The organism is Nocardioides sp. NPDC127514 (assembly GCF_040302125.1).
Taxonomy (GTDB): domain Bacteria; phylum Actinomycetota; class Actinomycetes; order Propionibacteriales; family Nocardioidaceae; genus Nocardioides.
In genome coordinates this window covers 53,137-141,049 of record NZ_JBEORF010000018.1, presented here as the reverse complement: position 1 = coordinate 141,049, position 87,913 = coordinate 53,137, and the positions used below count along the sequence as shown (strand labels likewise).

Sequence of the window (87,913 nt, the reverse complement as noted above, 5' to 3'; positions counted from 1 at the left end):
AAGGCGGCCGGCGAAGCCGGCGCCCGAAGGGCGTCCTTGACGCCGGTCCAGATCGAGAAGACCCTCCAAGAACGGGTCGGCGGCCCACCCCAACCAAGAAAGAACCCCCAGCTACCGTGAGAAACATGCCGATCCCAGACTTCATCGTCGCCCTCCGCCAGAAGATAGGAACAGAGCAGCTCTGGCTCCCCGGCGTAACAGCCGTAGTACGCAGAGACGACGAGATCCTCCTGGTCCAGCGCGCAGACAACCTGAGATGGACACCGATCACCGGGATCGTCGACCCCGGCGAACAGCCGGCGACGGCAGCAGTACGCGAGGCGAAGGAGGAGACCGGGGTGGACATCGTGGTCGACCGGCTGGCGTCGGTAGGCGCGACGAGCCCGATGGTCTATCCCAACGGGGATCGTGCGGTCTACATGGACCTCACGTTCAGCTGCACGTGGCGCTCGGGCGAGGCGTACGTCGCGGACGACGAGTCCGCGGATGTCGGCTGGTTCCGCGTGGACGAGCTCCCGGAGATGCCTCCGGAGCTCCGGGCGCGGATCGACGCCGCCCTCTCCGACGAGGCCGAGGCGCGGTTCGTCGCACCGTGAGCGCGGGACCCGTCGTCAGCCGGACGCTCGCAGTCGCCTGTCGAGGACACTCATGAGCTCCGCGACACGGTTTTTGCCGGCTGGCACGACGGGATAGCGCGCGAGTACGTCGAGCAGCACAGGGCTCGCACGATCAACCGCACGGTCCAGGGACGCGACGGCAGCCCCGGGCTCGGAGATCTCCGCGATCCGGGCGACGCTGGCTGCCGCGCGCAGGATGTGGCCGACCTGGGCGGCATCGGCGAGCGGGTGGAGGTAGGCGGCCGATGCGGCGTCGCCGGCGCTTCGGGCGGCCAGCCGAGCCGCCTCGGAAGGGGCCTCCTTGGCCGCCCGATGGGCGTCCAGGGAGGTGACGCGCTGCAGCTTCGTACGCCGGGCACCACCGACGAACTCCCAGGCCGCATCCAGCGCCAGCCTCGGTCGAGGATCGTCGGGGCAGGCCGCCTCGAACAAGGGCACGACCTCGGTAGCGGCCTCCGCGACGTAGCGGGCGACGACCCGGAGCTCGTCGGTCGTCAGCTCGAAGTCGCCCGCCACGAAAGACCAGCGTCAGGCGTGGCCGTCGAACATCGAGGTCACCGAGCCGTCCTCGAAGACCTCGCGGATCGCACGGGCGAGCATGGGGGCGATGGAGAGCGTGGTGAGCTTGTCGAACTGCTTCTCCTCCGGCACCGGGAGGGTGTTGGTGATGACGACCTCGGTGGCGGTGGAGTTCTTCAGCCGGTCGACGGCGGGGTCGGAGAGGATCGCGTGGGTGGCGCAGATGATCACGCCGGCGGCACCGTCGGCCATGAGCGCGTCCGCGGCCTTCACGATCGTGCCACCGGTGTCGATCATGTCGTCGGTGAGGATGCAGATGCGGTCCTTGACCTCACCCACGACGCGGTTGGCGACGGTCTCGTTGGGCCGGTTGATGTCGCGGGTCTTGTGGATGAACGCCAGCGGTGCCCCACCGAGCCGGGCCGCCCAGCGCTCGGCGACCTTGATCCGGCCGGCGTCGGGAGAGACGACGGCGAGCGGCTGGTTGCCGTACTTGTCCTTGATGTAGTCGGTCAGCAGCGGCAGCGCCATCAGGTGGTCGACGGGACCGTCGAAGTAGCCCTGGAGCTGGTCGGCGTGGAGGTCGACGGAGATGATCCGGTCGGCACCCGCGGTCTTGAACATGTCGGCGACCAGACGGGCTGAGATCGGCTCGCGGCCGCGGTGCTTCTTGTCCTGGCGGGAGTAGCCCCAGAACGGCATCACGACGGTGATCCGCTTGGCCGAGGCGCGCTTCAGCGCGTCGACCATGATCAGGTGCTCCATGAGCCACTGGTTGATCGGCGCCGTGTGCGACTGGATGACGAACGCGTCCGAGCCGCGCACCGACTCCTCGTAGCGTACGTAGATCTCGGAGTTGGCGAAGTCGTAGGCCGAGGTCGGTGTCAGCTTCGTTCCCAGAAGGTCGGCGACCTCCTCGGCGAGGACCGGGTGAGCCCGGCCGCTGAAGAGCATCATCTGCTTCTCGGTGGTGCGCTTGGTCATGTGCTGGCTCCTACCCCCGGGGTCACTGCACTTGGATTCTCCATCAACTTCGCTGCCGGACCCAACCCCGGGGGTCACTCCCCCGTCGCCGAGGGTTCACCGAGGATGGGTACGCCCGACTCGAGTGCCTCCTCGGCCGCGGCCGCCTGCGCCGTGCCTGCCCTCTTCGTCAGGGCCCACCCCTCGATGATCCGCTGCTGACCTGCGGAGACGGCCAGCGCACCGGGCGGAACGTCCTCCCGGATGAGGGCCTCGCCACCGGTCGCCGCGCCGTCGCCGACGACCACCGGGGCGACAAAGGTCACACCCGACCCCGACTTCACGTGGCGCCCGATCCGGGTCTTGTGCTTGTTGACGCCGTCGTAGTTGGCGAAGATCGTGCCGGCCCCGATGTTGGTGCCCTCGCCGATCGTCGCGTCGCCGACGTAGGACAGGTGCGGCACTTTGGCGCCGGGCCCGATGGTCGAGTTCTTGACCTCGACGAAGCCGCCGATCTTGCCCTCCTCGCCGAGCACCGTGCCCGGGCGCAGGTAGGAGAACGGCCCGACGTTGGCACCGGGTCCGACGACGGCGAGCTCTGCCTGCGTACGCACCACCCGGGCGCCGTGGCCGACCTCGGTGTCCTTCAGCGTGCAGTCGGGACCGACGACCGCGTCCTCGTCGATCCGGGTGGCACCGATGAGCTGGGTGCCGGGCAGGATGGTGACGTCGGGCGCGAGCTCGACGTCGGCGTCGATCCAGGTCGTGGCGGGGTCCATCACGGTGACCCCGTCCTTCATCCACCGGGTCACGATCCGATCGTTGAGGATCTTCCCGAGCGCGGCGAGCTGGGCCCGGTCGTTGGCGCCCTCGGCCTCGCTGACGTCGTCGAGGACGAACGCGTCCACCCCGAGCCCGTCCGAGACCGCCAGCGCGATCGCGTCGGTGAGGTAGAACTCCTTCTTCGCGTTGTCGTTTCCGATCCGCGGAAGCACCGAGGCCAGGAAGCCTCCGTCGAAGGCGATGATCCCCGAGTTGATCTCGTTGATCGCCCGCTCCTCGTCGCTCGCATCCTTCTCCTCGACGATCCCGGTGACCCCTGCGTCTCCACGTAGGATCCGGCCATAGCCGAAGGGCTCCGGGACGATCCCGCTCAGGATCGTCGCGGCCCGGCCGGCGGCCTCGTGGTCGGCCACCAGCGCACGCAGCGACTCGCCGCGCAGCAGGGGCGTGTCGCCGTACGTCACCAGGACTGTTCCGCCGGAGACCGCACCGGCCTCGACCGCCACCCGTACGGCGTGCGCAGTGCCGAGCTGCTCGGTCTGGACCGCGATCACGGCCTCGGGCAGGATCTCGGCGATGTGGGGCTCGACCAGCTCGCGCTGGTGTCCCACGACCGCGACGACACGGGACGCCCCGGCCTCCGAGACGGCGGCCAGGACATGGCCCACGAGACTCCGGCCCGCGATCTGGTGGAGCATCTTGGGAGTCTTGGACTTCATCCGGGTGCCGCCACCGGCGGCCAGCACGATCACGGTGAGCTCGCTCATGTTGCGTCAGTCTAGGCCGCCGCGCCCGAGCGTCGACCCGGGGTCAGCGGACCCGTTCCTCGGCCGCGTTGAGGATCCCGATGATCGAGTCGTAGTCGCCACGCACCTCGGCGAATCGCAGCAGCTTGACCTGCTCCACGAGCACCTCGTGTGCCTCCGGATCGGCCTCGAGCAGCGCCATCACCTCGTCGATGTACGCCTCGAGCGGCATCGCGTGCTCGGAGCTCTCGTGGCCCGGCATCAGGGCCGTACGGACCGCCGGCGGGACGAGCTCGGTGACCTGGATCCCGATCGGCTCCAACTGCATCCGGATCGACTCGGAGAGCTGGTGGATCGCCGCCTTCGTGGCGTTGTAGGTGGGCGTGAACCGCAGCGGCGTGTGGGCCAGCCCCGAGGAGACGGTGAGGATCGTGGCGCCGGGACGCTCGCGCAGCTGCGGCACCAGCGCGTCGATGAGCCGGATCGGACCGAGCAGGTTGGTCACCACGGTCTCCTCGGCATCGGCGAGGAAGCCCCGCGTGGTCCAGTCCTCGGGGCGCATGATCCCGGCCATCGCGACGAGCACGTTCAGGTCCGGGAAGCGGCTGACCACGTCGGCGGTCGCCTCCGCGATCGAGGCGGCGTCGGCGGTGTCGACGCGGACGGTCTCGAAGCCGTGCACCTGGGCCAGCTCGGAGAGCAGCGACGTACGCCTGCCGCCGATGATGACGGTGTTGCCGCGCTCCTTGAGGCGCAGGGCGAGAGCGAGGCCGATCCCGGAGGTCGCGCCGGGGATGAAGATGGTGTTTCCGGTGATGTTCATGCCTCCACCCTGCGGCGGCGGCTCCGTCTGCGGGAGAGACCTGGTGATCGTGGGATCGGCGGTCCCTGGCTGCGTACGATCCCACCCCGCATCATGGATGCCATGGACCGCGCCTCCCTCGCCGACTTCCTCCGACGCCGCCGTGAGGCGCTCCGCCCTCAGGACGTCGGCCTGGTCGCCGGACCGCGCCGGCGCACGCCGGGCCTGCGCCGCGAGGAGGTCGCCGCGCTGACCGGGATGTCGACCGACTACTACGTACGCCTCGAGCAGCAGCGCGGTCCGCAGCCCTCCGAGCAGATGCTTTCCGCGCTCGCCCGGGCGCTGCGCCTGACCGTCGACGAGCGCGACCACCTCTACCGGCTGGCCGGACACAACGCCCCGCGGCGTACGTTCGAGGACGGCCACGTCGCCCCGGCGCTGCTCCGCGTGCTGGACCGGCTCGAGGACACTCCGGCGATGATCATGTCCGCGCTCGGCGAGACGCTGGTCGCCAACCGGCTGGCGACCACGATCTTCGGGGACCGGGTGGCGCTGACCGGCTGGGACCGCTGCGAGGCCTACCGCTGGTTCACCGACCCCTCGACGCGGGGCGTCTACCCGCCGGACTACCACGAGACGCACGGCCGCGGTCTCGTGGCGAGCCTGCGGATGGCCTACGGAGCACTCGGCGAGAAGTCCCGCGCCGGCGAGCTCGTACGCCTTCTGCTCCCCAGGTCCGAGGAGTTCCGCGAGCTGTGGGAGCGGCACGAGGTCACCCACCGGTTCGAGGACCACAAGACTCTGCTGCACCCACAGGTCGGGCGCATCGACGTCGACTGCCAGGTGCTGTCCGCCCAGGATCAGGGCCAGGCGCTGCTGGTGCTGACGCCGGTGCCCGGCAGCGAGGCGGAGGAGAAGATCCGGCTGCTCGCGGTGCTCGGCCACGAGGAGTTCAGCACGCCCTAGGAAGCGGCACCCTTGCCCAGGTCGAGGACGAGGACGGCCATGTCGTCGGAGGGCGGCGCGCCGGAGAAGTCGGCGACCGCCCGCAGCAGCCGATCGGCGACGGCCTGGGCGCGTAGGTCGATGCCCGTCGCGAGGACGGCCTCGACCCCGGCCTCCTCGAACATCGCGTCCCCGGCACGCCGCTCGAGGACACCGTCGGTGACGACGACGAGCCGGTCGCCGCGCTCCACCGTCACCTCCTCCTCGATGTAGTCGACCGCGTCGAGCACCCCGAGCAGCGCCTGCGACCGGCCGACCCGACGGGCGGGAACACCAGGCCGGGCACGGGTGACCAGGAACGGCGGAGGGTGGCCCGCACAGACGAGCCGCACCCGGAAGCGGGAGGCGGCGGTGACCTCGAGGGTGCCGCACACGAGCGTGATGAACCGGCCCCGCAGGCCCTCGTCGCCGATCGCGGCGTTGAGCCGCTCCAGGGTCGGGGCGATCGGGATGCCGGCCCGCATCAGCGCGCGCACGGTGTGCCGCGACATCCCGGCGACGGCGGCCGCCTCCGGCCCGACGCCGCACACGTCGCCCACCATGAAGCCCCAACGCCCGGCGCCGAGCGCGAAGATGTCGTAGAAGTCGCCGCCGGCTTCGTTGAACTCGCCGGTCGGCTCGTAGCCGACCCCGATGTCGACGCCCGGGATCTCCGGCAGGACGGCCGGCAGCAGGCTGCGCTGCAGGGACCGGCCGATCTCCTGGAGCTCGGTGTGGGCGCGGGCGTTGTCGATGGCCAGCGCCGCCCGGCGGGCCACCGCCTCGGCCACCATCAGGCGCTCGCGCCGCAGCGGCTCACCGGCCGGCCGCCCGAGGGTGAGCCAGCCGATGATCCGGTTGCGTGCCTCCAGCGGAAGGATCGCGATCTCACCCTCGACATCGGGCTCGGCCGGAGCCTCGGGGTCTTCCGGCTCCGCGTCCTCCAAGGCGTCTCGCACCGCGTCGAGCTGGTGCTCGTCGGCGTGCCAGGCGAACTGGAGCCGAGGATGGTCACGGGCGTCGTTGAGGTAGATGCCGCACCACGTCGCCAGCCGCGGCACCACGATCTGTCCGGTCATCGCGGTCGTCGCCTCCAGGTCCAGCGACGCGGCCAGCATCACGCTGGCCTCGCTCTGGAACGTCAGCCAGGCGCGGCGCTCGCTGTCGGCAGCCCGCGTGGACGCCCGGTCGACGCTCGGCGCGGCCCAGTCCGCGACCCGCTGCAGCTCGGCGCCGTCCTCGGTCGCGAAGCTGCTCGCCTCCTTCTTCGCGACCGCCAAGGTGCCGATCACCCGGCCCTCGAAGGCCACCGGTGCGGTGACCAGCGAGCCCAGCTCCAGCTCTCGGAGCAGCTCGACCGGCGTTGCCCGCAGGTCGCTGATCGCCAGCGGACGGTACGAGGCCCTGAGGCTCGGCGCGCCGCCCGCGCCACGGCGCACGCTGCGCCCCTTGATCGGCGTCGCAGCCCCGCTCGTCGCGGCCACCACGAACTGGTCCTCCATCTCGTCCTCGAGCAGGAGGTACGCCGCATCGGCGTCGAATCGCTCCCGGGTCTGCTCCACGACGAGGTCGAGGATGTCCGCGAGCGCGAGCTGGTTGAGGGCCAGCCCGCTCAGCCCCAGCGGATCCCGGCCGGGCGTGGCCACGCTCTCCCGACGGCGTACGTCCTTGCCCTCCGGGACTCCCCCGTTGGGCGCCTCGACGTCGAGGGTCGTCTCCACCAGCGCGAACGCCGCCCACACCCGCTTGTGGTCCCGGCGGTACTCCACCCCCCACGCCGTCGACAGCGCCGAGGTGATCAGCAGCCCGCGGCCGTGCTCGCCGGCCCCGGGCCGGGCGTTCGCACCGACCGGGAGCACCCGGGTCGGGTGCTGGTCGAAGACGTCGATGCGGAGCCGGTCCTCCTCGCGTACGACCGCCACGGTCATGGGCGTGCCGGCGTGGGTCACCGCGTTGGTCACCAGCTCGCTGGTCAGCAGGACGACGTCGTCGAGGAGCTCGTCGAGGCCCCAGTCGGCAAGCACATCGCGCGCGAAACGGCGCGCTTCGGAGACCGACGTCGGTGCCGGCTCGAAGGTTCGAGAGAGTGTCTTGGCTCCGGTGCTCATGACCACCGCCGATTCTGCACCCGTTTGGCGCTGGTATGGCACTGATCACGGCAAGGTACCGGCAGGTAGGTCAAGGAATTACCAGAATCGGTGGTGAACGATCATTTGTCGGCCACGGTGAGCCGAGGAGTGCGACACTTCAGCAGACGCGTGTCTCAGCGCGAGAGGAGGCAGGGATGTCCTCATCGGTGGACTCATCGAAGTCGACCACGCTGCCCGAGCAGGTGACGGTCGATCAGGTCACGCTGCGCCAGCTCAAGGACGCGATGGCCGCGATGCGCGACGGCGTCTTCACCGGCCGGTTGGAGCCGGTCGACGGGCCCCTCGGCGACCTGGCCTCCATCCACAACGAGATCGCCGAACGGCTGAACCACCTGACCGGCGAGATCGCGCGCGTACGCCGCGAGGCAGGCCGCGACGGCCACCACGACGAGCGGCTCCGGCCGAGCATCGGCGGGGGCGCCTGGGCCGGCGCCGTCGAGGACGCCAACAAGCTGGTCGCCGACCTGGCACGCCCCACCGCCGACGTCGCCCGGGTCGTCGCGGCGGTCTCCGCGGGCGACCTCACCCAGACGATGGACGTACGCCACGGCAGCCGCGCCCTCAAGGGCGATCCGCTGCTGGTCGCCAAGAGCGTGAACGGCCTGGTCGCCCAGCTCGCCACGATCACCGAGGAGATCGCCCGGGTCACCCGCGAGGTCGGCACCGAGGGCAAGCTCGGTGGCCGTGCGCGGGTGCGGAACGCCACCGGCACCTGGCGCGACCTCATCGATGCCGTCAACACGATGTCCTCGCGGCTGACCGCCCAGGTCCGCGACATCGCCGAGGTCACCACCGCCGTCGCCAACGGCGACCTGTCGCGTACGGTCACCATCGAGGTCTCCGGCGAGATGGCGCAGCTCAAGGACACCGTCGACCGGATGGTCGGCCAGCTGTCCTCGTTCGCCGCCGAGGTCACCCGTGTCGCCCGCGAGGTCGGCACCGAGGGCCGCCTCGGTGGCCAGGCCGACGTACGCGGCGTCTCCGGCACCTGGCGCGACCTGACCGACTCGGTCAACACCATGGCGTCCAACCTGACCTCCCAGGTGCGCGGGATCTCCTCGGTCGCCAAGGCCGTCGCCCGCGGCGACCTGTCGCAGCAGATCACGGTTACCGCGCGCGGTGAGGTCGCCGAGCTCGCCGAGACGCTCAACTCGATGACCGCCACCCTGCAGACCTTCGCCGACGAGGTCACCCGTGTCGCCCGCGAGGTCGGCACCGAGGGCCGCCTCGGCGGCCAGGCCGAGGTGCCCGGCGTGGCCGGCCGGTGGAAGGACCTCACCGACTCGGTGAACTCGATGGCGAGCAACCTGACCAACCAGGTCCGCGACATCGCCCAGGTCACCACCGCGGTGGCCGGCGGCGACCTGTCCCAGAAGATCACCGTCGACGTACGCGGCGAGCTCTACGAGCTCAAGACCACCGTCAACACCATGGTCGACCAGCTCTCCGCCTTCGCCGACGAGGTCACCCGCGTCGCCCGCGAGGTCGGCACCGAGGGCATGCTGGGCGGCCAGGCCGAGGTTCCCGGCGTCGGCGGTCGCTGGAAGGACCTCACCGACTCCGTCAACTCCATGGCGACCAACCTGACCAACCAGGTCCGCAACATCGCCCAGGTCACCACCGCCGTGGCCGGCGGCGACCTGTCCCAGAAGATCACCGTCGACGTACGCGGCGAGCTCGCCGAGCTCAAGACCACCGTCAACACCATGGTCGACCAGCTCTCCGCCTTCGCCGACGAGGTCACCCGCGTCGCCCGCGAGGTCGGTGGCGAGGGTCAGCTCGGCGGCCAGGCCGCGGTGCCCGGCGTCTCCGGCACCTGGCGCGACCTGACCGACTCGGTGAACTTCATGGCCGGCACGCTGACCGCCCAGGTCCGCAACATCGCCCAGGTGACGACAGCGGTGGCCCGTGGCGACCTGAGCCGGCAGATCACCGTCGACGCCCGCGGCGAGATCCTCGAGCTCAAGTCGACCATCAACACCATGGTCGACCAGCTCTCCTCCTTCGCGGCCGAGGTCACCCGCGTCGCGCGCGAGGTGGGCACCGAGGGCAAGCTCGGCGGCCAGGCCGACGTGCACGACGTCTCCGGCACCTGGAAAGACCTCACCGACTCGGTCAACTCGATGGCCTCCAACCTGACCTCCCAGGTCCGCAACATCGCCCAGGTCACCACCGCCGTCGCCCGCGGCGACCTGACCCAGAAGATCACCGTCGACGCCCGCGGCGAGATCCTCGAGCTCAAGTCCACCATCAACACCATGGTCGACCAGCTCGGCTCGTTCGCCGACGAGGTCACCCGCGTCGCCCGCGAGGTCGGCACCGAGGGCGCGCTCGGTGGTCAGGCCCAGGTGCCGGGTGTCGCCGGTACCTGGCGCGACCTGACCGTCTCGGTGAACTCGATGGCTTCCAACCTGACCAACCAGGTCCGCAGCATCGCCCAAGTCTCCAAGGCGGTCTCGCAGGGCGACCTGTCACAGAAGATCTCCATCGAGGCCCGCGGCGAGGTCGCCGCCCTGGCCGGCACCCTCAACGCGATGGTCGACACGCTGCGTACGTTCGCGGACGAGGTCACCCGTGTGGCCCGCGAGGTCGGCACCGAGGGATCGCTGGGCGGTCAGGCCCACGTACGCGGCGTGGCCGGCACCTGGAAGGACCTCACCGACTCGGTCAACTCGATGGCCTCCAACCTGACCTCCCAGGTCCGCAACATCGCCCAGGTCACCACCGCCGTGGCCCGCGGTGACCTGACCCAGAAGATCACCGTCGACGCCCGCGGCGAGATCCTCGAGCTCAAGTCCACGGTCAACACCATGGTCGACCAGCTCTCCTCCTTCGCCGACGAGGTCACCCGCGTGGCCCGCGAGGTCGGCACCGAGGGCAAGCTCGGTGGCCAGGCCGAGGTCGCCGACGTCTCCGGCACCTGGCGCGGGCTCACCGAGAACGTCAACCAGCTCGCGAGCACGCTGACCACCCAGCTCCGCGCGATCGCCGAGGTCTCCGCGGCCGTCACCCAGGGCGACCTGAGCCGGCAGATCACCGTCGGGGCCGCCGGTGAGGTGGCCGACCTGAAGGACAACCTCAACGAGATGATCGACTCGCTGCGGGAGACCACCAGGGCCAACGAGGACCAGGACTGGCTCAAGACCAACCTGGCCCGGTTCACCGGCCACATGCAGGGTGGGCGCGACCTGCTCGAGGTCGCCCGGCTGATCGTCTCCGAGCTCACCCCGCTCGTCGGGGCGCAACAGGGCTCGATCTTCCTCACCGACCAGTCTTCCGAGCACGTCGGACCGAAGGTCCTGCGCCGGATCGCCTCCTACGGCTACCAGCCGAGCGCCGACGTCCCCGACGTCTTCGCCGTCGGCGAGGGCCTGGTCGGGCAGGCGGCCTACGACCGCCAGCCGATCATCGTCCGCGACGTGCCGGCCGACTTCCTGCGGATCTCCTCGGGCCACGGGTCGGCGGCACCGACCTCGATCGTGGTGCTCCCGGTGGCGTTCGAGGAGAAGGTGATCGGTGTCGTCGAGCTGGCCTCGTTCCGGCCCTTCAGCGCCGTCCACATGCAGTTCCTCGAGCAGCTCGCGGAGTCGATCGGGGTCTCGCTCAACGCGATCATGGCCAGCTCCCGCACCGAGGAGCTGCTGGTCGAGTCGCAGCGCCTCGCCGCCGAGCTGCAGGACAAGCAGGACGAGGGCGAGCGGCAGCAGGTGGAGCTGCAGCAGACCAACGCGGCCCTCGAGGAGAAGGCGCGCCAGCTCGCCGACCAGAACCAGGCGATCGAGATCAAGAACCTCGAGATCGAGGATGCCCGGCGCGGCCTGGAGGAGCGCGCCGAGCAGCTCGCCCTCTCGTCTCGCTACAAGTCCGAGTTCCTGGCCAACATGTCTCACGAGCTGCGTACGCCGCTGAACTCGCTGCTCATCCTGGCGCGGCTGCTCTCCGACAACGTCGACGGCAACCTCAACTCCCGCCAGGTGGAGTACTCCCGCACCATCCACGGTGCCGGCACCGATCTCCTCCAGCTGATCAACGACATCCTCGACCTGTCCAAGGTCGAGGCGGGCAAGATGGACGTCCACGTCACCGACGTCGCGGTGACCTCGGTGGTCGAGTACGTCGAGGCGACCTTCCGGCCGCTGACCGCCGAGAAGGACCTCGACTTCATCGTCAGCGTCGACCCCGACGTGCCCCGCGTGCTGCGTTCGGACCAGCATCGGCTGCAGCAGGTGCTGCGCAACCTGCTCTCCAACGCGGTGAAATTCACCGACGGCGGGGGCGTCCGGCTGCTGATCCGCAACGCCTCCGGCGAGCGCTTCTCCACACCCGGCCTGCAGCAGGCCGACGCGGTGCTGGCGTTCTCGGTGGTCGACACCGGCATCGGCATCCCGCCGGAGAAGCTGAAGGTCATCTTCGAGGCGTTCCAGCAGGCCGACGGCACGATCAGCCGCAAGTTCGGCGGCACCGGCCTCGGCCTCTCGATCAGCCGCGAGGTCGCCCACCTCATCGGCGGCGAGATCCAGGTCAAGAGCGACCCCGGACACGGCAGCTCCTTCACGCTGTACGTCCCCAGGATCAGCTCCGGGACGATCGAGGCGCAGCCACCGGCGCCCGCTGTCGACGAGCAGAGTGCCATCGACAGGAGAGCCGACCAGGTCCTGTTGGTCCTCAGCGGCGGCGGCGACGAGTCCGGCCCCGGCACCAGCGCCGTCGTGGAGGCCCTGTTCGGCTCGGTCGACGAGGTCGAGACGGTCTTCGGCACATCGCCCGAGGAGGCTCAGGCGGTCCTGGCCGATCGCGACGTCGACTGCGTGGTCCTGGACCTTCCGCTGGCGGACGGTGGCTTCGACGTGCTCCGCTGGATGCGCACCCACAAGCGCACCAAGAACATCCCCGTCGTGCTGAGCCGGGTCGGCGAGGTGACCAAGGCCCAGCAGAGCCGCCTGGACAGGTACGCCCAGGCGATGACCCTCAAGACGCCGGCAACCACCGAGGAGGCGATCGACGACGTGAGCGTGCTGCTGGGCCGTCCAGGGGCGCAGCCCCCCAGGACGTACGTCCCCGAGCCGGCCGACCCGAACGGCCAGTTCGTGGGTCGCAGGATCCTGATCGTCGACGACGACGTACGCAACGTCTTCGCGCTCACCAGCGCGCTCGAACAGCACGGCATCGACGTCATCTATGCCGAGTCCGGAGAGGCCGGGATCGAGGCGCTCCAGCGGGAGCCGGGTGTCGACCTGGTGCTGATGGACATCATGATGCCGGGCATGGACGGCCTGACCGCGATGCGCCTGATCCGCGACATCCCGCAGTTCAAGAGCCTGCCGATGATCGCGCTGACCGCGAAGGCGATGACCGGTGACCGCGAGGACAGCCTCGCCGCCGGCGCCTCGGAGTACATCACCAAACCGGTCGACGTCGCCGACCTGCTCTCGCTGTTCCGGTTGTGGTTGTCATGAGCGAGCGCCAGGGGACCGCGAAGATCCTGCTCGTCGACGACCATGCCGCCAACCTGGTCGCGCTCGAGGCCATCCTCGGCTCGCTCGACCAGACCCTCGTCCGTGCGGGGTCCGGCGAGGACGCACTCCGCGCCCTGCTCCATGACGACTTCGCGCTGATCCTGCTCGACGCGCAGATGCCGGGGATGGACGGCTTCGAGACGGCCACCCGCATCAAGGCGCGCGAGCGCACCAAGGACGTCCCGATCATCTTCCTGACCGCCAACGACTTCGACACCCACCTGGCCTATCGCGGCTACGCGACCGGCGCCGCCGACTTCCTCGCCAAGCCGTTCGACCCGTGGCTGCTGCGGGCGAAGGTGCAGGTCTTCGTCGACCTGTGGCACGCCAGCCGCAAGCTCAGCGCCCAGGCCGACCTGCTGCGCCGGTCCCTGGACGAGCGAGCCGCTCAGCCCGGCCGGGTCGACGTCGACGTCGTCACCGACCTCCGGTCCCGACTCGCCGGGGTGGAGGAGGCCGTGGCCGATCTCGACGCCGTCGGTGACATCGGCATCGGCGGCGATGCCCGCCGCCGCCTCGGAACGCGGCTCGCAGATCTCAGGCAGGCGCTCGACGCGCTGGGGTGATCAGACCAGAGGGGTCAGATCCGTGCGCGGTAGGCCGCGAGGACCTGCTCCACCTTCTCCTTGTCGGCGTCCTGCAGCGGGATGAGCAGCTCGGCGACCACGTCGGTCAGCTCGGCGACGCGCCGGTTGAGCTGACGCTGCTCCTGCACCTCGGCCTCGAGCGCCTCGATGCGGCGCACCAGCGAGGCACGCGTACGGGCGGCGTCGCGGGCACCGCGAGCGATGTTCTTGATGCCGGAATCGTCGGACATGTCAGTTTCCTTCTGCACGGTTGAGGGACGGCCACGAGGCGCGGAGACGCGCGACGCCCGGCAACGGGTTGCCGAGCATGTCCTGGCCTTCGTTGATCCCGAGGTGCTCGACCACGCCGCCGGCTGCCTCGATCTCGGCCTGGACGAGGGCGGGGTCGACGCGGCGTACGAGGCCTTCGGGCTGCGGCTCGGGAAGGTTCTCACCGGTGACCGCGAACTCGAGGTAGAGCTTGCCGCCGCTGGGCCTCAGTGCCATCTTCGCCAGGGTCCAGAGCTGGCTCCGGGCCGCGCCGTCGAGGCAGCCGATCAGGTCTCGGGCATAGAGATGGTGCGGGTCGCGGGCCAGTCGCGCACCCAGCGTCAGCGTCGAACGGAGCTCGCCGAGGATGAGCTGCTCGGAGACCAGGGGGAGCTTGTGGCGCTCGGCCCGGCGCCGTACGGCGGCCACCGCGGCGCGGGAGAAGTCCACCGAGTGCACCTGGTGTCCCTTGCGGGCGAAGAAGCGAGCGTCACGCCCGATCGCGCCGGCGCCGATGTCGACCACCTTCGCGTCCTCAGGCAGCTGCCGCTGGACCCACGCGCCGAAGGCCGACTGCTTGCTCTCGAGCTCGCTCCCGTGGGTGTTGTGGAACTCGGTCCAGTGCCCCATGTCGGTGCGGAAGCCACGCAGCCAGCCGTCCAGACGGCGTACGCCGGCGGGCGGGTCGGCGTACTTGAACGACGGATCCGGGGTGCGCCACTTCGGACCGTAGATGAAGGCCAGCATCTCCTCGGGCTCGGCGGGAGCCGGGAAGTCGTAGCCGTGCAGGTTGATCGTCGAGACCGGCAGGATCGCCTCGCGGCGCAGCCTTCCGGAGCGGTTGCCGAGCTGGTAGAAGACCGGCTCGCCGTCCTTGTCGGGGACGTAGAACGCCACGAAGATGTCGATGTGCACCTTGCGGCCGTCCGAGACCTGGTGCAGCACCTTGATGTCGCCGCCGGACATCCGCAGGACGCTCCAGCCGCGCTCGCGCATGGTGCGCTCGATGGCGTACGACTCGGAGATGATCTCGGCGGGAACGGTGTGCTTGGAGAGGTAGCAGACGTCGGTGTCGGAGTCGTGGCCGAGCATCCGGCCCTCGCGGATCGCGCCGAGGAGCGCGCCGTAGTTGAGGTAGGCCTCGACGCCGACCACGTCGCGGAGGTCGGCGAGGACACGCTGGGTGCCGTCGAGGATCTCCGCGCGGATGCTTTCGTCGGTGGCCTCGAAGGAGCGGGTCAGGTGGCCGACCTTGTCGACGCTGAGCGGGTTGCCGCTGCCGTCGACGATCGAGATGGTGCCCTCACCGGAGCCGAGGACGACCTTGTCCTCGAAGAGGACCTCGCCCTCGTAGTCGGCGATGGTGATCGTCGCGGTGCCGTCCAGGAACCGGGTGAGCACGGTCGGCCACGGCACCATGGTGCCCCCGTCGACCGGGTGGCCGTCGCGCTCGGGCGTGAGGGACCAGACGTACTGGCCGTCGACGGAGAGGATCAGGACCGGCGTCGAGGAGTCCCGGACGAGGACCCCTTCGTCGGAGATCTCGAACTGTCCGCCAGGAGTGGGGGCACTGCCGGTCACGAGACCTGGGCATCCTCTCGCGCGATGGCCTTCCGCAGAGCGGTGCTGCTGGTCTGGAGCGTGTAGGGGAAGTAGACGACCTCGACACCGACCGACGCCATCTTCTTCTCGAGCGCGTCGCCCTTCTCGGTGCCCTTCCAGTCATCGCCCTTGAAGAGGTGGGTGAACCCGACCTCGCGCCAGGAGTCGACCTTGTCGGTGGTGCGCTCGGCGTAGACCGCGTCCACGATCCCGATCGCCTCGACGATCTCGAGCCTCTCGACGAGCGGGACGGTCGGGATGATCCCCTTGGTCGTCTCGCAGACCTCGTCGGAGACCACACCCGCGATCAACGTGTCGCAGCGCTCTCGCGCCTGGCGCAGCATGTTGAGGTGACCGATGTGGAAGAGATCGAACACGCCAGGTACGTAACCGATGACCGGTCCCATGCCCACGCTTCCTCCAAGTGTTTGTCGATTAGTTTGGGCGACTTTACACCCTGCTCCCCCACGACCTTGATACAGGCCAGTATCCATACCACCCTGCGCGTCCCCGCAATCAGCAACGCGACACGCGGGCGTATGCAGGAAGCCCGGTGACCTTACACGAAGATGAACGGCGCGTGGCCATCAATGACGAACCCCGGGGTCAGCTGGGCGGCATGACCCCGAGGACGACGAGCAGTCCGGGAAGGCCCAGGAACAGCAGCCCGAGAAGGACCGGGCCGCCGAGCACACCCAGGACAATGGTGACCTTCGAGACGGCGTACCGCCGCAGGTAGGACACGGCGAGCACCCCGAATCCGGCGGCCGAGACGACCGATCCGAGGAGGTACGCCACAGAACGCGTGCCGAGGTCGGCGGGATCGCCGCTCGCGCCGACGAGGATCGCGCCCGCTTCCGCCGTGCTGCCGACGGCGTCGAGCGCGAGCGTCGCGAACGCACCCCAGAGGAGCACCGACATGGCCCATGGCGTCACGAACCGGGCCGGGCGTGCGGCCACCGACAACAGCGCCACCGCGGCGCCCAGCACCTTCAGGCCCGCGACGGTCCAGTTCATGACCGAGAGGCCAGTGGCGTACTCGGCGTAGCGGCCCTCGGCGAAGCGATCGGTGAGCTCGAAGGTCACGTTCGCAGCAGCGAACGCCAGACAGCCCAATGCCATCAGCACCGCGACAGCGATGACGGCAGGGCTTGCGGCCCGCGCCGCGGGCGCCACCGGCCCCTTCTGGCTCGCGAGAGTGGTCATGGTCCCGACGCTACGAATCCCTGAGCGGCGAGGACATCGGGGGATCCCCTACCTGTACCCGGGTTTCGAGTGCCGCCGGCGACATCGCCGAGCGCGCTACCGTCGGTTCATGGATGTCGTCGAGGTCGACGGGTTGCGCATCGCCTTCCGGCGGGCCGGGAGCGGTCCTGCGGTCGTGTTCGTCCACGGCGGCGCCGAGGACGGCCGCGCCTGGAGCCCACAGCTCGACGCTCTCTCGGACGAGTTCACCGTCATTGCCTGGGACGAACCGGGTGCCGGTGGCTCCGGCGACGTGCCGGAGGGTTTCGCACTCAGCGACTACGCCGACTCCCTGGCCGGGCTTCTCCGCGCTCTCGACGTCGCTCCGTGCACGCTCGTGGGGCTCTCCTGGGGAGTGACCGTCATCCTCGAGCTGCACCGACGCCATCCCGATGTCGTCCGCAGTCTTGTCCTGGCGGACGGCTATGCCGGGTGGCGTGGTTCGCTCGGACCGGTCGAAGCCGACGCCCGCCTCGCGGGCCTGATCGACCAGCCGGCAGACAGCTTCGACCCGACCCTCCCCGGCCTCTTCGCCGGCCCTCCGCCGGCGAAGTACGTGCCCCTGCTGGAGGCGATGGCAGCCGACGTACGCCGCCACAGCATGCTGACCGCCCTGACCGCGATGGCCCACGCCGATCTGACCGACGTGCTCGGGACCATCCAGGTGCCCACCCAGCTCATCTGGGGCGCTCTGGACGCCCGCTCGCCCCTGTCCGTCGCCCACGACTTCCAGCGCCTCATCCCGGGAGCGGACCTCGCCGTCATCCCCGGCTGCGGCCACGTCAGCAACCTCGAGGACCCGGAGGCGTTCAACGACATCCTCCGCTTCTTCCTCCGCCGTCACCCCGCATGAGTCGCACTCCGGAATCACATGGTCCGGAACGGGTGAGGCGCGTCGACTCGGGGGCCACGCAGGCTCGTCGCGGGACCGGACAGACCGAGGTGAGAGGTGGAACAGTGGGCGACGAGAGCATGCTGGAGATCGCGCGGCGGAACATCGCGGTGCCCGACGTGGTGCCCTCACCGCTGGGCGACATCAAGTTCTTCGACGGGGTGCCACTTCCGGGGTCTGTCGACACGATCTACGACCTGCTCGATCTCACCCGGGCGATCGAGGTCTACCTCAACACCATCCCAGGTGCCTCCCTCGTGGCGATGCGCAGCGGGTTCCGCAGCGTCGGCCTCGACGGCAACACCATGCTCGGCTTCACCGACCCTCGCGCGAACTCGGGCTCCTTCTTCCTGACGCCGAACACCGAGACGACGTACGGCTCGATGTTCCTCGACCTGCGCGACGGCCCGCTGGTCGTCGAGAACCCGCCGAACTCCCTGTGCGTGCTCGACGACTTCTGGTTCCGCTACGTCGCTGACCTCGGCATCGCCGGGCCCGACAAGGGAGCGGGCGGCAAGTACCTCTTCCTCCCTCCGGGATACGACGGCGAGGAGCCGGACGGTTATTACGTCTTCCGCACGCCGACGTACTCGAACTGGCTGGTCGTCCGCGCTCTCGGCGGCGTTCCCGACATCAAGAAGGTTCGGGTCTATCCGCTCGCGCAGGCCGACGACCCGCCTGCGATGACCTACCTGAACATGGCCGATCTGACCCAGAACACCATCCACGCGAACGACTTCTCGTTCTTCGAGGAGATCGACACGCTCGTGCAGGAGGAGCCGGCCGACGCGCTGGATCCGGAGCGCGCGGGTCAGTGCGCCTCGATCGGGATCGTGCACGGTCAACCGTTCGAGCCCGACGAGCGGATGCGCCGGATTCTCACCCAGGCCGCTCCTCTGGCGGCCGCGATCGCCCGGGCACTGGTCTACAAGCCACGCGACCCCGACGCGTACTACTACCCCGGCAGCAACTGGCTGGCCGCGTTCGTCGGCGGCAGCTACGAGTTCGAGCGCAACCACGCCCGGCTGCTGGACGCCCGCGCCCAGTTCCACTACTTCGCGACCGTGATCACGCCGGCGATGGCGCACGCCCAGGTGGGCGCGGGATCGGCGTACGCCTACACCGCGATGGACTCGACGGGCGCCTGGCTCGACGGCGGCCGGACCTACCGGCTCACCCTGCCCGCAGGCATCCCTGCGAAGAACTTCTGGTCCGTCGACCTCTACGACACCCAGACCCGCTCGCTGCTGGAGACCGACAACCCGTACCCGGCCCTGATGAGCCTGTCGAACACCGTCGCGACGAACGACGACGGCAGCGTCGATCTGTGGTTCGGACCGACGGCGCCCGATGGCCGCAAGGCGAACTGGATCCAGACCGTGCCGGGCAAGTCGTGGTTCGCCATGCTGCGCCTCTACGGACCTCTGGAGGCGTGGTTCGACAAGACCTGGCGCCCCGGCGAGATCGAGCCTGCGGACGAAGTCAGCTGACGCGCCCGGACACCTGTCGGGCGAGGAGCATCAGGAGTGACTACCTGCTCCCCGGGTAGGAGTCGAACCTACGTCGCTAGTCCTGATTCAAAGTCAGGCGGGCCCTGCCGGCAGACCAACCGGGGAACGTACGCCGAAACGCACGGGACAACTGTAGACGGCAGCGCCCCTGCCCCGCGCACTGACGCTGCGAGTCAGAGGAGGTCGGCGACCTTCTGGGCCGTCTCCTTGGCCGACCCCGGGTTCTGGCCGGTGACGAGGCAGCCGTCAACGACCGCGTACGAGACGAACGGGAGCTTGGCCTTCTCATAGAGCGCGCCGCGCTTCTTGGCCTCCTCCTCGGCGTTGTACGGCACGAGCTTGTCGACCCGGGCGAGGACCTCCTCCTGCCAGGCGAAGCCGGTCATCTTGCGGCCGGCGATGAGGTAGGACCCGTCGGAGAGACGGGTGTTGAGCAGACCGCAGTAACCGTGACAGACGGAGGAGACGATGCCACCGCGCTCGAAGATCTCGCGCGTGATGCGCTGGAGACCCTCGCTGTCGGGGAAGTCGTACATGACCGCGTGGCCGCCGGTGAAGTAGATGGCGTCGTAATCGGCGGAGTCGACATCCTCGGGAGCCAGCGTGTTCTCCAGCAGGCCCATCCGCTCCGACGAAGCCCGCCAGGCCTTGGCGGTCTTGTCGTAGCTGGGGAACTTCAGCGCCCGCGGTTCGAGAGGCACCGCTCCCCCGGCGGGGCTGACGAGTGTCTGCTCGAAGCCGTGCTCCTCGAAGACGTCCCAGGCGTGGGTGAGCTCGGAGAGCCACAGACCGGTCGGATGGGACGGGTCGTCGTAGTGACCGACGTTGGTGACGACGTTCAGGATGCGCTTGGTCATGCCCTGGTCTCCTTCGTGCGGGCCCGAGTCACCGGACGCCGGTCCTTCGTAGTGTCTTCAGTGCGAGCGTAAGGATCCGGGACCACTGATCGTGGTTGATCGCGCTCGGCGGGGTGAATCCCTGAATTCGCTGGTGAGCGACGGTCTGGGCCTCGGTGTACTTGAGCAGCCCGTCGGCGCCGTGACGACGACCGAGGCCGGAGTCGCCCATCCCGCCCATCGGGGCGTCGATGCTGCCCCAGGCCGCGGCGAAGGCCTCGTTGACGTTGACCGTGCCGGCATGAATACGAGCCGCGACGGCCCGCCCACGTGCGCCGTCGCGAGTCCAGACGCTGGCGTTGAGGCCGTACGCCGTGGAGTTGGCCATCCTGACCGCGTCGTCGATCTCGGTGTAGCGGTAGATCGAGACGACGGGGCCGAAGGTCTCGTGCTCGAACAGAGTCATCTCCGGGGTGACGTCGGCGAGGATCGTCGGCTCGTAGAACAGCGGCCCGAGGTCAGGCCGCGGCGTCCCGCCGGCGAGCAGCGTCGCGCCCTTCGCGACGGCGTCCTCGACATGGGTGGAGACGGTCTCGAGCTGCGAGGTGGTCGTCAGGCTTCCGACATCGATGCTGTAGTCGTACGCCGCACCGATCCGCAGCTCCTTCGTCCTGGCCACGAACCGGGAGACGAACTCGTCGTAGATCTGGTCGGGGACGTACATCCGCTCGATCGAGACGCACAGCTGGCCGGCAGAGGGGAAGCTCGCGGCGATGGCGCCCTCGACGGTCCGGTCGATGTCGGCGTCGGCCAGGACGATCATCGGATTCTTGCCACCGAGCTCGAGGGAGGCACCGATCAGGCGCTCTCCCGCCTTCTGGGCGATGTGGCGGCCGCTGGCGGTGGAGCCGGTGAACATCACGTAGTCGCCGTTGGCCAGAAGCGGGTCACCCAGGACGCTGCCGCGCCCGATGACCATCTGCCACACATCGGCCGGCAGGCCGGCCTCCTTCAGCAGGTCCAGGGCCCACAGCGCGGTGACGGCGGTCTGGGTATCGGGCTTCTGGACCACGGCGTTGCCGGCCAGCAGGGCGGGGATGGCGTCACCGGCAGCCATCGAGAGCGGGTAGTTCCACGGCGAGATGACCGTGACCACGCCCTTGGGGTGGTGCAGCTCGGTGGTGTGGGTGAGCAGCGGAAGCGCACCCTTGCGTCGCTTCGCGTCGAGGAGCCTCTCCACGCTGCGCGCGTAGTAGCGGGCCGTGATCGCGATGTCCATGATCTCCAGGAACGCATCGCGACGGGTCTTGCCGTTCTCGGCCTGCATCAGGTCCAGGCCCTGCTCCTGCCGCTCCAGGACGAGGTCGTGGAAGCGGAGGAAGATCCGCTTGCGCTCGCTGATCGGGGTGGCCGCCCAGCCGACCTGCGCGGCGCGGGCCCGCTCGAAGGCCGCCTCCACATCCTGGGCGGTAGAAGACGGGAGCTCGGCGAGGGGCTCGCCCGTGTAGGGAGCGGTGGTGGTGACGGTGGCGGCTCCCGGAGCCGCGGTGACCTGGCTCGCGAGCCGGTTCAGCAGCGCGGGTGTGATGGTGGCGGGAAGGCCGGCCCCGCGGACCGGGGCGGCAGCGTGATCGATGGACATGTCGGATCTCCGTGTGGTGAGCGCTAGGCGGTGGCCCGGACCGAGGTGGGCACGGGCATGTGGAGCGCGGCCTGGGCCTCGGTGGCGACGTCGAGGCGGAGGGTACGAATCGGCTTGAGAGCGCGGATGTCGTCGGACATACGGCCTTCGCCGAGCTCGAGCCTCACCTCACGCGGCAGGCCGGCGCTGCCCGCGGCGAGCAGGTTGGTCTGGTTGAACGTCGACTGCCACCTGGACCCGATCTTGGTGTAGGAGGTCAGCGAGGAGACCCGCTCCCCCGACCGGAAGCTCTTCTGCGCAGGGGTCGGAGCCGAGAACCCGACGTCGAGGCCGCCGGCGTTGTTGGCGACGCGGGCAGTGCTCGTCGTGGCGTCGATGTCGACGTCGAGCTCGGTGACCCACTTCGGGAAGCCGTAGCCGTCGTGGCCACGCACCTGCGCGATGTCGGTGTTGACCGGCAGGGAGAAGACGTACGAGTGCAGGTGGTCGTTCTTCAGGTCGGTGACGAGGTCGAGGAATCCGAGCCGTCCGTGCCGCGCGGGCCGGACCGCGACGCCCACCGCGGCCTCGGTGTAGAAGTCGATGTCGGCGACGTCGTAGCGGAAGAAGACGACCGAGGCGAGGCCGATGCCCGGGACGAGCTCCAGCGGCTCGAGCTCCTCGGGCAGGCGGGCTCGGATCGCCGAGGAGCGGGCCAGCATGGTCAGCCGGGCCGAGGACATCCGGTAGTAGAAGTTCGGCGTGTACGTAGGTCCGATCGGTGAGTCGACCTGGGTCTTGGAGAGGCGACGGAAGAAGTCGACGCCGCTGACCCGTGGGTCGCGGGCGATCTCGTCGAGATCGGGGTTCATCCGGTAGCGGTCGTACAGCCCACCGCGGGGCACCTCGACCGTTCGCTCACCCAGCCGTGCGGTCACGGTCTGCTGTCCGGGCTGTTGTTCGGTGGCAGCCATCAGGGTCTCCTCAATGTTAGCAACGCTTACATGAAGAGCCTACGCAGCAATGTAAGCACCGTCAACACTGGCCGGAGTGGCGGCCGCCACTCCCTGCTAGTCGGCGCGGGCGGCGAGGATCGCGGCAAACGCAGCCCGCACCCGGTCCCCGATCTCCTCGGTCGAGTCCGCCTGAAGCTTGCCGTCCATATAGAGGTAGGCCATCCCGTGCGCCAGCGCCCAGCCGGCCGACGCGAGCGCATCGGCATCGACATCCGGAAAGACCCGCGTCATGGCCGCTGCGAGCAGGTCGTGGATCTCGGCAGCAGCCTCGACCCGCTCCGCACTGCCCGTGTCACAAGCGTTGCCGAACATCACCCGGAACAGCGCCGGACGACGCAGGGCGAACTCGACGTACGCGACGGCGAGCTCGCCCAGATCAGCAGCAGAGGCTGGAAGCTCACGGCCCTCGGTCAGATCGACCTTCAGGTCGCGCAGCCCCTGGGCCGCCAGCGCGGACTCCAGGGCGTCGCGGTCCTTGAAGTGGCGGTAGGGCGCCGTCGGCGAGACCCCCGCCTCGCGCGCGAGCGCGCGCAACGAGAACGGCTCACCCTCTTCGAGCATCCGCATCGCGGCCGTCAGGAGCGAGGCCCGGAGGTCGCCGTGATGATAGCCACTCTTCTCAGAAGTTGACACTGCTTACATCCCTTTCTACGCTCATGTGAGCATCGTAAACATACCGCACTCAGGAGCAGTTCATGTCATCCGTATTCGAGCAGTTCGCCCTTCCCAACGGCTCCGTGCTCCCGAACCGGCTGGCCAAGGCCGCCATGGAGGAGAACATGGCCGCGGCCCGCCAGCTCCCGGACGCCTCTCTCGTCCGGCTCTACCGCCGCTGGAGCCAGGGCGGGGTCGGTCTGATCATCACCGGCAACGTCATGGTCCACGCGGAGGCGCTCACCGGACCCGGGGGTGTCGTTCTCGACGCGGAGTCGCCGCTGGCCCCGTTCCGGGAGTGGGCGACCGCCGCGAAGAGCGGGGGTTCGCAGGTCTGGATGCAGATCAACCACCCCGGGCGCCAGGTGGGCGCGAACATGCCCGGCGTCGCCTGGGGTCCCTCGGCCGTACGCGTCGACCTCGGCAAGAACACCAAGCGGTTCGCCCAGCCCGTCGAGATGACCACGACGCAGATCGAGGAGACCGTCGCGCGGTTCGCCGAGACCGCCCGCAGGGCCGAGGAGGCCGGGTTCGACGGCGTCGAGATCCACGCCGCCCACGGCTACCTGCTCTCCCAGTTCCTCTCGCCCCTGGCCAACCAGCGCACCGACCGGTGGGGCGGCGACCTGGCCAACCGGGCCCGCCTCCTGCTCGACGTCGTCCGGGCCGTACGCGCCGTGGTCTCCCCCGGCTTCGCCGTCGCGGTCAAGCTCAACTCCGCCGACTTCCAGCGCGGCGGATTCGACGCCGAGGACGCCAAGGCGGTCATCGAGATGCTGGCACCGCTGGGCGTCGACATCGTGGAGCTCTCCGGTGGCAGCTACGAGGCCCCGGCCATGACCGGCCAGGCCAAGGACGAGCGGACCCAGGCCCGCGAGGCGTACTTCCTGACCCTCGCCGAGGACCTGGCCCGGACCAGCCCGCTGCCTCTGATGCTCACCGGTGGCATCGTCCGGCGACCCGTCGCCGAGGAGGTCCTCGCCGGCGGCGTCGACCTGGTCGGCATGGGCAGCGCCCTGGCGGTCGACCCCGACCTGCCGAACACGTGGCGCCACGACGCCGAGGCACGCGTCGACCTGGCGCCGGTCCGGATCGAGGACAAGGCCGTCGCCTCGGCCGCGAGCATGGCCCGCGTACGCCAGCAGCTGCGCCGTCTCGGCGCCGGCCGCCGCACCCGCCCCGGCATGGATCCCAAGCTCGCCCTTGCCAAGGAGACCTTCCTTCAACGCCGCGCCCTGCGCCGCTACCGCACGTGGCTCCAGACCCGCACCGCCTGACCCGTCGAGCAGTGTCGTTCAACGCCGGATAGAGAGCGTTTGGATGCGGTAGGTTGCCAATATGCTCATCATCGCGATCATCCTGTTCGGCATCGTGGCAGGCGGCGTGGCACAGCTCGTTCTCGGTCGGTCGATGAAGGAGATCGATTGGACCACGGCGGCGGTGACGGGCCTGCTGGGCTCCTTCGTCGGTGGCCTGGGGGTCAGCCTCGCGACCGGCAACGGCCTCGATCTCCACCCGACCGGGTTGATCGGGTCGATCCTGGGAGCCCTGCTTCTCACGTGGGCGTGGGGGTTGTGGCGCCGGTCGCGTCAGAGCCAGTGATCGTCGGATCCTCCGAGCAGCGCGCCCACGCCACCCGCTAGGGGTGATGCCGCCGAGCCATGACCGTTCGAGAGTGGAAGCTCAACCACCAAGGAGCGGATGTCATGTCAGACGAGACCAACACGCCCGATGTCGAGGTGAGCGCGGCCTCCGTGTCGGACGGCGCCTACACCCTCATCATCGCGGACTTCAGCAACACCGACATGGCGTGGGAGGCGTATGAGGCCCTCAAGTCGGCCGAGAACGGCCGCACCGTCGAGATCGAGGGCGTCATCGTGGTCAGGCGATCGGCCGAGGGCAAGCTGGAGATCCAGAAGGCAACCGACCACAGCACGAAGTCAGGACTCAAGTGGGGCGTCGTCGGCGGCGTCGCGCTCGGCGTGATCTTCCCGCCGTCGATCCTCGGCAGCGCGGCAGTGGCCGGCGGCGCCGGAGCCTTCGTCGGGAAGCTGCGGCAGCGCCACCACAACCACGAGCTCGAGCAGAAGCTCGAGAATGCGATCACACCAGGACACTCCGGCCTGCTCGCCCTGGTCTCGGACCCCGGCGAGGTCAAGATCCGCAAGGCCCTCGAGCGGGCGGAGACCATCGTCGAGTCCACCGTCGCGAAGGTCGAGGCAGAGGACATCAAGGCCGCGGCCAAGGAGATCCAGGGCGCACACGCCTGAGCGCAGGGCGGCGGAGCATCCGCCCCGGCGATCAGGCGACGTCGCGGCGCAGGGACACGGCCGCAGCCAGGGCCGAGGAGGCCAGGGCATAGCCGAGAAGCACGAGCGCACCCACCAGCGGCGCCTGGACCACGGGGCCGTTCACACCGGCCTCGGCCGCGATCATCTCCAAGAGCGCGGTCGACCCGGTGAGCGCGGACGTGGCTCCACCCGGAAGGAACGGATAGACGATGTTGGCTCCCGGGAGAATCATCATCAGGTTGTCCACGAGATAGAAGTACCCCAAGGTGATCCCGATCGCGAGCAGCTGGTGGCGCGCGACAGCTCCGATGCCGACACCCAGCAGCATGTAGATGGCTGCGGCGGCGCCGTACCTCGCCGCGGTGCCGAGAATGGCGCCGAGCCCGAGCCCCGGCTCGATCCCGTACGCGAAGGTCCCTGCATAGATCCCGGCGACCGCGGAGAACGCCAGGACCAGCCCGTACGCCAGGCCGAGGCCCCCGTAGGCGATCAGCTTGGCCACCAGCACCCGGCCTCGATTCGGGATCGCGAGGAAGGTGGTGGCTACGGTGCGATGCCGGTATTCGCCGGTGATCGCCACGGTGCCGATCAGCGCAGGTACGAAGAGGGCGACGCCGAGAAGGCCCAGGACGCCGGAGACGCCGTCGACCGTGTCCAGCCCAGGCATCGGCGGGGTGGTGTTCTCCGGACCGGTCAGGGCGACGAGAGCGGTGAGCAGGCCACCGCACGCCATCGCGGCCGCCAGCGTCCACAGGGGCAGCCGGGTCCTGGTCAGCCGGACCACCTCACCTCGGATCGCGTCCTTCAGCTGTCGCATGCCATCTCCTCCTCGATCATGCTCAGGTAGGCCTCCTCGAGCGAGGCGTGTTCACCGGTGAAGTCGCTCAGGGAACCGGACCAGCGCGTGCGGCCGCCCTCGACGAGCACCAGATCGTCGATGACCTGTTGCAGCTCGGTGAGCACATGACTGGACACCAGCACCGTCCCGCCGGCATCGGCGAAGGCTCGCAGCAGACGGCGCAGCCACACGATGCCCGAGGGGTCCAGGCCGTTGGTCGGCTCATCGAGGATCAGCCCGGACGGTCGGCCCAACAGAGCCGTCGCCAACGCCAGTCGCTGGCGCATCCCGGTCGAGAAGCCGCGGACTCGTCGGCGCGACACCGAGCTCAGGCCGGTCTCCTCGAGCACGTGCTCGATCCGAGCGCCGGGCACACCGATCAGTGCGGCCTGAGTCTGCAGGTGCCCGCGAGCGGTCATCCCCGGATGAGCCCCGGCCAGATCGCCGACGACACCCAGAACCCGGGACGGAGAGCTCAACGCGCCGTAGGGCACCCCATCGATAGTCGCGGTGCCCTGATCCGCACGGGCGAGTCCGGTGAGGATACGCAAGGTCGTGCTCTTGCCCGCGCCGTTCGGCCCGATGAAGCCGGTCACCCGCCCCGGCAGAGCGACCAGATCGACCCGGGTCAGCGCCGGCACCGGCCCGAAGGACTTGGCCAGACCTTCGGCCCGCAGTGTGGGGCCGGACAGCACGCCGCTCCCCTTCGCCGCGACACCCGCGGCCACAGCGGCACTCATGACCGAGCCAGAGTGTCGAGCGCCGCGGCCAGCTCAACGGCCTCCGGAGTGCTGACCAGCAGCTCGTCGAAGCCGGCACCGACCTCCCGGTCACGCAACCGGATCCGCAGCAGGGGCAGCCCACGCGTCATCGAGACCAGCCTGCGGGTGCCGTCGGGATGCCGAAAGGTGCCCAGCTTGCGGAACCCCGAGATGACCAGACCCGAGCGCCAGCCCAGGACCTCAGAACTCCATCCCGACAGCACCTCCACCGACTCGACGGCACCGACCGCAACGGAGTAGCCCGCGCGGCCGGCCATCAGCCGCTCCCAGCCAGGAAAGGTCAGCGTCAGCACGCCGTCCTGGACATTGAGGATGGTCATCTCATCTCCTAGAATATACTCAGATCAGGAACATTCTAAGAATGAGAATAATGGGAGTCTGATGCCGCCGCAAGGCAATATCTCTGAGGTCGTTGCCCACCCCGTACGACTGCGGGTCCTGCAGGCGGTGGGGGGTCGCGATCTGACCACCGCCCAGCTCCGGGACCTGCTGACAGATGTCCCTCAGGCCACGCTGTATCGACACATCGCCACGCTCGTCGAGGCCGGCTTCCTCGCCGTGGCGTCGGAGCGGCGGGTGCGCGGCACGGTCGAGCGCACCTACACGCTGGGCGAGCGGATGGCTCACGTCGAGAAAGCCGAGCTGGCGACGCTCTCCGACGAGCAGATCCAAGCGGGCTTCCTCGCCTTCATCGGCGAGCTGCTTCGTACGTTCGAGGGTTCACTCGCTCTCGGCGAGGTGACCCGCAGCCACCTCGGGTTCGGCACGGGCGCGCTCTACGTCGACGAGGAGGACCTCGTGCGGATCCAGCAAGGATTCAACGATCTCATCGCCCCGTACGTCGGCGAGACGACCGGGAAGCAGCGCGTGATGCTGTCCACGGTGCTCCTGCCGACCGAGTAGCGCCGTACGTCCCAACGACACGATGGGGTGCTACGCCGCGATCGCACTCGTCAACGAAGATCCTGAGCCTCAGCCGACGACCTTCAGGTCACGCTCGGTGTTGTTCAGACGTCTGCCGCCCTCCTCGGTGACCGTGACGATGTCCTCGATGCGGACCCCGAACTCTCCGGGGAGGTAGATGCCGGGCTCGACCGAGAAGCACATCCCCGGCACCAGCGGCTGCTCTTCGCCCTCGATCATGTACGGCGGTTCATGGGTCGTGGTGCCGATGCCGTGGCCGGTGCGGTGGATGAACCGCTCGCCGTACCCGGCGTCGGTGATCACCTGTCGAGCGGCCCGGTCGATCTCCTGGCAGGCGACGCCTGGGCGGACCGCTTCGAAGCCTGCCTGCTGCGCTGCGCGGACAACTTCGTGGACCTCGCGGATCAGAGCGGAAGGTTCGCCCACGCACACCGTACGGCTGGTGTCCGAGCCGTAGCCGTACATCAGCCCACCGAAGTCGAGGACGACAGCATCACCGACCTCGATGGTGCGGTCGCCGGCCTCGTGGTGAGGGTTGGCGCCGTTGGGGCCCGAGCCGACCACCGTGAAGTCGACCTGCTCGTGACCGGACTCCCGCAGCAGGCGGGCCAGGTCGGCAGCCACCTCCGTCTCCTTCCGGCCGGCGAACCGGACTCCGAGGATCTGCTCGTAGACCGCGTCCGCGGCGGCCCCGGCGGCTGCCAGCCGGGCGAGCTCGTTGGCGTCCTTCACCGCCCGCAGCATGGGGAGGGCCTGCGTCAGCGACCGGTAGGAGGATGCGGGCAACGCGCTCTGCAGCCCGAGCAGGTGCATCGCCCAGGCGGAGTCGGCGATTCCCATCGTCGCGTGCGCGGGGATCAAGGTGCTGGCCCGCGCGAACGGATCCTCACCGTCCGCCCAGTCGACGATCTGGAGGCCCGGTGCACCCACGGCACCCTCGGCATCCGGCCGCTCCAGGGTCGGTACCAGCAGCGTCGGCTGCTGACCGGGAGTGAGGACGAGCACCGTCAACCTCTCGGTGATGGCCGTGGGCTGGTAGCCGGTGAGCCAGATTAGGTCGGGGCCGGGCGTGACGAGGAGCCCGTCCAGCCCCGCATCAGTCGCGTCGGCCACGGCCCGGCTCATCCGGGCCGCGTAGTCCTTGGCCGTGATCGGCGTGGCGTCACTCATCCGGATTCCCTCCACCGTGGTCTGTCAGCTCGCCTCATCAGCCGCCCAACGCTTCGCAGCCTCGAGGTCAGCGAGCCGGAACGCGCGCGCCTGCCCCGGCCACAGGACACTGAAGACTCTGACCATCGGACCCGCCCAGCGTGCGTCGGTCACGATCGCGATCCGCTCGAACGAGGTCGGGTGACGAACACCGAGCTTCAGGTCCTCCCAGGCCGCGTCGTCGTCGTACTCGTCGAACTCAGGACCGAGGACATAGACGAGACGGACCTTGCCGTGCTTCGCGATGGCCGCGTCGACGGCGGGCAGCACGACGTCTCGATAGTCCTCTTCCTCCACGTCACCGATGGCCTCGAGGCCGAGAACCCCTGCTGGCATCCCACTCAGGAGCTTGATCATAGAAGCCGACGCTAACCACAGCGGAGCAGGCACGAATCACCCCTCGCGGATGAGGCATCCACCCATCGCGCATCCACGATCGTCGACCTGAGAGTTCGCGGCGGGACGGGCGCGTTTCTCCGCCTGCTTCATCCGCTGAGGACGATCCGCCCACGCGCGTGTCGTTCCTACCCTGAGCCATCAACTGCCGTCGCTTTGCAAGGAGTGATGAGGATGTTCGGATGGTGCATAACCCCCGCCCTGTCGCGGTGGTCGACGTGAGCGCGGGGGACGCCGCAGCGGACCTGGCGACGCGCGCCAAGATCCCGCCCACCGCCTGGATCTCGTGGGTGGCGCTGGCGATGATGACCACGAGCTCGGTCGCCAGCCTGCGGGCAGCGCCGACGATGGCGGTCTACGGCCTGGCCTGCGTCTTCTTGTACCTGCTCCCGGCCATCGTGTTCCTGCTGCCGACCTCTCTGGTCTCCGCGGAGCTCGCGTCGGGGTGGGAAGGCGGCATCTACAAGTGGGTCTCGGAGGGAATCTCCAAGCCGATGGGCTTTCTGGCGGTCTGGTGCCAGTTCGCCATGACGATCTTCTATTACCCGAGTCTGCTGGGGTTCGTGGCGAGCACCCTCGCGTACGTGTTCAATCCGGAGCTGGCCAGCAGCGGGGTGTGGACCGCGTGCGTGATCATCGTCGTGTACTGGTCCGGTGTCTGGATCTCCTCACGAGGCACCAAGGGAGTCGCGGGTCTCGCCAGCGGCGGCCTGATCATCGGAACCCTGATCCCCGGCGTCGTACTGGTCCTTCTCGGCATCGTCTTCCTCGGGCAGGGCAACGAGTCCGCGGCGCCGATGACCTCCGAGAACATCTTCCCGGTGTGGGCCGGGCTCGCGAGCCTCGTGCTCATCGTCAACAACTTCCTCTCCTACTCGGGCATGGAGATGAACGCGGTCCACGTGTCCTCCCTGAAGGACCCGGGCAAGGAGTTCCCGAAGTCGATGTTCCTGGCCATGGGCCTGGTCCTGGCGATCTTCATCCTCCCGGCGCTGGCGATCAGCTGGGTCGTACCTGCTGAGGAACTGTCCCTCACTGCCGGCGTGATGCAGGCCTTCGACGCGGTCTTCGCGAACTTCGGCTGGCAGTGGCTGACCCCGATCGTGGGCATCATGCTGGTCACGGCCTCCCTCGGCGGCATGCTGACCTGGCTGGCCGGGCCATCGAAGGGCCTGCTGCTGATCTCGCGCCAAGAGGGCTACCTTCCGCCCTTCCTGCAGCAGCTCAACAAGAACGGTGTCCAGCAGAACATCCTGGTCGTCCAGGGGCTGATCACCACCGTGATCGGCCTGGCGTACGCGTTGATCCCGGACGTGTCCAGCGCCTACTGGATCTTCTCCGTCATCACGACCCAGGTCTACCTGATCATGTATCTGCTGATGTTCGTGGCCGCGATCCAGCTACGCCGTAAGCATCCCGACCATCCGCGCGGCTACCGCGCACCCATGCTCGTCGGGATGTGCGGCATCGGCTTCGCGGCCTCCCTTGCCGCCCTCCTGGTCGGCTTCATCCCGCCATCGCAGTTCGCGTCCGGGAGCTCCGGTCTGTACTTCGCCATCGTCGGCGGCGGCGCACTCGGGCTCGGGCTCCTCGTGCCGTTCCTGTTCTACCGGTTCCGCAAGCCGTCCTGGAAGCAGCCTGAGCCGCAGGAGGTGACCCCGTCATGAGCACACCGATGGAGACGCAGAGCAAGCGCGAACGCAACTGGATCTACATCACCGCCCTGGTCGTCCTCGGCGTCCTCGTCGTCGCCGGGCTGCTCGCCTTCAACTCGGCCCGGGAGACCCGCAACGCCGAGGAGAAGGCCGACGAGCTGATCGCGGCCCTCGAGGACGCGGGCGCTCGCACCCCGGACAGGGACCAGATCGTGCGGGTCCTGGGTGAGGACGGTGGGGCGACCTGCGAAGACCCGAACGACGCACTGAGTCGCGCCATCCTGCTGTCGCAGCTCTCGAACGGGGCGACCGGCCCCGGGGCGCGCCCGGTGGTCGCCGACAGCCGGGTCTTCCAGGGCCAGAAGCTGATCATCGAGATCTACTGCCCCGAGGAGCTGGAGGACTTCAACGAGTTCGTCGACGACCTCGAGACCGATGACGTGGCGGGGTGAGCGAGACATGGATCTGAGGGGCCGCATCGCTGACCTCATGCCCCAGGCGCAGGAGGAGCTGGCCGAGCTGGTCGCCATCAAGTCGGTCGCCGACCCGCGCCAGTTCCCACCCGAGGAGTGCAGCCGTGCCGCGCAGTGGGTGCTCGACCACTTCGCAGCCCTCGGATTCGACGATGCCCGGCTGGCGGAGACCCCGGACGGCAGCAACGCCGTCCTGGGCTCTCGACAGTGCACACGGCCCGATGCGCCCACGGTGTTGCTGTACGCCCATTACGACGTGCAGCCGCCGCTCGACGACGCCGCCTGGCAGACCCCGCCGTTCGAGCTGGTCGCGAAGGACGGGCGCTGGTACGGCCGCGGGACGGCGGACTGCAAGGGCAACATCCTCATGCACCTCCTGGCGCTGCGCGCCTTGGGGGAGGACGTACCGGTGAACCTCAAGCTGGTCGTGGAGGGGTCCGAGGAGCAGGGCACGGGCGGCCTGGAGGCGTTCGTGGTCGACAACGCGGATCTGCTCCGCGCCGACACGATCCTGGTCTGCGACACCGGAAACGCGGCCGTCGGCCAGCCTGCGGCAACCGTCAGCCTGCGTGGCATGGTCAACGTGGTCGTCACCGTCGAGGCGCTGACCTCGGAGGTGCACTCCGGCATGTTCGGCGGTGCGGCCCCGGACGCCCTCGCGGCCCTGATCGCGATGCTGGCCGGCCTGCGGGACTCGGCCGGCAACACCACCATCGAGGGGCTCGACAGCACCCGCCGCTGGGAGGGCCAGCCGTACCCGCCCGAGCAGTTCCGCAGCGACGCCGGGCTGCTGGACGGGGTCCAGCTGCTCGGGGACGGCTCGGTCTCGGACATGCTGTGGGCCCGGCCGGCGGTCACGGTGCTCGGCATCGACTGCCCACCCGTGGTCGGCTCGGCGGCGGCGATCGTGCCCAAGGCCGCGGCTCGGCTGAACCTCCGCATCCCACCCGGGCTCGCGCCGGACGTCGCGAAGGAGGCACTCGAGGCGCACCTCCACCGGACCGCGCCCTGGGGTGTCCACGTCACCATCGAGGTGGAGGCCACCGGCTCGCCGTTCCGGGCAACGATCGACGGACCGGCCTACCAGGCGATGGGCAAGGCGATGATGGAGGCCTACGACAAGCCGATGGCGACCCTCGGGCAGGGCGGCTCGATACCGCTGTGCAACGTGTTCACCGACACCTACCCCGACGCCGAGATCATCCTGATGGGCGTGGAGGAGCCGCAGGCGTTGATCCATGCGCCCAACGAGAGCGTGGACCCGCGCGAGATCTCCACCATGGCACTGACCGAGGCGCTTTTCCTGCAGCGCTACGCCGCCGCGACGACCTGACCGGACGGCCCCGACGGATGGATCGACAACTTCTTCTGCCTCATCCGAAAATCGCGCGGCGCCCTTAGGCTGAGCGACGTGGACCTTCCTGTGATGCCGCCGATCCTGCCGATGCTCGCGAAGCCCGCGAAGGGCGTGCCGACGGACGGTGGCTATGCGTTCGAGCCGAAGTGGGACGGGTTCCGGTGCATCGTGTTCAAGGACGGGGACGAGGTGGAGCTGGCCTCGCGCAACACCAAGCCGCTGACCCGCTACTTCCCCGAGGTAGCCGAGGCGCTGCGGAAGGCGCTGCCGGACAAGATCGTGCTCGACGGGGAGATCTTCGTCGCGATCGGGGACCGGCTGGAGTTCGAGGTGCTCCAGCAGCGCATCCACCCGGCGGCGTCGCGGATCAACCTGTTGGCGGAGGAGACGCCTGCTGCGTACGCGGCCTTCGATCTGCTCGCGCTGGGCGAGAGGTCGTTTCTCGACGAGCCGCTGACGGAACGGCGGGCGGCACTGGAGGCGGTCTTCGCAGAGGTGAGCTCGGACAACGTCCACATGTGCACCACGACGACGGACCCCGAGGTCGCCCAGGACTGGTTCACCCGGTTCGAGGGCGCCGGGCTGGACGGAGTGATGGCCAAGCCGCTGGACGCCCCCTATGTTCCCGACAAGCGGACGATGCTGAAGATCAAGCACTCGCGTACGGCTGACGTGGTCGTGGCCGGTTACCGCGAGCACAAGACCTCCACACCGGAGAATCCGCTGCTCGGGAGCCTGCTGCTGGGTCTGTACGCCCCCGGCGAGGACGGTCAGCCGGAGTTGCAGCACATCGGGGTCTCGGCGTCCTTCACCGCCGCGCGACGCGCCGAGCTGTGGCAGGAACTGCAGGAGCTGGTCGTCCCGATCGAGGACCACCCGTGGGGACGCTGGAACGAGTGGCTCACCGCCAACCCCGACCGGGTCCCCGGCACCCAGAGCCGCTGGTCGCAGGGGAAGGACCTGTCCTTCACCCCGCTGCGCCCGGAGCGGGTGCTCGAGGTGGGCTACGACCACATGGAGGGACGCCGGTTCCGGCACACCGCTCAGTTCAAGCGCTGGCGCCCCGACCGCGACCCGGAGTCGTGCGGCTACGAGCAGCTCGAGGAACCCGTGGCGTACGAGCTGTCCGAAGTGCTCGGGGGTCCTGCTAAACAGCACAGTTAAATCCGGCTAGGGTCGGAGCCATGAGCTACGACGTCGTTCTCCTGGTCGAGCAGGCAATCACTCTCGACGACGCGACCCGGGTCCACTCCCTCCACGAGGGAGTCGAGGACCCGGTCTACCACGTGCTGCTGCCCTTGGAGGACGCTGCCGCCCGGATCGAGTCGGCGATGGGCACGCTCAGCGCGGCCGAATACCTCGGCTCGGCGATGATGATGAACGAGATCGACCTCGACGCAGTGCGCGAGGAGGCCAAGGAGGAGGCCGAGAAGGCGCTCGAGCAGACCCTGAAGGTCCTGAAGACCTCCGGCGCCTCCGCCCACGGCGAGCTCGTCCAGGACCCGGTCAAGGCGCTGCGCGCCAAGGTCGCCGCGGTCGACGGTCGCGAGGCGATCATCATGACCCGCCCGCACGTGGTCGCCGAGTTCTTCCACGTCGACTGGACCCACCAGGCCCGCCGCCATCTCCACGTCCCCGTGCTGCACCTGATCGAACACGAGAACTTCGACGAGCAGGCCGGCGAAGGCGAAGGAATCACCGGCATGTGAGCCGTTTCGTCTCGATGACAGCCGAATCAACAGAAGTGAGCGGCGACACACCGAAGGTTACCGCTCTGTTACCGGGTCCACCTGGCAGTTGTGGACGGCATTCCCATAGGATCTTGGGGTTCGCTGTTCCGGGGGGATCCAGCGACAAGGAAGTGCCTGCTCGTGCGATCGGGGGATCCGCGCTGAGCGGGCACTTCTGCTATCCGTCGCCGATCCGGTTGCCCTCCTCGTCCCAGTGGGACGCGACCTTCTTGCTCGGCTGCACCCTCGGCGGCTCGCCCGGCATCTTCGGGTAGTCCGGCGGGAAGTTGAGCTCGCCTCCGGGCAGCTTCTCCCAGAGCTCGAGCAACGGCGTGAGGTCGTACGCCTCGTCGTCGATCTCCGCCCAGCGGTCGCCGTCGGCGAGGAAGTCGGGGACGGTGAAGAGGTTGAGCTCGCGCGGGTCCTTCAGGTCGGCCAGCTCGTCCCAGGTGAGCGGCGTGGAGACCGGGGCGCCGGGCTTGGGACGCAGCGAGTAGGCGCTCGCGATGGTCCGATCTCGGTTGTTCTGGTTGAAGTCGACGAAGATGCGCTCCCCGCGCTCCTCCTTCCACCACGCGGTGGTCACTCCCCCGTCGCGACGCTCCAGCTCACGGCCGAACCCGATCGCGGCGTGACGCAGGTCCTCGAAGGTCCACTCCGGCCGGATGCGTACGTAGATGTGTACGCCGCGGTTGCCGCTGGTCTTGGCGAAACCGCGCAGGCCGAGCTCCTCGAGGGTCTCCCGGGCGACGCCGGCGACCCGCACGGCGTCGGCGAAGTCGGTGCCGGGCTGGGGGTCGAGGTCGATGCGCAGCTCGTCGGGGTGATCGACGTCAGCGCGGCGGACGGGCCAGGGGTGGAAGGTGAGCGCACCCATCTGGGCGCACCAGACCGGGACCGCGATCTCGGTGGGGCAGATCTCGCGCGCCTTCCGCCCGCTCGGGAAGGTGATCTCGACCTCCTCGAGATAGTCGGGGGCACCCTTGGGCGTGCGCTTCTGGTAGAAGCCGTCACCCTCCTTGTCGGTCGGGCCGGTCGCCAGCTTCATGCCCTCGCGCCAGCCGTCGGGCCAGCGCTCCAGAGCCGTCGGGCGATCCCGCAGCGCTCGCATCAGCGGGTCGCCGACGGTCGCGAAGAACTCCGCGACCATCAGCTTGGTGACCTCGGGGGTGCGGTCGGTCGCCTCGTAGATCACCCGGTCGGGGCTCGAGATCCGCACCTCGCGCTCGCCTGCCTGCACGTGTGCCGCCGGTGTCTTCGCCATGGCGCCAACCTAGCCCGCTCGAAGCCGCTCCCCCAGTGAAATCGCCCGGACGACATCGGCAACTCACTGGCCAGTACGTCGTGGGACCGGCATGATCCGCTCCAACGTACGGCGACCGCCACGATCTCGGAGGATCCCCACATGTCGACTCGAACCACGGCACTGACCGCCGCCACGGCGGCCCTGGCCGCCATCACCCTCGGCCTCGCCGGCGCTCCCGCGACCGCGAGCACCACCCCGGCCTGCGGGACCGTCGCCTCGCCCGACACCCGGGTGGAGCACACCCGGCTCACCGACCCGACGGTGAGCGACATCCTGGCCCGCTCCGGGTTCGACGACGTCGCCGGCGCGGTGAGGACGGTCGTCTGCGAGGCCGGCAGCAGCAGGGCCGCCACCGCTGCGGCACGGCTCGCCGGCCAGGCGCTGTGGCAGCGCGCGGTCGACCGCGTGCAGGGCCGCGGCGACGCCGGCGGCGACCTGCCTCGCAGCGACGACCGACCGCTCTACTGGGCCCGGCTCGCGGCCGAGCTGGAGATCGCGCGAGTCGCTCCTGCGTACCGGACCTGGTCCGAGGACGCCCGGGCAAAGGTGCTGGCGGCCTTCGACCGGAGCTCGCGGGGGATCGAGTCGACCGCCTTCGCCCGCGGCGAGGCCGGCCGGTCACGGCAGGTGCTGGCCTCCGGCTTCGACCCGTTCACCCTCGATCGCAACATCCGCCAGTCGAACCCGTCCGGGGCGACGGCGCTGGCGATGGACGGGCGCGTCGTCCAGACGGCGAAGGGTCCCGTCGAGATCCAGACCGTGGTGTTCCCGGTGCTGTGGGGGCCGTTCGCGCAGGGCAGCGTCGAGCGCGCCTTCCTGCCGCACCTGGTCCCCGGCAAGCGCGACGTGGACACCGCCATCACCATCAGCCAGGGCCGCGCGGGCCGTTTCGACCTGGAGGTCTGGAACGGCGCCCATCGCGGCACCTTCCCCGACAACGACCGCGTCAGCGTCAACGAGACGATCCCGATTCCCGAGGACGTCCCTCATGCCGACCCGCAGCCGCAGTGGACCCGGACCACGCTGCCGGTCGAGGCGATGAAGGCGGCCGTGCCCGGCACCTTCCCGGTGAACATCAACCGGATCATCACCGAGATCCCGGCCGGATCGACCGCGCCGGTCACCCGGGAGGACCCGACGCCGGGCTCCACGGCGGTCGCCGGTGGCGGTGGTGACTACCTGTCCAACGAGTCGGCCTACCGCACCACCGCCCTCCGCGACGCACTCCAGGCCGACACCAAGCAGGGTCACATCCACGTACCGGTCCTCAACCGGGGACGCGAGCGGCGAACCGCTGGCCGACATGCGGGCTGACATCGTGGCCCAGACCCTCGATCTCGTGGCGGCTGCGGCGACGAGCTGATCCGGAGACGGCCCGAAGAAATTGGCACGAAGGAACTAGCCGTCTCCCGCACCGTTTTCATGCCCCCGGGCGTACTGAGGGCATGAAAACAGCAAAGGTCAGGCCTATCTCGGGTGCGGCCCTTGTGATTGTCAGCATCTTCGCCCTCGGCGCATGCGGCGGGTCGGACGGATCGGGCGGGTCCTCCGCCGACTCCGGCTCGGTCGAGTCGCTGGCCGACTCATCGGCCGGGAAGGCGGCCGGCCCGGAGATGGCCGCGCAGGATGCGGACGCCGCGGCGCCGAAGCAGGCCGTCGCGCAACCATCGATCATCTCCACTGGCTCGGTCTCGCTCGACGCGAAGGACGTCGGCAAGACACGTACGCAGGTGCAGCAGATCTCCGACAGGTACGCCGGTCAGGTCACCGAGCAGGAGACCAGCGACAGCGACGACGACGGACCGAGCCATGCCCGGATGGTCCTCCGGATCCCGTCGAAGTCGTTCGACGACGCGATGGCCGACCTCGAGGACACCGCCACGCTGGTCGACTCCAACACCACGACCACCGACGTCACCACCGAGGTCGTCGACACCGAGGTGCGGGTGAAGAACGCCCGGACGAGCATCGAGCGGATCCGTACGCTCCTCTCCCGCGCCGAGAGGATCGGTGATGTCATCGCGATCGAGTCCGAGCTCGCCCGTCGCGAGGCCGACCTCAACTCGCTGCTCGCCCAGCAGGCGGCCCTCGAGAACCAGACGTCGCTGTCGACCATCACGGTCAACATCGACCGTGCCGGTCCCGGCGGCTCCTCCGACGACGACCCCGGCTTCCTGGCCGGGCTGAGCGCCGGGTGGGACGCGCTGGGCGACTCGGCCCGTGTCCTCGCGGTCGCGCTCGGCGCCATCATCCCGTGGACGCCGGTCCTCCTGCTCCTCATCGCGCCCGTCTGGCTCCTCTCCCGACGCCGCAGGCAGGTGGTCGCGACAGCGCCGGCCGCTGTGCCGGCCACCGGCCCGGCGGAGGAATAACCAGTCGAGATCGGGGTGCTCGGCGGCGTACGTTCAGACCATGAGCGCGCTCGAGCACCCCGGCCTCGTCTTCCGCAGCCTCGACCCCTTCGACGGGGACGAGGCCCTGTTGAAGGGGTGGTACGAAGGCACGCGGCGTGGCTTCCACCAGTCCCGAGGCAACGACGACGGCATCCAGGTCTGGCGCGACCACACCCGCTCCGACTCGGTGACGCTGCTGGGGGCGTGGACGGAGAACTCGGAGTTCTCCTCGGCCACGATCCCGGTCGCGACGTTCTCGTCCTGGACCTCGCCGGTCAATGTCGGCGGCGGCGTCAGCCTGCCGACACTGTTGATCAGCGACGTGACCGTCTCCCCGACCCATCGTCGGCAGGGCCTGCTGCGCAAGCTGATGACGGTGTCGCTGGCCGACGCGGTCGCGGCCGGCGTACCGCTGGCGGCGCTGACCGTCTCGGAGGGGTCGATCTACGGCCGCTTCGGGTTCGGCACGGCCACCCATCTGCGCGAGGTCGAGGTCGACGTCACCGCGAAGTTCCGCTACCGCCCCGAGGTGCCGGAAGACGACGGCTCGGTGACCCTGGTCGAGCCGGCCGACGCCTGGAAGACGGTCGCCGAGATCTACGGCACCTTCCAGGAGCGCACCCGCGGATCGGTCACCCGGCCGCAGTTCTACGAGCCGTGGCTCTCCAGCGCCTACGACTTCGGCGGCGACTCGAAGGGCGAGTCGAAGCAGCGCACCGTGCTGCACCTGGACGCCTCCGGAACGCCCGACGGCTACGCGATCTACAAGACCGCCGACGAGCGCAACGACTCCGGCCTGCGGATGGCGCGGGTCGTCGACCTGGTGGCCCTGACCCCGGCGGCCTACCTGCGGCTGTGGCGGTTCCTCGCCGACATCGACCTCGTCGAGCGGGTCGGCTGGCGCCGGGCGCCGCTGCAGGACCCGCTCTACTGGGCGCTCGCCGAGCCGTTCGCGGTCAAGAGCGCCGAGCTCGACGACATGCTGTGGCTGCGCGTGCTCGATGTGCCGGTGGCCCTGCAGGCACGACCCTGGTACGCCGCGGGCGAGGTCGTCCTCGGCATCGACGACCAGCTCGGACACGCTGCCGGTGCCTGGCGGGTCGCGGTCGCGGACGGCAAGGCCGAGGTCACCCGGACCGACGCCGCCCCGACGGTGGAGCTCGCCGCGGACACCCTCGGCGCCCTCTACCTCGGCGGCGTCGACGTACGCACCCTGGCGGCCGCCGGGCGTATCACGGGCTCACCCGAGGCGATCGAGACCTGGGCGGCGATGGCCGACGGCGGCCCGCTGCCCTACTGCATCACCGGCTTCTGATCAGGGGCGTCCGGGCTCGGCGCCGATCAGGCTGATCCGGTCGCCGCGAAAGTGGTAGTGGTGCATCGCGTCCAGCCTCGGTGCGTACGCGTGCAGGCTGATCGCCGGGTGCGAGCCGACGTTGCGTACGTCATGGACGTGGCCGGCGTCGTGCGCCCGGGCATCGCCGGGGCCGACATCGGCGATCTGCAGGCCACCGAGCCAGTTGTGCTCGACCAGGCTGCCGGCGAGCACGGTGAAGGCGGTGGTCGCGGTGCCGTGGTCGTGGAAGCCGGTGCTGGCGCCCGGGGACCAGGCGATCAGCCAGACCTCGACCTTGTCGTCGCGGTGGAGCAGGTGGAACTCGCGCCCGGTCTCGGGCGCCCGCACCCGCGCGACCAGGTCGTCGTCGGCGTAGGTGCGGATGGCGTCCAGCAGGGGCTGCATGGCTAGTGCGGTCAAGGTGGCCTCCTCCAGAAGCGTCGTGGGTTTAAGTATAGTAGATGACTCGACTTTGGCAATGGAGTTGTGCTCCCACCCCAGACGTACCATTTCAACCATGGGTTACAACGTGGAGAAGTCCGACGAGGAGTGGCGAGCAGAGCTCTCGCCGGAGGAGTACGCGGTGCTGCGCCAGGCGGGCACCGAGCGGGCGTTCACGGGTGAATACACCGACACCGAGACCAAGGGCGTCTACTCGTGCAAGGCCTGCAAGGCCAAGCTGTTCGAGTCGGACACCAAGTTCCACTCCGGCTGCGGCTGGCCGTCGTTCTACCAGCCGATCAGCGACACGATCGAGTACATCGAGGACAAGTCGCACGGGATGGACCGGGTGGAGGTCCGCTGCGCCAACTGCGGCTCCCACCTCGGCCACGTCTTCCCCGACGGCTACGGCACCCCGACCGGCGACCGGTTCTGCATCAACTCGATCTCGATCTCGCTGGAGCCTGCCGACGAGGCCTGATCCGGCTAGCGTTGCGCCGTGACTGTGCGGATCGCGATGTGGTCAGGACCGAGAAACCTCTCCACGGCGTTGATGCGCTCGTTCGAGAACCGGCCGGACTGCACGGTCCTCGACGAGCCGCTGTACGCCGCCTACCTCGCGGCCACAGGCCTCGACCACCCGGGCCGTGACGACGTCCTCGCCTCCCAGCCGAACGACTGGCGGGTCGTGGCCGAGGAGATCACGTCCGGGCCGGTCGGGTCGGCGGTGCAGTACCAGAAGCACATGACCCACCACCTGCTCCCGGAGATGGACCACGGCGCCTTCGCCGGGCTCTCGCACGCGTTCCTGGTCAGGGACCCGGAGCGTGTGCTGACCTCGTACGCCAAGGTCCGTGAGGAGCCGACGCTCGAGGACCTCGGGCTGCCGCAGCAGGTGGCGCTCTTCGAGGAGTTCGGCGGGCCGGTGGTCGACGCCGCGTCGATCCTGGCCTCGCCGCGGGCGGCTCTCGTCGGGCTGTGCGAGGCGCTGGGGATCGGCTTCGACGAGGCGATGCTGTCGTGGCCGGCCGGCCGCCGCGACTCCGACGGAGTGTGGGCCCCGCACTGGTATTCCGGGGTGTGGGCCTCGACCGGGTTCGCCGCCTCCTCCCCCGGCGCCGCCGACCCGCTGCCCGCGCGCCTGGAGCCGCTGCTGGAGCGCTGCCTGCCCTACTACGATCGCCTCGCCCCCTATGTCATGGCCCCCGATATCAAGAACGGCGACTGATGCTGCAGACCTATGACCCCCGCAACGACCACCTCCAGGTCTGGATCAACGGCGAGCTCAGCCACCGCCTGGAGGCGCGGATCTCGCCGTTCGACTCGCTCGCCCAGGGCGGCGACGGCGTCTGGGAGGGGCTGCGGCTCACCCGGGGACGCATCTTCAAGCTCGACGAGCACCTGCAGCGGCTGCGGCGCTCGGCGCGGGCTCTCGCCTTCTCGGACATCCCCTCCGACGCGTACATGACCGAGGCGATCCGGGAGTGCCTGGCGGCCAACGAGATGCATGACGACGTCCACATCCGGCTGACGCTCTCCCGCGGCGTCAAGGTCACCTCCGGCATGGACCCGCGGCTCAACCAGTCGGGTCCGACGCTGATCGTGCTGGCCGAGTTCAAGTCACCGGTCTACGACGACTCCGGGATCACGCTGATCACCGCGGCCCAGCGCCGCCCGCGCGCCGACATGCTCGACCCGAAGATCCATCACAACAACCTGATCCCCTCGATCCTGGCCAAGGTCGAGGCCACCAACGCGGGCGCCGACGACGCGCTGATGCTCGACGACGCCGGCTTCATCGCCGAGACCAACGCCACCCACTTCTTCCACGTACGCGACGGCGTGCTGCGCACGTCGACGACCCGTGCGTGCCCCGAGGGGATCACCCGCGCCACCGTCCTCGACCTCGCCGCCGAGCTGGGCCTGCCGGTGGACGTCGGCGACTTCTCGCTCACCGATGCCCACACCGCCGACGAGGCCTTCGTCACCGGCACGATGGGCGGCCTCACCCCGGTGGTCTCCCTCGACGGCCGGCCGATCGAGCGCGGGCCGATGACGCAGCAACTCTCGAAGGCGTACGCGGATCTGCAGGCGACGACCGGGACGGTCGTCGCCTGACGCCTCACCCGACCCGCTCGAAGAGGGCGCTCTCGAGAACGACCGTGCCCTTGCCGTACGTCTCGTCGAGGCGCTGCTGGAGGCTGCCGTCGTCGAGCAGCACGCGCAGGTGGACGGCACCACGGGAAAGACCGCTGCCGACGTAGTACGGCTGGTCCGCGAGCTCGTCCTGGATGTCGCCGAGCTCCTCCTGCGACACGGTCGCGCGCGAGACGCAGAGCATCCCGCCCCAGGTCTTGCGCAGCTCCTTCTCGGCCGCGGCGGGGTCACCGGTGACGCGTACGTTGAGGATGAGCTTGCGGGGGTCGTTCATCGGACGCTCCACCCGGGTCTGGTCGAGCCACAGGTCGCTGTAGCCCGGCAGCCGGTGGGCGGCGGACACGGTCGCCTCCTGGGTCTCGAACGTGGTCCGCTCGGGGTCGATCACCTTCCAGCCGCCCTCGGGCTCGGGGCACGGGCTGCTGAAGTCGACGACCTCCTCCTCCGGCGCGACCGACGCATCGTCGGCCGGCACCGCGTCGGTCACGGCGAACGTGGTGTCATCGAGGGTGCCGGTGACCTGGAAGTCGCCCCAGCGGGTGCCTCCGGCCTCCTCGTGCTCGGGATGGTCGGCCCAGTCCCAGCCGGTCACCTCGAGCCCCTCGCACTGTGGCGGCATCGACTCCGCGACAGCCCCGAGGCACAGCTGCGGCCCACCGCCGTCGTCGAGCACCGTCACGGTGCCCGTGGAGCGGACGGTGCCGCTCCCCGCGGCAGGGTCGAGCACCTGGTCGTCCCCACATGCGCTCGCCGCCGCGAGGAGCAGCACCCACCCATATCGCCACATGACCTGTAGACGGCCGAGGCGAGGCTTAAGTTGCACTCGACTGGCTGTCACGCCAGGCGACGAGGTCCTCCAGCGGCTTGAGGTCGTAGTCGGGACCGCCGACCCCGTAGGTGAACAGCCGGGCACCGGCGTCGTAGAGCGGCTTGGCGGCCTCGGCGCTGTCGGCCGCGGTCGAGATCTCGATCTCGTTCACGTCGCGGCCGATCGCCTCGCAGTGGCCGGCGAGCACGCCACGCTTGCGCTCCAGGGTCTCCACGTCGGAGAAGGAGTGCCAGATGTCGGCATGCTTCGCGACGTACTTCAGGGTCTTCTTCTCCCCGCCGCCACCGATCATGACCGGGATCTTCCGGACGGGTGCAGGGTTGAGCTCGGACCAGCGCTTCTCGATGCGCGGGAGTGCCTCGCCGAGCGCGTCGAGGCGCGACCCGGCGGTGCCGAAGTCGTAGCCGTACTCGGTGTAGTCCCGCTCGAACCAGCCCGAGCCGATCCCGAAGACCAGCCGGCCATCGGAGATGTGGTCGACGGTACGGGCCATGTCGGCGAGCAGCTCAGGGTTGCGGTAGGAGTTGCAGGTCACCAGGCAGCCGATCTCGGCGCGCGTGGTCTGCTCGGCCCAGGCCGCGAGCATGGTCCAGGCCTCGAAGTGCTTGCCGTCGGGCTCGCCGTAGAGCGGGTAGAAGTGGTCCCAGTTGAAGAGGATGTCGACGCCGATCTCCTCCGCGCGGCGGGCGGCCTCGCGGATCTGGGCGTAGTCGGCGTGCTGGGGCTGGATCTGGACTCCGATTCGGATCGTCATGTGTCCAACCCTACGGAGCGCCTGGCTTCCGTCCCCGCGCGAATCGGCCCTATCGTTCGGCAGGCGGCGAACCGCGCCGTACGAGAGCTGAAGAGGGTGCGAGATGCGACTCGGCTGGGATCTGCACGATGACGGCAAGAACGTACGCGAAGGGGCGATCGTCAAGCCCGGGGAGCGGTTGAGCTGGCCCCGGACGATCGGCTTCGGCGGCCAGCACGTGGTCGCGATGTTCGGCGCCACGTTCCTGGTGCCGTTGCTGACCGGCTTCCCGCCGACCACGACGCTGTTCTTCTCCGGCCTTGGCACCCTGCTGTTCCTGCTGATCACGCGCAACCGGCTGCCCTCTTATCTCGGCTCGTCTTTCGCGTTCATCGCGCCGATCGGCGCCGCGATGGGTGGCGGCGGGATGGGCGCCGCGCTCTTCGGGATCCTGGTCACCGGCGCGCTGCTGGCGCTGGTCGGCGTGATCGTGATGGTCACCGGCACCGGGTGGATCGAGGTGCTGATGCCGCCGGTGGTGACCGGGGCGATCGTCGCGCTGATCGGTCTCAACCTGGCCTCGGCCGCGACCAACAACGTGGTCGGTGGTGACCCGGCCAACCCCGACAACGGCGCCGTGCTGGTCGCCGCGATCACCCTGGCGACCGTGCTGGTCGTCGCCGTCGCCTTCCGCGGCCTGATCGCTCGGCTCTCGATCCTGGTCGGTGTCGTCGTCGGCTACCTCGCCGCGCTGGTCATGGGCCAGATCGACACCTCGGCGTTCCAGGAGGCCGCCTGGTTCGGGCTCCCCGACTTCTCCACGCCGACCGTGTCCTGGTCAGTGGTGCCCATGTTCCTGCCGGTCGTGCTCGTCCTCGTCGCCGAGAACGTCGGCCACGTACGCAGCGTCGCCCACCTCGCGGGCGACGACACCATCAACCGCGAGACCGGCCGAGCCCTGTTCGCCGACGGCCTCGCCACCACCATCGCCGGTGGCTTCGGCGGCTCGGCGACCACGACGTACGGCGAGAACATCGGCGTGATGACCGCGACCCGGGTCTTCTCGACCGCCGCCTACTGGGTCGCCGGCGTGGTGGCGATCCTGCTGTCGCTGTCGCCGAAGTTCGGGGCGCTCCTGAACACCATCCCTGCCGGCGTGCTCGGCGGGATCACCGTCGCGCTCTACGGCCTGATCGGCCTGATCGGCATCCGGATCTGGCTGGACAACCGGGTCGACTTCGCCGACCCGGTCAACCAGTTCACCGCCGCCGTCGCCCTCGTCATCGGGATCGGCAACCTCACCCTGACCTTCGGCGACCTCACCTTCACCGGCATCGCGTTGGGCACCATCGCCGCGGTCGTGATCTACCACGGGATGAGCGCGCTGGCGCGGCTGCGAGGCCGCCGCTGAGCCGGGCTGCCCAGGGCTCGCTCAGAGCTTGCTGCGATCGGTCGGCGTCGGGGAGAAGGCCGCGCTGAGCCGGAGCACCTTGGCGAACTCGGTGACCTTCTCCACGGACAGGAAGCCGTCGCCCTCACCCGAGCCGATGACGACACCGCCGTTGTCGAGCTTCTCGAGGTGCTTGTCCATGCCCCCGGGCAGGGCCTGCGCCCTGCCATCGGAGAGGTAGTTCAGATATCCGAGCTTCGGCCCCGGCTTTCCGACCGGCTGCACCTCGGCGAGAGCCTCGTTGAGCGACCGCGAGGTCACCGCGGCCCAATCCGGGTCCCAGGCAGAGGCGAGCTGACGAAGAACCGGGCCGGCGAACGGCGCGATATCGGTACCACGCCATTTCACCACGATGCTGTTGCGCACCTTGGCAGACTCGGTATATCCGCCGACTATCAAGGTGATAGCCACCACGACTCGACCACCGCGCCCCCGATAAGCCTGGCTGATCCCGAGATTCGGAGCATCCGTATTCTCACGAAATGCGTCGGATATCACCTTCAGAGCGTTATCCGGCTCTTCAAGCGGCTTTCCCGGCATCGCGGGTGAGGACCACGAGATCTTCTCGCCGAAGGCCTCGTCCAGGCCTGCGATGAATGCGCCCAACTCCTCGGCAACCTGCTCAGGGGTCTCCTGGCGTGGGCCCCAGAATCCTCGCGCGATCAGCTCTTCATCCACGCTCATGACCGTATCACCGCTCCCTCTTCGTATCGGCCGTCACCCTCGACCGCCGCCCGGCTCGCCATCGTGACGAAATGAGACTCATCCATTGCTCTTCGGCGCATTCCAGCCGTCCCAATCACTGGGCGGATTGACGAACTCCTGGTGCCTGACGGAAATAGGCAGGTCGAAGTCCTCGAAGAGGGTCCGCGCTGCTTCCATGGCCTCTTTGTTCGAGAAGACCCACTCAACCGGAGTGTCGCCCGCCGCATCAACCTGGCGCAAAGCTTGATCGAGCCATTCCTTTTCCTTGGCACCGTTGGGATATCCCCACGAGTCGATCATCTTCCCGTAACCGTGCTTGGTCTCGATCAGCTTGCCGTCGAGAATTCCGTCGAACTTGACCTCGTTGTCCATCGATCCACGAAGACAGAATTCCAGCCCGTCGTCCTTGCCGGTGACCTGGCGCTCGAACTCGGCGCCGAGCTTCTGCTGGAGGAACTTGTGGTTCCGATTGACGGGCTTCCATTCACCGGGTCCCAGCCTGCCGTCCAGCTCACGCCGAGCGTCCGCCTGCTTCCGAATGTCGTCAGCGACGTCGTCCGCGTTCTTCTTGAGCGAATCCCCGACCTCGGTGAGGACCTCGCCCACCTTGTCGAAGGCCTCCTTGGCGACGTCGCCGATCTGCTTGGCCATAGCTGTCTCCTAAGAGGCGAAGAGGGGAAGGGCGGACACATCGGCGGCGAAGGTCGCGCACAGGTCGTACTGGTCGGCGCCGCAGTCGCTGAGTGCCGTGGCGATCTGCTCCATCAGGTCGTAGCTGAGATGGGTCCCCGCCGTCGCCTCTCCGTCGGTCACGATCGGAGCCTCTGCGATCGACATGGCGAGCTCGGTGATCGTTCCGGTGAGCGGCTCGATCACCATGCTCGCGACCTGGCCGATCACCTCGTCCATCGCGATGTCGGTGGCGATGTCGAGTGCCTTCTTCCGAGCGGCGATGATCGCTGCGTTGCCGACCACGCTGAGGCCGGCAGTGACCACCGCGGTTGCAGCCGCCGCGGCGATCTGCGCGGCGGTGATCGTCAGCTCGGCGATCACCTTGACCTTCAGCCCGACGATCGCATCGGCGAGCAGATCGATCCCGTTCGCAACCTCCGGCAGCGCGTCGAGCAACGTGTCCATGTTGGCCGTACGGTTCTCTGTCCATGCCCTGATCAGCGCATTCACCGACTGCGCCTTGGCGCCGTCACCGAGCTCGTTGACCCGGATCTCCAGCTCATCGAGCGTGCTGCGCAGGTCCGACTCCAGCCCGCGCAGCAGCTGCGCGGCGTCGCGGACCGCATCTTCGTCGACGTTCGGCCATTCATAGCCGAGCAGGTCGAGAACGAAGTCCAACTCCCCAGGGATGGTCATCCCCACGTCTCTGCCCTCCCAAGGTCACGTGGATGTTCAGCAGACGTGACGGGATCGGCACACGAACCCGAGCACGGCCACCGCGACGGGAAAGAGTAGTGGAGACGTACCGGGCCGGACAGTGAATTTCCGAGACGTCCGACCCGTCAGGGACGCGTCAGGGAAGGCGCTCCAGGAGGTCGCCGATCTCGACGCGGGCACCGGTGTAGAACGGCACCTCCTCGCGTACGTGACGGCGGGTCTCGGAGCCGCGGAGGTGGCGCATCAGGTCGACGATGCGGGAGAGGTCGTCGGCCTCGAAGGCCAGCATCCACTCGTAGTCGCCGAGGGCGAAGGACGGGACGGTGTTGGCCCGGACGTCGGGGTAGTCGCGGGCCATCTGGCCGTGCTCGGCGAGCAGGCGGCGGCGCTCCTTGTCGTCGAGGAGATACCACTCGTAGGAGCGGATGAACGGGTAGACCGCGACGTAGTCGTGGGTGCGCTCGTCGGCGAGGAACGCGGGCAGGTGGCTCCGGTTGAACTCGGCCGGGCGGTGCAGCGCCATCTGCGACCAGACCGGCACGATCCGGCCACCGAAGGCGGTGCGGCGCAGGCGGTGGTAGGCCGACTGCAGCTTGTCGGAGGAGTCGGCGTGCAGCCAGAACATCACGTCGGCGTCGGCGCGCAGGCCGGCCACGTCGTAGGTGCCACGCACCACGATGTCCTCGCCCGCGAAGGCGGCGAAGAGCTCCTCGACCTCGACCGCCTCGGCCTTGCGGTCGGCATCGCCGAGGGTCTCCTCGAGAGAGAAGACCGACCACATCGTGTAGCGGATCGTGTCGTTGAGCTCGTTGATCTTGGCTGCGTTGGACTTGATGTCGGCCTGCGGGTCGGTCATGCCCCCTATTTTGCGCTACCGCCGGTCGTCGATCCGCGCCGGGCTCCATCCTCCGGCCTCTAGGGTGTGGGCATGCTGCCGCTGCGTACCCGCATCTTCGCCTTCCTCCAGGAGCGCCTGGTCAAGACACCGCTGAACGCCGAGGAGATGATCGCCCTGCGCGCCCAGCGCGAGGGGCTCCGCACCGGGCCGGTCACCGCGTTCCTCTTCGGCCGTCCCGCGGACGTCGAGATCAAGGAGACGTACGTCGACGGGCGCCGGTTCGCGATCTACACGCCTCCGGGCGTCGGCGAGGGCGCACCGGTGGTCATCAACTACCACGGCGGCGGCTGGTGTCTCGGGACGCCGGAGCAGAGCGCGTGGGTCTCCTCGCACGTGGCCGCGGGGACCGGGTCGATCGTGATCGCGCCGTCCTACCGGCTGGCTCCGGAGAATCCGTTCCCGGCTGCGGTCGAGGATGCCTGGTCCTCCTTGGAATGGGTCTCGAAGAACGCCGCCGATCTGGGTGGGGATCCGTCGCGGATCGCGGTGATGGGCGACAGTGCCGGCGGCAACCTGGCGGCCGTGGTCTCGCTGATGGCACGGGACGCGGGTGGGCCGTCGGTGCGGGCTCAGGTGCTGATCTACCCGGCGGTGGAGATGTACGAGAAGTTCCCCTCCGAGGCGGCCAACGCCAACGGGCCGGTGCTCACCTCGACGCAGATGAGCACCTTCGGCCACCTCTACATGGGCGAGCGCTACGGGGACGAGTCCTGGCAGGCCTCTCCCCTACGTGCTGCCTCGCATGCCGACCTGCCGCCGGCCCACATCATCACCGCGCTGCACGACCCGATCCGCGACCACGGCACGCGGTACGCGGAGGTCCTCCGTGCGGCCGGGACGTCGGTCTCGCTCGTGGACTACGACACCGCGTTCCACGGGTTCATGTCGCTCCCCGGCGTCGCGCCGGCTGCTCGGGAGGCTCTCGACGGGATCATCGAGTTCCTGCGGTGAGATCATCAGGAGCTTTCTACATTCGCTTAGGAGTTTGTTAACCCTCGGCGCCGGGCCGTGTTGTAACGTTCCACCCAGGTGTCCGTCGCCAGGTTGTCTCGGGTTGTGCGCCACCTGGATCCCCCCATTCGCCTGCGACTGAGAGCGCTTTCGCGAGTCCTCGGCGACCCCTGCGCACACGGAAAGGCGTAGTGACATGCCAGACGTCTCCATCAAGATCGAGACTCTTGATCAGACGGTCAAGAAGCTGGATTCGATCATCGACGAGTTCGACCACGCGGTCGGCAATGCCGACGCACTCGAAGGCGCCATCGGGAACCCGTTCCGCCGCGGCGAGCTGCGCAGTCAGGCCGACGACTTCGAACAGCGCTGGGACATGAAGCGCAACGATCTCAAGGACGAGCTGTCCGACGTGCGCGACCACATCAAGGGCGTCGTCGAGGGCTTCCAGAACTGGGACAGCGAGACGGCTCTCCTGTTCCAGCAGAAATAGATGGAGTGAGTCATGGATCAGTCACCCAAGGGGCGGGAGATCCAACCCGTCACCGGCGACTCGGCGGTGATCGTCGCTCGCGGCAACAAGATCGAAGAGCTCGGCGAGCAGATGTCCGAGGCGGCCACCGTGCTCGAGCAGATCGCCACCGGAGAGCTGGCCGACGGCCAGATGCAGGGAAAGGCCGTCGCTGAGCTTCAGGACAAGATCGGGTCCTCCTACGAGACGTTGCGGGAGGCCAGCGAGCTGTACACGCCCGTCGGGCCGTTGATCGCGGCGTACGGCAAGAGTCTCGGCGAGGTCCAGGCCAAGATGGGACCGCTGGTCGAGTCCTGCACGGACAAGTGGACCACCTACGAGGGGCTTCCGGGAGACCGCGAAGAGGACGACGCCGAAGGGCAGGCGAAGAAAGCCGCGTACGACGAATGGCAGGACGACGCGGAGAGCTGGGACGCCCAGTACGACACCTGGGAAGACGCCTATGACCTCGCCGTCAACGGCATCGGCAACGAGATGGCCGGCAGCATCAAGGACGGCTTCTGGGAGATCTTCGGCTTCCTCATCAACATTCTCGAGGCCATCGCCATGGTCTTCATGATCGCCGGGCTCTTCCTCGGTGGCATCGTCGCCGTCATCGGATTCGCCCTCGGCGCCTTGGTGCTGATCGGCAAGATCGTCCAGGCGTCAGCCGGCAAGTGCGAGGTGACAGACGTGCTCCTAGCGGTTCTCGCGGTGCTCCCCTTCGGAAAGCTCGGCCAGATCGGGAAGGCCTGGACAGCGATGGGGAAGGGTGCCGCCTCCGGCGGGAAGACCGTCGGCGCGGCCGGACGAGGCTACGGAAACTTCGCCCTGAGACGAGCGGCGCCACTGAACCCCCCTCCCGTGAACGTCACGTTCGGCGCCAAGTTCAAAACCGCACTCTCCATCTCCACCGGCTTCAGGGAGGTCCCCCGGACCAGGGCCGCTTGGATGGCCAACCCGTTCAAGGCGCCCAAGGACATTCCCGTGGGCATCATGAGTGGCTCCGACATCGCTACCGGGATGGCCATCTACGGGGGGATACGCACAGGGACCTGGGGCCAGAAGGTCGGGGCCGGCTTCGACGGGCTCAGCGGCCTGGGGAAGTGGGCAGGCGAGTGGTACGGCACCACCTCGACGAGCCAGGCGCTGAACGAGCGGCGCACCAATGACCAGCAGAGCGCACAGCCCTCGGAGGGATGATGCCGGAGACGTGGGAAGCTGAGATGGCCCAGCCATCGGAGCGATGGATCTGGGTCCCGAACGCGGGCGAGCTCGACACCTCGGGTGCGGAGACGTGGGTCGAGGACGTGCTCGCCTCGCTCCGCGACACCTGGGACGGCGAGTGGACCGACGAGGTCGACCCCGGCGCGCGTGCCCTGCTCGCCCACCACCTCGCCGGCGACCTCCACCCCGGGACGCTGGCCGCGATGCTCCACTGGCCGCTGCCCGCGCCCGTCGTCAGCCGGGTGCGGGTCGTACTCGGGGGTGGCGAGCCGACCTCGCCCGAGGAGTGGCGGCAGCAGGGCTTCGACGTCGATGAGTACGCAGGGGCCGCTCTCGGTCCCGGACTGAGATGTCTCGCGTCCAGGACCGGAGAGATCGACGGTGAGACCGTCGAGTTCCTCACCGGCATCTTCGTCTTCTCGACACAGGAGATCAGCGTGATGGTCGTGGTCGAGGCAGGCGCACCCGAGATCTTCGGTCTCACCATCGCGGACATGCCGCTCTTCCTCGCCGAGCTCGAGGTTCTACGCCCCGATGGCACCCCGTTCTCGGCAGAGCCGGTCCCCGGCATGCTGAGCGACCCGTTCGACGTCTGGGAGGACTCGTCCTTTGTCTGAGGCAGCACCCGCCCCGCAGTCCTCGCTACGCGAGCTGCTCGGCGGCACCAAGGAGCCGGAGTTCGAGCTGAGGCTCCTCCCCGGCTGGGAACGTCACTCCCCCGGCGAGGCCGACCGGGCCGCGATGGACGCGGCGTTGAAGAAGCGCTTCATGAGCATCAACAGGCCCGAGCTCCACGCCTCCATGCGGGTGCAGCTCGATCAGGCGTACGCGCTCATGAAGCAGCATCAGGTCAAGGCCTACTTCGCCGCCACCGCCGAGACCGACAGCCTCGCCATCATTCCCGGCGCGATCGTCGCGACGACGTTCCACGCGCACAGCGGCGGGACCCTCGACACCCACGTCGCCGCGATCATCCGGGACCACGGCGCCAAGCCGTTGTTCGGCGACAAGCGGTTCATCAGGTACGAGCGCGAGTCGACCAAGACCGCCCAGGGCGACGAGCCGGTGGTCGCGACGACGATCGTCTACATGACCCCCGTCCCGGGCTCGAAGCGGCGGCGGGGGCTCCAACTGACCGCGACGATCGCCCGGCCGATGGACATGGCGGCGACCGATGAGAAGTTCCTGGCGTGGAAGCTGGCGCTGGATGTCTGTGTCTCGACGCTGCGGTGGGTGCCGGCCTGAGGATCAGCTGAGGTCCGCGGCGGCGCGGTGGGCCGAGCCGATCGTGGCGGGGATCCCGACGCCGTCGTAGGAGGCGCCGGCGAGGGCTAGGCCCGGGACCGCTCTGAGGCCCTGCCGAATCCGGGCGACCCTGTCGAGATGCCCGACGGGATACTGCGGGAGCGCGTCGGTCCAGCGCTGGACGTGCACGTCGTTCGGCTTCGCGGTGATGCCGGCGATCCGCTCCAGGGCCGCCAGGGAGTCGGCGACGAGCCGGTCGTCGTCGTCCGAGGGTGGCTCGCCGTGGCGCCCGATGGAGGTACGCAGGTAGTTGCCGCGTTCCCCCACCCAGGCCCACTTGGCGAAGGAGAAGGTGGAGGCCTTGATCGCGCAGTCCTCGACGGGCGGGACGAGGAACCCGGACCTGCCGGCCAGCTCCGCGGGGAGGTCGGGGAAGGCGAAGGTGACCACGGCGACGCTCGCGGTCTCGATCCCGGAGAGCTCGCGCGCCACCGAGGGCGCGGTCGAGCGGAGCAGCTCCGCGGCCACCGGAGCGGGGGTCGCGACGACCACGGCATCGGCGGCCTCCACCTCGTCGCCGGTCTCGATCAGGAAGCCCTGCGGAGTCCGGGTGACGGTGTCGACCTGGGTGTCGAGTCGGATGTCGAGGCCATCGGCGAGGGTCGCGGTCAACCGGGACATGCCGCCGTCGATCCCGGCGAAGACCGGGACCGTCGAGCTCGGGAGCGCGGCCGCAGCCTCCAGCAGCGACCCCTTCTCGGCCAGCATGAACAGCTGCGGCGCAGCCGCCTTCACCGAGATCGCGCGGGCACGGCCGGCGTAGACCCCCGCGAGCAGCGGCTCCGCCAGCCGGTCGGCCGTCTCGTCCCCGAACCGGGACGCGATGAAGTCACCGACCGAGACGTCCTCGTCCGTCTTCGCAGGCGGGAGCGTGGGTTCGCGGCGTACGACCTCCAAGGTCTCCTCCGAGAGAAGCCCCGAGGACTCGAGCGCGGCCAGGTCGAGGGGCACGCCCATGATCGACCGCGGGATCGGCCGCAGCGCGCCGCGGGACCAGATCGACGACTTCGCCTCGGTCGGGTGGACCACGTCGAGGCCGACCTCACGAGCCAGGGACACGCCCTCCGGCCGGCGGTTGAGCATCGCCTCGGCGCCGACGTCGACCGTCTGCCCGGCCACGGACTCACCGCGGATCTTTCCGCCGACCCGGTCGGATGCCTCCAGCACCGTGACCCGGTGGCCCTTCAGGGACAGATCGCGGGCCGCGGTCAGCCCGGCGATCCCAGCTCCGACGACGATGACACGCACAGCAGCAGTCTCCCATCCCCGTGGTCGCCGTTAGTGCCGAGGCGTCACCCCGGTCGGCCGAGATGGCACCGAAGTGCCCACTCGGCCGACGTGAGTGCCGTCTCGGCCGACGTACCTGACGCCTCGGCGGGAGGGGGTCAGCTGGCCAGCTTTCCGAAGTTGGAGCGGTGGAAGACGAGGGGCTGGCCGGCGCCGTGGTCGGCGGCATGGAGCTGGAGGAGTACGACGATGTGGTCGCCGGCCTCGACCTCGCGGTAGATCGTGCAGTCGAACTGCGCGAGGCCCTCGTCGAGGGTGAGGGCTCCGTCGAGGGACGAGCTGACTACGAGGCCGTCGAAGCGGGAGTCGACGGGCCCGGCGAGCTGGCGGCAGACCTCGCCGTGGTGCTCGGCGAGGACGGTGACGCCCAGGTGCGAGGAGCGCCGTAGGTCGGGCCACGTCTTCGAGGTCCGGGCCACGGAGAAGGAGACCAGGGGCGGGTCCAGGGACACCGAGGTGAACGACGACGCGGCCAGGCCGACGGGGCGACCGTCGACCACCGCGGCGACCGCCACCACCCCGCTGGGGAAGACCCCGAAGGCCTGCCGCAACGCGGCCGGGTCGAGATCCTGATTCGTACGCAGCGGACTCGTCATCACGCCACCACCTCTCTCGCGGGCACTGCCCGCGCCTCGTCCACCGCCGTGTCCCGCAGCCTCTCGCCACGGGTCTCCGGCAGCAGCCACATGCAGGTCAGACTGACCACGGCGACCACGACGTTGTAGCCGGCCACCCACCACAGCGAGCGGTCGTCGGAGAGCGCCACCAGGGCGGCCGCGATCAGCGGCGTCAGCCCGGAGGCCACCACTCCTGAGATCTGGTAGAGCGCGTTGAGCGCAGAGAACCGGTAGCGGGTGTCGAACAGCTCGCTCCAGAACGCCGCCAGCGGACCATAGACGGTGCCGTAGACCAGACCCAGCCCGCCGACGAAGGCGGCGACTGACGGCACCACCGCGCCGGACTGCACCGCGGCCGCGACCGGGAAGGCGATCACCAGCCCCAGAACGGCCCCGACCGTGTAGACGGGCCGCCGTCCGAACCGGTCACTCAGCGCTCCGGAGAGCACGGTCATGACCACGCCCAGCAGCGCGCCGGCCATGATCGCGTTGAGCACCACCGACCGGCTCAGCCCCGCGTCAGCCACCGCGTAGGAGAGCAGGAAGACCGAGTAGAGGTTGTAGGTGAACCCCTCCACGAACCGCGTCCCCATCCCGAGCAGCAGCGTGCGCGGCTGGCGCCGGAAGAGCTCCCCGACCGGCAGCTTGGAGACCTTCTTCTCGGCCTGCACCTCCTGGAACGACGGCGTCTCCATGATCGAGAGCCGGATCCAGGCACCGATGGCGAGCAGCACGATCGAGATCAGGAAGCAGACCCGCCATCCCCACGCCAGGAAGGCCGCGTCGGGCAGCTGCGACGCCACCGCGAACGCTCCGGAGGCGAGCACCAGCCCACCCGGGACGCCGATGTGCGCGAAGCTGCCGTAGAGCCCGCGGCGACCGGCCGGTGCGTACTCGGTGGCCAGCAGCACCGCCCCGCCGTACTCACCACCCACTCCGATCCCCTGCAGGATCCGGAGCACCACGAGCGCGATCGGGGCGAGCACCCCGATGGAGTCGTACGTCGGGAGCAGCCCGACCAGCGAGGTGCCCACTCCCATGATCACGAGCGTCCAGATCAGCATGGTCTTGCGACCGATCCGGTCGCCGAAGTGGCCGAAGATCAGGCCTCCGACGGGGCGGGCCAGGAACCCCACGGCGAAGGTGCCGAAGGAGGCGAAGGTCGCCGCGGTGCCGCTGAGCCCGTTGAAGTAGAGCTTGTCGAAGACGAGGCCGGCGGCGGTGCCGTAGAGGAAGAAGTCGTACCACTCGATGGTGGCGCCGACCGAGGCCGCCAGCGCCACCCGCTTCGGGTTGGCTGTCGCTGCAGACATGCGCGTCCTCCCTATTGGGCGGCGGCACCGAAGGGCACCGCTGCCCCTCGGCCGACGACAAGAGCGGGGTGCGACCACAGGCCGCGGCGGGCGAGCTCGGGCAAGACGCCCTCGCCGAACCAGTACGACTCCTCCAGGTGCGGATATCCGGAGAGCACGAACTCGGAGATCCCGACGGAGTGGTAGGCCTCGATCAGGTCGGCGATCTCGGTGTAGGAGCCGACCAGCGCGGTTCCGGCACCACCACGGACCAGGCCGACGCCCGCCCACAGGTTGGGGTAGACCTCGAGCCCGTCACGCGAGCCCTGGTTGAGCTCCAGCATCCGCCGCTGACCCTCCGAGACGCTGCGGGAGAGACCCGCCTGGACCCGCGCGATGTCCTCGTCCGAGATGTTCTCCAGCAGCCGGTCGGCCTCGGCCCACGCGGCAGCGGAGGTCTCGCGGGCGATCGAGTGCAGCCGGATCCCGAAGCGGAGCTCGCGGCCGCGGTCGGCGGCGAGCTTCTGCACGCGTGCGATCTTCTCCGCGACCGCGGCCGGCGGCTCACCCCAGGTCAGGTAGACGTCGGCGTGCTCGGCGGCGACATCCAGGGCCGCGGGCGAGGAGCCGCCGAAGTAGACGTCCGGGATCGGTGTCGGCCGCTGCTCGAGCCGGGCGTTCTCCACCGAGAGATGCTTCCCGGAGAAGGTCACCGTCTCCCCCGCCCACAGCCGGCGGACGATGTGCAGGAACTCCCCGCACCGCTCGTACCGCTCGTCCTTGGCCAGGAAGTCGCCGTACATCCGCTGCTCGTGGTCCTCGCCACCGGTGACGACGTTGAGGAGCAGCCGCTGCCCGGACAGGTTCTGGAACGTGCCGGCCATCTGCGCGGCCAGGTAGGGCGAGACCGAGTCCGGCCGGAACGCGACCAGGAACTTCAGCCGCTCCGAGAGGGAGCTGAGCATCGCGGTCGTCACCCAGGCGTCCTCGCACCACGCGCCGGTCGGCGTCAGCGCCGCCTCGAAACCGAGCTGCTCGGCGCTGCGGGCGATCTGGCCGAGGTAGGGCACCGTCGCCGGACGGCCCGACGCCAGCGCGCTGACGCCGTGACCGCCGCCGATCACGTGACGGCCGTCGCCGCCGTTGGTCGGGAGGAACCAGTGGAACTTGAGGGTGCTCATCGCTGCTGCCTTTCGAGTGGGATGTGGTGGGGGTGTCAGATCTGTCCGTGGCGCGGCGGCCGGGTGCCGTCGACGGCCCAGCGCCCGAGGTGCTGGACCTTCCAGGCGGCCGGGTCGTGGAGCGTGTGGGTGCGCGCGTTGCGCCAGTGGCGGTCGAGGTTGGTCGACGTCAGAGCCGCCCGGGTGCCAGAGACCTCGAGCAGCCGGCTGGTGACGTCGACCGACACCTTCGCGGTCGACGCGCGGGCGGCCGCCACGGCCAGGCTCGCCTCCGCGGCCGACGCCTCGGTGAGGTCCGCGTCGGCCTCGTCCACGCGTCGCGCCGCCTCGGCGAGGAGCGCCTCGGCGCTGCGTACGGCCAGCTCCATCTCGCCGAAGGCCTGGACGACCAGCGGGTCCTGTGCCGCCGTCTCGGCACCGGCGAGCGCGACGGCGTCGGCGTAGGGACGGGACTTGGTGCGTACGAACTCGGAGGCCTCGTCCAGCGCGCGCCGGGCGATCCCGGCGTCGATGGCCGCGTGCAGCAGCTGCGCGAAGGCACCGTAGGTCGTCGGCACGTCGAACGTGACGGAGAACGGCGTCACCCACTCCTCGGCCACGGCGACGTCGGCGAGGCGCACCGTGCCGGACCCGGTCGTACGCTGCCCGACGGCGTCCCAGTCGTCGACGATCTCGACGCCGGGAGTTTCGGTGCGGACCCAGGCCACCTGCAGCGGCCCGTCGACGTCACGCCGTGCGAGCACGGCGAGATAGTCGGCGAAGAGCGAGCCGGTGCAGTAGAACTTCTCGCCGTTCAGCAGCCACTCACCCTCCTCCCGGGCAGGCGTGAGGGTGGTCCGGATGTCGCGCACGTGCTTGGTCCCGAACTCCGACTGCGCGTTGGCGACCAGCGCCCCGGCCCGCACCTCGCTGTAGATCCGCTGCTGCTGCTCGCGGGTGCCGTTCAGCCGGAGCTGGTTGAGGAAGACGAAGTGGCTGTGCGGGACCTGGCCGACGTTGGGATCGCCCCACGAGACCAGCCGGAACACCTCCGCCACGGTCGTGGCGGGCAGCGAAGGCCCACCGAACTCGAGAGGGACGGTGAGCGCGCCGAGCCCGGCGGCGGCGTACGCCTTGACCTGGTCGTAGGGCAGCGCCCTGACCCGGTCGCGTCCGCCGTCGCCGAGCGCGAGCTCGTCGGCCAGCCGCCGCGCCACCAGCGGCGCGGTCTCGGCGTCGAGCCGGGCGATCTCCGTCGTGCTCAAGCCACGGACTCCAGCTGCTGCGCCTCGAGCTCGCGCACGATCGGCAGGACGCGCTGACCGAAGTACTCCACGTCCTCGAGGTAGTGCAGGAAGCCGCCGAGGATCAGGTCGGCGCCGGCCCGCTTGAGCTCGACGATCCGCTCGGCGACCTGCTCGGGCGTGCCGATCAGCCCGGTCCGGAAGCCGTCGTTGTACTGCACCAGGTCCTCGAAGGTGGAGTCCTGCCACATCCCGGTCTTGTCGCCGGTCGACTGTCCCGCCTGCTTGACCGCCGAGCCGAAGCCCTCGACGGCCTCACGGTCGGCCTTGTCGATGATCTCCCGGAGAGTGTCGCGCGCCTCCTTCTCGGTGTCGCGGGCCACGATGAAGCCGTTGATCCCGAACCGGACCCGCCGTCCCAGCGGCCCGGCGACCGCGTTGACGTCGGCGATCTGCGCGGCGAGGCCCTCGGGGGTGTTGCCGTTGGCGAAGTACCAGTCCGAGACGCGGCCGGCCATCGCCTTCGCGTCGGAGGAGTTGCCGCCCTGGAAGATCTCCGGGTGCGGACGGCCCTCGCTGGCCAGCGGCTTCGGCTTCAGGTCGAAGTCGTGCAGCCGGTAGAAGTCGCCGTTGAGCTCGGCGGCCTCACTCGTCCAGATCTCGCGGAGGTAGCGGATGAACTCCTCCGAGCGGCGATAGCGCTCGCCGTGCTCGAGCCACGGCTCGCCGAGCTGGGTGAACTCGTTCTTGAACCAGCCGCTGACCACGTTGACGGCCGCGCGGCCGCCGGAGAGGTGGTCGGCGGTGGCCAGGAACTTGGCGAGTACGCCGGGCTGCCACAGTCCCGGGTGGACGGCGGCGATCACCTTGAGTCGCTCGGTCGCCAGCAGCAGCGCGAGGGAGAACGAGGTGGACTCGTGCTGGTAGGCCGCACCGTAGGAGGCCATGTAGCGCACCTGGGAGAGGGCGTACTCGAAGCCGTTGTTCTCGGCCAGCTGCGCGAGCTTCTTGTTGTAGTCGTAGCTCCAGTCGGTGCGCTGCTCGATCTTGCTCACCACGAGGCCGCCGCTGACGTTGGGCACCCAGTAGGCGAACTTCAGGGGCTCGGTTGCCGGTGAAGTCATGCTGGTCTCCTTGGATCGCGAATGTCTACTAAACTTATCTGATTAAACGGGCGACGGGACCGGATCTCCCGATGTGGACCACCGGAAGACCCGATCCCGTGATAGGTGCCGCCTATCAGGCGGCGACAGGGCGAGAGGCCCTACTGATCACCGCAGGCGGCTCACGTGTACCAGGTCGGCGCGGGGATCTCGCCGAGCAGCGCGTAGCGGCCCACCTCAGCCCGCTTGTGCGCGACCGGGTCGTGCAGCGAGTGGGTGCGGATGTTGCGCCAGAAGATGTCCAGGCCGACCTTGTTGGAGGTCGCCCGGGCACCGGTCAGGTCGTAGACCTTGGTGCCGATCTCCAGGCCGGCGTCGATCGCGACCTGCTTGGCCGCGGCGATCACGACCGCCGCCTCGCCGCGCTCCTGCTCGGTGACCTCGTCGGCGTGCGCGTTGATGGCCTCGATCAGGCCCGCCGCCCGCTCGGCCAGCGCCTGGGCCGCCCACAGCTTCGAGCTCAGATCGCCGTACGTCTCCTGGATGTAGAACTCCTCGCTCCCCTTCTCCTTGACGTCTCCGGCGTAGGGCCAGGCGCGGGTCGTGTCGCGGGTGTAGGTCGTCGCGGTCGTCAGGGCGCCCTCCGCGATCCCGAGGTAGAAGTTGGTGAAGATGAGCTGGATGATCGGCACGTTGAGGGTGTTGTAGACCCGCGGGACGAACTCGTACGTCCCGTCCTCCTGCTTCACATAGCCGGCCGCCGACTCCCAGGGGACGCGCACGCCATTGATCTCGACGGCGCCGGACTCGGTGAGCCGCTGGCCCAGGTTGTCCCAGTCGCCGGCGAAGACGATGGCCTCCTGCTGGGTCGGGACGATCGCGAAGACATGCTTCTCGGTGCCTTCAATGACCCCCTCGAGAACGGTCAGGTCCGAGATCCGACCGCCGGTCGAGAACGACTTGCGGCCGGTGAAGACGAGCTCGTCGCCCTCGACCCTGATCACCAGGTCGTCATCGCGCGGGTTGACCGCGCCGCCGAAGAAGAAGTTGTTCTCGGTGTAGAGCTGCTCGACGGCGGCGATCTGCTCCGGGGTGCCGACCAGCCGCGCCGCCCAGGCCCACAGGTAGTGATAGCCGAGCAGCTGCCCGATCGAGCCGTCGCCCGCCGCGACCGCCCGGACCACGCGCAGCGCGGTCGTCCAGTCCTGGCCGGCACCGCCGTGCTTGGCGGGGCCGAGCAGGCTGACCAGACCGCTCTCCTTGAGCAGGTTCACCTCGTACGTCGGGACCTGGTTGGCCCGGTCGCGGGCGACCGCGTCCACGGAGAGCCTGGTGGCCACCTCGCGGGCACGGTCGACCCAGCCCTCCGGAGTCGTGGGTGCCGCGCCGAACTCCGCGGCATTGCGTACAGCTTCGGTTGTCATCGCGCCCTCTCAGTCTTGCGTCGTGGATGTTTCTGTCTTTAATCGACCAAGTTACTTGAGAATGGACAGCGTGAGAGAGGCTGGACGCCAGCGATCACCGATCACCCGCTCGGGATGACCGATCACCGACCGACGAGAGGACAGCGTGAGGATCGAGCAGCTGGAGTACATCGCAGCCGTGACCCAGTACGGCTCGCTGCGCCGCGCGAGCGAGCAGCTCCACATCTCCCAGCCCGCCCTGAGCGAGGCGATCACCAAGCTCGAGCGCGAGCTCGGCGTGACCCTGCTCGACCGGCGCCGCGCCGGGGCCCGGATCAGCCGCGAGGGCCAGGAGCTGCTGCACTCCATGTCCGACGTCCTGGAGGCCGTCGACCGTCTTCGCCTGGCCGCCGGCGACCAGAGTGCCGGGGTGAGCTCGGTGCGGGTCGGCACGGTCCACGCCGGCACCTCGACCGTGCTGCTACCGACGTTGCGGAGATTCGCCGACGAGCACCCGCGCACGAGCGTCGAGGTGCGCACCATGGTGCAAGAGGACATCTATCTCGCCCTCGCCGATGGCACCATCGACATCGGCCTGGTCAACCTGCTCGACGGCGACGACCTGCCGCCGACGGTCGAGGGCACCGTGCTTCTCCACGGACGGCCGATCGTGGTGCTGCCCGCGGGCCACCCGCTCGCGTCCCGCGACGAGATCAGCGTCGAGGAGCTCCGCGAGGAGCCGTTCGTCGGCATGCGCTCGGGCTACCTGATGTATCGCTTCGCCCACCGCGTCTTCGGTCGCGACCTCCCCCACCACTGGCACGCCACCGACGGCGCCGAGATGGGCAAGATGATGGTCGGCGAGGGCCTCGGACTGACCCTCCTGCCCGACTACAGCGTCGTCGGCGACCCGCGCGAGACGGGCGGGCACATCACCGTACGTCCCCTCGCCGGGGACCGCTCCCGGGTGACGATGGTCGCGGCGCGACGGCACAACGCACGTACGACCTCGGGGGCGCGCAGCCTCCTGGACCTGCTCGCCGAGACGGCTGCCCGCTCTCAGCGCTCTCGGTCTCAGCCCTCGGCCGGCTCGTAGCTCTGCACGAACTCGGTGAGCCGGGCGAGCTGGTCGGGGTCGGTGGTCGGGATGACGCCGTGGCCGAGGTTGAAGACGTGGCCCTTGGCGCGCCGCCCGGTCTCGAGGATCTTCCCGGCCTGCTCGAGCATCACCTCGGTGGGCGCGAAGACGAGGGCGGGGTCGAGGTTGCCCTGGACGCCGAAGTCGTCGCCGAGCTGCCCGATCGCCCAGTCAAGCGGCGTACGCCAGTCGACACCGACGACCTCAGCACCGGCGCTGCCCATCAGCGGAAGGAGCATGGCGGAGTTGACGCCGAAGTGGATCCGCGGGACACCGAGCTCGCCGATCCGGGTCAACACCTGGGTGGAGTAGGGCAGCACGTGACGCTCGTAGTCGGCGGGCGTGCAGGCGCCGGCCCAGGAGTCGAAGAGCTGCACCGCGGAAGCGCCCGCGCGGACCTGGACCTCCAGGAACGCGCCGGAGATCCCGGCGATCTTGCGCATCAGCGCGTCCCACACGTCGGGGGCACCGAACATGAGCGCCTTGGTCTTGGCGTACTCCTTCGAGGGGCCGCCCTCGACCAGGTAGGAGGCGACGGTGAACGGGGCGCCGGCGAAGCCGATCAGCGGGGTGCCGCCGTTGATGCTGCCGAGCTCGCCGACCAGGTTCTGGACGGCCTCGGTGATGTAGGTGACGTGCTCCGGGGTCAGGTCCGGGATCGCCTGCACGTCGGCCAGCGTGCGCACCGGGTTCGCGATCACCGGGCCGACTCCGGGCTTGATGTCGAGGTCGACCCCGACCGCCTTCAGCGGCAGCACGATGTCGGAGAAGAAGATGGCCGCGTCGACCCCGTAGCGGCGTACGGGCTGCAGGGTGATCTCTGTGATCAGGTCGGCGTCCTGGCAGGACTCCAGCATGCCGATGCCCTCGCGGACCTTGAGATATTCGGGCAGCGAACGGCCGGCCTGGCGCATGAACCACACCGGCGTACGGCTCGGCTTCTCTCCCCTGAGCGCCTGCAGGAACGGGGACGACGCGAGCGCGTCGGAGGGGTTCTCAGGAGGGTTCACGGCAGCCACTCGGCAATGGTCCCACCCGGCGCGGCGTGTACGCACATCGCGAATCGCGCAGAAGACATACCCTGTTCACATGGTCGTCCGTGGAGAGTCGCGTCCCGCCGCGGGACCGGAGACCGGTCCTGCCGTGTTCCGGTCCGCCGCGGAAGGGATGCGCGCCGCGACCTTCAGACCCGAGGTGCTGGCCGAGGAGATGCCGGCGCCCCAGCGGATCGCTCCGTACGCCGCGGCGCTGTCCGCCGAGGTGACCGTCGGCGACGTCGACGTGGCGACCGGACGGCTGATCCTGCTGCACGACCCCGACGGCAACGATGCCTGGGGCACGGTGCACGGACTGCCCGGCACTTTCCGGCTGGTGGCGTACGCACGGGCCGACATCGACGTCGAGCACATCAGCGACCCGCTGCTCGGTGAGGTCGGCTGGTCCTGGCTCCTCGACGCGCTCTCCGGTCACGGCGCCGAGCACGTCGCCGCCGCCGGCACCGTGACCCGCGTCGCCACCGAGGCCTACGGCGGGATGGCCGATGAGGACGGCACCGCGCAGATCGAGATCCGCGCCTCCTGGACGCCGGTGGGGACGGCCTCGGGCGACCTGGACCTGCGACCACACACCGAGGCATGGGGCGAGCTGCTCTGCACGGCCGCGGGACTTCCTCCGGTGCCGGAGGGCGTCACCGTCATACCGAGCCGGCGAGGGCAGCGAGGCGTGTGATCGAACGTCAGCGAGTGACCCATCGGGCCAACACGCCGCCGCGTCCGTATCATGGCGCATGCGCGACGGAGGTGGCGGCGTGATCGAGGACAACACCGAGGCCGAGACAGGGCCGGACACACCAGAAGATGCTCCGGCGCCGCTGCTGACCCTGCGCGACGGGTTGCCTCCGGTGACCGACACCGACGAAGGCCTGGTCAAGGCCGCCGCTGCCATCGCCGCCGGCTCGGGCCCGGTCGGGATCGATGCCGAGCGCGCCTCCGGCTACCGCTACTCCAACCGCGCCTACCTCATCCAGCTGCGCCGCGAAGGCTCCGGGATCTGGCTGATCGACCCGATCGAGCTGTCCACGATGCAGCCGCTGGTCGACGCGCTCGAGGGCACCGAGTGGATCCTGCACGCCGCCACCCAGGACCTCCCCTGTCTCAGCGACCTCGGCCTGCACCCCTCCGCCCTGTTCGACACCGAGCTCGCGGGGCGGCTGCTGGGCTATCCGCGCGTCGGGCTCGGCACCCTGGTCGAGACGGTGCTGGGCTTCACCATGCTCAAGGAGCACTCCGCGGCCGACTGGTCGACCCGGCCGCTGCCGGACGCCTGGCTCGAGTACGCCGCGCTCGACGTCGAAGTGCTCGTCGAGCTGCGCGACGCGCTGGCTGACGAGCTCGTCGCGCAGGGCAAGGAGGCCTGGGCCCGCCAGGAGTTCGACTGGCTGCGCGGGTTCGAGGCGCCGGTGCGTACGGATGCCTGGCGACGCACCTCCGGCATGCACCGCGTCCGCGGCCGCCGCGGGCTCGCCGCGGTGCGTGAGCTGTGGACCGAGCGCGACCGGATCGCGCAGCAGCGTGACGTCACCCCGAGCCGGATCATTCCCGATGCCGCGATCGTCGCCGCCGCGCAGGATCTCCCGCAGGACAAGGCCGCGCTGCTCGGGCTGAAGGGATTCCACGGCCGTGGCGCCGAGCGCTACGCGACCTCCTGGGTGAAGGCGCTCAACCGCGCGGTCACCATGGACGAGGACGAGCTCCCGGTGCGGTCGCCGCGCTCGGAAGGTCCTCCCCCGCCGCGTGCGTGGGCCGACAAGGATCCCGCCGCCGCCCGTCGTCTCACGCTGGCGCGCGAGTCCGTCAACGCCCTCGCGGAGGCCCGCAACCTCCCCGCCGAGAACCTGCTCACTCCCGACTTCCTGCGCCGCGCCATGTGGACGCCGCCGAAGACCCGCGACCCCGGCGCTCTGCTCGACGGCATCATCGAGCTCCTCTCCGGCTTCGGCGCCCGCGGCTGGCAGATCGCCCTCACCGCCCCGCTCCTCACCGACGCCGTCCTCCACGCGGACATCGAGCCCTGATCCGTACGTCGGCCGAGGCGTCACCTAGGACGGCCGAGCTGGCATCGCCGCGACGGCTCGGCCGACCTACGTGACGCCTCGGCTGCTAGGAGCTGGGTGAGATCGAGGGGGACGGGGAGGCCGCCGGCGTGGGCTGGGGGAAGACGGTCTTGGAGAGCTCGTCGATCTGGACCGCGTAGTCCTCGATCTGGTCGGGCTCGGTGACCGCGAAGGAGCCTCGGACCGCGACGGCGGCGACCTTCTGGAGCTGGGCGAGCTGGGTGGCCTCGGGGAGGACCTGCATGTCGCGCACGGTGTCGGTGAAGATCCGGGCGTTCTTGGGGTTGCGCTCGGGCTGGGTGAAGACCGGCGCGTAGCCGACCTCGGAGTTGACCGGCACGAAGTGGCCGGTGCGGACCATCTTCACGACCGACTCGGTCGAGATGAGGTAGGTGAGGAAGTCGGCGGTGGCGTCGGGGTCGGCGGTCTCCGAGCCCATGCACAGTCCGGCGTAGTCGCCGGTGGTGCCGTTGCCACCTGGCATCGGCATCACGTCCCACTCCATCGCGTCGGTCGCGCGAAGGTCGGAGACCAGCGAACGGTCACCGACCAGCGCCACCAGGCGACCCTGCTTGAACGCCTGGAACGGGGTGCGGCCGTTGAGATCCTTCGCGGTGGCCAGCACGTTGGGCTGGGTCAGCGCCTCGACCAGGTCCTCGTACGCCCCGGCCGAGTCCTCCAGCGCGGTGGACGTCGGAGCCAGCGGCTCGTCGAAGAGGGTCGCGCCGGCGCCGGCGAGCCAGGGCATCAGCGCGGAGAGGTTCTGCTCGACGTAGGTGCCCCGGACACCCTTGTGGTGCTCGGCGGCGTAGGTCATCGCCGAGCTGAACTGCTCGAGGGTCCAGCCACGCAGAGAACCGTCGGCCCGCACGCTGGGGGTGGGGAGGCCCTCCTCCTTCATGGCGTCGAAGTCGAGCAGCCCGGTGTTGACGTAGACGACCTGCGGCGAGACCGAGTAGGGCATGCACTCGAGGCGGCGTTCGACGGAGAAGTCCTCCATCGCCTCGCGGGAGTACTTGTCGCCGAAGTCGACGTTGCGGGCCTCGAGCAGGGTGTCGACGGGCTGGATCCGCTTGTCCTCGGCGAACGCGGCGACATCGGCACGCGGGGTGAGCACCACGTCGACCTTCTCGCCGCTGTTGACCGCCGCAGTGAGCTGGTCGGCGGTCGGCCAGGACTTCACCTCGACGGTGACGTTGGGGACCTCTTGGGTGTATTCGGCGGCCAGCTGCTTGTAGGTGTCGACCAGCGTCTTGTGGCCGGAGACCCCGAAGACGAGCTTCACCTCGGCAGGGGCCTTCGTCGTGGTGCTCGGCGAGGGCTTCGAGGCCGGGTCACCACCACCGCAGGCGGCGAGGGACGCCGAGAGAACCGTCACCAGAAGCGCCGTTGCCAGCCGCGTGCGCCGCACCATTTCCTCCATCTCAACACCAGGACCGGGTCTGTGATGGAACCACAGACCCGGTTTACCAGCGATTCACTTTACGATACGTACCTGGACACTTCCTGAGAATGCGCCCCGGGGACCGGCTCAGGCGAGGTGATCGCGTGCGGCCTTGATCACATCATCGAAGATTTCCTTGGCCAGCACATCGCCCTCACGGCGTACATCTGCCGGATCCATCCGGATCAGCCGGTCCAGCCGCACCTCGGACGGTCGCCCCTGGCGGTCCCAGCCGCCGGTGCCGACATCCATCCAGTGCCGCCCGTGCCGCGCCTCCTGCGCCTCGTCTCGGTCGTGGTCCTTGCTGGTCAGCATCAGGCACAGGAGCACGCCGGCCTTCTGGCCGATCACGAGAACGGGCCGGTCCTTGCCCTGGGTCTCGTCGTCCTCGTAGGGCACCCAGCCCCACACGACCTCGCCCGGGTCGGCGTTGCCGTCACCGATCTCGGGCTCGTAGGAGATGGCGCCCTCGCGCGCTGCGGGCTGGGTGTCGGTCACTACGGCTCCTTGGTCGGTGGCTGGCGTCATGGCCACCCAGCCGAGGTGCACCGAAAAAGATGATGAACACGCCGGACCGGGAGCGCCTCACGGCGCAAGGCCGCTCGAAGCGGCTGAAGTTGGGACCCGGGGCTGCCGCAGCCCGACGTGTTCGGCACCAGTGTAACGGTGCGCCCAACCTCCTCCGCATCAAAGCGAACAGGAGGCTACAACCTATCGCTACGGGCTGCTCCTCTGCAGTCAGATCAACCGCTGCTCGAGCTCGGCATGCCCCGCCGCCTCGAGCTGCTCGGAGAGCTGCAGCATGTTGCGTACGTCCTTCGCGGCCGCGTCCGGGTCCAGGGCCGCCCGCCCGGCGGCGATGACGCGGGAGAACGCGGCGGCGCGGAGGAGCACCACGGCGAAGTCGCTGCCGGCGATGCCGCGCAGCACCTCGTCGACCATCGCCTTGAGCTCCTCCGGACCGGGAGGATCCGCGACACCGGCCACGACCTGCGCGACCTGGGCCTTCGCCCGGCCGGCCTCGAACTCGCGCGCGGCGCCCACCGGGTCGGCGTAGACCCAGCTGCGGAGCAGGTAGAGGCGCCACAGGCAGCCGGCCAGCGACTCCGCCGGCGAGCTCGACCAGACCTCGGCGATCGTCTCGATGCCCTCGGACTCGGCCAGATGGAGGATCCGCTCGGCGACCGCCGGGTCGTCGCTGTCCCGCGCGCCACGTACGAGCGCCGTCGCCGCCGCGTCGGCCGCCTCCTGCACCAGGGCAGGGTCGTCGCCCCCGAGGAGGGAGTCGAAGAAGCCGTCCCCGGGACGCATCGGCGAATGGAACTCTCTGGACATCGGATTGAGCGTAGCGGCCGCCGCACGCATGTAACAGCGCTACCCGAGCAGCTTGCGGATCCGCGCGTCGGAGACCTTCTCGGCGGTGCCGAGATGCTGGGCCCAGAGCTGGACGCGGTACTCCTCGAGCATCCACCGCACCTGCCGCAGCCGCGGACCGGGCGGCCGTCCCTCGGCCAGCGCCTCGATCTGGTGCAGGTAGGCGTCCTGGAGCGACGCGATCCGGTCGTGGGTCGTTCGGTCGGCGCGCAGGTCGGCGTCGAGCTTGCGGCGGCGTTCGACGATGGCCTTCAGATAGGTCGGATACCGCCTGATCTGCTGAGCACCCGCCTCCGCGACGAACCCACGGTGCACCAGCCGGGCGAGCTGGTCCTTCATGTCGGTCAGCGCCGGGAGCTGGAACATGTCGGCCCGCCCGGAGAGCGCCTTGTCGGTCTCGCGATACGCCTCGAGCGCCCGCATCACGTCGGCCAGGACCGCACGGACGGCCGCGACCAGGTCGGCCGGCGTGCCCGCGGCGGCCAGGACGGCGGCGTACGCCTCCTGCGTCCGCGGCAGCGGACGGGCATCGACCAGCTGGCGGACGACGGCGGCGCGGCAGTCCTCGACGAGCTCGGCGGCGCTCGGGTAGGGGGATCCGGCCAGCGCGAGCTTCTCCATGGTGGAGAGCCCGTCGACGACCTGCTTGGTGACATCGGGCAGCGCCAGGAGCAGCAGGCGTACGACGCCGAGACGATGCCTCGCCTCGGCCTCCTCAGCGGATCCGGCGACGACGAGACCGACCGTCGTGCCCTCGTCGGAGAGGCACGGGAAGACCGTGACCTCATGACCGGCACGCTTCTCGGTCACCGTGGTGGCGATGTCCCCGAAGACCCAGCTCGTCTCGCCGGTGCGGGTGTGACCGGCCGACGCCGCGACCTCGGCGATGGCCGCCTTGAACTCGCCCTCGAGCGGCGCCTTGAGGGCGTCGAGGTCCTTGCCCTTCGCGGTCTCCTTGCCGTCCTCGCCGACGACTCGGTAGGTCGGCCGCAGATGCTCGGGCACCTTGGCCCAGTCCCAGGCCTCGCGAGGGATGTGTACGCCCGCGGTCGAGCGCGCCCAGCGCTCCAGCGCGGTCAGCAGCGGCTCCTCCCCCGGCGGGGTCTCCTTCAGGAAGGCGCGCGCCTTGTCGGGGGCCGGCACGAAGCTGACCCGCAGCGGCTTGGGAAGCGACCGGATCAGCGCGGTCACCAGCTCCTCGCGCAGCCCCGGCACCAGCCAGGAGAAGTCGTCGGCGCCGACACGGTTGAGCGTGGCGACGGGTACGTCGATCGTCAGTCCGTCATCGGCCGCGCCCGGCTCGAAGTGGTAGCTCAGCGAGAACGTGAGCGGCCCGGCGTCCCACTCGGCCGGGAAGTCGCTCTCGGTCACCTCCCCCGCGGCGTCGTTGGTGAGCATCGACAGCTCGAAGGTGAGCAGGTCGGGCGTCTCCCGCCGGGCCTGCTTCCACCACTGGTCGAAGTGGGCCCCGGAGACGATGGAGGCCGGCAGCCGGCGGTCGTAGAAGTCGAAGAGCGCGTGCTCGTCGACCACGATGTCGCGGCGCCGGGCGCGGTGCTCGAGCTCCTCGGCCTCCTCGACGAGCTTCGCGTTGTCGCGGAGGAAGCGGTGGTTCGTACGCCACTCCCCGTAGACCAACGCATGCCGGATGAAGAGCTCCCGGCTCAGCTCGGGGTCGATCTTGCCGAAGGCGACCGGACGGTCGGCGACCAGCGGGACCCCGTAGAGGGTCACCTTCTCCCGCGCCATCACCGAGGCCCGCTTCTGCGACCAGTGCGGCTCGGAGTAGGTGCGTTTGACCAGGTCACGACCGAGGCTCTCGGCCCACTCGGGCTTGATCGAGGCGTTCTGCCGGGCCCAGAGCCGGGAGGTCTCGACGAGCTCGGCGGACATCACGAACTGCGGGTTCTTCCGGTGCAGCGCCGACCCGGGGAAGATCGCGAACTTAGCGCCGCGGGCACCCTCGTACTCCCGCGGGCCCGGCCGTCGGCGATCACGTCCGGCCGCCGCCTCTGCCTTCTTGTCACGTTCTTCCAGCGCCCCGATGTGCGAGAGCAGCCCGGAGAGCAGCGCCTGGTGGATCCCGTCGGCGTCGTAAGCGACCTTGTTCTCGCCTGCGTCTGCGCCGGCTTCGATGACGTCGCGGTGTCCCTTGCCGAGGTCGATCTTCATCTCCCGGCACACCTGGCGCAGCTGCGACTCCAGGTCCTGCCACTCCCGGACGCGTACGTAGTGCAGGAACTCCCGCTTGCACAGCCGCCGGAACGCGCTGGAGGAGAGCTCGTGCTGCTGCTGCTTGAGGTAGCGCCACAGGTTGAGCCAGGTGAGGAAGTCGGAGGTCTCGTCCTTGAATCGCGCGTGCAGCTGGTCTGCCTGCGCCTGCTCCTTGGGGTGGTCCTGCCCCGGCCGCTCACGCGGGTCCTGGAGCGAGAGCGCGGCGGCGACGACGATGACATCGCGTACGCACCCGAGCCGCTCGGCCTCGAGCACCATCCGGGCCAGCCGCGGGTCGATCGGCAGCCTGGCCAGTCGCCGGCCCAGCTTGGTCAGCCGCTGCCCCCGCATCGCGCCGAGCTCCTCGAGCAGCTGTACGCCGGCGGTGATGTTGCGCCGGTCCGGCGCCTCCACGAACGGGAACCGGGCGATGTCCCCCAGCCCGAGCGAGGCCATCTGCAGGATGACCGAGGCCAGGTTGGTGCGCAGGATCTCCGGATCGGTGAACTCCGGCCGTCCGAGATAGTCCTCCTCGGAGTAGAGCCGGATCGCGATGCCCGCCTCGACCCGGCCCGTACGTCCCGACCGCTGGTTGGCCGATGCCTGCGAGATCGGCTCGATGGGCAGCCGCTGCACCTTGGTGCGGGCGGAGTAGCGCGAGATGCGGGCGACACCGGTGTCGACGACGTACTTGATCCCGGGGACCGTCAGCGAGGTCTCGGCGACGTTGGTCGCGAGCACGATCCGGCGGCCGGTGTGGGGCGAGAAGACGCGGTGCTGGTCGGCGGCCGACAACCGGGAGAACAACGGGACGATCTCGACGAGACCCGTTCCGGAGCGACCCTTGTTCAGCCCGAGCGCATCACCCAGAGCATCGGCCGCGTCCCGGATCTCGCGCTCACCGGGCAAGAAGACGAGGACGTCTCCGGGCCCCTCGGCCGAGAGCTCCTTGACCGCGTCGACGATGGCCTCGGTCTGGTCGCGGACGACGACCTCGCCCTCCTCGTCCTCCTGGGAGAGCTCCATCAGCGGCCGATAGCGGACCTCGACCGGATAGGTGCGCCCGGAGACCTCGATGATCGGCGCGGGCTCGCCCGTCTTCACGTCGGAGAAGTGGGCCGCGAACCGCTCCGGGTCGATCGTCGCCGAGGTGATGATCAGCTTGAGATCGGGACGCCGCGGCAGCAGCCGGCGCAGATAGCCCAGCAGGAAGTCGATGTTGAGCGACCGCTCGTGGGCCTCGTCGATGATGATCGTGTCGTAGCGGCGCAGGTCGCGGTCGCGCTGCAGCTCGGCGAGCAGGATGCCGTCGGTCATCAGCTTGATCCGCGAGGCCGCCGAGGACTTGTCCATGAACCGCACCTGATAGCCGACCAGGTCCCCGAGCTCGGTGCCCAGCTCGGACGCGATCCGCTCGGCCACCGAGCGTGCCGCGATCCGGCGCGGCTGGGTGTGCCCGATCAGGCCGGCCGACCCGCGCCCGAGCTCCAGGCAGATCTTGGGCAGCTGCGTCGTCTTCCCCGAGCCGGTCTCACCGGCGACGATCACGACCTGGTGATCACGGATGGCCGCGGCGATGTCCTCGCGGCGCTGGGTGACCGGGAGCTCGGCAGGGTAGGTGATCGCCACGGAGACGGCGGCAGGCTGGTCGGAGGACATGAGGTCACCCATTCTCCCCCGGCGTACCCCTCGACCGCACATCGGTTTCTCGCAGAGCCCGGCCCGCCGGATGGCGGGGGCAGCCGATGTGATTCCCGCCACAGGCCGGGTACCGTGACCGGCGGCGCCGGGAGGAGGCTGGATCCACCCCCGTTCACCGAAGGAGCACCCCCATGACCGAGCAGACCGCCGACCAGATCTTCCCCGAGACCCCCGTCCGACCGCCGTTCGATCCCGAGCTCGTGCCGGTCCTCGAGGCGGTACGCCAGGCCCTCCCGACCTTCACCGCGGAGAACCTCGACGCGGTGCGGCAGCAGACCGCCGAGGGCTTCCCCGGCATGGACCCGGTCGACCTGACCGTCGGCGGCGCGGTCCAGGTCGAGGAGCGGCAGGTTCCCGGCCCCGAGGGCGCTCCGGACATCACCCTGCTGATCCTGAGGCCCACCGCCGAGGGCGCCCCGCGCCCGGCGGTCTACCACACCCACGGCGGCGGGATGGTGGTCGGCGACCGAAGCTTCGGCGTGGAGACCTTCCTGCCGCAAGTGGCCGAGGGCAACGCCGTGGTGGTCTCCGTCGAGTACCGCCTCGCACCCGAGCACCCGGACCCGGCTCCCGTGGAGGACTGCTACGCCGGCCTCGTCTGGACGGCGAAGAACGCCGCGGAGCTCGGCATCGACCCCGAGCGCATCATCATCGCGGGCGCCAGCGCCGGTGGGGGTCTCGCCGCCGGTACGGCCCTGCTCGCCAGGGACCGGGCCTTCCCGCGGCTGAGCCACCAGATCCTCATCTGCCCGATGCTCGACGACCGCTTCGAGACCCACAGCAGCCGCATGCTCGACGAGGAGGGGGTCTGGGACCGCAACTCCAACCTGTTCGGCTGGACGGCGCTGCTCGGCGAGCGCCGCGGCGGCCCGGACGTCTCGCCGTACGCCGCGCCGGCACGTGCCGAGGACCTCACCGGCCTTCCGCGGACCTACATCGACACCGGCTCGGCGGAGTCGTTCCGCGACGAGACGCTGACCTACGCGCGCCGGCTGTCGGAGGCCGGTGTCAGCGTCGACCTCCACATGTGGGGCGGCGGATTCCACGGGTTCGACCTGATGGCCGCTCACACGGCGCTCTCCCGCGCCTCGGTCGCGACGCGTGAGGAGTTCATCCGCAGAGCGCTCGAGGCCTGATCCCCTGGCCCGCTCGCGTCCCGTCGGCGATAGTGGCGGGGGAGGTTCCAGGTGCGAGATCTGATCGGCAAGCTCGAGGTGGTCGATGACGACGCGGCCAGTGCGCTGCGCGTCATCGACCACTTCGACCGGCTCGTGGACGAACGGACGTCGACGGCCGCGGTCGTGCGCGCCGCGGCGGCGCTGGCCGGCTCCCCCGCGGGACTCCACGACGCCGCGCGGGGCCTCGTCAAGCGGTTCGCGGCCGACGGCCGCGCGCTGGCCGGTGAGGCCGAGGGCGGCTGGCGCCACGAGCCGATCCCCGGGCAGCCCGGCTCCTGGCTCTGGCTCGAGCGCACCGGGGGCGACGGCCCGCTCGACGCGCTCATCCTCGAACGTGCCGCCCGCGCTCTGCAGGCGCTCAGCACGGGCTCGTCCGATCCCTCGACGAGCGGGCTGGTCAGGATCGCGTGCGACCCCGACGCGACCGACACCGACCGACGCGACGCGGTCGCCCGGCTCGGCCTGAGCGGCCCCGTGACGGTCGTGCTGAGCACCTCGGCCCACCTGCGAGCGACGCTGATCAGCACCGTCGGCGCCCTGGTGGTCGCGCTGCTTCCCGGCACGCCCACCATCCCGGAGGGCGTCCGCGCGGGGGCCGCCGTCGCCCCCGACCCGCTGCAGCTGCCGGCCGCGCTGGAGCAGGCACGTACGGCTCTCCGGCTGGCCGCCGACGTGGGCGGTCTCGCGCCCGCGATGGTCCGCTACGACGACCTCGGGGCACTTGCCGTCATCGCCGAGCGGATCAGCGCCGACGAGGCCGCGGGCGTGGATGACGTACGCCGTCTGGATGAGCTGCTCGCCGGGCATCCGTGGGTCGTGGACACCCTCCACGCAGTGCTCGACCAGCCGAGTCTGAGGCAGTCGGCCGCGATGCTCCATGTGCACCATTCGACGCTGCAGGAGCGGCTGACCTGGCTGAGTGGTCAGCTCGGCTACGCACCCACCAAGGGGCGTGGACGGCAGCGTGCGGCCGTCACGCTGCTGCTGTGGCGTGTGGCCCACGGCACCGAACAGCAGATCGTGGGCGATCCGCACTAGGCGGGTCTTGGTCCGGGCACCTAGATTATGTCCCCATGACCGGGGAGCCGAGCGAGACCGAGGTCCAGGATGCGCTGCGTGCGCTCCGAGGAGAGGACGACACCCTCAACGAGCGGTCGGTGCAGACCGCTCTCGACCTCCATCGACTGCGCGATGCGCTGACCCGGTTCGGCGACGACGAGCCGTCCAGCGACACCAAACCGGCGCGGGACAGGTTCCGACTCTGAGTCGAAATCGGCCAATGGGTGGGACGCCGAGTTACGTAGGGGATTTCAAGAGGGTTACCGTTGCTGATCGTGACCGAATCTCTAACAGTGCGTGACAACCGCACCGGGGTGGAGTACGACATCCCGATCACCGACGGCACCATCCGCGCCGCCGACCTGGGGAAGATCAAGGCCGCTGACCCGGCCACCCAGGAAGAAGGTCCTGGCCTGGCCGTCTATGACCCCGGCTTCGTCAACACCGCTTCCTGCCGATCTTCCGTCACCTATATCGACGGTGACAAGGGCGTGCTCGAGTATCGGGGCTACCCCATCGAACAGCTCGCCGAGAAGTCGAGCTTCTTGGAGGTCTCCTATCTCCTGGTCCACGGCGCGCTGCCGACCAAGGAGGAGTACGACGCGTGGGTGCACGAGATCACCTTCCACACGTTCGTGCACGAGAACATCAAGGAGTTCATGCAGGGCTTCCGCTATGACGCCCACCCGATGGGCATGCTCATGGCGTCGGTCGGTGCGATGTCGACGTTCTACCCGGACGCCGCGAACATCTCCGACCCCGACAACCGTCGCCTGCAGATCATCCGGCTGATCGCCAAGATGCCGACGCTGGGCGCGTGGGCGTTCCGGCACGCGCAGGGCAAGCCGTACGTCTACCCGGACAACGACCTGTCCTACACCGGCAACTTCCTCTCCATGCTCTTCAAGATGAGCGAGAGCAAGTACGCCTCGGACGACCGCATCGAGAAGGCGCTCGACACGCTCTTCATCCTGCACGCCGACCACGAGCAGAACGCCTCGGCCAACGCCGTCCGCAGCGTGGGCTCGACCCAGGTCGACCCCTACTCCTCGGTGGCTGCCGGTGTCGGCGCCCTCTTCGGCCCGCTCCACGGCGGCGCCAACGAGGCCGTGCTCCGGATGCTGCGCCGCATCGGCAAGGTGGAGAACATCCCCGCCTTCATCGAGGGCGTCAAGGCCGGCAACGAGCGGCTGATGGGCTTCGGCCACCGGGTCTACAAGAACTACGACCCGCGCGCGACGATCATCAAGCAGCAGGCGCTCAACGTCTTCGAGGTCACGGGCACCAACCCGCTGCTCAACATCGCGATGGAGCTGGAGAAGATCGCGCTCGAGGACGAGTACTTCGTCAAGCGCAAGCTCTACCCGAACGTCGACTTCTACTCCGGCCTGATCTACGAGGCCCTGGAGTTCCCGCCCGAGATGTTCACCGTGCTGTTCGCCATCGGGCGTACCCCGGGCTGGCTCTCCCAGTGGCTGGAGCTCGTCCAGGACAAGGAGCAGAAGATCGCCCGTCCGAAGCAGATCTACACCGGCGAGCGCGGACTCACCTTCGTTCCGCGCGACGTTCGTTGGGCGTGAGCGCTTAGCCAGGCTCGAGTCGGCGCAAACCGCCCGGAGCGAAGCGAGGACGGATTTGCGCCGACTCGAGACGAGCAGCGCGAGGAGAGACATGACTAACGTTGACGGGGTCGTCTGGGATTTCGGGAACGTCCTGATCCGCTGGGACCCGCTCCCGGCGATCGCGGCCGGAGTCGGGGACGCCGATGCCCGCAGGTTCATGGAGTCCTTCGACTTCGGGTCGTGGAACCACGTCCAGGACGCCGGCCGCACCTGGGCCCAGGCGCTCACAGTGCTCGAGGAGGCGGCGCCCGAGTGGCTCGCGGCCGGAGCGGCGTACGTCGACAACTTCCCGCTCTCCCTGCTCGGCCCGGTCCCCGGCACCCATGAGATGGTCCGCGAGCTCGCCGCGGCCGGGATCCCCCAGCTCGGACTGACCAACTGGTCGGCCGAGCTCTATCCGCATGCGCCGGCGACGTACGACGTGATCGAGCTGCTCGGCGACGTCGTCGTCTCCGGCGAGGTGCGCCTGGCCAAGCCCGACCCGGCGATCTACCGGCTCGTCGCCGAGCGCGCCGGGAAGCCCTTGGACCGGCTGGTGTTCATCGACGACAGCGTCGCCAACGTGGCCGCCGCTGCAGCATTGGGCATGCACGCGATCCAGTTCACCGGGGCCGAGAAGCTCCGCAAGGACCTGGTCGCGCTCGGCCTCCCGCTCTAGGGGGCCTGGTCGGGCGCGCGCTCCAGACGGCGTACGCCCGCGAAGGAGAACGACAGCAGGGCGCTGCCGGAGATCACCGCGGCGACCACGAGCAGCCAGGTGTCGAAGCCCACCGCGACAGCGACCGGGCCGACGAGCGCGAGCCCCACGGGGCGGGCGACGAACGAGCCGACGATGTCGAAGGAGTAGACCCGGGAGAGCTTCTCCTCGGGGATCTCCTGCTGGATCGCGATCTGCCAGAAGATGTCGAAGACCTGCAGGCCGAACCCGTGCAGGAACGCGCCCAGGAGGATCGGCCAGAGCGTGTCGGAGACCGCCATCGAGATCGGGAAGAGACCGGTCATCGCGAGGAAGAACACGCCCACCGAGAGCAGCCGGCGCGGGCGGAACCTCAGGCAGAACAGGCCGCCGACGAAGAAGCCCGCCATCAGGGCGGCGAGCGCAAAGCCCCACGACGCCCGGCCGATGCCCTCGCCGACCACGATCGGGCCGAGCACGCTGTGCGCCCCCGACCAGAACAGGTGGTAGAGCAGCGCCTGCAGGATGAGGAACCACAGCCACGAGTGCCGCATCACCTCGCGGAAGCCCTCGGCCAGGTCGCCGAGCATCGACGCCTTGTGGGGCGGGCGCTCATGGGGCACCCGCATGCCGGCGTACGCAACGGCCGCGACGGCGAAGGTGAGCGCGTCGACCGTGATCGCCCAGCCGGGACCGACGGCCGCGACGAGCACCCCGCCGAGGGCGTAGCCGATGGTCGAGGCGGTGGTCTGCAGCAGCGACCGGAGCGAGACGGCGGCGCCGAGATCCTCCGCGGGCACGACGACCTTGGTCATCGCCATCGCGGAGGGCTGGTTGAGCGCGGCGACGATGCCCGCGAGCCCGCCCATGACCGCGATCGAGGGGATCGTCGCGATCCCGAGGATCACCGTCGCAGCCAGCGCACCGGTCACCACGGCGCTGATCGCCGCCGTGCCCTCCATCATGAGCTTGCGCGAGACCCGGTCGCCGAGCACTCCCCCGGCCAGCGTGGTCACCACCTGGCAGGTCGCGAAGACGGCCTCCACGATGCCGAGCTGAGTGACGGTCCCGCCGAGGTCGAGCACCGCGAACGCCAGCGCGATCGGCGTGATCGCGTTGCCCAGCGACGAGGATGCCGTCCCGGTCACGAGCCGGCGGAAGTTGCGGTGCGTCAGCGGCGACCGACGCTGGGTCGGTGGAGGGCTCGGCGGTTCGGTCGTGGCGGTCATGATCCCAAAATACTTCGCCGACGAATTATTCGTCAACGAATTATCAGCGAGCGAAGGGTAAGGTCGTGCCATGTCCGACCCGAGACCCTCCGACACGTTCGACGGCGACCTCAACGAAGACGCTGCCGACCGTCACGTCGCCCGCTGGCGTGACCACTGGATCGACATCGACTTCGACGACGAGATCGAGGCGATCACCGTACGCATCGGCCGCATCTCGAAGTTCTTCAACGACGCTCGTGCCGACGCGGCGAGCGCGGTCGGGCTCGCCGACTTCGAGTACATGACACTGCACGAGCTGATGATCCGTGACACCCCCGGACACGCCTCCCCGACGACGCTCGCGAAGGATCTGGGGATCAGCCCGGCCGGGATGACGGGCCGGCTCGACAGCATGGAGAAGGCCGGGTGGGTGCGGCGTACGGCCTCGGTGGAGGACCGTCGCAAGATCAGCGTCGAGGCGACCAAGGCCGGCATCGAGATCTGGCGACGGGCGATGGACCTGCGGGGCGAGGCCGAGACCAGACTGCTGGAGACGCTGAGCCCGGAGCGGCGTACGGAGCTGGCGGCCCTGCTCAAGCAGGTGACCCTGCGGATCGAGGCCGAGTAGGGCTGCGCGGATCTGCGTACGCCGCGGTCGCCGGTGAGCGGATCCGCTCACGCCCCACCAGGACCAGCCTGGAGGCATGACCACCACACCTGAGACCAGACCCTTCCGCTTCGGCGTCGTCGCAGCTCAGGCGCCCACGGGTGCCGCCTGGAGCGACCTCGCCCGCCGCGTCGAGAGCGCGGGCTACGACACGCTCGTCATGCCGGACAACGTGTCCTTCGGCCACGCCGTCTTCCCCGCTCTGGCGGCGGCCGCGGCGGTGACCACGAGGCTCCACGTGGGGACGTACGTCCTGGCCAACGACTTCCGCCACCCCGTCCAGGTCGCCAAGGAGTCGGCCACGCTCGCCGTGCTCTCGGGCGGCCGCTTCGAGCTGGGCCTCGGCGCCGGGCGCCCCGACTCGGCTCGGGAGAACGCGATGCTGGGGCTGGGCTTCGACCGGCCAGGCGTACGCGTCGACCGCCTCGTGGAGTCGATCGGCATCATCAAGAGGCTCCTGGCCGGTGAGACCGTCACCGTCGACGGACCCCACCACCGGGCTGTCGAGGCCTCGGTGCTCCCCTACGGGACCGCACCCCAGCAGGTGCCGATCCTCATCGCCGGCGGCGGTCCGCGGATGCTGCGGATCGCAGGCGAACATGCCGACATCGCCGCTCTCGGGGTCCCCTTCGACGCCGGGGAGTCAGCCGTGCGCGCGGCCGTCGATCACGTACGCTCCGCCGACCGCCCCGACGGCGGCACCGCCGAGCTCAACATGAACCTGATGGCCGTGGGCGACGCCGTTCCGCGCTATCTGGCAGGACGGCTCGACCCCGCCGCGCTCGCCGCGCAGGGCGCGGTCGGCGTCGTCAGCGGCTCTGCTGAGGAGATGGCCGACCAGCTCCGCGAGCGCCGGGAACGGCTGGGCATCTCCTACGTCCTGGTCGGCGACGAGCTGATGGAGGCTTTCGCCCCGGTCGTCGGTCTTCTCGCCGGATCCTGAGGCATCTCTTCGAGACCGCATAGCCCAGTCTCAGCAGGTTCACAGCGACGCTGAGCACACTGAATGACATGACCGAACCCACTCCTCAGCAGCAGCCCGGTGGGACCCCGCCGCAGTGGGCACCCCCGGGTGCCGACGCAACCGCGACGCCTCCGCCCCCCGCCGCTCCGACCACCCCGCCTCCTGGGGTGGCTCCGACCGCAGTCCTGTCGACGGCCCCGGCGGCCCTCGCCACGACCCCCAAGCCGAAGGCGCGCCGGGCCACGCTCGCCGCCACGGCACTCGTCGGCGCCCTCGTGCTCGGCGGCGGTGCCGGCTTCGGTGGCGCGGCACTGTTCTACTCGACCCAGGAGGACGGCGCTCGGAACGGCGGCAGCTCGGCGACCGGCTCCCAGGTCGTCGACAGCGACGCACCTGAGGGCACCGCCGAGAAGGTCGCGGCCAAGGTGCTGCCCTCGGTGGTCAAGATCGAGGTCGCCGCCCAGGGCGGCAGCGGGTCGGGTTCGGGGATCATCCTCTCCTCCGACGGGCTGATCCTCACCAACAACCACGTCGTCGACCTCTCCTCCGAGAGCACCCAGGAGACCAACCCCGGCTTCCCCGGCTCGCCCGACCAGGACCAGGGGCAGGAGCATCAGCAGGGCTCCTCGATCACCGTCGACTTCAGCGACGGCACCTCGGCCGCGGCCAAGGTGGTCGGCACCGACCCGCTCACCGACACCGCGGTGATCCAGGCCGAGAACGTCTCCGGCCTCACCCCGGCGACGATCGGCAAGTCCAGCAACCTCGTGGTCGGGCAGGACGTTGTCGCGATCGGGTCCCCGTACGGCCTGGACTCGACCGTCACCACCGGCATCGTCAGCGCCCTGGACCGCCCGGTCAACGTCGGTTCGGACTCCTCCGGCAACGCGACCGTCTACCCGGCGATCCAGACCGACGCGGCCATCAACCCCGGCAACTCCGGTGGGGCGCTGGTCGACATGAACGGCAACGTCGTCGGCATCAACGCCTCGATCAGGTCCAACTCCTCCTCCAGCGAGGAGGCCGGCTCCATCGGCCTCGGTTTCGCGATCCCGATCGACGAGGTGCTCCCGATCATCGACCAGCTCAAGGCTGGAGACGAGGCCACCCACGCCCGGATGGGGATCTCGGTGGGCGACAGCTCCGCCGCCCAGTCCGGCGAGAACACCGTCACCGGTGCCGTCGTGCAGGAGGTCACCGCGGACAGTGCCGCCGAGAAGGCCGGGCTGAAGAAGGGTGACACGATCACCAAGGTCGACGACCACCAGATCAACGGCTCCGACTCGCTGGTCGCCACGGTCCGCTCCTATCGCCCCGGCGACGAGGTCGAGGTGACCTGGTCTCGCGACGGCAAGGAGCAGAGCGCCAAGATCACCCTGGACTCCGACGCCACCTGATCTCCCCGCACGGCGCTGGGCCCCTGCGGGGCCCAGCGCCGCGGGGTGCCAACAACCGAGCGCCTCATACCCGACACCGATCGGGTATGAGGCGCTCGTCCTCGTTGCGACTCAGGAGACCTGCTTCTGGATGCTGCACAGCCACTCGACCGGTTCGAAGCCCATGGCCTCGTTGACCTGGATCATGTGGGTGTTGACCTCGGCGTTGTACGTCGCCAGGGTCGGCACCTCGGGCCGCTCGGACTGGAGCAACCTCAGGTTGGCGACCTTGACCGCCAGGCCGAGCCGGTGGCCCCGGTGAGCCCCTTCGACCAGGGTGCCCCATTGATAGCTGTTGCCGTCCAGGCTCGAGTAGCCGATCACCGTGTACGCCACCACCCGGCCGTCGGCGTCCAGCGCCACCGAGTGGTAGAGGGTCCGCTTCTGGGCCGCGACCAGCTCCTCGGACTCGCGCACCTTCGCCACGTCGGGCTCGAGCGCCTCGATGTCCAGGTCGCCGGTCGGCGCCTCGGTCTCCAGGCTGGCGTCGAGCACCGCCCAGCTCTCCACGATGTCGTCGGGCACCGGGCCGACCCAGGAGCGCAGCGTGTAGTCGCCGTGCTTCTCGGCGGCCTCCGCCGCCAGCCGGTCGAGGACGTGGTCCGGCACCGGGAGCCGCAGCAGGCGGCGTACCTCGACCAGGGCGGGCGCATAGCCCCGCGCGATCCCGAAGTCCCGCCCCGGCGATCCCTCACCACCGGAGCCGAGCGGCCAGGGCCACCAGACCTCGCCCGTGAACGACGTACGCCCCTGGGCGCGGGCCTCTGCCTCGACGTGGTCAAGCAGAGCGGTGCCGTGTCCCTGCCTGCGGTGGTCCGGCAGCACCGCCACCACCAAGGTGGCCCGGTGGAGGTTGTCGAGCAGCGGCATGGCCATCCAGGCGGCAGCGACCGCCTCACCACCGACACGCCCGAGGTAGGCACGACGGTCGGTCTTCTCGGTCTGCTGCTGCAGCTCGACGCGCTGCTCCTCACGCGCCCACAGATCGGCGTCGGGGCCGCGTACGTCGAGCCACGACGCGGTCATCACGTCGTACCACGCGTCGAAGGCGTCGTCGTCGAACGGGTCGACGCGCTCGATCACCAGCTCACTCATCGGGACCTCTCCACTCTCGTCTCGTCCCAGACCGGCTCCGGGGACTCATAGACATCACCGTTGGCGCCGTAGACCAGGAAGCGGTCGAAGCCACGGGCGAACCAGCGGTCGTGCGTGACCGCGACAACGGTGCCCTCGAAGGACTCCAGCCCGGCTTCGAGCGCCTCGGCGGACTGGACGTCGAGGTTGTCGGTCGGCTCGTCGAGCAGCAGCAGGGTGGCGCCGCTGAGCTCGAGCAGAAGGATCTGGAAGCGCGCCTGCTGCCCGCCCGAGAGCGAGTCGAAGGTCTGCTCCGCGGCGTGCGCGAGCTCGTAGCGGTCGAGCACCCGCGAGGCGGCCTCGCGGCCCATACCCGCGCGCCCTCGCCCGTCCGGCGTGGCCTCGCCGCGGTGCAGGATGTCGAGCAGCGTACGTCCCACCAGCTCCGGATGGGCATGCGTCTGCACGAACCAGCCCGGCCGCACGCGGGCGCCGAGCTTGGCCTTCCCACGGTGGCGAACCGGCTCGATGGGGGTGTCCTCGACCGGGCGGTGCTCCACGTCCGGGTCGGTGCCGCCGCGGGCGAGCAGCCGCAGAAAGTGGGACTTACCCGAGCCGTTGGAGCCGAGCACGGCAACCCGCTCGCCGTACCAGACCTCCAGGTCGAACGGGCTCATCAGCCCGGTGAGCTCGAGCGCCTCGCAGACCACCGCCCGCTTACCGGTGCGCCCGCCGCGCAGCCGCATCTGCACCGCCTGCTCCCGTGGCTGCTCGACGGGCGGCCCGGCCTCCTCGAACTTCCGGAGCCGGGTCTGGGCCGCCTTGTACTGGCTGGACATCCCGTCGTTGTACTCCGACTTGACCTTCAGCCGCAGGACCAGCGCCTTGATCTTGGCGTGCTCCTCGTCCCAGCGACGGCGCTGCTCCTCGAACCGCAGGAACCGGTCCTTGCGGGCCTCGTGGTAGGAGGCGAACCCACCAGGATGCGTCCACGTGCTGTTGCCGGCGCCGGACGCGCCGAGCTCGACCGTGACCACCCTGGTCGCGGTGTTGTCCAGCAGCTCACGGTCGTGACTGACGTAGAGGATCGTCTTCGGGGACTCGCGGATGCGCTGCTCCAGCCAGATCTTGCCGGGCACGTCGAGGAAGTTGTCCGGCTCGTCGAGCAGCAGCACCTCGTCGGGACCACGCAGCAGATACTCGAGCACCAGCCGCTTCTGCTCACCGCCGGACAAGGTGTCCAGGGATCGGTAGCGGGCGCGGTCGTACGGCACCCCGAGCCCGGCCATGGTGCACACGTCCCAGACGACCTCGATGTCGTAGCCGCCGGCGTCGGCGTACTCGGCCAGCGCGGTCGCGTAGCGCATCTGCAGCCGCTCGTCCTCCGACGACATCAGCTCCAGCTCGCACGCCTCCACCGCGGCCGCCGCCTCGCGCACCCGCGCGGGCGCCACCGAGAGCAGCAGCTCACCGACGGTCGAGGAGCCCTTGCCGACCATCTGCCGCATCACCCCGAGGCCACCCGAGCGCACGACGGATCCCGTCGTCGGGGTCAGCTCACCGGTGACGATCCGCAGCAGCGTCGTCTTTCCCGCGCCGTTGGCGCCGACCAGCGCGACCTTCGCACCCTCGCCCACCCGGAAGGAGACGTCGTCGAGCAGCACTCGTCCGTCAGGCAGCTGGAAACTCACTCCAGCAACGTCCACATGTCCCACAGCCGTCCAGTCTGGCACCCGTGTCGAATGGTTATTCCGTATCGGCCTCGCAGACGTTCTTGGGTCGGGCGGTCCCATCAGTAGAACGTGACGCTCGACACATTTTGGCGAATAGCGATATGACTGACGCCATGCCTCCGCTCGACAGCCAGATCGCTGACCTGCTCACCCTCTTCGCGAAGGGCCAGCCCCTGGAGTCCTTCGATCCGCCGACGGCACGAGCGCTCTACCGTGCGTTGAGCGAGGGCATCCCGCTTCCACCGGTCGGATCGGTGGAGAGCGGGGTGATCCCAGGGCCGGCGGGCGACCTGGACGTACGCATCTACCGGCCCACCACGCAGGGCCCGCTGCCCACGATCGTGATGTTCCACGGCGGCGGCTGGGTCGTCGGCGATCTCGACACCCACGAGGACCAGGCCCGCAACCTCGCCACCATCTGCGACGCCGTGGTCGTCGCCGTGGACTACCGGCTCGCCCCGGAGCACCCGTTCCCCGCCGCGTACGACGACGCGGTCGCCGCCGCTCGCTGGGTCAGCGACAACGCCGCGACGCTCGGTGGTGACGGCCGGGTCGCGGTCGCCGGCGACAGCGCCGGCGGCAACCTGTCGGCCGTGGTCGCCCAGGCCTTCCGCGACGAAGGACGCGAGCTCGCGGGCCAGCTGCTGATCTACCCGGGGATCGACATGACCAGCGGCTACCCGTCGTACGCGGAGAACGGCCACGGCTACTTCCTCGAGCTGCCGACGATGAAGTGGTTCTCGGACAACTACGTGGGCGACGCCGATCGCGCCGACCCCCGGCTGAGCCCGATCAAGGGCAACCTGGAGGGCCTCGCCCCGGCGGTCGTGGTGACCGCGGAGTTCGACCCGCTGCGCGACGAGGGCATCGCGTACGCCAAGGCGCTGGAGAGCTCGGGGGTCCCGACGACGTACCGCCACTGCGACGGTCTCATCCACGGCTTCTTCGCCATGGGCCATCTTTCGCAGGCCGCGCAGCTCGCGATCGAGGAGACGTGTGCGCTGTTCAGGACCGTGCTCCACGGGTGAGCCAAGACACACGGTCAAACCAGGGGTATTCCTGATGACCGTCGATTGACGATGGTCCAGACTGGCCGCATGCAGATTGCCGCCCAGGTGAAATCGATGACGCGACCTCTGACGGAGCGTGTCCGCAAGCTTGCCCTGCAGTTCGCGATGCGGGGCAAGGAGTCGCCGATTCCCGACATCACCACGCTGCGCAAGATCCCCGAGCACCTGACCTTCCCGCTGCGCCGTGACGGCGTCGACCCGGTGCCGCTGCTCGCCGAGAGCCGCGAGCAGGCGCCGGTCACCAAGCTCGGCTCGGTGCTCGGCCTCGACATCGTGCTGGTCACCGGGCACGCCGAGTCCAAGCACGTCCTGGCCGACAAGAACGCCTACTCCAACGACATGCGCCACCTGCTCGGCACCCGCAAGCGCACCGACGCCGAGGGCATCGGTGGACTGGGCATGACCGACCCGCCCGACCACACCAAGCTCCGCGGGCTGCTGACCCCGGAGTTCACCATGCGCCGCCTCGGCCGCCTCAACGAGATGATCGACCGGATCGTCACCGACGCCCTCGACGGCATGGAGGCCCACGGCCCCGAGGTCGACCTGGTCCACCACTTCGGCTTCGAGATCCCGTTCCGGGTGATCTGCGAGCTGCTGGGCATGCCCGAGGACGTACGCGACGAGTTCCACAAGCTCGGCATGGCCCGTTTCGACCTCTCCGAGGGTGGCGCCGGAGCCTTCGGTGCCGCCACCGAGACCAGGACGTTCCTCATCGAGCAGGTCCGCCAGCAGCGCGCCAACCCCGGCGACGGCATGATCGGCGAGATCATCCGCAACAAGGGCGCGGAGTACGACGACGTCGAGCTCGGCGGCCTCGCCGACGGCGTCTTCCTCGGCGGCTACGAGACCTCCGCCTCGATGCTCTCCATGGGCGCCTACGTCCTGATGCAGAACCGGGAGGCGTACGAGATCCTGCGCTCCGGCGACCGGGCCGAGGTCGACAAGGTCGTCGAGGAGCTGCTCCGCTACCTGTGCCCGGTGCAGCTCGCGTTCCCGAGGTTCGCCCGTGAGGACCACGACCTCTTCGGCGTACCGATCAAGAAGGGCGCCGTCGTCCTGGTCAGCCTCACCGGCGCCAACCGCGACCCCGCGGTGATGCCGAAGCCGGAGCAGTTCGACCTCCGCAACGCCGACACCATGCACTTCGCCTTCGGCCACGGCATGCACCGCTGCGTCGGCGCCGAGCTGGCCCGCATGGAGCTCCGCGCCGCCCTCACCGGCCTCGCCCGCCGCTTCCCCGACCTGGCCATGGCCACCGACGACCCCGGCGACCTCGGCTGGCGCGACCTCTCGGTCGTCTACAGCCTCGACCGCCTCCCGGTCCGACTGGCCAAGGACCCGGTCCCGGCATAGGAGTACCTGGCGGGGTCGTGTGCCATCACGTCATGGCAATACCGGCGCCGACCGCCGGGGCAGCGGCGAGGAGGGTCCAGGCGAGCGGCGGGTAGGCGCCGAATGCCAGGTAGGCGAGCACGATCACGCACAGCGTGGCCAGACCGCTTACACCGGGCAGCCCTGCCAGCCTTGTCAGCACGAGGCCGCTGCCAACCCCAACTGTCACGAACGCGAAGATGGCCCACCACAGGGACTCAATTCCGTCCCAGCCCTGGACGTCAAGCGTCCAGATCCACAACGGCAACCACCCGGCAGCCGTCGCCAAGAGCACGGCGCCGATCCAGACGGCGTACGAACGGAGGACGGTGCCATACCAGGTGGGGTCGGGTTTGCTCACCAATCGAGCCTGGCCGAACAGTGCGGAACGCACATCCGCACGGATACTCAAGTGCGGCGACTCGAAGTCGCTTCATCTGACCTGTGTGCCTCGCCCGGCACAGAAACCCTGCGGGCGAACGAAAATTCGTTCACCCCAGGCAACGCCCCGTCCGACCGTCGCTGAGGGCACTCGGCGATGGGCGGTTTCGGTTGCCGGCGAGCTGGCAGAGGATCCGGTCCCGCCCGATCTCTCAGCCGTTCCAGCGCTGAGGCGCCGGTTCCTCACTGATCGCCACGGCGATCCAGGGTGCCAGGACGTACGCCGGGATCGCCAGCAGCGGCAGGCTCGTCATCGGGGTCGCGATGATCACGAACGCGGCCCCGGTGCAGAACCGCCCCAGCCCGGCGCGCATGCTCAAGAACGCTCCGACCACTGGCCCGATCAGCCCCACGACGACCATCACCGGCACGCTCACCAGCCGCGACATCTCGATGCCGGAGCTCGTCACGGCAAGGTACACAGGCAGCACCGTCAGCAGGCTCACCAGCGCGGCGACGCCCCAGGCCTTGTAGGAGCGGGCCAGGCGCTGACGGTTCGTCAGTGCGGGAGTCGTCATCGCACGGTTGGTCATGGGCGGAGTCTCGCAGCGCACCAGGCGCGACCGGCCGCGAGGCGCGCGAGACGGCGGAAACCGGCATCTGGACCGTTCAGGAGCGGCGGGTCTCCAAGACGCGGAAGCCCTCGGCCCTGCCGGTCCGCCCGCCTACGACGATTGCGCCTCACTATGGCGGAGGGTCCGAGTTTGTGAACGATTCACGAACTCGGACCCTCTGTCATAGTCGCCGAGCAGGCGATCCTGTGCCGATTAGTCCGGGCAGGCCCAGCAGTTGGCCCTGACAAGCTCGCCGGGTGTGCCTGGCTCCATCTCCATGAAGGTCTCGGCTGCGTTGGATCCGTCGTCGCGAGCCATGTCCCCGGATAGCCGGAAACCAGCCCTGTCGTCTGGGAAGAGAAACACGTCCCAGATCACGCCACCCCCGCGCGATCAAACCGGCGAGCAAGGTGACCACCGCCCAGAGCGCAACGGCACCGGTGAGCACCTAGCCCTCGACGTAGGCCCGCCCGCTCGGTACCGGATCCTGCTATCGCCTCGTCCACGCTCACGCACGGAGCCTGACGCATGAGTCCACGTTCCGCAGGTGATGTCACCGAACTGTCGGCTCCCGCGCCGTGGCGAAGCTTCAGGCGCGGCGGGTCTCGAGCACGCGGAACCCCTTGGCGCTGCCGATGCGGGTGGTGGGGTAGCCCTGCTCGGTGATCCAGCGCTGCAGCGAGTCGCCGCCGAGGTTCTTGCCGACGACCATGACCGCTCGGCCGTCTGGGGCGAGACGCGGGAGCCAGGTGAGGAGCAGCTCGTGGAGGGCCGGCTTGCCGATCCGGATCGGCGGGTTGCTCCAGATCTCGTCGTACGTCACCTCGGGATCGATCTCGGCGGGCACCGCGGCGCGATACCGGTCGCCCAGACCCAGCTTCGCCGCATTCTCGTTGGCCAGCAGGACCGCGCGCTCGTTGACGTCGACGCCGGTGACGTACGCCTCGGGCACCGCGAGTCCCAGGGCGAGCCCGATCATGCCGTAGCCGCAGCCGAGGTCGAGGACCCGCGCGCCGGGCTTCAGCGACGGCGGCTCGGTCTCCTTGAACAGCACCGAGGTGCCGATGTCGAGGCGTCCCTTGGCGAAGACGCCCGACCCGGAGACCAACGACAGGTCCATGTCCCACACGGTCGTCGAGACGGGAATTCGCTCGAAGGGCACCGACGGGTCGGCGGAGAAGTAGTG

Annotated in this window: 84 protein-coding genes and 1 tRNA gene (1 of these 85 cut by a window edge); 40 read left to right on the top strand and 45 right to left on the bottom strand. The window is 69.5% G+C overall.

Annotated elements, in window-relative coordinates; translation table 11 throughout:
• Window positions 1-125 precede the first annotated feature (125 nt).
• Window positions 126-596 carry an NUDIX hydrolase gene (locus tag ABTX24_RS16110; RefSeq protein ID WP_350840884.1) on the top strand — a complete coding sequence of 157 codons (471 nt, stop codon included), beginning with the start codon at window positions 126-128 and terminating at the stop codon, window positions 594-596.
• Window positions 597-611: 15 nt separating this feature from the next.
• Here the strand turns inward: ABTX24_RS16110 and ABTX24_RS16105 are convergent, their stop codons facing one another.
• The 4 genes from ABTX24_RS16105 to ABTX24_RS16090 form a co-directional block, all read right to left on the bottom strand.
• The gene (locus ABTX24_RS16105) at window positions 612-1,133 is read right to left on the bottom strand and encodes a putative immunity protein (protein ID WP_350840883.1); all 522 of its coding nucleotides are present in this window, start codon (window positions 1,131-1,133) and stop codon (window positions 612-614) included.
• 12 nt (window positions 1,134-1,145) lie between these two features.
• On the bottom strand, window positions 1,146-2,120 hold the full coding sequence (locus tag ABTX24_RS16100) for a ribose-phosphate diphosphokinase (protein WP_091052555.1): 975 nt from the start codon (window positions 2,118-2,120) through the stop codon (window positions 1,146-1,148).
• Between the two features lie 74 nt (window positions 2,121-2,194).
• Window positions 2,195-3,649, bottom strand: a complete 1,455-nt coding sequence (gene glmU, locus ABTX24_RS16095; protein ID WP_160027210.1) for a bifunctional UDP-N-acetylglucosamine diphosphorylase/glucosamine-1-phosphate N-acetyltransferase GlmU — start codon at window positions 3,647-3,649, stop codon at window positions 2,195-2,197.
• 43 nt (window positions 3,650-3,692) lie between these two features.
• The gene (locus ABTX24_RS16090; protein WP_350840880.1) at window positions 3,693-4,451 is read right to left on the bottom strand and encodes an SDR family oxidoreductase; all 759 of its coding nucleotides are present in this window, start codon (window positions 4,449-4,451) and stop codon (window positions 3,693-3,695) included.
• Between the two features lie 102 nt (window positions 4,452-4,553).
• Between ABTX24_RS16090 and ABTX24_RS16085 the strand changes: the two genes are divergently transcribed.
• Window positions 4,554-5,396, top strand: coding sequence for a helix-turn-helix transcriptional regulator (locus tag ABTX24_RS16085; protein ID WP_160027206.1), 843 nt, complete (start codon window positions 4,554-4,556; stop codon window positions 5,394-5,396).
• On the opposite strand, the gene ABTX24_RS16080 is transcribed toward ABTX24_RS16085, so the two are convergent.
• Window positions 5,393-7,522 carry a SpoIIE family protein phosphatase gene (locus ABTX24_RS16080; protein ID WP_350840878.1) on the bottom strand — a complete coding sequence of 710 codons (2,130 nt, stop codon included), beginning with the start codon at window positions 7,520-7,522 and terminating at the stop codon, window positions 5,393-5,395. The two genes, ABTX24_RS16085 and ABTX24_RS16080, sit on opposite strands and share 4 nt — an antisense overlap.
• Before the next feature lie 176 nt (window positions 7,523-7,698).
• Here ABTX24_RS16080 and ABTX24_RS16075 point away from each other — a divergent pair, with 176 nt between their 5' ends.
• A complete protein-coding gene (locus ABTX24_RS16075; RefSeq protein WP_350840876.1) occupies window positions 7,699-13,020 on the top strand; it encodes a hybrid sensor histidine kinase/response regulator in 5,322 nt (1,773 codons plus the stop codon).
• Window positions 13,017-13,646, top strand: coding sequence for a response regulator (locus tag ABTX24_RS16070; RefSeq protein WP_160027200.1), 630 nt, complete (start codon window positions 13,017-13,019; stop codon window positions 13,644-13,646). The genes ABTX24_RS16075 and ABTX24_RS16070 overlap by 4 nt, the downstream gene beginning before the upstream one ends.
• Before the next feature lie 14 nt (window positions 13,647-13,660).
• On the opposite strand, the gene ABTX24_RS16065 is transcribed toward ABTX24_RS16070, so the two are convergent.
• From ABTX24_RS16065 to ABTX24_RS16050, 4 genes are all read right to left on the bottom strand, one after another.
• Window positions 13,661-13,897, bottom strand: coding sequence for a DUF6752 domain-containing protein (locus tag ABTX24_RS16065; protein WP_160027198.1), 237 nt, complete (start codon window positions 13,895-13,897; stop codon window positions 13,661-13,663).
• Window position 13,898: 1 nt separating this feature from the next.
• Entirely contained in the window at window positions 13,899-15,497 is a 1,599-nt protein-coding gene (locus ABTX24_RS16060; RefSeq protein ID WP_160027196.1) for a LicD family protein, read from the bottom strand.
• Complete coding sequence (locus ABTX24_RS16055; RefSeq protein ID WP_141806140.1) at window positions 15,494-15,925, bottom strand: FAD synthase family protein; 432 nt, start codon at window positions 15,923-15,925, stop codon at window positions 15,494-15,496. The genes ABTX24_RS16060 and ABTX24_RS16055 overlap by 4 nt, the downstream gene beginning before the upstream one ends.
• Window positions 15,926-16,124: 199 nt before the next feature.
• Window positions 16,125-16,724 carry a hypothetical protein gene (locus ABTX24_RS16050; RefSeq protein ID WP_350840874.1) on the bottom strand — a complete coding sequence of 200 codons (600 nt, stop codon included), beginning with the start codon at window positions 16,722-16,724 and terminating at the stop codon, window positions 16,125-16,127.
• A gap of 109 nt (window positions 16,725-16,833) precedes the next feature.
• On the opposite strand from ABTX24_RS16050, the gene ABTX24_RS16045 reads away from it, so the two are divergent.
• Both ABTX24_RS16045 and ABTX24_RS16040 read left to right on the top strand, forming a co-directional pair.
• A complete protein-coding gene (locus ABTX24_RS16045) occupies window positions 16,834-17,616 on the top strand; it encodes an alpha/beta fold hydrolase (protein ID WP_350840872.1) in 783 nt (260 codons plus the stop codon).
• Between the two features lie 104 nt (window positions 17,617-17,720).
• The gene (locus ABTX24_RS16040; RefSeq protein ID WP_350840870.1) at window positions 17,721-19,145 is read left to right on the top strand and encodes a DUF1254 domain-containing protein; all 1,425 of its coding nucleotides are present in this window, start codon (window positions 17,721-17,723) and stop codon (window positions 19,143-19,145) included.
• 47 nt (window positions 19,146-19,192) lie between these two features.
• Here the strand turns inward: ABTX24_RS16040 and ABTX24_RS16035 are convergent.
• From ABTX24_RS16035 to ABTX24_RS16015, 5 genes are all read right to left on the bottom strand, one after another.
• Window positions 19,193-19,271 (bottom strand) — tRNA-Gln (locus ABTX24_RS16035).
• Between the two features lie 68 nt (window positions 19,272-19,339).
• Complete coding sequence (locus ABTX24_RS16030) at window positions 19,340-20,023, bottom strand: type 1 glutamine amidotransferase domain-containing protein (protein ID WP_350840868.1); 684 nt, start codon at window positions 20,021-20,023, stop codon at window positions 19,340-19,342.
• A gap of 28 nt (window positions 20,024-20,051) precedes the next feature.
• Window positions 20,052-21,644 (bottom strand): succinic semialdehyde dehydrogenase, encoded by a 1,593-nt coding sequence (locus ABTX24_RS16025; RefSeq protein WP_350840866.1) that lies wholly within the window; start codon window positions 21,642-21,644, stop codon window positions 20,052-20,054.
• Between the two features lie 23 nt (window positions 21,645-21,667).
• Window positions 21,668-22,597, bottom strand: a complete 930-nt coding sequence (locus tag ABTX24_RS16020) for an acetoacetate decarboxylase family protein (RefSeq protein WP_350840864.1) — start codon at window positions 22,595-22,597, stop codon at window positions 21,668-21,670.
• A 96-nt stretch (window positions 22,598-22,693) separates the two neighbouring features.
• The gene (locus ABTX24_RS16015; RefSeq protein WP_350840862.1) at window positions 22,694-23,272 is read right to left on the bottom strand and encodes a TetR/AcrR family transcriptional regulator; all 579 of its coding nucleotides are present in this window, start codon (window positions 23,270-23,272) and stop codon (window positions 22,694-22,696) included.
• Window positions 23,273-23,334: 62 nt separating this feature from the next.
• Between ABTX24_RS16015 and ABTX24_RS16010 the strand changes: the two genes are divergently transcribed.
• From ABTX24_RS16010 to ABTX24_RS16000, 3 genes are all read left to right on the top strand, one after another.
• Complete coding sequence (locus ABTX24_RS16010) at window positions 23,335-24,570, top strand: NADH:flavin oxidoreductase/NADH oxidase family protein (RefSeq protein ID WP_350840860.1); 1,236 nt, start codon at window positions 23,335-23,337, stop codon at window positions 24,568-24,570.
• A 61-nt stretch (window positions 24,571-24,631) separates the two neighbouring features.
• Window positions 24,632-24,895, top strand: coding sequence for a GlsB/YeaQ/YmgE family stress response membrane protein (locus ABTX24_RS16005; RefSeq protein WP_160027182.1), 264 nt, complete (start codon window positions 24,632-24,634; stop codon window positions 24,893-24,895).
• A gap of 104 nt (window positions 24,896-24,999) precedes the next feature.
• Complete coding sequence (locus ABTX24_RS16000) at window positions 25,000-25,563, top strand: DUF1269 domain-containing protein (protein WP_350840858.1); 564 nt, start codon at window positions 25,000-25,002, stop codon at window positions 25,561-25,563.
• Window positions 25,564-25,594: 31 nt separating this feature from the next.
• Here the strand turns inward: ABTX24_RS16000 and ABTX24_RS15995 are convergent, their stop codons facing one another.
• The 3 genes from ABTX24_RS15995 to ABTX24_RS15985 are packed head-to-tail and all read right to left on the bottom strand — an operon-like array spanning window position 25,595 to window position 27,524.
• The gene (locus ABTX24_RS15995) at window positions 25,595-26,401 is read right to left on the bottom strand and encodes an ABC transporter permease (protein ID WP_350840856.1); all 807 of its coding nucleotides are present in this window, start codon (window positions 26,399-26,401) and stop codon (window positions 25,595-25,597) included.
• On the bottom strand, window positions 26,389-27,162 hold the full coding sequence (locus ABTX24_RS15990) for an ABC transporter ATP-binding protein (RefSeq protein WP_350840854.1): 774 nt from the start codon (window positions 27,160-27,162) through the stop codon (window positions 26,389-26,391). The genes ABTX24_RS15995 and ABTX24_RS15990 overlap by 13 nt, the downstream gene beginning before the upstream one ends.
• Window positions 27,159-27,524, bottom strand: a complete 366-nt coding sequence (locus ABTX24_RS15985; RefSeq protein WP_350840852.1) for a hypothetical protein — start codon at window positions 27,522-27,524, stop codon at window positions 27,159-27,161. Before ABTX24_RS15985 ends, ABTX24_RS15990 begins: the two co-directional genes overlap by 4 nt.
• Between ABTX24_RS15985 and ABTX24_RS15980 the strand changes: the two genes are divergently transcribed.
• Window positions 27,517-28,107 (top strand): helix-turn-helix domain-containing protein, encoded by a 591-nt coding sequence (locus ABTX24_RS15980; RefSeq protein ID WP_350840887.1) that lies wholly within the window; start codon window positions 27,517-27,519, stop codon window positions 28,105-28,107. The two genes, ABTX24_RS15985 and ABTX24_RS15980, sit on opposite strands and share 8 nt — an antisense overlap.
• Window positions 28,108-28,176: 69 nt before the next feature.
• Here the strand turns inward: ABTX24_RS15980 and ABTX24_RS15975 are convergent, their stop codons facing one another.
• Window positions 28,177-29,298: an aminopeptidase P family protein gene (locus tag ABTX24_RS15975; RefSeq protein ID WP_350840850.1), complete on the bottom strand. Its 1,122-nt coding sequence runs from the start codon at window positions 29,296-29,298 to the stop codon at window positions 28,177-28,179.
• 24 nt (window positions 29,299-29,322) lie between these two features.
• A complete protein-coding gene (locus tag ABTX24_RS15970; RefSeq protein WP_350840848.1) occupies window positions 29,323-29,694 on the bottom strand; it encodes a SpoIIAA family protein in 372 nt (123 codons plus the stop codon).
• Window positions 29,695-29,915: 221 nt separating this feature from the next.
• On the opposite strand from ABTX24_RS15970, the gene gadC reads away from it, so the two are divergent.
• The 5 genes from gadC to ABTX24_RS15945 all read left to right on the top strand — a co-directional run bounded on the left by gadC (window position 29,916) and on the right by ABTX24_RS15945 (window position 34,927).
• Window positions 29,916-31,400 carry a glutamate/gamma-aminobutyrate antiporter GadC gene (gadC, locus tag ABTX24_RS15965; protein ID WP_350840846.1) on the top strand — a complete coding sequence of 495 codons (1,485 nt, stop codon included), beginning with the start codon at window positions 29,916-29,918 and terminating at the stop codon, window positions 31,398-31,400.
• Window positions 31,397-31,840 carry a hypothetical protein gene (locus tag ABTX24_RS15960; RefSeq protein WP_350840844.1) on the top strand — a complete coding sequence of 148 codons (444 nt, stop codon included), beginning with the start codon at window positions 31,397-31,399 and terminating at the stop codon, window positions 31,838-31,840. The genes gadC and ABTX24_RS15960 overlap by 4 nt, the downstream gene beginning before the upstream one ends.
• A gap of 7 nt (window positions 31,841-31,847) precedes the next feature.
• Window positions 31,848-33,194: a dipeptidase gene (locus ABTX24_RS15955; protein ID WP_350840842.1), complete on the top strand. Its 1,347-nt coding sequence runs from the start codon at window positions 31,848-31,850 to the stop codon at window positions 33,192-33,194.
• 78 nt (window positions 33,195-33,272) lie between these two features.
• A complete protein-coding gene (locus ABTX24_RS15950) occupies window positions 33,273-34,382 on the top strand; it encodes an ATP-dependent DNA ligase (protein ID WP_350840840.1) in 1,110 nt (369 codons plus the stop codon).
• Between the two features lie 20 nt (window positions 34,383-34,402).
• The gene (locus ABTX24_RS15945; RefSeq protein WP_160027160.1) at window positions 34,403-34,927 is read left to right on the top strand and encodes a hypothetical protein; all 525 of its coding nucleotides are present in this window, start codon (window positions 34,403-34,405) and stop codon (window positions 34,925-34,927) included.
• A gap of 199 nt (window positions 34,928-35,126) precedes the next feature.
• Here the strand turns inward: ABTX24_RS15945 and ABTX24_RS15940 are convergent, their stop codons facing one another.
• The gene (locus ABTX24_RS15940; protein WP_350840838.1) at window positions 35,127-36,212 is read right to left on the bottom strand and encodes a DNA polymerase domain-containing protein; all 1,086 of its coding nucleotides are present in this window, start codon (window positions 36,210-36,212) and stop codon (window positions 35,127-35,129) included.
• A gap of 141 nt (window positions 36,213-36,353) precedes the next feature.
• Here ABTX24_RS15940 and ABTX24_RS15935 point away from each other — a divergent pair, with 141 nt between their 5' ends.
• The 3 genes from ABTX24_RS15935 to ABTX24_RS15925 all read left to right on the top strand — a co-directional run bounded on the left by ABTX24_RS15935 (window position 36,354) and on the right by ABTX24_RS15925 (window position 39,962).
• Window positions 36,354-37,568 (top strand): PA0049 C-terminal domain-containing protein, encoded by a 1,215-nt coding sequence (locus ABTX24_RS15935; protein ID WP_350840836.1) that lies wholly within the window; start codon window positions 36,354-36,356, stop codon window positions 37,566-37,568.
• Between the two features lie 173 nt (window positions 37,569-37,741).
• Window positions 37,742-38,626: a DUF4349 domain-containing protein gene (locus ABTX24_RS15930; RefSeq protein ID WP_350840834.1), complete on the top strand. Its 885-nt coding sequence runs from the start codon at window positions 37,742-37,744 to the stop codon at window positions 38,624-38,626.
• A gap of 40 nt (window positions 38,627-38,666) precedes the next feature.
• The gene (locus ABTX24_RS15925; RefSeq protein ID WP_160027152.1) at window positions 38,667-39,962 is read left to right on the top strand and encodes a GNAT family N-acetyltransferase; all 1,296 of its coding nucleotides are present in this window, start codon (window positions 38,667-38,669) and stop codon (window positions 39,960-39,962) included.
• On the opposite strand, the gene ABTX24_RS15920 is transcribed toward ABTX24_RS15925, so the two are convergent.
• Window positions 39,963-40,403 (bottom strand): cysteine dioxygenase, encoded by a 441-nt coding sequence (locus ABTX24_RS15920; RefSeq protein ID WP_350840832.1) that lies wholly within the window; start codon window positions 40,401-40,403, stop codon window positions 39,963-39,965.
• Between the two features lie 97 nt (window positions 40,404-40,500).
• Between ABTX24_RS15920 and msrB the strand changes: the two genes are divergently transcribed.
• Genes msrB through ABTX24_RS15905 form a run of 3 tightly spaced genes read left to right on the top strand, consistent with a single transcriptional unit; the run spans window position 40,501 to window position 42,542 of the window.
• Window positions 40,501-40,905, top strand: a complete 405-nt coding sequence (gene msrB, locus ABTX24_RS15915; protein WP_350715251.1) for a peptide-methionine (R)-S-oxide reductase MsrB — start codon at window positions 40,501-40,503, stop codon at window positions 40,903-40,905.
• Between the two features lie 18 nt (window positions 40,906-40,923).
• Window positions 40,924-41,652 (top strand): sulfotransferase-like domain-containing protein, encoded by a 729-nt coding sequence (locus ABTX24_RS15910; protein WP_350840830.1) that lies wholly within the window; start codon window positions 40,924-40,926, stop codon window positions 41,650-41,652.
• Window positions 41,652-42,542 carry an aminotransferase class IV gene (locus tag ABTX24_RS15905; protein ID WP_350715249.1) on the top strand — a complete coding sequence of 297 codons (891 nt, stop codon included), beginning with the start codon at window positions 41,652-41,654 and terminating at the stop codon, window positions 42,540-42,542. The genes ABTX24_RS15910 and ABTX24_RS15905 overlap by 1 nt, the downstream gene beginning before the upstream one ends.
• A 4-nt stretch (window positions 42,543-42,546) precedes the next feature.
• Here the strand turns inward: ABTX24_RS15905 and ABTX24_RS15900 are convergent, their stop codons facing one another.
• Both ABTX24_RS15900 and ABTX24_RS15895 read right to left on the bottom strand, forming a co-directional pair.
• The gene (locus tag ABTX24_RS15900) at window positions 42,547-43,368 is read right to left on the bottom strand and encodes a hypothetical protein (protein WP_350840828.1); all 822 of its coding nucleotides are present in this window, start codon (window positions 43,366-43,368) and stop codon (window positions 42,547-42,549) included.
• A gap of 25 nt (window positions 43,369-43,393) precedes the next feature.
• Entirely contained in the window at window positions 43,394-44,164 is a 771-nt protein-coding gene (locus ABTX24_RS15895) for an LLM class F420-dependent oxidoreductase (protein WP_160027140.1), read from the bottom strand.
• Window positions 44,165-44,267: 103 nt separating this feature from the next.
• Between ABTX24_RS15895 and ABTX24_RS15890 the strand changes: the two genes are divergently transcribed.
• On the top strand, window positions 44,268-45,554 hold the full coding sequence (locus ABTX24_RS15890) for a uracil-xanthine permease family protein (protein ID WP_160027138.1): 1,287 nt from the start codon (window positions 44,268-44,270) through the stop codon (window positions 45,552-45,554).
• Between the two features lie 21 nt (window positions 45,555-45,575).
• Here the strand turns inward: ABTX24_RS15890 and ABTX24_RS15885 are convergent, their stop codons facing one another.
• The 4 genes from ABTX24_RS15885 to hemQ all read right to left on the bottom strand — a co-directional run bounded on the left by ABTX24_RS15885 (window position 45,576) and on the right by hemQ (window position 48,543).
• On the bottom strand, window positions 45,576-46,271 hold the full coding sequence (locus ABTX24_RS15885) for an Imm52 family immunity protein (protein WP_350840825.1): 696 nt from the start codon (window positions 46,269-46,271) through the stop codon (window positions 45,576-45,578).
• Window positions 46,272-46,355: 84 nt separating this feature from the next.
• Complete coding sequence (locus tag ABTX24_RS15880; RefSeq protein ID WP_160027134.1) at window positions 46,356-46,949, bottom strand: Tox-REase-5 domain-containing protein; 594 nt, start codon at window positions 46,947-46,949, stop codon at window positions 46,356-46,358.
• Between the two features lie 9 nt (window positions 46,950-46,958).
• Complete coding sequence (locus ABTX24_RS15875; protein ID WP_160027132.1) at window positions 46,959-47,666, bottom strand: WXG100-like domain-containing protein; 708 nt, start codon at window positions 47,664-47,666, stop codon at window positions 46,959-46,961.
• 157 nt (window positions 47,667-47,823) lie between these two features.
• Entirely contained in the window at window positions 47,824-48,543 is a 720-nt protein-coding gene (hemQ, locus tag ABTX24_RS15870; RefSeq protein WP_350840823.1) for a hydrogen peroxide-dependent heme synthase, read from the bottom strand.
• A gap of 72 nt (window positions 48,544-48,615) precedes the next feature.
• Between hemQ and ABTX24_RS15865 the strand changes: the two genes are divergently transcribed.
• The 5 genes from ABTX24_RS15865 (at window position 48,616) to ABTX24_RS15845 (ending at window position 52,519) form a co-directional block, all read left to right on the top strand.
• Complete coding sequence (locus ABTX24_RS15865) at window positions 48,616-49,536, top strand: alpha/beta hydrolase (protein WP_350840821.1); 921 nt, start codon at window positions 48,616-48,618, stop codon at window positions 49,534-49,536.
• Between the two features lie 196 nt (window positions 49,537-49,732).
• Window positions 49,733-50,029: a flagellar protein FlgN gene (locus ABTX24_RS15860; protein ID WP_160027126.1), complete on the top strand. Its 297-nt coding sequence runs from the start codon at window positions 49,733-49,735 to the stop codon at window positions 50,027-50,029.
• Window positions 50,030-50,041: 12 nt separating this feature from the next.
• A complete protein-coding gene (locus ABTX24_RS15855; protein WP_350840819.1) occupies window positions 50,042-51,250 on the top strand; it encodes a hypothetical protein in 1,209 nt (402 codons plus the stop codon).
• A 23-nt stretch (window positions 51,251-51,273) separates the two neighbouring features.
• Complete coding sequence (locus tag ABTX24_RS15850; protein ID WP_350840817.1) at window positions 51,274-51,891, top strand: hypothetical protein; 618 nt, start codon at window positions 51,274-51,276, stop codon at window positions 51,889-51,891.
• Window positions 51,884-52,519: a protein TPRXL gene (locus ABTX24_RS15845; RefSeq protein WP_160027120.1), complete on the top strand. Its 636-nt coding sequence runs from the start codon at window positions 51,884-51,886 to the stop codon at window positions 52,517-52,519. The genes ABTX24_RS15850 and ABTX24_RS15845 overlap by 8 nt, the downstream gene beginning before the upstream one ends.
• Before the next feature lie 3 nt (window positions 52,520-52,522).
• Here the strand turns inward: ABTX24_RS15845 and hemG are convergent, their stop codons facing one another.
• The 7 genes from hemG to ABTX24_RS15810 all read right to left on the bottom strand — a co-directional run bounded on the left by hemG (window position 52,523) and on the right by ABTX24_RS15810 (window position 60,706).
• Window positions 52,523-53,827, bottom strand: coding sequence for a protoporphyrinogen oxidase (gene hemG / locus ABTX24_RS15840; RefSeq protein WP_350840815.1), 1,305 nt, complete (start codon window positions 53,825-53,827; stop codon window positions 52,523-52,525).
• 137 nt (window positions 53,828-53,964) lie between these two features.
• Window positions 53,965-54,462, bottom strand: coding sequence for a flavin reductase family protein (locus ABTX24_RS15835; protein WP_160027116.1), 498 nt, complete (start codon window positions 54,460-54,462; stop codon window positions 53,965-53,967).
• Window positions 54,462-55,796: an MFS transporter gene (locus ABTX24_RS15830; protein WP_350715224.1), complete on the bottom strand. Its 1,335-nt coding sequence runs from the start codon at window positions 55,794-55,796 to the stop codon at window positions 54,462-54,464. Before ABTX24_RS15830 ends, ABTX24_RS15835 begins: the two co-directional genes overlap by 1 nt.
• A gap of 11 nt (window positions 55,797-55,807) precedes the next feature.
• Window positions 55,808-56,956, bottom strand: coding sequence for an LLM class flavin-dependent oxidoreductase (locus ABTX24_RS15825; protein WP_350840813.1), 1,149 nt, complete (start codon window positions 56,954-56,956; stop codon window positions 55,808-55,810).
• 35 nt (window positions 56,957-56,991) lie between these two features.
• Complete coding sequence (locus ABTX24_RS15820) at window positions 56,992-58,200, bottom strand: SfnB family sulfur acquisition oxidoreductase (protein ID WP_350840811.1); 1,209 nt, start codon at window positions 58,198-58,200, stop codon at window positions 56,992-56,994.
• Window positions 58,197-59,303, bottom strand: a complete 1,107-nt coding sequence (gene sfnG, locus ABTX24_RS15815; RefSeq protein WP_160027108.1) for a dimethylsulfone monooxygenase SfnG — start codon at window positions 59,301-59,303, stop codon at window positions 58,197-58,199. Before sfnG ends, ABTX24_RS15820 begins: the two co-directional genes overlap by 4 nt.
• Window positions 59,304-59,464: 161 nt before the next feature.
• Window positions 59,465-60,706, bottom strand: coding sequence for an acyl-CoA dehydrogenase family protein (locus ABTX24_RS15810; RefSeq protein ID WP_350840809.1), 1,242 nt, complete (start codon window positions 60,704-60,706; stop codon window positions 59,465-59,467).
• A gap of 145 nt (window positions 60,707-60,851) precedes the next feature.
• Between ABTX24_RS15810 and ABTX24_RS15805 the strand changes: the two genes are divergently transcribed.
• Window positions 60,852-61,781, top strand: a complete 930-nt coding sequence (locus tag ABTX24_RS15805; RefSeq protein WP_350840807.1) for a LysR family transcriptional regulator — start codon at window positions 60,852-60,854, stop codon at window positions 61,779-61,781.
• Here ABTX24_RS15805 and hemE read toward each other — a convergent pair.
• Complete coding sequence (hemE, locus tag ABTX24_RS15800) at window positions 61,760-62,842, bottom strand: uroporphyrinogen decarboxylase (protein ID WP_350840805.1); 1,083 nt, start codon at window positions 62,840-62,842, stop codon at window positions 61,760-61,762. The two genes, ABTX24_RS15805 and hemE, sit on opposite strands and share 22 nt — an antisense overlap.
• Window positions 62,843-62,912: 70 nt before the next feature.
• On the opposite strand from hemE, the gene ABTX24_RS15795 reads away from it, so the two are divergent.
• Both ABTX24_RS15795 and ABTX24_RS15790 read left to right on the top strand, forming a co-directional pair.
• Window positions 62,913-63,551 carry a DUF3000 domain-containing protein gene (locus ABTX24_RS15795; RefSeq protein WP_160027100.1) on the top strand — a complete coding sequence of 213 codons (639 nt, stop codon included), beginning with the start codon at window positions 62,913-62,915 and terminating at the stop codon, window positions 63,549-63,551.
• Window positions 63,552-63,609: 58 nt separating this feature from the next.
• Window positions 63,610-64,896 (top strand): HRDC domain-containing protein, encoded by a 1,287-nt coding sequence (locus ABTX24_RS15790; RefSeq protein ID WP_350715212.1) that lies wholly within the window; start codon window positions 63,610-63,612, stop codon window positions 64,894-64,896.
• Between the two features lie 85 nt (window positions 64,897-64,981).
• On the opposite strand, the gene ABTX24_RS15785 is transcribed toward ABTX24_RS15790, so the two are convergent.
• The 4 genes from ABTX24_RS15785 to hrpA all read right to left on the bottom strand — a co-directional run bounded on the left by ABTX24_RS15785 (window position 64,982) and on the right by hrpA (window position 71,626).
• Window positions 64,982-66,313 carry an ABC transporter substrate-binding protein gene (locus tag ABTX24_RS15785; RefSeq protein WP_160027098.1) on the bottom strand — a complete coding sequence of 444 codons (1,332 nt, stop codon included), beginning with the start codon at window positions 66,311-66,313 and terminating at the stop codon, window positions 64,982-64,984.
• A gap of 153 nt (window positions 66,314-66,466) precedes the next feature.
• A complete protein-coding gene (locus tag ABTX24_RS15780; protein ID WP_350715211.1) occupies window positions 66,467-66,877 on the bottom strand; it encodes a type II toxin-antitoxin system PemK/MazF family toxin in 411 nt (136 codons plus the stop codon).
• 240 nt (window positions 66,878-67,117) lie between these two features.
• Complete coding sequence (locus ABTX24_RS15775) at window positions 67,118-67,714, bottom strand: hypothetical protein (protein ID WP_160027094.1); 597 nt, start codon at window positions 67,712-67,714, stop codon at window positions 67,118-67,120.
• A 39-nt stretch (window positions 67,715-67,753) separates the two neighbouring features.
• A complete protein-coding gene (hrpA, locus tag ABTX24_RS15770) occupies window positions 67,754-71,626 on the bottom strand; it encodes an ATP-dependent RNA helicase HrpA (protein WP_350840803.1) in 3,873 nt (1,290 codons plus the stop codon).
• Window positions 71,627-71,799: 173 nt separating this feature from the next.
• Here hrpA and ABTX24_RS15765 point away from each other — a divergent pair, with 173 nt between their 5' ends.
• From ABTX24_RS15765 to ABTX24_RS15745, 5 genes are all read left to right on the top strand, one after another.
• Entirely contained in the window at window positions 71,800-72,804 is a 1,005-nt protein-coding gene (locus ABTX24_RS15765; RefSeq protein ID WP_350840801.1) for an alpha/beta hydrolase, read from the top strand.
• Between the two features lie 51 nt (window positions 72,805-72,855).
• Window positions 72,856-73,884 (top strand): helix-turn-helix domain-containing protein, encoded by a 1,029-nt coding sequence (locus tag ABTX24_RS15760; RefSeq protein ID WP_350840799.1) that lies wholly within the window; start codon window positions 72,856-72,858, stop codon window positions 73,882-73,884.
• Between the two features lie 35 nt (window positions 73,885-73,919).
• A complete protein-coding gene (locus ABTX24_RS15755; protein ID WP_350840797.1) occupies window positions 73,920-74,111 on the top strand; it encodes a hypothetical protein in 192 nt (63 codons plus the stop codon).
• A 69-nt stretch (window positions 74,112-74,180) separates the two neighbouring features.
• Window positions 74,181-75,485: a citrate synthase gene (locus tag ABTX24_RS15750; RefSeq protein ID WP_160027084.1), complete on the top strand. Its 1,305-nt coding sequence runs from the start codon at window positions 74,181-74,183 to the stop codon at window positions 75,483-75,485.
• 91 nt (window positions 75,486-75,576) lie between these two features.
• Window positions 75,577-76,185 carry an HAD-IA family hydrolase gene (locus ABTX24_RS15745; RefSeq protein WP_350840794.1) on the top strand — a complete coding sequence of 203 codons (609 nt, stop codon included), beginning with the start codon at window positions 75,577-75,579 and terminating at the stop codon, window positions 76,183-76,185.
• On the opposite strand, the gene ABTX24_RS15740 is transcribed toward ABTX24_RS15745, so the two are convergent.
• Window positions 76,182-77,432 carry an MFS transporter gene (locus ABTX24_RS15740; protein ID WP_350840792.1) on the bottom strand — a complete coding sequence of 417 codons (1,251 nt, stop codon included), beginning with the start codon at window positions 77,430-77,432 and terminating at the stop codon, window positions 76,182-76,184. The genes ABTX24_RS15745 and ABTX24_RS15740 overlap by 4 nt on opposite strands.
• A 70-nt stretch (window positions 77,433-77,502) precedes the next feature.
• Here ABTX24_RS15740 and ABTX24_RS15735 point away from each other — a divergent pair, with 70 nt between their 5' ends.
• From ABTX24_RS15735 to ABTX24_RS15725, 3 genes are all read left to right on the top strand, one after another.
• Window positions 77,503-78,042 carry a MarR family winged helix-turn-helix transcriptional regulator gene (locus ABTX24_RS15735; protein ID WP_160027069.1) on the top strand — a complete coding sequence of 180 codons (540 nt, stop codon included), beginning with the start codon at window positions 77,503-77,505 and terminating at the stop codon, window positions 78,040-78,042.
• A 76-nt stretch (window positions 78,043-78,118) separates the two neighbouring features.
• Window positions 78,119-79,024 carry a TIGR03621 family F420-dependent LLM class oxidoreductase gene (locus tag ABTX24_RS15730; protein ID WP_350840790.1) on the top strand — a complete coding sequence of 302 codons (906 nt, stop codon included), beginning with the start codon at window positions 78,119-78,121 and terminating at the stop codon, window positions 79,022-79,024.
• Window positions 79,025-79,092: 68 nt separating this feature from the next.
• Window positions 79,093-80,442, top strand: a complete 1,350-nt coding sequence (locus ABTX24_RS15725) for a S1C family serine protease (protein ID WP_350840788.1) — start codon at window positions 79,093-79,095, stop codon at window positions 80,440-80,442.
• A gap of 111 nt (window positions 80,443-80,553) precedes the next feature.
• Here ABTX24_RS15725 and ABTX24_RS15720 read toward each other — a convergent pair whose 3' ends face one another.
• Together ABTX24_RS15720 and ABTX24_RS15715 are read right to left on the bottom strand one after the other, a co-directional pair.
• Complete coding sequence (locus ABTX24_RS15720) at window positions 80,554-81,576, bottom strand: GNAT family N-acetyltransferase (RefSeq protein WP_350840786.1); 1,023 nt, start codon at window positions 81,574-81,576, stop codon at window positions 80,554-80,556.
• Entirely contained in the window at window positions 81,573-83,270 is a 1,698-nt protein-coding gene (locus ABTX24_RS15715) for an ABC-F family ATP-binding cassette domain-containing protein (protein ID WP_350840784.1), read from the bottom strand. The genes ABTX24_RS15720 and ABTX24_RS15715 overlap by 4 nt, the downstream gene beginning before the upstream one ends.
• Before the next feature lie 119 nt (window positions 83,271-83,389).
• Between ABTX24_RS15715 and lipP1 the strand changes: the two genes are divergently transcribed.
• Both lipP1 and ABTX24_RS15705 read left to right on the top strand, forming a co-directional pair.
• A complete protein-coding gene (lipP1, locus tag ABTX24_RS15710; protein WP_350840782.1) occupies window positions 83,390-84,316 on the top strand; it encodes a LipP1 family hormone-sensitive lipase in 927 nt (308 codons plus the stop codon).
• A 96-nt stretch (window positions 84,317-84,412) separates the two neighbouring features.
• Entirely contained in the window at window positions 84,413-85,714 is a 1,302-nt protein-coding gene (locus tag ABTX24_RS15705) for a cytochrome P450 (protein WP_350840780.1), read from the top strand.
• A 25-nt stretch (window positions 85,715-85,739) separates the two neighbouring features.
• On the opposite strand, the gene ABTX24_RS15700 is transcribed toward ABTX24_RS15705, so the two are convergent.
• The 3 genes from ABTX24_RS15700 to ABTX24_RS15690 form a co-directional block, all read right to left on the bottom strand.
• Window positions 85,740-86,093, bottom strand: a complete 354-nt coding sequence (locus tag ABTX24_RS15700) for a hypothetical protein (protein WP_350840778.1) — start codon at window positions 86,091-86,093, stop codon at window positions 85,740-85,742.
• 232 nt (window positions 86,094-86,325) lie between these two features.
• Window positions 86,326-86,706, bottom strand: coding sequence for a hypothetical protein (locus ABTX24_RS15695; RefSeq protein WP_350840776.1), 381 nt, complete (start codon window positions 86,704-86,706; stop codon window positions 86,326-86,328).
• A 610-nt stretch (window positions 86,707-87,316) separates the two neighbouring features.
• Window positions 87,317-87,913: the 3' portion of a class I SAM-dependent methyltransferase gene (locus tag ABTX24_RS15690; protein ID WP_350840774.1), read on the bottom strand. Its footprint extends 21 nt past the window's final position; the window shows 597 of its 618 coding nt (coding positions 22-618); its start codon lies off the right edge, out of view; it ends in the stop codon at window positions 87,317-87,319.

Bases quoted from the DNA above. Each gene is read 5' to 3' on its own strand.
- ABTX24_RS16110 (WP_350840884.1), top strand. From the start codon at position 126: ATGCCGATCCCAGACTTCATCGTCGCCCTCCGCCAGAAGATAGGAACA.
- ABTX24_RS16100 (WP_091052555.1), bottom strand. From the start codon at position 2,120: ATGACCAAGCGCACCACCGAGAAGCAGATGATGCTCTTCAGCGGCCGG.
- glmU (WP_160027210.1), bottom strand. From the start codon at position 3,649: ATGAGCGAGCTCACCGTGATCGTGCTGGCCGCCGGTGGCGGCACCCGG.
- ABTX24_RS16090 (WP_350840880.1), bottom strand. From the start codon at position 4,451: ATGAACATCACCGGAAACACCATCTTCATCCCCGGCGCGACCTCCGGG.
- ABTX24_RS16085 (WP_160027206.1), top strand. From the start codon at position 4,554: ATGGACCGCGCCTCCCTCGCCGACTTCCTCCGACGCCGCCGTGAGGCG.
- ABTX24_RS16080 (WP_350840878.1), bottom strand. From the start codon at position 7,522: ATGAGCACCGGAGCCAAGACACTCTCTCGAACCTTCGAGCCGGCACCG.
- ABTX24_RS16075 (WP_350840876.1), top strand. From the start codon at position 7,699: ATGTCCTCATCGGTGGACTCATCGAAGTCGACCACGCTGCCCGAGCAG.
- ABTX24_RS16070 (WP_160027200.1), top strand. From the start codon at position 13,017: ATGAGCGAGCGCCAGGGGACCGCGAAGATCCTGCTCGTCGACGACCAT.
- ABTX24_RS16065 (WP_160027198.1), bottom strand. From the start codon at position 13,897: ATGTCCGACGATTCCGGCATCAAGAACATCGCTCGCGGTGCCCGCGAC.
- ABTX24_RS16055 (WP_141806140.1), bottom strand. From the start codon at position 15,925: ATGGGACCGGTCATCGGTTACGTACCTGGCGTGTTCGATCTCTTCCAC.
- ABTX24_RS16050 (WP_350840874.1), bottom strand. From the start codon at position 16,724: ATGACCACTCTCGCGAGCCAGAAGGGGCCGGTGGCGCCCGCGGCGCGG.
- ABTX24_RS16045 (WP_350840872.1), top strand. From the start codon at position 16,834: ATGGATGTCGTCGAGGTCGACGGGTTGCGCATCGCCTTCCGGCGGGCC.
- ABTX24_RS16030 (WP_350840868.1), bottom strand. From the start codon at position 20,023: ATGACCAAGCGCATCCTGAACGTCGTCACCAACGTCGGTCACTACGAC.
- ABTX24_RS16025 (WP_350840866.1), bottom strand. From the start codon at position 21,644: ATGTCCATCGATCACGCTGCCGCCCCGGTCCGCGGGGCCGGCCTTCCC.
- ABTX24_RS16020 (WP_350840864.1), bottom strand. From the start codon at position 22,597: ATGGCTGCCACCGAACAACAGCCCGGACAGCAGACCGTGACCGCACGG.
- ABTX24_RS16010 (WP_350840860.1), top strand. From the start codon at position 23,335: ATGTCATCCGTATTCGAGCAGTTCGCCCTTCCCAACGGCTCCGTGCTC.
- ABTX24_RS16005 (WP_160027182.1), top strand. From the start codon at position 24,632: ATGCTCATCATCGCGATCATCCTGTTCGGCATCGTGGCAGGCGGCGTG.
- ABTX24_RS16000 (WP_350840858.1), top strand. From the start codon at position 25,000: ATGTCAGACGAGACCAACACGCCCGATGTCGAGGTGAGCGCGGCCTCC.
- ABTX24_RS15995 (WP_350840856.1), bottom strand. From the start codon at position 26,401: ATGCGACAGCTGAAGGACGCGATCCGAGGTGAGGTGGTCCGGCTGACC.
- ABTX24_RS15990 (WP_350840854.1), bottom strand. From the start codon at position 27,162: ATGAGTGCCGCTGTGGCCGCGGGTGTCGCGGCGAAGGGGAGCGGCGTG.
- ABTX24_RS15980 (WP_350840887.1), top strand. From the start codon at position 27,517: ATGGTCATCTCATCTCCTAGAATATACTCAGATCAGGAACATTCTAAG.
- ABTX24_RS15985 (WP_350840852.1), bottom strand. From the start codon at position 27,524: ATGACCATCCTCAATGTCCAGGACGGCGTGCTGACGCTGACCTTTCCT.
- ABTX24_RS15975 (WP_350840850.1), bottom strand. From the start codon at position 29,298: ATGAGTGACGCCACGCCGATCACGGCCAAGGACTACGCGGCCCGGATG.
- ABTX24_RS15970 (WP_350840848.1), bottom strand. From the start codon at position 29,694: ATGATCAAGCTCCTGAGTGGGATGCCAGCAGGGGTTCTCGGCCTCGAG.
- gadC (WP_350840846.1), top strand. From the start codon at position 29,916: ATGGTGCATAACCCCCGCCCTGTCGCGGTGGTCGACGTGAGCGCGGGG.
- ABTX24_RS15960 (WP_350840844.1), top strand. From the start codon at position 31,397: ATGAGCACACCGATGGAGACGCAGAGCAAGCGCGAACGCAACTGGATC.
- ABTX24_RS15955 (WP_350840842.1), top strand. From the start codon at position 31,848: ATGGATCTGAGGGGCCGCATCGCTGACCTCATGCCCCAGGCGCAGGAG.
- ABTX24_RS15945 (WP_160027160.1), top strand. From the start codon at position 34,403: ATGAGCTACGACGTCGTTCTCCTGGTCGAGCAGGCAATCACTCTCGAC.
- ABTX24_RS15940 (WP_350840838.1), bottom strand. From the start codon at position 36,212: ATGGCGAAGACACCGGCGGCACACGTGCAGGCAGGCGAGCGCGAGGTG.
- ABTX24_RS15935 (WP_350840836.1), top strand. From the start codon at position 36,354: ATGTCGACTCGAACCACGGCACTGACCGCCGCCACGGCGGCCCTGGCC.
- ABTX24_RS15925 (WP_160027152.1), top strand. From the start codon at position 38,667: ATGAGCGCGCTCGAGCACCCCGGCCTCGTCTTCCGCAGCCTCGACCCC.
- msrB (WP_350715251.1), top strand. From the start codon at position 40,501: ATGGGTTACAACGTGGAGAAGTCCGACGAGGAGTGGCGAGCAGAGCTC.
- ABTX24_RS15905 (WP_350715249.1), top strand. From the start codon at position 41,652: ATGCTGCAGACCTATGACCCCCGCAACGACCACCTCCAGGTCTGGATC.
- ABTX24_RS15900 (WP_350840828.1), bottom strand. From the start codon at position 43,368: ATGTGGCGATATGGGTGGGTGCTGCTCCTCGCGGCGGCGAGCGCATGT.
- ABTX24_RS15895 (WP_160027140.1), bottom strand. From the start codon at position 44,164: ATGACGATCCGAATCGGAGTCCAGATCCAGCCCCAGCACGCCGACTAC.
- ABTX24_RS15890 (WP_160027138.1), top strand. From the start codon at position 44,268: ATGCGACTCGGCTGGGATCTGCACGATGACGGCAAGAACGTACGCGAA.
- ABTX24_RS15880 (WP_160027134.1), bottom strand. From the start codon at position 46,949: ATGGCCAAGCAGATCGGCGACGTCGCCAAGGAGGCCTTCGACAAGGTG.
- ABTX24_RS15875 (WP_160027132.1), bottom strand. From the start codon at position 47,666: ATGACCATCCCTGGGGAGTTGGACTTCGTTCTCGACCTGCTCGGCTAT.
- hemQ (WP_350840823.1), bottom strand. From the start codon at position 48,543: ATGACCGACCCGCAGGCCGACATCAAGTCCAACGCAGCCAAGATCAAC.
- ABTX24_RS15865 (WP_350840821.1), top strand. From the start codon at position 48,616: ATGCTGCCGCTGCGTACCCGCATCTTCGCCTTCCTCCAGGAGCGCCTG.
- ABTX24_RS15860 (WP_160027126.1), top strand. From the start codon at position 49,733: ATGCCAGACGTCTCCATCAAGATCGAGACTCTTGATCAGACGGTCAAG.
- ABTX24_RS15855 (WP_350840819.1), top strand. From the start codon at position 50,042: ATGGATCAGTCACCCAAGGGGCGGGAGATCCAACCCGTCACCGGCGAC.
- ABTX24_RS15850 (WP_350840817.1), top strand. From the start codon at position 51,274: ATGGCCCAGCCATCGGAGCGATGGATCTGGGTCCCGAACGCGGGCGAG.
- ABTX24_RS15835 (WP_160027116.1), bottom strand. From the start codon at position 54,462: ATGACGAGTCCGCTGCGTACGAATCAGGATCTCGACCCGGCCGCGTTG.
- ABTX24_RS15830 (WP_350715224.1), bottom strand. From the start codon at position 55,796: ATGTCTGCAGCGACAGCCAACCCGAAGCGGGTGGCGCTGGCGGCCTCG.
- ABTX24_RS15825 (WP_350840813.1), bottom strand. From the start codon at position 56,956: ATGAGCACCCTCAAGTTCCACTGGTTCCTCCCGACCAACGGCGGCGAC.
- sfnG (WP_160027108.1), bottom strand. From the start codon at position 59,303: ATGACTTCACCGGCAACCGAGCCCCTGAAGTTCGCCTACTGGGTGCCC.
- ABTX24_RS15810 (WP_350840809.1), bottom strand. From the start codon at position 60,706: ATGACAACCGAAGCTGTACGCAATGCCGCGGAGTTCGGCGCGGCACCC.
- ABTX24_RS15795 (WP_160027100.1), top strand. From the start codon at position 62,913: ATGGTCGTCCGTGGAGAGTCGCGTCCCGCCGCGGGACCGGAGACCGGT.
- ABTX24_RS15790 (WP_350715212.1), top strand. From the start codon at position 63,610: ATGCGCGACGGAGGTGGCGGCGTGATCGAGGACAACACCGAGGCCGAG.
- ABTX24_RS15775 (WP_160027094.1), bottom strand. From the start codon at position 67,714: ATGTCCAGAGAGTTCCATTCGCCGATGCGTCCCGGGGACGGCTTCTTC.
- hrpA (WP_350840803.1), bottom strand. From the start codon at position 71,626: ATGTCCTCCGACCAGCCTGCCGCCGTCTCCGTGGCGATCACCTACCCT.
- ABTX24_RS15765 (WP_350840801.1), top strand. From the start codon at position 71,800: ATGACCGAGCAGACCGCCGACCAGATCTTCCCCGAGACCCCCGTCCGA.
- ABTX24_RS15755 (WP_350840797.1), top strand. From the start codon at position 73,920: ATGACCGGGGAGCCGAGCGAGACCGAGGTCCAGGATGCGCTGCGTGCG.
- ABTX24_RS15745 (WP_350840794.1), top strand. From the start codon at position 75,577: ATGACTAACGTTGACGGGGTCGTCTGGGATTTCGGGAACGTCCTGATC.
- ABTX24_RS15740 (WP_350840792.1), bottom strand. From the start codon at position 77,432: ATGACCGCCACGACCGAACCGCCGAGCCCTCCACCGACCCAGCGTCGG.
- ABTX24_RS15735 (WP_160027069.1), top strand. From the start codon at position 77,503: ATGTCCGACCCGAGACCCTCCGACACGTTCGACGGCGACCTCAACGAA.
- ABTX24_RS15730 (WP_350840790.1), top strand. From the start codon at position 78,119: ATGACCACCACACCTGAGACCAGACCCTTCCGCTTCGGCGTCGTCGCA.
- ABTX24_RS15725 (WP_350840788.1), top strand. From the start codon at position 79,093: ATGACCGAACCCACTCCTCAGCAGCAGCCCGGTGGGACCCCGCCGCAG.
- ABTX24_RS15720 (WP_350840786.1), bottom strand. From the start codon at position 81,576: ATGAGTGAGCTGGTGATCGAGCGCGTCGACCCGTTCGACGACGACGCC.
- lipP1 (WP_350840782.1), top strand. From the start codon at position 83,390: ATGACTGACGCCATGCCTCCGCTCGACAGCCAGATCGCTGACCTGCTC.
- ABTX24_RS15705 (WP_350840780.1), top strand. From the start codon at position 84,413: ATGACGCGACCTCTGACGGAGCGTGTCCGCAAGCTTGCCCTGCAGTTC.
- ABTX24_RS15695 (WP_350840776.1), bottom strand. From the start codon at position 86,706: ATGACCAACCGTGCGATGACGACTCCCGCACTGACGAACCGTCAGCGC.